The organism is Rhodococcus sp. NCIMB 12038 (genome assembly GCF_002165735.1).
GTDB lineage: Bacteria > Actinomycetota > Actinomycetes > Mycobacteriales > Mycobacteriaceae > Rhodococcus_F.
In genome coordinates, this window is record NZ_NHML01000029.1 from 1 (window position 1) to 106,676 (window position 106,676).

Annotated in this window: 89 protein-coding genes; 51 read left to right on the forward strand and 38 right to left on the reverse strand. The window is 67.7% G+C overall.

The genetic code is table 11. From position 1 onward, the window contains the following. Window positions 1-143: 143 nt before the first annotated feature. The 4 genes from CA951_RS32705 to CA951_RS32720 form a co-directional block, all read right to left on the reverse strand. A complete protein-coding gene (locus CA951_RS32705) occupies window positions 144-1,844 on the reverse strand; it encodes an NAD(P)/FAD-dependent oxidoreductase (RefSeq protein WP_087560829.1) in 1,701 nt (566 codons plus the stop codon). After that, window positions 1,841-2,641, reverse strand: coding sequence for a carbon-nitrogen hydrolase family protein (locus CA951_RS32710; RefSeq protein WP_087560830.1), 801 nt, complete (start codon window positions 2,639-2,641; stop codon window positions 1,841-1,843). The genes CA951_RS32705 and CA951_RS32710 overlap by 4 nt, the downstream gene beginning before the upstream one ends. After that, window positions 2,638-4,095 carry an amino acid permease gene (locus CA951_RS32715; RefSeq protein WP_087560831.1) on the reverse strand — a complete coding sequence of 486 codons (1,458 nt, stop codon included), beginning with the start codon at window positions 4,093-4,095 and terminating at the stop codon, window positions 2,638-2,640. Before CA951_RS32715 ends, CA951_RS32710 begins: the two co-directional genes overlap by 4 nt. 92 nt (window positions 4,096-4,187) lie before the next feature. Further along, on the reverse strand, window positions 4,188-4,808 hold the full coding sequence (locus tag CA951_RS32720; protein WP_087560907.1) for a helix-turn-helix domain-containing protein: 621 nt from the start codon (window positions 4,806-4,808) through the stop codon (window positions 4,188-4,190). A gap of 108 nt (window positions 4,809-4,916) precedes the next feature. On the opposite strand from CA951_RS32720, the gene speB reads away from it, so the two are divergent. From speB to CA951_RS32755, 7 genes are all read left to right on the forward strand, one after another. Then, on the forward strand, window positions 4,917-5,942 hold the full coding sequence (gene speB / locus CA951_RS32725; RefSeq protein WP_087560832.1) for an agmatinase: 1,026 nt from the start codon (window positions 4,917-4,919) through the stop codon (window positions 5,940-5,942). Between the two features lie 230 nt (window positions 5,943-6,172). Beyond that, window positions 6,173-6,571 (forward strand): helix-turn-helix domain-containing protein, encoded by a 399-nt coding sequence (locus CA951_RS32730; RefSeq protein ID WP_087560833.1) that lies wholly within the window; start codon window positions 6,173-6,175, stop codon window positions 6,569-6,571. Window positions 6,572-6,865: 294 nt separating this feature from the next. Further along, on the forward strand, window positions 6,866-7,342 hold the full coding sequence (locus CA951_RS32735; protein WP_087560834.1) for a MaoC family dehydratase: 477 nt from the start codon (window positions 6,866-6,868) through the stop codon (window positions 7,340-7,342). Further along, window positions 7,335-9,026, forward strand: a complete 1,692-nt coding sequence (locus CA951_RS32740) for an alpha/beta hydrolase (RefSeq protein ID WP_087560835.1) — start codon at window positions 7,335-7,337, stop codon at window positions 9,024-9,026. Before CA951_RS32735 ends, CA951_RS32740 begins: the two co-directional genes overlap by 8 nt. 76 nt (window positions 9,027-9,102) lie before the next feature. Further along, on the forward strand, window positions 9,103-9,420 hold the full coding sequence (locus CA951_RS32745; RefSeq protein WP_087560836.1) for a hypothetical protein: 318 nt from the start codon (window positions 9,103-9,105) through the stop codon (window positions 9,418-9,420). A gap of 69 nt (window positions 9,421-9,489) precedes the next feature. Beyond that, complete coding sequence (locus tag CA951_RS32750) at window positions 9,490-10,656, forward strand: alpha/beta fold hydrolase (RefSeq protein ID WP_256974190.1); 1,167 nt, start codon at window positions 9,490-9,492, stop codon at window positions 10,654-10,656. Window positions 10,657-10,755: 99 nt separating this feature from the next. Further along, on the forward strand, window positions 10,756-11,502 hold the full coding sequence (locus tag CA951_RS32755) for a glycoside hydrolase family 25 protein (RefSeq protein ID WP_087560838.1): 747 nt from the start codon (window positions 10,756-10,758) through the stop codon (window positions 11,500-11,502). 15 nt (window positions 11,503-11,517) lie between these two features. On the opposite strand, the gene CA951_RS32760 is transcribed toward CA951_RS32755, so the two are convergent. Together CA951_RS32760 and CA951_RS32765 are read right to left on the reverse strand one after the other, a co-directional pair. Further along, complete coding sequence (locus CA951_RS32760; protein ID WP_087560839.1) at window positions 11,518-12,780, reverse strand: hypothetical protein; 1,263 nt, start codon at window positions 12,778-12,780, stop codon at window positions 11,518-11,520. Window positions 12,781-12,887: 107 nt separating this feature from the next. After that, on the reverse strand, window positions 12,888-13,148 hold the full coding sequence (locus tag CA951_RS32765) for a hypothetical protein (RefSeq protein WP_087560840.1): 261 nt from the start codon (window positions 13,146-13,148) through the stop codon (window positions 12,888-12,890). 119 nt (window positions 13,149-13,267) lie between these two features. Here CA951_RS32765 and CA951_RS32770 point away from each other — a divergent pair, with 119 nt between their 5' ends. The 4 genes from CA951_RS32770 to dhaL all read left to right on the forward strand — a co-directional run bounded on the left by CA951_RS32770 (window position 13,268) and on the right by dhaL (window position 17,522). Further along, window positions 13,268-14,263, forward strand: coding sequence for an alcohol dehydrogenase catalytic domain-containing protein (locus CA951_RS32770; RefSeq protein ID WP_087560841.1), 996 nt, complete (start codon window positions 13,268-13,270; stop codon window positions 14,261-14,263). 12 nt (window positions 14,264-14,275) lie between these two features. Then, window positions 14,276-15,649, forward strand: a complete 1,374-nt coding sequence (locus CA951_RS32775; protein ID WP_087560842.1) for an MFS transporter — start codon at window positions 14,276-14,278, stop codon at window positions 15,647-15,649. A 160-nt stretch (window positions 15,650-15,809) separates the two neighbouring features. Beyond that, the gene (locus CA951_RS44615; protein WP_087560843.1) at window positions 15,810-16,814 is read left to right on the forward strand and encodes a dihydroxyacetone kinase subunit DhaK; all 1,005 of its coding nucleotides are present in this window, start codon (window positions 15,810-15,812) and stop codon (window positions 16,812-16,814) included. 12 nt (window positions 16,815-16,826) lie between these two features. After that, window positions 16,827-17,522 carry a dihydroxyacetone kinase subunit DhaL gene (gene dhaL / locus CA951_RS44620; RefSeq protein WP_256974191.1) on the forward strand — a complete coding sequence of 232 codons (696 nt, stop codon included), beginning with the start codon at window positions 16,827-16,829 and terminating at the stop codon, window positions 17,520-17,522. Window positions 17,523-17,577: 55 nt separating this feature from the next. On the opposite strand, the gene CA951_RS32790 is transcribed toward dhaL, so the two are convergent. Beyond that, window positions 17,578-18,351, reverse strand: coding sequence for a GntR family transcriptional regulator (locus CA951_RS32790; protein WP_179220398.1), 774 nt, complete (start codon window positions 18,349-18,351; stop codon window positions 17,578-17,580). A gap of 208 nt (window positions 18,352-18,559) precedes the next feature. Between CA951_RS32790 and CA951_RS32795 the strand changes: the two genes are divergently transcribed. Genes CA951_RS32795 through CA951_RS32815 form a run of 6 tightly spaced genes read left to right on the forward strand, consistent with a single transcriptional unit; the run spans window position 18,560 to window position 24,086 of the window. Beyond that, a complete protein-coding gene (locus CA951_RS32795) occupies window positions 18,560-19,342 on the forward strand; it encodes a class I fructose-bisphosphate aldolase (protein WP_087560845.1) in 783 nt (260 codons plus the stop codon). Window positions 19,343-19,381: 39 nt separating this feature from the next. After that, window positions 19,382-20,752, forward strand: coding sequence for an L-fuculokinase (locus CA951_RS32800; RefSeq protein WP_087560846.1), 1,371 nt, complete (start codon window positions 19,382-19,384; stop codon window positions 20,750-20,752). A 25-nt stretch (window positions 20,753-20,777) separates the two neighbouring features. After that, window positions 20,778-22,277 (forward strand): pyruvate kinase, encoded by a 1,500-nt coding sequence (gene pyk / locus CA951_RS32805; RefSeq protein ID WP_087560847.1) that lies wholly within the window; start codon window positions 20,778-20,780, stop codon window positions 22,275-22,277. 20 nt (window positions 22,278-22,297) lie between these two features. Continuing rightward, window positions 22,298-22,585 carry a WhiB family transcriptional regulator gene (locus CA951_RS32810; RefSeq protein WP_087560848.1) on the forward strand — a complete coding sequence of 96 codons (288 nt, stop codon included), beginning with the start codon at window positions 22,298-22,300 and terminating at the stop codon, window positions 22,583-22,585. Window positions 22,586-22,605: 20 nt separating this feature from the next. After that, on the forward strand, window positions 22,606-22,740 hold the full coding sequence (locus CA951_RS44625; RefSeq protein ID WP_256974192.1) for a hypothetical protein: 135 nt from the start codon (window positions 22,606-22,608) through the stop codon (window positions 22,738-22,740). After that, window positions 22,737-24,086: an MFS transporter gene (locus CA951_RS32815; RefSeq protein WP_256974193.1), complete on the forward strand. Its 1,350-nt coding sequence runs from the start codon at window positions 22,737-22,739 to the stop codon at window positions 24,084-24,086. Before CA951_RS44625 ends, CA951_RS32815 begins: the two co-directional genes overlap by 4 nt. 296 nt (window positions 24,087-24,382) lie before the next feature. On the opposite strand, the gene CA951_RS32820 is transcribed toward CA951_RS32815, so the two are convergent. Then, window positions 24,383-24,811, reverse strand: a complete 429-nt coding sequence (locus CA951_RS32820) for a nitroreductase/quinone reductase family protein (RefSeq protein ID WP_087560849.1) — start codon at window positions 24,809-24,811, stop codon at window positions 24,383-24,385. A 428-nt stretch (window positions 24,812-25,239) separates the two neighbouring features. Between CA951_RS32820 and helR the strand changes: the two genes are divergently transcribed. Together helR and CA951_RS32830 are read left to right on the forward strand one after the other, a co-directional pair. Then, entirely contained in the window at window positions 25,240-27,393 is a 2,154-nt protein-coding gene (gene helR / locus CA951_RS32825) for an RNA polymerase recycling motor ATPase HelR (protein WP_087560909.1), read from the forward strand. Window positions 27,394-27,487: 94 nt separating this feature from the next. Then, window positions 27,488-28,267: a DUF899 domain-containing protein gene (locus CA951_RS32830; protein WP_087560850.1), complete on the forward strand. Its 780-nt coding sequence runs from the start codon at window positions 27,488-27,490 to the stop codon at window positions 28,265-28,267. Window position 28,268: 1 nt separating this feature from the next. Here the strand turns inward: CA951_RS32830 and CA951_RS32835 are convergent, their stop codons facing one another. Beyond that, window positions 28,269-28,691 carry a hypothetical protein gene (locus CA951_RS32835; protein WP_087560851.1) on the reverse strand — a complete coding sequence of 141 codons (423 nt, stop codon included), beginning with the start codon at window positions 28,689-28,691 and terminating at the stop codon, window positions 28,269-28,271. Between the two features lie 51 nt (window positions 28,692-28,742). After that, complete coding sequence (locus CA951_RS32840; protein ID WP_087560852.1) at window positions 28,743-29,333, reverse strand: DUF2867 domain-containing protein; 591 nt, start codon at window positions 29,331-29,333, stop codon at window positions 28,743-28,745. Here CA951_RS32840 and CA951_RS32845 point away from each other — a divergent pair. From CA951_RS32845 to CA951_RS32855, 3 genes are all read left to right on the forward strand, one after another. Continuing rightward, on the forward strand, window positions 29,311-29,967 hold the full coding sequence (locus tag CA951_RS32845) for a TetR/AcrR family transcriptional regulator (protein WP_087560853.1): 657 nt from the start codon (window positions 29,311-29,313) through the stop codon (window positions 29,965-29,967). The genes CA951_RS32840 and CA951_RS32845 overlap by 23 nt on opposite strands. Before the next feature lie 521 nt (window positions 29,968-30,488). Continuing rightward, a complete protein-coding gene (proS, locus tag CA951_RS32850; protein ID WP_087560854.1) occupies window positions 30,489-31,928 on the forward strand; it encodes a proline--tRNA ligase in 1,440 nt (479 codons plus the stop codon). 115 nt (window positions 31,929-32,043) lie between these two features. After that, the gene (locus CA951_RS32855) at window positions 32,044-32,856 is read left to right on the forward strand and encodes a hypothetical protein (RefSeq protein ID WP_087560855.1); all 813 of its coding nucleotides are present in this window, start codon (window positions 32,044-32,046) and stop codon (window positions 32,854-32,856) included. A gap of 43 nt (window positions 32,857-32,899) precedes the next feature. Here the strand turns inward: CA951_RS32855 and CA951_RS32860 are convergent, their stop codons facing one another. Further along, window positions 32,900-34,072: an MFS transporter gene (locus CA951_RS32860; protein WP_087560910.1), complete on the reverse strand. Its 1,173-nt coding sequence runs from the start codon at window positions 34,070-34,072 to the stop codon at window positions 32,900-32,902. 142 nt (window positions 34,073-34,214) lie between these two features. Here CA951_RS32860 and CA951_RS32865 point away from each other — a divergent pair, with 142 nt between their 5' ends. Further along, complete coding sequence (locus tag CA951_RS32865) at window positions 34,215-35,576, forward strand: amidase (protein WP_087560856.1); 1,362 nt, start codon at window positions 34,215-34,217, stop codon at window positions 35,574-35,576. An 18-nt stretch (window positions 35,577-35,594) separates the two neighbouring features. On the opposite strand, the gene CA951_RS32870 is transcribed toward CA951_RS32865, so the two are convergent. After that, complete coding sequence (locus CA951_RS32870) at window positions 35,595-36,782, reverse strand: CaiB/BaiF CoA-transferase family protein (RefSeq protein WP_087560857.1); 1,188 nt, start codon at window positions 36,780-36,782, stop codon at window positions 35,595-35,597. Window positions 36,783-36,966: 184 nt separating this feature from the next. Between CA951_RS32870 and CA951_RS32875 the strand changes: the two genes are divergently transcribed. Beyond that, a complete protein-coding gene (locus CA951_RS32875; protein WP_087560858.1) occupies window positions 36,967-38,070 on the forward strand; it encodes an XdhC family protein in 1,104 nt (367 codons plus the stop codon). A gap of 48 nt (window positions 38,071-38,118) precedes the next feature. On the opposite strand, the gene CA951_RS32880 is transcribed toward CA951_RS32875, so the two are convergent. The 15 genes from CA951_RS32880 to CA951_RS32950 form a co-directional block, all read right to left on the reverse strand. Beyond that, window positions 38,119-39,144, reverse strand: coding sequence for an NADPH:quinone oxidoreductase family protein (locus CA951_RS32880; RefSeq protein ID WP_087560859.1), 1,026 nt, complete (start codon window positions 39,142-39,144; stop codon window positions 38,119-38,121). Then, a complete protein-coding gene (locus CA951_RS32885) occupies window positions 39,141-40,025 on the reverse strand; it encodes an acyl-CoA thioesterase domain-containing protein (RefSeq protein ID WP_087560860.1) in 885 nt (294 codons plus the stop codon). The genes CA951_RS32880 and CA951_RS32885 overlap by 4 nt, the downstream gene beginning before the upstream one ends. A gap of 11 nt (window positions 40,026-40,036) precedes the next feature. After that, the gene (locus CA951_RS32890) at window positions 40,037-41,590 is read right to left on the reverse strand and encodes a class I adenylate-forming enzyme family protein (protein ID WP_087560861.1); all 1,554 of its coding nucleotides are present in this window, start codon (window positions 41,588-41,590) and stop codon (window positions 40,037-40,039) included. Window positions 41,591-41,634: 44 nt separating this feature from the next. Then, window positions 41,635-42,447, reverse strand: coding sequence for an MBL fold metallo-hydrolase (locus CA951_RS32895; protein WP_087560862.1), 813 nt, complete (start codon window positions 42,445-42,447; stop codon window positions 41,635-41,637). A gap of 62 nt (window positions 42,448-42,509) precedes the next feature. Further along, window positions 42,510-44,081 (reverse strand): class I adenylate-forming enzyme family protein, encoded by a 1,572-nt coding sequence (locus tag CA951_RS32900; protein ID WP_087560863.1) that lies wholly within the window; start codon window positions 44,079-44,081, stop codon window positions 42,510-42,512. 8 nt (window positions 44,082-44,089) lie between these two features. Further along, entirely contained in the window at window positions 44,090-46,240 is a 2,151-nt protein-coding gene (locus CA951_RS32905) for an acetate--CoA ligase family protein (protein WP_087560864.1), read from the reverse strand. After that, window positions 46,237-47,391: an acyl-CoA dehydrogenase family protein gene (locus CA951_RS32910; protein ID WP_179220397.1), complete on the reverse strand. Its 1,155-nt coding sequence runs from the start codon at window positions 47,389-47,391 to the stop codon at window positions 46,237-46,239. The genes CA951_RS32905 and CA951_RS32910 overlap by 4 nt, the downstream gene beginning before the upstream one ends. A gap of 28 nt (window positions 47,392-47,419) precedes the next feature. After that, window positions 47,420-48,235 carry an N-acyl homoserine lactonase family protein gene (locus tag CA951_RS44630; RefSeq protein WP_087560866.1) on the reverse strand — a complete coding sequence of 272 codons (816 nt, stop codon included), beginning with the start codon at window positions 48,233-48,235 and terminating at the stop codon, window positions 47,420-47,422. Further along, a complete protein-coding gene (locus tag CA951_RS32920; protein WP_087560867.1) occupies window positions 48,232-49,116 on the reverse strand; it encodes an NAD(P)-dependent oxidoreductase in 885 nt (294 codons plus the stop codon). Before CA951_RS32920 ends, CA951_RS44630 begins: the two co-directional genes overlap by 4 nt. 42 nt (window positions 49,117-49,158) lie before the next feature. After that, window positions 49,159-50,619 (reverse strand): aldehyde dehydrogenase, encoded by a 1,461-nt coding sequence (locus CA951_RS32925; protein WP_087560868.1) that lies wholly within the window; start codon window positions 50,617-50,619, stop codon window positions 49,159-49,161. After that, the gene (locus CA951_RS32930; protein ID WP_087560869.1) at window positions 50,606-51,421 is read right to left on the reverse strand and encodes an enoyl-CoA hydratase/isomerase family protein; all 816 of its coding nucleotides are present in this window, start codon (window positions 51,419-51,421) and stop codon (window positions 50,606-50,608) included. Before CA951_RS32930 ends, CA951_RS32925 begins: the two co-directional genes overlap by 14 nt. Before the next feature lie 24 nt (window positions 51,422-51,445). Beyond that, window positions 51,446-52,588: a CaiB/BaiF CoA-transferase family protein gene (locus CA951_RS32935; RefSeq protein WP_087560870.1), complete on the reverse strand. Its 1,143-nt coding sequence runs from the start codon at window positions 52,586-52,588 to the stop codon at window positions 51,446-51,448. Beyond that, complete coding sequence (locus tag CA951_RS32940) at window positions 52,588-53,754, reverse strand: acyl-CoA dehydrogenase family protein (RefSeq protein ID WP_087560871.1); 1,167 nt, start codon at window positions 53,752-53,754, stop codon at window positions 52,588-52,590. The genes CA951_RS32935 and CA951_RS32940 overlap by 1 nt, the downstream gene beginning before the upstream one ends. 10 nt (window positions 53,755-53,764) lie before the next feature. Next, window positions 53,765-55,711, reverse strand: coding sequence for an AMP-binding protein (locus CA951_RS32945; protein ID WP_087560872.1), 1,947 nt, complete (start codon window positions 55,709-55,711; stop codon window positions 53,765-53,767). A 32-nt stretch (window positions 55,712-55,743) separates the two neighbouring features. Further along, entirely contained in the window at window positions 55,744-56,244 is a 501-nt protein-coding gene (locus CA951_RS32950) for a MaoC family dehydratase (RefSeq protein ID WP_373414721.1), read from the reverse strand. Window positions 56,245-56,390: 146 nt separating this feature from the next. Between CA951_RS32950 and CA951_RS32955 the strand changes: the two genes are divergently transcribed. The 14 genes from CA951_RS32955 (at window position 56,391) to CA951_RS33020 (ending at window position 75,721) form a co-directional block, all read left to right on the forward strand. After that, window positions 56,391-57,062, forward strand: coding sequence for a TetR/AcrR family transcriptional regulator (locus CA951_RS32955; protein ID WP_087560874.1), 672 nt, complete (start codon window positions 56,391-56,393; stop codon window positions 57,060-57,062). Window positions 57,063-57,372: 310 nt separating this feature from the next. After that, window positions 57,373-58,263: a CoA ester lyase gene (locus tag CA951_RS32960; protein WP_087560911.1), complete on the forward strand. Its 891-nt coding sequence runs from the start codon at window positions 57,373-57,375 to the stop codon at window positions 58,261-58,263. Between the two features lie 68 nt (window positions 58,264-58,331). Next, window positions 58,332-59,675 (forward strand): MFS transporter, encoded by a 1,344-nt coding sequence (locus CA951_RS32965; protein WP_087560875.1) that lies wholly within the window; start codon window positions 58,332-58,334, stop codon window positions 59,673-59,675. Window positions 59,676-59,810: 135 nt separating this feature from the next. Then, window positions 59,811-61,826: a 3-hydroxyacyl-CoA dehydrogenase NAD-binding domain-containing protein gene (locus CA951_RS32970; RefSeq protein WP_087560876.1), complete on the forward strand. Its 2,016-nt coding sequence runs from the start codon at window positions 59,811-59,813 to the stop codon at window positions 61,824-61,826. A gap of 50 nt (window positions 61,827-61,876) precedes the next feature. Continuing rightward, the gene (locus CA951_RS32975) at window positions 61,877-62,506 is read left to right on the forward strand and encodes a TetR/AcrR family transcriptional regulator (RefSeq protein ID WP_256974194.1); all 630 of its coding nucleotides are present in this window, start codon (window positions 61,877-61,879) and stop codon (window positions 62,504-62,506) included. A gap of 98 nt (window positions 62,507-62,604) precedes the next feature. Further along, entirely contained in the window at window positions 62,605-64,308 is a 1,704-nt protein-coding gene (locus tag CA951_RS32980) for a PucR family transcriptional regulator (protein WP_087560877.1), read from the forward strand. Between the two features lie 164 nt (window positions 64,309-64,472). Beyond that, window positions 64,473-65,909, forward strand: coding sequence for a uracil-xanthine permease family protein (locus CA951_RS32985; RefSeq protein ID WP_087560878.1), 1,437 nt, complete (start codon window positions 64,473-64,475; stop codon window positions 65,907-65,909). A gap of 76 nt (window positions 65,910-65,985) precedes the next feature. Then, window positions 65,986-66,897 carry a xanthine dehydrogenase family protein subunit M gene (locus CA951_RS32990; protein WP_087560879.1) on the forward strand — a complete coding sequence of 304 codons (912 nt, stop codon included), beginning with the start codon at window positions 65,986-65,988 and terminating at the stop codon, window positions 66,895-66,897. A gap of 2 nt (window positions 66,898-66,899) precedes the next feature. Then, a complete protein-coding gene (locus tag CA951_RS32995) occupies window positions 66,900-67,544 on the forward strand; it encodes a (2Fe-2S)-binding protein (RefSeq protein ID WP_087560880.1) in 645 nt (214 codons plus the stop codon). Further along, window positions 67,541-70,042, forward strand: coding sequence for an aerobic carbon-monoxide dehydrogenase large subunit (gene cutA / locus CA951_RS33000; RefSeq protein ID WP_087560881.1), 2,502 nt, complete (start codon window positions 67,541-67,543; stop codon window positions 70,040-70,042). Before CA951_RS32995 ends, cutA begins: the two co-directional genes overlap by 4 nt. Then, window positions 70,039-70,695 carry a carbon monoxide dehydrogenase subunit G gene (locus CA951_RS33005; RefSeq protein ID WP_087560882.1) on the forward strand — a complete coding sequence of 219 codons (657 nt, stop codon included), beginning with the start codon at window positions 70,039-70,041 and terminating at the stop codon, window positions 70,693-70,695. The genes cutA and CA951_RS33005 overlap by 4 nt, the downstream gene beginning before the upstream one ends. A gap of 169 nt (window positions 70,696-70,864) precedes the next feature. Further along, window positions 70,865-72,967, forward strand: coding sequence for a hydantoinase/oxoprolinase family protein (locus tag CA951_RS33010; protein ID WP_087560883.1), 2,103 nt, complete (start codon window positions 70,865-70,867; stop codon window positions 72,965-72,967). Then, a complete protein-coding gene (locus tag CA951_RS33015; protein WP_087560884.1) occupies window positions 72,964-74,913 on the forward strand; it encodes a hydantoinase B/oxoprolinase family protein in 1,950 nt (649 codons plus the stop codon). The genes CA951_RS33010 and CA951_RS33015 overlap by 4 nt, the downstream gene beginning before the upstream one ends. Before the next feature lie 4 nt (window positions 74,914-74,917). Next, a complete protein-coding gene (locus tag CA951_RS33020) occupies window positions 74,918-75,721 on the forward strand; it encodes an NmrA family NAD(P)-binding protein (RefSeq protein ID WP_087560885.1) in 804 nt (267 codons plus the stop codon). A 39-nt stretch (window positions 75,722-75,760) separates the two neighbouring features. On the opposite strand, the gene CA951_RS33025 is transcribed toward CA951_RS33020, so the two are convergent. After that, entirely contained in the window at window positions 75,761-77,830 is a 2,070-nt protein-coding gene (locus CA951_RS33025; protein WP_087560886.1) for a PhoX family phosphatase, read from the reverse strand. A gap of 156 nt (window positions 77,831-77,986) precedes the next feature. Between CA951_RS33025 and CA951_RS33030 the strand changes: the two genes are divergently transcribed. Then, on the forward strand, window positions 77,987-79,003 hold the full coding sequence (locus tag CA951_RS33030) for a PHP domain-containing protein (protein ID WP_087560887.1): 1,017 nt from the start codon (window positions 77,987-77,989) through the stop codon (window positions 79,001-79,003). Then, window positions 79,000-79,809, forward strand: coding sequence for an alpha/beta hydrolase (locus tag CA951_RS33035; RefSeq protein ID WP_087560913.1), 810 nt, complete (start codon window positions 79,000-79,002; stop codon window positions 79,807-79,809). The genes CA951_RS33030 and CA951_RS33035 overlap by 4 nt, the downstream gene beginning before the upstream one ends. Window positions 79,810-79,852: 43 nt before the next feature. On the opposite strand, the gene CA951_RS33040 is transcribed toward CA951_RS33035, so the two are convergent. The 3 genes from CA951_RS33040 to CA951_RS33050 are packed head-to-tail and all read right to left on the reverse strand — an operon-like array spanning window position 79,853 to window position 82,694. Then, entirely contained in the window at window positions 79,853-80,464 is a 612-nt protein-coding gene (locus CA951_RS33040) for a lactate utilization protein C (RefSeq protein ID WP_087560888.1), read from the reverse strand. After that, window positions 80,461-81,942 carry a LutB/LldF family L-lactate oxidation iron-sulfur protein gene (locus tag CA951_RS33045; RefSeq protein WP_087560889.1) on the reverse strand — a complete coding sequence of 494 codons (1,482 nt, stop codon included), beginning with the start codon at window positions 81,940-81,942 and terminating at the stop codon, window positions 80,461-80,463. The genes CA951_RS33040 and CA951_RS33045 overlap by 4 nt, the downstream gene beginning before the upstream one ends. After that, window positions 81,939-82,694 (reverse strand): (Fe-S)-binding protein, encoded by a 756-nt coding sequence (locus CA951_RS33050; protein ID WP_087560890.1) that lies wholly within the window; start codon window positions 82,692-82,694, stop codon window positions 81,939-81,941. Before CA951_RS33050 ends, CA951_RS33045 begins: the two co-directional genes overlap by 4 nt. Before the next feature lie 79 nt (window positions 82,695-82,773). On the opposite strand from CA951_RS33050, the gene CA951_RS33055 reads away from it, so the two are divergent. After that, window positions 82,774-83,457, forward strand: coding sequence for a FadR/GntR family transcriptional regulator (locus CA951_RS33055; RefSeq protein ID WP_087560891.1), 684 nt, complete (start codon window positions 82,774-82,776; stop codon window positions 83,455-83,457). 67 nt (window positions 83,458-83,524) lie between these two features. Here the strand turns inward: CA951_RS33055 and CA951_RS33060 are convergent, their stop codons facing one another. Further along, entirely contained in the window at window positions 83,525-84,223 is a 699-nt protein-coding gene (locus tag CA951_RS33060) for a GntR family transcriptional regulator (RefSeq protein ID WP_087560892.1), read from the reverse strand. A 103-nt stretch (window positions 84,224-84,326) separates the two neighbouring features. Between CA951_RS33060 and CA951_RS33065 the strand changes: the two genes are divergently transcribed. From CA951_RS33065 to CA951_RS33090, 6 genes are read left to right on the forward strand one after another with little or no spacing between them, the layout of a single operon-like run. After that, window positions 84,327-85,661 (forward strand): MFS transporter, encoded by a 1,335-nt coding sequence (locus tag CA951_RS33065; protein WP_256974195.1) that lies wholly within the window; start codon window positions 84,327-84,329, stop codon window positions 85,659-85,661. After that, entirely contained in the window at window positions 85,654-86,442 is a 789-nt protein-coding gene (locus CA951_RS33070) for a putative hydro-lyase (RefSeq protein ID WP_087560893.1), read from the forward strand. Before CA951_RS33065 ends, CA951_RS33070 begins: the two co-directional genes overlap by 8 nt. Beyond that, window positions 86,432-87,187, forward strand: coding sequence for a LamB/YcsF family protein (locus CA951_RS33075; protein WP_087560894.1), 756 nt, complete (start codon window positions 86,432-86,434; stop codon window positions 87,185-87,187). Before CA951_RS33070 ends, CA951_RS33075 begins: the two co-directional genes overlap by 11 nt. After that, entirely contained in the window at window positions 87,184-87,825 is a 642-nt protein-coding gene (locus tag CA951_RS33080; protein WP_087560895.1) for an allophanate hydrolase subunit 1, read from the forward strand. Before CA951_RS33075 ends, CA951_RS33080 begins: the two co-directional genes overlap by 4 nt. Next, window positions 87,822-88,685, forward strand: coding sequence for a biotin-dependent carboxyltransferase family protein (locus CA951_RS33085; protein WP_087560896.1), 864 nt, complete (start codon window positions 87,822-87,824; stop codon window positions 88,683-88,685). Before CA951_RS33080 ends, CA951_RS33085 begins: the two co-directional genes overlap by 4 nt. A 43-nt stretch (window positions 88,686-88,728) precedes the next feature. Beyond that, on the forward strand, window positions 88,729-92,121 hold the full coding sequence (locus CA951_RS33090; RefSeq protein WP_087560897.1) for an NAD-glutamate dehydrogenase domain-containing protein: 3,393 nt from the start codon (window positions 88,729-88,731) through the stop codon (window positions 92,119-92,121). A gap of 68 nt (window positions 92,122-92,189) precedes the next feature. Here CA951_RS33090 and CA951_RS33095 read toward each other — a convergent pair whose 3' ends face one another. Continuing rightward, entirely contained in the window at window positions 92,190-92,915 is a 726-nt protein-coding gene (locus tag CA951_RS33095; RefSeq protein ID WP_087560898.1) for an amino acid ABC transporter ATP-binding protein, read from the reverse strand. 4 nt (window positions 92,916-92,919) lie between these two features. Continuing rightward, window positions 92,920-94,731 carry an ABC transporter substrate-binding protein/permease gene (locus CA951_RS33100; protein ID WP_087560899.1) on the reverse strand — a complete coding sequence of 604 codons (1,812 nt, stop codon included), beginning with the start codon at window positions 94,729-94,731 and terminating at the stop codon, window positions 92,920-92,922. Window positions 94,732-94,865: 134 nt separating this feature from the next. Between CA951_RS33100 and CA951_RS33105 the strand changes: the two genes are divergently transcribed. Genes CA951_RS33105 through CA951_RS33115 form a run of 3 tightly spaced genes read left to right on the forward strand, consistent with a single transcriptional unit; the run spans window position 94,866 to window position 98,737 of the window. Continuing rightward, a complete protein-coding gene (locus CA951_RS33105) occupies window positions 94,866-95,501 on the forward strand; it encodes a TetR/AcrR family transcriptional regulator C-terminal domain-containing protein (protein WP_087560900.1) in 636 nt (211 codons plus the stop codon). Between the two features lie 20 nt (window positions 95,502-95,521). Next, window positions 95,522-97,027, forward strand: a complete 1,506-nt coding sequence (locus CA951_RS33110; RefSeq protein ID WP_087560901.1) for a class I adenylate-forming enzyme family protein — start codon at window positions 95,522-95,524, stop codon at window positions 97,025-97,027. 18 nt (window positions 97,028-97,045) lie between these two features. Next, window positions 97,046-98,737, forward strand: coding sequence for an acyl-CoA dehydrogenase family protein (locus CA951_RS33115; RefSeq protein ID WP_087560902.1), 1,692 nt, complete (start codon window positions 97,046-97,048; stop codon window positions 98,735-98,737). A gap of 60 nt (window positions 98,738-98,797) precedes the next feature. Here the strand turns inward: CA951_RS33115 and CA951_RS33120 are convergent, their stop codons facing one another. The 4 genes from CA951_RS33120 to CA951_RS33135 form a co-directional block, all read right to left on the reverse strand. Next, window positions 98,798-100,111: a PucR family transcriptional regulator gene (locus CA951_RS33120; protein ID WP_373414717.1), complete on the reverse strand. Its 1,314-nt coding sequence runs from the start codon at window positions 100,109-100,111 to the stop codon at window positions 98,798-98,800. Continuing rightward, window positions 100,108-101,541, reverse strand: coding sequence for an NAD(P)/FAD-dependent oxidoreductase (locus CA951_RS33125; RefSeq protein WP_087560903.1), 1,434 nt, complete (start codon window positions 101,539-101,541; stop codon window positions 100,108-100,110). The genes CA951_RS33120 and CA951_RS33125 overlap by 4 nt, the downstream gene beginning before the upstream one ends. Beyond that, entirely contained in the window at window positions 101,538-103,346 is a 1,809-nt protein-coding gene (locus CA951_RS33130; protein ID WP_087560904.1) for a DUF3556 domain-containing protein, read from the reverse strand. The genes CA951_RS33125 and CA951_RS33130 overlap by 4 nt, the downstream gene beginning before the upstream one ends. 66 nt (window positions 103,347-103,412) lie before the next feature. Beyond that, window positions 103,413-104,879 (reverse strand): class I adenylate-forming enzyme family protein, encoded by a 1,467-nt coding sequence (locus CA951_RS33135; RefSeq protein ID WP_087560905.1) that lies wholly within the window; start codon window positions 104,877-104,879, stop codon window positions 103,413-103,415. A gap of 254 nt (window positions 104,880-105,133) precedes the next feature. Between CA951_RS33135 and CA951_RS33140 the strand changes: the two genes are divergently transcribed. After that, the gene (locus tag CA951_RS33140) at window positions 105,134-106,348 is read left to right on the forward strand and encodes an acetyl-CoA C-acetyltransferase (RefSeq protein WP_087560906.1); all 1,215 of its coding nucleotides are present in this window, start codon (window positions 105,134-105,136) and stop codon (window positions 106,346-106,348) included. Window positions 106,349-106,676: the final 328 nt, after the last annotated feature.

Genomic DNA, 106,676 nt, shown 5'->3' on the forward strand with positions numbered 1-106,676 from the left:
CGGGCGGGTGTGGGATAGTTGCACCCTAGAGATGCCCTTCGTGTCGATCGAACTGGTTCTGTGAGAAGTCCAATTCTGTCAGCACGCAAGGGCATCTCGCCGTTTCGACTCACCCAACCCCACCCGGCATCGGTGGATCCAGGTTAATAAGTACTCACAGGCGCGAAGCGCATGGGACCGAGTTCGGCGTACCGGTCGCCGGGGCCGGGGTTGTCGGCGGGGGCGGCGCCGCCGAGGTGGTGCATCACTCCCCAGACGGCGTTGAGTGCGGTCTGCACGGCGCCTTCCGCCCAGCCCGCGGTCCACGAGATGTCGTCGCCTGCGAGGAAGATTCCGCGGTGCCGCGGGTCGAGTTCGTCCTGAACGAAATGGCTGAACAGCCGTTCCTGGTACCGGTAGTGGCCGGGCAGGTTCGCCTTGAACGCGCCCATGAAGTCGCGTTCGGTCTCCCAGGACAGCGTGACGGGGGTGGCGATGATGTGGCTGCGGAAGTCCACGCCCGGGTAGATCTCCTCGAGTGACTTGATCATCAGGTTCATCCGCTCCGTCGCGTCGAGCGGCAGCAGTTTGAGCGAATCGTCGGACCACGTGTAGGACAGGCAGATCAGGCCGGGCTTGTCGTCGCCCTGGTCGAGAAGATAGGTGCCGCGGCTCATCCGGTCGGTCAGCGTCATGCTGACGAGGTCGCGGCCGGTGACCGGGTCCTTGTCCTTCCAGAACGGACGGTCCACGAGGGCGAACACCTTCGTCGAACCCATGTAGTGGGTGCGTTCGATGGCGGTCCAGTGGTCGATCGGGAACAGGTCGTCGTCGCAGTGAATGTTGTTGAGCAGCATCCAACTCTGCGCGGTGAAGACGGCGGCCGGGTAGGTGCGGATCTCACCGGACGAGTCGGTGACCGTCACCTGATGGGGTGCGGTGCGCCGGACCGCGGTGACGCGGGGACGGGTGTCGCCGCCGTTCAGCGAGCGCACCGACGTTCCGTCCGGCCAGTGCGCCATCCCGGTCGGGGTATCCGTCCACAGGTGCAGCGGCAGTTGCTGCGACCCGCCGACGATGCCGCGGTGGTGGTCGTCGGCGGCGGTGATCACGACGCGCAGGATCTCGAGGATCGAGTTGGGGAAGTCGGTGTCCCAGCCGCCCGTTCCGAAACCGACCTGCCCGAACATTTCCCGGTGCCGGAACGACGCGAAATGCTTGGACGAGGCGAGGAAGCCGTAGAACGTCTGATCGTCCAGCCGGACCACGAGGTCGTTCCAGATCCGCTTCAGTTCGGCGGTGTCGCGGTCGCGGATCGCCTGCTGCAGCGGGATCAGTTCGGCGTGCTCCTCGAGCGTGCGCTGCCACGCGTCGGAGACCTCTCGGAACACGTGCGGCAGGTCGTCGAGGTGCTGTGCGTAATACGTTTCGCCCTTGAGGTCGATGACCGTGCTGGGGGTGGCGTCGGCGAGCGGGTTGGGGAACGCCTCGGTCCGCAATCCGGTGGCGTCGAGGTAGTGGAAGAGGGTGGTCGACGACGGTGGGAATCGCATCGCACCCATCTCGGCCACCACACCCGGATGTCCCTCGAACGGCTGCGACCGCATCCGGCCACCGATCTGATCCGCCTCGTAGACAATCGGTTTGAGGCCGATTTTCATCAGTTCGTACGCCGTGACCATGCCCGACAGTCCGCCGCCGATCACCGCCACCTCGGTGCCGTGCCGGTCGGCGGGCACCGAACCGAGGCCCGACGGGTGGGTGACGTAATCGTCGTAGGCGAACGGGAAGTCGGGACCGAACATCGTCAGCGGCGGGACGTCGGTGTCCGTGGCGGTGCTGTCCGGGGTGACGGGGATCGTCATGAAGTCTTCTCCTGCACAAAGGGGTAGAGGTCGACGCGTCGGTCGTCGAGATGGGTGTTGTCGCGGCGGGATCGGTGGAGGACGTCGAGTTCGAAGTCGACGATCGCCAGTTCTTCGTGGCGGCCCGCCCGGGCGAGTTCGGTGCCGTCGGGTGCGATCGCGCAACTGGATCCGCAGTAGTCGAGGTCGGTTTCAGTGCCGCACCGGTTGACGTACGTGACGAACACCTGGCTCTCGTAGGCCCGGGTCGGGACGACGCTCTCCGCGATGAATTCGTACGGGCTCATCAGGCCGGTGGGGACGATCAGCCACTGAGTGCCCCGGTCGGCGTGCGCGCGAACGGCTTCCGGGAACTCGACGTCGTAGCAGATCAGGAGTCCGCACCGGATGCCGTCGTGGTCGAACTGGACCACGAGTTCGCCGCCGGCGGCGAAGTGCGCGCGGTCGAGGTCACCGAACAGGTGGGTCTTGCGGTAGTTCGCGAGCGAGTTCCCGGACGGGTCGAGAGCCTGCACGCTGTTGTAGACGACGTCGCCGTCCGCCTCGGGGTAGCCGTATACGACGGTGATGCCGGACGCGCGCGCGATCTCCGCGATCCGGGCCGCGATCGGTCCGTCGGCGGGTTCGGCCCGCTGCGCGATGAGGGGGCCGATGTTGTAGCCGGTGGCCGACATTTCCGGGCAGACCAGGATGGACGCCCCGGCGGCCGCTGCCGTCTGCGCGGCGGAGGCGACGGCGGCGAGGTTCGGCGCGACGTCGGAGGAGAGCTCGGGACCCTGGAACAGTGCCGCCCTCATCGTGCCTCCACCGCTTCCGGACTGTTGCGGAGTTCGGACTTGCGGACGCCGTACGCGAAGTAGATCGCGAGCCCCACCGCCATCCACAGGGCGAACGCCACCCACGTCGAGACGCCGAGGCCGAACAGCAGCAGCGCGCAGAACACCACGCCGAGGACCGGCATCAGCGGGAACAGCGGCGTCCGGAAGCTGCGGTGCAGGTCGGGGTGCCGCCGGCGCAGGATGATCACGGCGATGTTGACGAGCATGAACGCGAACAGCGAGCCGATGCTCGTCGCGTCGGCCAGTTCGCCCAGCGGCACGAACCCTGCGAGCGCGGAGACGACGGCGCCGACGACCACGATGTTGACGACGGGCACCCGGGTGCGCGGGTTGACGCGGGAAAATACGCGCGGAACGAGACCGTCGAGCGACATCGCGTACAGGATCCGGGTCTGCCCGTACATCACGGCGAGGACGACGCTCGCGATGGCGCTCACGGCACCCGCGGACAGGAGCACGGCCGGCCAGGTGCTGGTCGTGGCGGCCTCGAGGATGGTCGCGAGTGCGGCGCCCTCGCCCGCGATGTCCTGCCAGGGCATCGCGCCGACGGCCGCGATCGCGACCAGGCAGTAGAGGGCCGTGACGATCACGAGCGAGAGGATGATGGCGCGGGGAAGGTCGCGTTTCGCGTTCTTCGCCTCGTCGCCGGCGGTCGAGGCGGCGTCGAATCCGATGTAGGCGAAGAACACCTGGGAGGCCGCGGCCGTGAGGCCGGCCGCGCCGAGGGGAATGAACGGCGTGAAGTTCCCGGCGCGGAACGCGGTGAACGCGACCGCGCAGAAGAACACGAGCACGAGGATCTTCAGCGCGACCATGATCGTGTTGACCAGAGCGCTCTCGGACGCTCCGCGGGTCAGCAGCGCCACCGCGACGAGCACGATGACGATGGCGGGCACGTTGACGATGCCGCCCGCTCCCGGTGATTCGCTGATCGCAGCCGGTAGTGCGATGCCGAACATGCCGTGGAGCAGTTCGTTGATGTACTCGCCCCAGCCGACGGCGACGGCCGCGACCGAGACGCCGTACTCGAGCATCAGGCACCAGCCGCAGATCCACGCGAACAGTTCGCCCATGGTCGCGTAGGTGTACGAGTAGGAGCTACCGGAGACGGGGATGCTGCCCGCGAGTTCCGCGTAGGAGAGGGCGGAGAACAGCGCGGTGAACGCCGCGAGCACGAACGCGAGGACCACGGCGGGGCCTGCCTTGGGTGTCGCCTCGCCGAGAATGACGAAGATGCCCGTTCCCAGCGAGGCGCCGATGCTCAGTGCGGTGAGGTGCACGAGGCCCATCGACCGCTTGAGGCCGTGACCGGGTTCCTGGTCGTTGCGCGCGACGATCGCCTCGACCGATTTACGGGCGCGGAGTGCGCCGGCCAGTCCGGGCGGGCGCGGAGAAATCTTGGTGATATCCAACGTTGAGCTCCTGAGCGGTGGAGTGATGCGCACAACAATGAACGGGCGAGCCGTGACTGTCAACACATGTTTCCTAAGCCGCTGATAGTTTCCTATCGGGACGTAGGCCGGACGTCGTCCGGGAGTGCGGGGGCGAGAATCCACAGGACGGTCGCGGTCTCGTCGCCGAGCGCGCGGAAGCTGTGCGGCAATTGCGGGGAGAAGGTGAACGCGTCACCGGTCCCCAGCGACACGTCCTCCGCAGCCCCCGCGCCGTTGAAGGAAATGCCGATCCGGCCGGACACGACAAAGACGAAGGCGACGTCGACGGGTAGTTCGTACGTTTCCGACCCGCTGCCGCCGCCGGGTTCGATCCTGCTCAGCAGCGACTGGATGCGGCGCTCGCCGAACGGGGTCAGCAGGAACTCGGCCATGCGTTCCCCGCCGAAGCTGATCGGCGGGTAATTGTCGGCCCGCACGACCTCACCTGCGGCGGAGCTCTCGAACAGCGACCCGACGGGAATGTTCAGCGCGGCGCAGATCCGCACCAGCGTGGCCACAGACGCGCTCGCGTGGTCCCGCTCGATCTTCGACAGGTAGCCCTTGGTGATGCCGCATCCGGCCGCCAGTTCGTCGAGCGTCAGGCGCTGGGCCATTCGCGCCGCCTTGAGCCGGGGGCCGATCCTGGGCGCGTCGACGCCCGACGGACCTTCGGTTGCGAGCTCGTTCGCCATGCATCGTTCCTTCATCGTGTCTCGTATAGGAAACAGGTGTTGACAAGAATGCGTTCCAAGGAAACGATACGACGAAGCCACGTCTCCGGCACACACCGAAGGATTCCGATGAGTACAGAGAACACGGACCCAACCCGCATCAAGGGCCCCGTCGACGCCACCCGCACCCCGCGCTACGCCGAACCCAGCACGTTCGCCCGCCTCCCGCGGCTCGACGAGGTGTCCCGCGCCGACGTCACGGTGCTGGGAGTCCCGTTCGACTCCGGCGTGAGCTACCGTCCCGGCGCCCGGTTCGGCCCCGGTCACATCCGTGCCGCGTCGAAGCTGCTGCGTCCGTACAACCCGGCACTCGACGTGCACCCCTTCGCGGCGCAGCAGGTCGCCGACTTCGGCGACATCGGCGTCAACCCGTTCGACATCCAGGAAGCCTTGGCCACGGTCGACGGCGCCGTCACCGACCTGCGCAAGGACGGTTCGACCGTGCTGACGCTCGGCGGCGACCACACCATCGCCCTGCCGATCCTGCGGTCCCTCGCCCGCGACCACGGCCCCATCGCGGTCCTGCACTTCGACGCCCACCTCGACACGTGGGACACCTACTTCGGCGCCCCCTTCACGCACGGCACCCCGTTCCGGCGGGCCAGCGAGGAGGGGCTGATCGACCTCGAGCGGTCGCAACACATCGGCATCCGCGGCCCGCTGTACAGCAAGAAGGACCTCGAGGACGACGCCGTTCTCGGTTTCCAGGTCATCCGCTCCGACGACTACGAGGTGGACGGTGTCGCCAGCATCGTCGAACGGATGCGTCGACGGCTCGACGGCGGCCCGGTCTACGTGTCCGTGGACATCGACGTCCTCGATCCCGCGCACGCGCCGGGCACCGGAACCCCCGAGGCCGGCGGCATGACGTCCCGCGAACTGCTGAACACACTGCGCGGACTCGTCGGCCTGAACGTGGTCGGCGCCGACATCGTGGAGGTCGCGCCCGCGTACGACCACGCCGAGATCACCGGCATCGCGGCGGCGCACGTCGCGTACGAGTTGCTGTCGGTGCTGGCGATCAACGCGTCGACGGCCCCGGGACGGGCAGGGCGCGGCGAGGCGCTCCGGCAGGCGGCGTATGTGACCAAGTGACACCCCTCTCGCTTGGTTGAGCAATTCCACCAATGCGTCCTCATCCGAAGCGCCAGCCGGCTCGTGCCCGGCATGGTTGCGGCAGAGGGGACATCAACTTGTCGCCGACTCGTATGAAATCCCTGGTCAACTCGATTCGGAAATTCTGTAGTGGCCGATCGTCGAGCGGAGATCGCAACCACCGACAGCGCAGCCCCTGAAGACGGGGGTCGGCAATTATGATTCGACAAATGGACGAGGACGAACCGCGCCGCTTGACGCTGGGTGAGCTGATACGGCGCCAGCGGGAGCTCGCCGAGCTGCCGATGCGTCAGCTGGCTGCGATGGTGGGAATCTCGAATCCATACCTCTCGCAGATCGAACGGAATCTGCGCGAGCCCAGCGACCGTGTCCTACATGCCATCGCCGACCATCTTCATCTGTCGGCGGACGCGCTCGTCGCCGAGTCCTCGCGGTCGCATGGTGAAGGCCTCTCCGCGGTGACGAAGGCGATCCGCGAAGATCCGGATCTCACCACTTCGCAACGCAATGCCGTCGAGGAAATGTACGAGGCATTCCGGGAAGTCACGATCGCCAGGCGGAAGCGCCCGTCGCGGAGCGACGACCCGAATGGTGACCTCGGCGACTGATCTCGTCCGCTGCGTCACGTCGAAGCGTTGTTGTGATCTAAATCACATATGCCTCCATGGCGTACCTGCGGCCCCATGTACCCGCAGATGGGGCGCGGGGCAGTCCTGTGGAGTCGCAGGACAAGAGGGGTACCTTCCGTGCGAAGGGGCACAACATACTACTCGGTAAGGTGTAAATCAATTCGAGGTGTGCGACTGTTCGATTCGGCCGCCCGCACAGGAGCCCGCGCACCACGGCCAAACGCGGATTCCCTTAGAGAACATGACCTTTCCGGTCGAGGAACAACCCTACTGATGACAGAAACCATTTCGCATACCGTCGGCCTGAAGGATCTTCCCCGACTTGTCGGCACCGCGCTCGGCACGTCCGAGCCCGTACGGATCACCCAGCATCAGATCGATCAGTTCGCCGACGCGACGAACGATCGCCAGTGGATTCACGTCGATCCCGAACGCGCGAAGCAAGGACCGTTCGGGACGACGATCGCCCACGGTTTTCTGACCCTGTCGTTGGCACCGAGCCTGTTCTGGCAACTCTTGGACGTCACCGGCAGCGACCAGGTAATCAACTGCGGCATCGGCCGGGCCCGGTTCACGGCCCCCGTTCCCGTCGAATCCCACGTACGCCTGGCTGCCGAGATCACCGCGGTGGAACCGTGCAAGGGCGGATATCAGCTGACAGCAGCCCTGACGTTCCTTGTGGAGGGGTCCGAACGGCCCGCTTGCATCGCCGACATGATCATTCGCTACCTGGGGGATATCAGTGTTTGAGAATGTACAGAAGAAGTTCGCGTCCAGGGTCGACCCGATCGGCTGGGGTCCCGCTGTTGCTTCCGTCGCCGGCCGCGCAGTCAAGAATCCGCAGGCCCTGGCCACGGCGTCGACGACTTACGCCACCCGCCTTGCACGAATTCCCGGTGCCGCACTGCGCGTGTTCAATGAGGAGGATCCGAATCCGCCTTTGCCGGTAGATCTCCGCGACAAGCGGTTCGCCGATTCGGCGTGGCGCGAGAACCCGGCGTTCTTCGCCCTCCGCCAGAGCTACTTCGCCACACGAGGCCTCGTCGACGACCTGAGCGCGGCGGGCGCCGGAGATGTGCTGCAGGATGCGAAGGCCCGGCAATTCCTCAACCTGTTCATGGACGCCGTGGCGCCCACCAATTTCGCTTTGACCAACCCGGGCGTGATCACCCGTGCCTTCGATACAGGAGGCGCGAGCCTGCTGCGTGGCGCGCGGTTCGCCGCGCACGACATCGTCAAGCGCAAGGGGCAACCGGTGAAAGTGGATCGGGACGCCTTCACTCTGGGTGTGAATCTGGCCGCCACACCGGGCAAGGTCGTCTTCCGCAACGAGTTGATCGAGGTCATCCAGTACGAGCCGCAGACCCCGACCGTCCACGCGATCCCCATCCTGGTCTCGCCGCCGTGGATCAACAAGTACTACATTCTCGATCTCGCACCGAACCGCAGCCTCACCGAGTGGGCGATCAAGCACGGTCGCACGGTATTCGCCATCTCGTATCGCAATCCCGACGAATCCATGATGGACGTCACCATGGACGACTATTTCGTCCAGGGCTTCGGTGCCGCCATGGACGTCGTCGAGGAGGTCACCGGCTCGCCCAAGATCGAGGTGCTCTCGATTTGCCTCGGCGGCGCGATCGCTGCGATGGCTGCGGCGCGCTTTGCGGCCACGCGGGACGAACGGATCAGCGCGCTGACGATGCTCAACACGTTGCTCGACTACAGCGATGTCGGCGAGTTGGGATTGCTGGTCGACCCGGACACCCTCGACCGCGTCGAGATCCGCATGCAGAAGCAGGGGTTCCTGTCCGGGGCCGAGATGGCGGACACCTTCGACATGATCAAGGCCAAGGACCTCATCTTCAACTACTGGGTGTCGCGCTGGATGAAGGGCGAGAAGCCGACCGCCTTCGACATCCTCGCCTGGAACGAGGACAGCACCAGGATGCCCGCGAAGATGCATTCGCAATACCTGCGCTCGCTCTACGGCCGCGACGAACTCGCTCGCGGAGAGTACGTCCTGGCCGGTCGGCAACTCGACCTCGGCGCGATCACCTGCGACACCTACATCGTCGGCGCCGTGAACGACCACATCGTGCCGTGGGCGGCTTCGTACAAGAGCGTGCACCTGCTCGGTGGCGACGTCCGTTTCGTCCTCACCAACGGCGGACACATCGCGGGAGCGGTCAATCCGCCCAATTCCAAGAGCACTTTTCACTCCGTAGGCGCACCCGATTCGCGGGACGGCAGGTCCCTGCCGTCCGACCCCGAGGAGTGGCGCGGGCAGGCGGAGGCTCACTCGGGCTCCTGGTGGGAAGACTGGGCGGTGTGGTCGACCGAGCGCGCCGGCGACCTGATCGCGGCGCCTGCGATCGGCAGCAAGAAACATGCCGTGGTCTGCGACGCTCCTGGGGCCTATGTCCTGCAGTAGCATTGCTGGTTAGCAATGACCATGCTAACTTGCTAGCAGACATACGGGATGTGTATCCACTCGAAGGAGCCAGAACATGACCACAGCCAAGACCGTCACCGACGCCACGACCAATGCCGCAACCGCGGCTACCGCCGGTCTGAGCAAGGCGTTCGACGACACCACCGAGCGGATCCAGTCCCTCAACGAGAAGCTGGTCGAGGCCGCGAAGCAGACCGGCAACCTCTCGATCGACACGTACGAGCAGACTCTGCGCAGTGCGCTGGACTTCCAGGAGAAGGTTGGCGCCGCCAGCAATCTCGAGTGGGTGGGAACCTTGACCAAGGCTCAGACGTCTTTCGTCAACGGGGTCAGCAGCGCGTTGACGTCGGCTGCGCGCGAGGTTCTGAAGTAGATCGGACCGACGAGTGGCCAGCATGGATTCCATGCTGGCCACTTTCGTGCCTCGAGAGGAGTGATGACCGTGACGGCACGCGCGACCGAGCACCATGCAAGTCTCCCATCCACCGTGCTCGGGCTGGGTGCGGCAGCGATCGAGGGATGGTCGGGATACCTCACGGGACTGTGCCGACGACGCGCTGACGTTCTCGACGTGGCAACCGACTTCGCCGAGTTCTGGCGAGTCGTGACATCGCGGGAACGCCCGAGCTGGGCGCATCCGAACACCGTGCGCCGGCAGCGCCCCCTGGCCGATCTTCGCGACTATGCACTTCGAGGAGAGCGCGCCCAGGTTGCAACCCTCGTACTGCCACCACAGTCCGGCCGCGCTTCGTCGATCGTCGACTATGCGGCGGGACGGAGCCTGATGCTCACCCTCCGCGGGTCCGGGCTGACGAACCTGTACTGCCTCGACTGGAAACCCCCCGGTCCCAGCACCGTCGACGCGTCGATCGAGGACTACATCGCCCTCCTGTCCGAGACAGTCGACTCCCTCGGAGGACGGGTCAACCTCGTCGGTTACAGCCAGGGCGGATGGCTGGCCACGATCTACACGGCGCTGTACCCGGACAGTGTTCACACCCTTGTCGTCGCCGGAGCGCCGATCGACTTCCATGCCGGACGGCCCCAGCTCCTCGACTGGATCAGCCCCATGTTCCGGCGAACCGAGATGGCGTCGTTCCGAACGATCATGGCCGCCGTTGCGGCACTGCAGCGCGGAATCAGCCAAGCGGTCGGCGTCCCACTCGGCAAGCCGGCCGGCGAATTCGAACGTGCCATGGGCCTTCTCGCCCACCTCGACGATCCCCGCTTCGTCGAGCGCTATCTCGATCTGAAGCGGTGGTTCGAATGGACGGAGGATATGCCGGCGGCCTTCAGCGACTGGATCATCCAGCAACTGTTCGTGTCGAATCGGCTGATCTCGGGCGGCCTCGAGGTCGGCGGGAGAGCCGTCATGCTCGACGCCATCACCTGTCCGCTCGTCCTGATCGCCGGCACCGCAGACCACATCACGCCGCCCGAGCAAGTCTGGGCGCTCGAGCGGTACGTCTCGACCCCCCAGGCGCAGGTCAGCCGACGCTCGGTGGAGGCCGGGCATCTCGGACTGCTCATCGGTCACGCCGCTCTCGAGGAACATTGGCTTCCCCTCATGCGCTCGGTCGCGGAAAGGTCTGCCCTCGAACCCGAGTGAGAACACCCCCACGGCCACCAAGTGATCATCCCCGACAAGATTCGGCCACGAGGCTCGAGAACCCACAACTCGGACGCCGCAACCACTACCCTCGGGCGCATGGCTATCGGGGTGAAGGTCCGAAGGTTCTCCAAGATCGCACCGCTGCTGCTCGCCGGTGCACTCGCGGCCGCGGTGCCGGGGCATGCCGCAGCCGAACCCGTCCGAGGTCCGGACGTGGCCTCGTGGCAACACCCGGGCGGATCACCGATCGACTGGTTCTCCGTCCGCAACGCAGGCCACGACTTCGCGATGGTCAAGGCCACCGAGAGCCTCAACTACGTCAATCCGTACTTCGTCCAGGACTGCCTCGCCATGCGCGTCGCCGGGGTCGCCCGCGGCGCCTACCACTACGCGGACCCCACCCAGTCGCCCGAAGCGCAGGCCGCCTTCTACTCGACGGTGGTCCTCGGCATCAACGGTCCGGGTGACATGCCGCCGGTCCTCGACCTCGAGCAGTCCGCGGGGCTGCCGCCCGCCGCGCTGATCGACTGGACGCACCGCTACCTCGACACGGTCCAATCGCTCACCGGACGTCAGCCGATCATCTACACCTATCCGACCTTCTGGCGGACGGCGATGGCGAACACCAACGAGTTCGCCGGATACCCCCTCTGGATCGCCGACTACAACGGCCAGAACACGCCCGGCCCCCTCCCCGGCGGCTGGAGCAACTGGACGTTCTGGCAGTACACCAGCACCGGTCGCATCCCCGGCGTCAACGGCGACGTCGACCTCAACGTCTACAGCGGGGCGCAGGGCGACTTCGCGCGGTACTCCAACAGCGCGTCCCCCTTCGGCAGCTGACGCAGGCGGGCGCGATCAGCGGCAGGCCGGATTTCCGGGGAACGGGGTAACGCCCGCGCGGCAGCCGACGTCGGTCACGGCGGTCAGTCGCTCGACCGGTTCGCGGATCTCGAGCGCAGGCAGCAGGCCGTCGTTCAGGAGGGCGTTCTTCGTCGCGGGCGCGGTGGCGTTCTCGTCCAGCGTTCCCCGCGTACGCGCGAAGTTGACGAGTTCGTCGTACACCATCGACAACGCAGCCTCGGTCGTCTGGTCTTCCGGGTTCAGCCCGGCGAAGTCCACACCCGTCTCGTATTCGTGGCGGAGCGCGTGCGGACCCTGGTCGCAGGTGGGCTGATTCAGATCGATCCGGAAGTCCTGCCCGGCGGGGCCCGGCGGCGTGATCGTGCCGGCGTCGGTGCACACGTGGTGCGAGATGCGGTCACCGAGAGCGTGAAGGTAGATGCCGGTCCGGGCATTCCAGGAATTGTCGCCGACCCAGGAGTCGAACTGCGACGACAGGACGTTGTCGGTGATGACCTGCTGCCCGGTCATGTTGGTGAACGGGATGGCGGCCGGAGTCTCGAGGCTGTACATGCCGTTGATCGGGACCGGGTTCGCGTCTCCGTAACACGTTGCGCCCGTGCCGTAGTCGCCGTTGGCGGAGGGGTTCGTGAAACCTCCCGTGCACAGCGGCGCGTTGCTTCCCGGCCCGGCCATGGCCCACGTCCGCAGGTGCGTGAGCATGATCTCGTGCCGCGGATCGTCGACGTTCGGCTGCAGCCCGTTCGGCAGGGGATCCGTCGGCCCGCGCAACGTGGGCAGGAAGTGGAAGAGGAACCCGCCGGTGTCGAAGTGGGTGCGCACCAGGCCGCTGATGTCCTTGGTGGTCAGCGCGTCGGCGCCGGCGGCAGGCCTGCCGAAGATGTCGCGTGGGACGAACGTGCCGAGGTCGGTGGCCTCGTCGTACGCCGCGATCCAGTACGCATCCTGTTCGGAAAAACCGACGGTGCGGGCGATGATGTACGTCGAGTCCGAGTGCACGAGACTCCGTCCGCCGAGCGGGCGGCGCAACGTGACCCCGTAGCTGACGAAGGCCTCGGCGCCGCAGATCGGCGAGTTGGGATCGTCGAGTTGACATTCGGGGGGCAGTGGAGCGCAATTGTGCGGCGGGGCACCGTCCTCGGTGTAGCAAATGTCCTCGGCAAATCCGTACACCGGTGGTGGTGACACGACGAAAGCGGCCGCGGTGAGCGCCATCGCCACGATGGTTCCACCGGCTCTTCGAGCGAATCTTCTCATCGAGGTGCACCTTTCGGTGAGGACGAGTATTCCCACGGTAACACCGGGGAAGGCACGCGCGGACCGGATTCGACGGAGGGTCGAAAGCGTCACCACCCGTGAAGATTTCAGGAATCGATTCGGCCCTCCGCCCACACCAGCCATTTGTCGTTCACGGCACTCGTCCGGTCGATGTCGTGAAAGCGGGCGAGCAACAGGGTCTGACAGAACACGTCGGCGACTTCGCGTCGGAAAGCCTCGTCCAGCTCGTCCGGCGATTGCTCTTTGTCCCGTGCCCGCCCTGCCGTCATCAGAAAGGCCTGGGTCACCTCGCGTGAAGAGTTCCGCTTGCCGTGATCGATACCGTCACTCGTCGGCGCGATCAGCATTTCTGTACGTACAGTACGTATGGGCTAGACGATATGGACTAACTGTTGTAATCTCCGTCACAGCGCTGGTGAAGCCCGACGGTCGGGCGCAGGTCCGGCGCAGGCGAGGAGAAAGCGACATGCGCGCGGTTGTGCTCGACGGACGAGGAAACCACGAACTGGTGGACAACCCGGTGCCCGTTGCCCGGGACGGTGAGGTCGTCATCGAGCCGGCGGCGGTCGGTGTCTGCGGGACGGATCTGCACCTGGTGATCGGCGACTACCCGACCGGACGGTTCCCGGTGGTGCCGGGTCACGAGTTCGCAGGTCGGATCGTCGAGGTCGGCCCGGGAGTGGAGAACTTTTCGGTCGGTCAGCACGTCGCGGTCGATCCGAATGTGGCGTGCGGAAAGTGCGCGGACTGTCTGGCCGGTGTCCCGAACCTCTGCGACTACCTGGTGCCGATCGGTGTCACCTCGGACGGGGCGTGCGCGGAGCTGGTGAGTGTGCCGACCAAGGTGGTCTATGCGCTCCCCGAGGGGATGAGCATGGCCGCCGGTGCGTTGATCGAACCGCTCTCGTGTGTGCTGCACGGTCTCGGGCGGTCCCCGTCGCTGACCGATCGCCGGATCACGGTGTTCGGTGCCGGGTCGATCGGGTTGCTGGCGGTCGTGGTCGCCCGCGCCGCCGGTGCCCGCACGATTCACGTCGTCGAGCCCAGCCCGGCCCGCCGCAAGGCTGCCCTCGATCTCGGCGCCGATGCCGCGTTCGCACCGGACGAGAACCTTCCGGCCCGCAGCGCCGACATCGCGCTCGAAGCCAGCGGGCACCCGGCCGCGGTGTCCGCCGCGATCGACCTGCTCGACAAGCGCGGAACCCTGCTGCAGATGGGTGTGGTCAGCTCGGAGAAGACGATCCCGCTGCGCCCCTACGACCTGTTCGACCGCGAGTTGACCCTGGTGGGGTCGCAGTCTGTCGCGAACTCGTTCGTCGACGCCGTCGCGATGATGCCTTCCATCGCCGAGACTGCAGAAAAGCTTGTCACACACACATTTTCACTCGCCGAATACGGCGATGCCATTGCCGCCGCGCACAGCGACTCGGCCCTCAAAGTCCATATCCTGCCCCACTCCTGATCGGAAATTTCGATGCAACATCAAATCTCCGAAGGCAGATTCGCCTCGTTCATCGAACGGATCGGCCTTCCCCCGACGTTGTTCCTCGGCTTCGTCGGCCTGCTGTTCTTCATGATCGGCGACGGCGTCGAATCCGGCTACATCGCACCGTATCTGGCGGATCACGGTGCCGGCAGCGACTCTCGGGCCGCGATCGTCATCAGCGTCTACGGCCTGATGGTGACCCTCGGATCCTGGCTGTCGGGGGCACTGTCGGAGACGTGGGGACCGCGCCGTGTGATGTGGCTCGGTCTGGCGATCTGGGGCGTCTTCGAGGTTCTGTTCCTCGCCGTCGCCCTGGGCACCGAGAACTACGTGCTGATGCTGATCTGCTACGGCATTCGCGGTCTGGGATACCCCCTGTTCGCATACGGCTTCCTGGTGTGGGTGCTCGCCGCCAGTCCCGCCCGCCGGCTGGGCTCGGCCGTCGGCTGGTTCTACTTCGCCTTCACCGGCGGCCTGCCCACCCTCGGTTCACTGCTCGCCAGTGGCACCGAGCCCATCATCGGCGAGTACACCACCCTGTGGTTGTCGTTCGGTATCGTGATCGCCGGCGGCCTGCTGGCCCTGCTCGGACTGCGCCGCGTCGCCGGCGGTGACCGGCTGGCCCCACACTCGACCACCACCGGTCAGAGCCTCGTCGCGAGCATCGCGATCGCCTTCCAGAACCCGCGGGTCGGGCTCGGGTGCGTTATCCGAATCATCAATACCGCACCACAATTCGGGTTCCTGGTGTTCCTGCCGAAGATCTTCTCCGACGAACTCGGCTTCGGCACCAGTGGCTGGCTGCGCCTGGTGTTCATCGTCGGCGCCTCCAATATCTTCGCCAACCTGATCTTCGGCATCGTCAGCGACAAGATCGGCTGGCACCGGACCCTCCGGATCTTCGGCTGCCTCGGCTGCGCGGTCAGCAGCCTGCTGCTGTACTTCCTGCCGCAGACCTTCGGCGCGTACTGGGTGGCCGCACTGTGCGCCGCACTGTTCGGCATCACCCTCGCCGGATTCACCCCCATCTCGGTGCTGATGTCACTGATGGCCCCCGAGAAGAAGGGCAACGCGATCGCCGTGCTCAACCTCGGTGCCGGTGCCGCCACCTTCGTCGGGCCGCTGATCGTCGCGGTCTTCCTCGACCTGATCGGCGCTGGCGGTGTCACCGTCGTCTTCGCCGCGCTGTACGTGGTCGCCGCCCTGTGCGTGCACTGGCTGACCCTGCCGCCCGAGTCGCAGGAAATCGTCGAGAAGGGCCTGAGTCTGAGCGACCTGGACGTCGAAACGCACCACGTCATCGACCACCACGACAACCACGACAACCACGGCGATGCCGTGGCCCGGGACGGCAGCCGGTAGCCGGTAACCACTCCGGCCACGCTGTCCCCCTGAGACAGCCGGGCCTCCTCCGCAGGGGGCGGCCCGGCATTCCACGACACACCCCGCCCGAGACGGTCACGCGCACAGCGTCGCACTGATCAGGCACCCTAGTTCTCGATCTCGAAGGAGCCCCGCCGCGATGAAACGGCAGATCATCAACGATCCAGGCGCAGCCGTCACAGAGGCGCTCGAAGGAATGCAGTTGTGTTACCCGGACCTGGTGTCCTACGACACGGACCGTCAGCTGATCCTGCGGGCCACTCCGGCCCGCGACAAGGTCGGCCTCGTCTCCGGCGGCGGCTCCGGCCACGAGCCGTTGCACGCCGGGTTCGTCGGCCGCGGCATGCTCGACGTCGCCGTCCCCGGCGCAGTCTTCGCCAGCCCCACTGCCCTGCAGGTCCACGAGGGCACCCTGGCCGCCGACAGCGGTCGAGGAGTTCTGCAGATCGTCAAGAACTACACCGGCGACGTCCTGAACTTCACCATCGCCGGTGAGCTGGCCGGCGATCATGCAGTCGACACCGAGATAGTGGTGGTCGACGACGACCTCGCCACCGACACCGACGACGGGGACGGGGACGGGCCTGGCCGCCGCGGTACCGCGGCGGTGGTCGCGGTCGAGAAGGTCGCCGGCGCCCGCGCCGAACTCGGCGGCTCGCTGACCGAGGTGGCCGATGCCGCTCGCCGCGTCGCCCGCACGTCCCGCACGATGAGTCTCGCCCTGCAGGCGGGCACCCACCCCGGCCAGGACCGTCCGGCATTCGACCTCGGGGCCGACGAAGTCGAACTCGGCGTCGGTATCCACGGTGAACGCGGCATCGATCGCGTGCGTTTCGCCTCCGCGGACGAGCTCGCCGAGTTGCTGGTCGACCCGCTCGTCGACGACCTCGGGCTCGGGCGCGGCTCCGCGGTGCTGGCCATCGTCAACGGGCTCGGTGGCGCCTACCCACTGGAACTGTCGATCGCCGCCCGCAGCGTGCACCAACTGCTGGGCGCACACGGGATCACCGTCGCCCGCACACTCGTCGGCACCTACGTGACCTCGCTCGACATGCACGGCTTCTCGGTCACCCTCACCCCCGCCGACCCCGATCTGCTGAAGCTGTGGGACGCACCGGTGCGTACCCCTGCGCTGAGTTGGTAAGGAGACCACCACATGACCTCGACGACCACGACGGCACTGCCGACGACTTTCGCACCCCGATGGGTGGCCGCGATGCTGACGACGGTGCTGGGCACCTCGCCCGGTGGTGGTGCTGCCACCTCCCTCGGTGAACTCGACCGCCAGGCCGGCGACGGCGATTTCGGCACCAACCTCACTTCCGCGTTCACCCGGGTGCAGGACGAGATCGCCGCGACGTCGCCGCAGACGTTCACCGCCTGGCTTACCGCCGTCTCGCGCGGGTTCCTGGGCACCGGCGGTACCAGTGGGCCGTTGTTCGGCATGTTCTTCCGGGACATCGCCCGATGCGCCGCCGGGGACTCCCCGACCCTGACCGAACTCGCTGACGGACTCGCCGCGGCGGTGGCGACCGTGCAGCGGTACGGGAAGGCGCAGGTCGGGCACAAAACCATGGTCGACGCGCTCGTGCCGGCCGCGCAGAAGCTGAGCGAACAGGCGGCCGCCGGCGTGGACCCGGTCCGCGCCCTGAACGCCTCGGCCGAGGCGGCGCAGGGCGGTGCCCTGACCACCCGAGACATCGTGGCCCGTCGCGGCCGCGCGTCCTACGTCGGAGAGGTCGCCCGCGGCGTGCTCGATCCCGGCGCGGTCGCGGTGGCCCTGATGATCCAGTGCGCGGCCGCCGCGGTGGCAGGGCAAGACGGGCCCGTCGACACCGCCTGGACGCACTGACCGCGCCGTTACCGCCGCCCGGTCTCGACCCCCGGGCGGCGGTGAGGGCGGTTTCTCAGCGGCTGCCGAGATCGACTGTGCGGACGTTGACTTCGAGCGGAATCACATCGCTGCGCACCCAGGTGTCGTACACGTCGTAGCGCTGACCCTCGGCGGTCCACGACGTCGACCGGATGCACAGCATCGGTTCGTTCGGGTCGATCTCCAGGGAGTCGGCGATCTCCACCGTCGGATGTTTCGCCTGGATGAGCCGGTGGGCGCCACCGAGTGCGAAGCCTGCACTCGACAGCAGCGTGCTCAGCGATGCGTGTCCGGTGAGGACGTCGGCGGCTCCGGCCAACACCGGAATCAGAACTGGGGGACTGTAGTTGGTGCTGAACAACGCCGGCTTGCCGTCGAGGGAACGCACCCGGACCAGCTCGAACCCGGTCGACCCTTCCGGCAGTTGGAGGGCTCGGCACACGTCCGCCGGCAGGGCGGTGGCACCGGACCGGAGCACCTCGGTGCTCACCGTCCGGTGCTGGTGCCCGATCGCGTTTTCGAGGAAGCCTTCCTTGCCCTGGATCACCCAGCCGGTTCCGTCGACGGCCTCGCTGGCGAACACTCCACGCTTGGGAATGCGCTGGGCGACACCACGGGATTCGAGATGCTGCAACGCCTGACGCACCGTGGCCCGGGACAGGCCGAACTCGTTGCACAGGTCTTGCTCACTGGGTAACCGGGCGCCGCGGGCGATGGCCCCGGATGAGATCCGCTGCTCCAGCACCTGCGCGAGCTGCTGGTAGTACGGGACCTCCGACTGGCGGTCGATCGCACTCTCGACGCTCACGTGGCTCCCTCCGCCGTCCAAGTTCCCGCGACCGGCCGCCGCGGCGTCATTCCTGTCTGGATCATATGTCCTGTACGGACATCTCCGAGGACGACGTCCGGTCCCCGGTCGAGCACAACCTCTTGCAACTTTGTGACTCAGGCCATACAGTACTAACTGTACGTACAGTCCGTACAGCAACAGAACTCCTAAGGAAAGTGGACCGACGATGAGCATGGAATACCGGATGCGCCGTACGCTCCCGAACGATCGGGCGGCGATCATCATGCCGGTCGATCACGGGCTGATCTTCAATCGCATCAAGGGCCTCGAGACCCCCTCGGCGCCGTTCGCCGATTGGGCCGAGTCCGACGTCACCGGCTTCATGATGACGCCGGGGCAGGTCAAGCAGACCGAGAAGTTCTTCGCCGAGCACCCGCACCTGAGCCGCGTGCTGACCATCGACACCTACTACGACGTCACCAACCTCGACGGCGGCGGGTCCCACGAGCTGATCACCACCGTCGAAGAAGCCGTGCGGATGGGCGTCGACGCGGTGAAGATGCTGTTCCCGTGGAACATGTCCCGTTCCGAGCAGGCTGCGATGTGCGCCCGCGTCGGCAAGGTCGTCACCGCCTGCGACGCGTGGGACATCCCCCTCGTCCTCGAGCCGGTGATCATGGGCGCACCCCGCACCGAAGAGGTTGTCGTCGAAGAGGAGAAGGTCGCCCGCATCGCCTACGACCTCGGCGCACACATCATCAAGATCGCCTTCCCCGGTGAGGAGCGCACCGCGCGCCTGGTCGAGGAACTCGGCGTTCCCCTGGTCATCGCCGGCGGCCCGCTCGCGGGCGAGGTCTCCGAGACCGTCGACGCGATCGGGCAGACCCTGCGCGCCGGTGCCCGCGGCATCATCGTCGGCCGCAACATCTGGCAGCGCGAGCGCAGCGAGGGCGAGAGCGTGCTCAAGGAGATCGCGGCTCTGACCCGGAACGTGAGCTTCTCTGCCTGATCGGGTAATCCGCCCGGCACGACAACGAGGACAGGACACATGACGAGAGACCGCAGCGAGCGCTCACCAGTGGTGTGCGGGGTCGACATCGGCAGCACCAACACCAAGGTCGTAGCGCTCACTCCCCAGGGGGCGGTCGTCGCCAGGCGACGACGCACCACCCCCCGGGGAGCGGTCGACCCGTCCGTCGACGCACAGCACCTGTTGTTCGCGATCGAGGAGATGATCCTCGACATCTGCGCGGACACCTACCGGGTGCACGCGGTCAGCGTGGCCGGCGTCGGTGAGGACGGCGTGCTCGTCGACGACACCCTGGCCCCGATCACCCCGGCCCTGGCCTGGTTCGATCCCCGACGCACCGACGTATTCGCGGACCTGACCAACCGGATCGGACCGCACGAGGGCCTGTGCACCGCCGACGACGCCGCCCGTACCCTCGTCGGCTGGCGGTGGGCCCTCGACCAACCGGGCACCTCCCACGCCCGCTCCTGGATCGCGCTCACCGACTACCCGGCGAGCGTGTGGACCGGCACCCCGTTCTTCAGCGACACCCTCGCCGCCCGCACCGCCGCCTGGGACGGTCACACCCGCGGGTGGGTCGACGGCCGGGTGGCCGCCACGATCGGCACCGCCGCACTGCTGCCACCGATACGCCGGGCCGGCGAGGTCATCGGCGGCTTCGTCGCCGGCCGCCTGACCGCCGCGGGTGTCCTCGATCCCGACGCCGTGGTCGTCGCCGGCGGGCACGATCATCCCATCGGCGGCTGGGCCGTGCATGCGATGCATCCCGGCGCCGTCCTCGACTCGATGGGCACCGCCGAGGTCGTCGTCGCCCAGGCTCCCGCGGCCGACATCCCCCGCAGCGACGACCTGGACGTGGCACCCGGAATCTGCTCTCCCGGAACCACGGTGCTGTCGGTGGAGGAACTCGCCCGCAACGTCGAATGGGCCTACCAGGACCAAGCCGTCGCCGACCGGCTACACGAGCTGATCACCGGCGACACCACACCCGACGCCTATCTGTACGAGAGCGTGTTCATCCCCGGCGGCCGCGGCGGTGAAGCGCCTCGCTACGCCCCCGACGCTCCCACCTCACCGCTCTCGCGCGCCTCCGCGGTCCTGGGAGCACTCGCCCGCCTCGGTGCCCACGCCCAGGACACCGTCGCAGCCTGCCTGCCGGGACAACCACCCCTCTACGCGGCCGGCGGCTGGTCCCGATCCCCCGGATGGGTGCAGGCCAAGAAGATCGTCACCGGCCGCGACCTCACCGTCATCCCCGAACCCCAGGTCACCGCCACCGCAGCAGCACTGCTCGCGGCCGACGCCGTCGGCTGGACTGCCGAGCCCGCGATCGCGTTGGGCATCACCGCGCACCCCCAAACCCTGGCCCCAGCCGGCTCACCGGCCTGACGCCGACCAACTGACGAGGAACCTCATGACCCTCACCGCCGACCGATCCCCCGGTGCCGTCCCCGAGTCGAACCCGATCGATGTCAGTTCCCTGTTCTCTCCTCGCCGCGCGAAGATCGTGTGCACCCTGGGTCCCGCGGTCGGCACCGACGAGAAGGTGCAGGAGTTGGTCGAGTCCGGGATGGACGTCGCCCGCTTGAACTTCTCCCACGGCAACCATGCCGATCACGAGGCCAACTACCGGCGAGTGCGTGCCGCCGCGGACGCCACCGGGAAGCCGGTGGGTATCCTCGCCGATCTGCAAGGTCCGAAGATCCGCCTCGGCCGGTTCGCCGACGGCGCGGTGGTGTGGAAACCGGGTGAGACAGTGCGCATCACCGTCGAGGACTGCCCCGGCGACCACGACCGCGTCTCCACCACTTACGCTCACCTCGCCGACGACGCCCGCCCCGGCGACCGCCTCCTCGTCGATGACGGCAAACTTGCCCTCGCCGTAACCTCGGTGGATGGCCCCGACATCATCTGCACCGTCGCCGAGGGCGGACCGGTGTCGAACAACAAGGGTTTGTCGCTGCCCGGGATGAACGTCTCCGTTCCTGCGCTGTCCGACAAGGACATCGCCGACCTCGAGTTCGCCCTGCGCCTCGGGGTCGACCTGGTCGCGCTGTCCTTCGTGCGGTCCGCGGCGGACCTCGACCTGGTTCATGCCGTGATGGACCGAGTCGGAAGACGCGTTCCGGTTATCGCGAAGATCGAAAAACCCGAAGCTGTCGAGAATCTCGACGACATCGTGACCGCATTCGACGCAATCATGGTCGCCCGCGGCGATCTCGGGGTCGAGCTTCCCCTCGAGCAGGTGCCGCTCGTGCAGAAGCGGGTGGTGCAACTGGCCCGCGAGAACGCCCGCCCGGTGATCGTGGCGACGCAGATGCTCGAATCGATGATCGAGAACTCCCGGCCCACCCGCGCCGAAGCCTCCGACGTCGCCAACGCCGTCCTCGACGGCGCCGACGCGGTCATGCTCTCCGGGGAGACCTCGGTCGGAAAGTACCCGATCGACACGGTCCGCACGATGGGCCGAATCCTCGCCGCCGTCGAACGCGAATCCACCCGTGTCCCCGCCCTCACCCACACCCCGCGCACCAAGGGCGGCGTGATCTCCTTCGCCGCCCGCGACGTCGGCGAACGACTGGGCGCCAAGGCCCTGGTGGCCTTCACCCAATCCGGCGACACCGTCCGCAGACTCGCCCGGCTCCACACTCCGCTACCGCTGCTCGCGTTCACGCCCGTGCCGGAAGTCAGGCGGCAACTCGCCCTGACCTGGGGAACCGAACCGTTCCTCGTCGATCCCGTCACGTCGACCGACGAGATGATCCGCCAAGTCGACACCGCCCTGCTCGCACTGGGCCGTTACAGCGCCGGCGACCTCGTCGTGATCGTCGCCGGCTCACCGCCCCACACCGTCGGATCCACCAACCTGATCCATGTACACCGCATCGGCACCGACGATTTCGCCGCACGCTGACAGCTGAGAAAGAAAGCTCCATGGCTCTGTCGCGACCTGACACCCGGTCGTTCACCCCACTCACCGACTGGTGGGACTGGCAGAAGAATGCCGCATGCCGCGGCATGAGTTCTTCGATCTTCTTCCACCCCGAACGCGAACGGGGCCCCGCCCGGGAAAGACGCATCCGTGTCGCGAAGTTCATCTGCCGGCACTGCCCCGTCATCGACAGTTGCCGCGCCCATGCACTCACAGTTGTCGAGCCCTACGGCATCTGGGGTGGGCTGTCCGAATCCGAGCTGCGCGAAGCGACCGATCAGCACTACTGACTGAGAAACGAGGTAACGCAATGCAACTCGTATTGCACGGTGAACCGCATCATGCGGTCCCCACCGAATCGACATTCACGTCCCGAGTCGACGACATCCTCGCCGGACGCTCCGGCAGCCATGCGGGGGCTTCGGCCACCGAGGACGCGCTGTGAGCGGGGCCGCGACCGGGCGGAGTGCAGTGGCCCGCCTGGTCGACCGCCTCGGCATGCCGCCGTCACTCGCGTTCGGATTCCTCGGACTGCTGTTGTTCATGATCGGCGACGGCGTCGAATCGAATTACCTCTCGCCGTTTCTGATCCACACCGAGGGCTATTCGGAGTCCACCACGGCCTTCACCATCAGCATGTACGGGATCTTCGTCACCGTCGGATCCTGGCTTGCCGGCACCCTCTCCGCGATCATCGGCCCCCGCCGGGTGATGTGGATCGGCGCGGCGACCTGGGTGGCACTCGAAATCGTGTTCCTGGTCCCGGGCATCGCGATGGACAATCACTGGATCTCCATCTCGGCGTACGCGGCGCGTGGTATCGGCTACCCGTTCTTCGCCTACGCATTCCTGGTCTGGATCAACCTGGCCACGCCGGCACGCCAGCGCGGCAGCTCGGTGGGCTGGTTCTGGTTCGCCTTCGGCGCCGGACTGCCGACCTTGGGATCGCTGATCGCCAGTGGCGCAATCCCTCTCATCGGCGAATACCCCACCTTCTGGCTGGGCACCGCTCTGGTCGTGGCCGGCGCCGCGATCGCACTGTTCGGAGTTCGTGACCGAACCTACGCGGGTCCCTCCGGCACCGAGAGCGCCGGCGGGGAAATGCTCAAAGGACTTACCATCCTCTGGCGAGACAAGCGCGTCGCCGCAGGTGCGTTCGTCCGGCTCGTCAACACCGCCCCAAACTTCGCGCTGTTCGTCGTCGCACCCCTGTTCTTCATCGACCAGATCGGGTTCTCGCAGAGCACCTACCTGGCCATCGTCACCGTGGTCTACACGGCAAACATCTTCGCGAACCTGATGTTCGGAATCATCGGAGACCACTTCGGCTGGCGGCGCACCGTCACGTGGTTCGGCTGCGTCATGTGCGCAGTGGGCATCGTCCTACTCTACTACGTGCCACTGTGGGTCGGTCCCAACGTGCTCGTGGTGATCCTCTGCTGGGCGGTGTTCGGGATCGGGCTCGCCGGGTTCGTGCCCCTGACCGCGTTGGTGCCGTCCATGGTCACCCCCGACGACCGCGGCAGCGCACTGGCGGTCTACACACTCGCCGCAGGGTTGTCCGCCTTCGTCGGCCCCGCACTCGCCGGGCTGCTCGGCGGAGCGGCACACATGCCGGTGCTCATCTGGACGTTCGCGGGACTGTACCTCGCCGCAGCCGCGGTCACCTACGTCCTCCGCACACCCAGCGACCCGGGATCGGCACACCATGTTGCCGAAGTCCAGGGTGCTCAGCGCGACGGCCAAGGAAGCGATACTCCCACAAACCGCACGGCCGCCGAGAACCACTGAAACGGCTACCGCACCGGGCAATGGGCGCAGATCCTGATGACCGTGCCGTTCGACGATCGCGACTGCTGGCTGGTTGTCTATCAGGACGGCGAAACCGATGTGATCCCAATGGACAACCACACGGTCCAGTAATTCGGGATCGACATCTTGACTACACCTGATTCGGGCGAAGAAGGGATCTGCTGAGAACATCGCCTCGCAGAACGCGCCGTTGCTCTACCGCCTGCGGAGGTAGTGCAGGCGCGGTGGCGCCAGGGCCACCAGGGACTTCCCGGCAGCTCAGTGCCCGATCGCTCTCACGAGCGGCGCAGTGCCAGCACGGGAATCGTCCGAACGCCCAGTGTTTTCTCAGCGTATCCGGCAAAGCCCGGATACCTACGAGCCTGCTCGGCGAAGATCCGATCCCGCTCGTCACCGGTCACCTCGCCGACGACCACAGGGTACTGCTCGGTACCACGTTCGATGTCTGCCTGACCTGCGGTGACGAGGTTGTAGTACCAGTCGGGATTTGTCGGTGCGCCGGCCTTGGAAGCGAAGACATAGATCGTGTCCCGGTCTTGCTCGTCCGGCAAATACATCATCGGGCTCACCAGCTCGCGCCCGGTCTTACGACCCCGATGATGCACCAGCACCATCGGAGCACCCTCGAACGGGCCGCCCACTCGGCCCTGGTTCGCTCGGAATTCGGCGATGACGTTCGTGTTCCAGTCTTGGGGACTGCTCATCGTAATAACCTCTCCTCGTCCGGTGCAGGGTGCGGTCAGATTCTCTGGTCGCCCGGCGCGGTGTTGGATTCCTGTCTCATTCCGGGCCGAACCTCCAGCGGCTGCACGCTTACCACCGTCAAATGTACTGACAGTCTGACTGATTCGGCTTCCGAACGCGCGCATGCGGGTCGCGAACATCTGGGCGAGCCTTGCCCACGTCGAATCGACGAGGATTTACTGCGTACAGGGGTATGTCGATCCGAATCGGACGAGGAGTGGGAAGAGTGGAAGGAGAACAACTCTCTTCCACTTTCAATGTATAGCGCACCCGGGGGCTTGCGGCAAGGCCCGGGTGGTGTCGCAGAATTACCGGCCTGAGCCGGAACCTGCGGAAATGGGAGTCGTGAGTGCGCGCCGAAAATCTGAATCCACATCACCCAACTCGGATCGGAGCTGTTGACGCGAGACCCCTTACCGTCGGCGCTTTCGACCTTCCGGACCACCTCGCGGCCAAGGCCGATCCGGCGCTGATCGCCGGCGACGAGCGGCACTTCGCGGCGATCGAGGAGAGCCTCGAGCAGTCCATCGCCGACCTGTCCCGCCGCATCGACTCCGAGCGCAAGGCGCCCCGACGTCTCGGTCAGGAGGCGATGGAGCGGGACATGATGGTTCACGACCTGGGCGCCCAACTGCGTGCCCTGCGCCGATTCGGCCTGGACCTGTGCCTCGGGCGCATCGTCGATGCCGACGATGCCGAGCCCGTGTACATCGGACGCCTCGGGCTCATGGACAGCGCGGGCAATCAACTGCTGGTCGACTGGCGCTCCCCCGCGGCCGAGCCGTTCTTCGGCGCCACCCACGCCAACCCGATGGGCCTGGCCAGCCGCCGCAGATACCGCTGGACCCGCGGCCGGGTCAGCGACTACTGGGACGAGGTGTTCACCTCGGACGGGTTCGAAGGGAACGCCGCGCTGGACGACCAGTCCGCGTTCATCGCCAGCCTGGGCAGCAACCGGTCGGCCCGGATGCGTGACGTGCTCGGCACCATCGCGGCCGATCAGGACGCCATCATCCGCGCGGGATCCGGCGGCGCCCTCGTCGTCGACGGCGGCCCGGGTACGGGCAAGACCGTCGTCGCGCTGCACCGCGCCGCGTACCTGCTGTACTCCGATCCCCGGCTCCGCCACGGCGTGCTGTTCGTCGGCCCGCACGAGCCCTACCTGGCGTACGTCGCCGACGTGCTGCCCAGCCTCGGCGAGGAGGGTGTGCAGCTCTGCACGCTGCGGGACCTCGTCACCGAGGGTGCGACCGCCCGGCTGGAGAAGGATCCGGAGGTGGCGCGGCTGAAGTCGTCGGCGGATCTGGTGAGGGCGATCGACGCGGCCGTGAAGTTCTACGAGGAGCCGCCCGCCAAGGGCATGACGGTCGCGACCGACTGGTCCGACATCTGGTTGAGCGCCGAAGACTGGGCCGAGGCGTTCGAAGCGCCGGAGCCCGGTACGCCGCACAACGAAGCGCGCGAACAGATCTGGGAGCTGCTGCTCACGATCCTGGTGGACAAGTACGACGGTGATGCCCCCGCGGACCAGGTTCGGAAGTCGTTGCTGCAGAACGACGAATTGCGCGCGACGCTCGACAACGCGTGGACGATGATCGAGGCCGCGGATCTCGTGGGAGACCTGTGGTCGGTGCCCGCCTACCTGCGCAAGTGCGCGCCCTGGCTCAGCCCCGACGAGGTTCGGGCACTGCAGCGCGCGGACGCCAAGAATTGGACGGTGTCCGACCTGCCGCTCCTCGACGCGGCACGGCAGCGGCTGGGAGACCCGGAGGCGTCGCTTCGGCAGCGTCGGTACAACGCCACCGTCGCCGCCGAACGCGCGCGGATGAGCACCGTCGTCGACGACCTGATCGCGGCCGACGACTCCGAAATGCTCGTCATGTCGATGCTGCGCGGCCAGGACCTGCAGCAGTCCCTGGTCGACGAGACCGCCCTGCCCAGCGCCGACCCCGACCTGCTGGCCGGGCCGTTCGCGCACGTCGTGGTGGACGAGGCTCAGGAACTCACGGACGCGGAGTGGCAGATGCTGCTGCTGCGCTGCCCGTCCCGCAGCTTCACCATCGTCGGCGACCGTGCCCAGGCCCGGCACGGGTTCACGGAGTCGTGGCGCGAACGGCTCGAGCGGATCGGGTTGGACCGGATCGACCTGGCCGCGCTGAGCATCAACTACCGGACGCCGGAAGAGGTCATGACGGAAGCCGAACCGGTGATCCGGGCCGCGCTGCCGGACGCCAACGTGCCGACGTCCATCCGCAGCAGCGGCATCCCCGTCGTCCACGGCCCGGTGTCGGACCTGCGCTCGATCCTGGACACCTGGCTGGCGTCGAACTCCGACGGAATCGCCTGCTTCATAGGCGATCCGACGTTCCGGCCGACGTCCCGCATCCGGTCGCTGACACCGGAACTGTCGAAGGGGCTCGAGTTCGACCTCGTCGTCCTCGTCGACCCGGAATCGTTCGGCGAGGGCATCGAGGGAGCCGTCGACCGCTACGTCGCCATGACCCGGGCAACCCAGCAACTCGTCGTCCTCACCAGCCGCTGACGTCGGAGACCGCACCGATCGGCGGCGGAAACGGGGTAGCCGCCGCCGAGCGCGGGCTGGGACGATGAAGGTGCCCTACGAGAGGAGACGAACGATGACAGCGTCCGATCCACAGGTCACCACCCGCGAGCAATGGCTCGTCGCGCGGCGCGAACTGCTCGCACAGGAGAAGGAACTGACCCGCCACCGCGACCGGGTCAACGCCGCCCGGCGCGCGCTACCGATGGTCGAAATCACCGAGAACTACGAGTTCGACGGTCCCGGGGGCCGGGCCCGGCTCGTCGATCTGTTCGACGGCCGCGGCCAACTCCTGATCTACCACTTCATGTTCGAACCCGACGCCGACGAAGGATGCCCGTCCTGCACGTTCACGTTGGACAACGTCGGCGACCTCCACCACCTCTACGCCCGGGACACCTCGTTCGCGGCCGTGTCGCGCGCACCCCTGCACAAGCTCGAGCAGTACCGGCAGCGCATGGGCTGGACGGTCCCGTGGTACTCCTCGCTCGGCAGCGACTTCAACTACGACTTCCATGTCACTATCGACGCGTCGGTCGCGCCGGTCGAATACAACTACAAAGACGCGGCGGAGCTCGAGCGCATGGACCCGGCGTGGAAGGGCTGGTCCGGCGAGGAGCACGGCGTCAGTGCCTTCCTCCGCCAGGGTGAGCGCGTCTTCCACACCTATTCCGGCTACGCGCGCTCCACCGACATGCTCGTCGGCACCTATCACTGGCTCGACCTCACCGCTCGCGGCCGTCAGGAGGACTGGGAACCGGAACCGCGCCGCGGCGACGACCCGTTCATGAGCTGGCTGCGCCGTCACGACGAATACGAACCGGACACGATCTCAGGAGAGAAGGTCTCCGACTGAACTACATCAGTTCGTACCCCGTCGCCTGCAATTCCAGGTAGTCGCGCACCAGCAGGTGAGAACCGGGCGTGGACACCGCAGTCCACGGAATGTGCTTGGGCAGCTGCAGTGCCAGCGATTCGGGTACCGCCTCGCGGCACCTGATGCCCGCCCGGGCTCGCGGTGTCAACGAATTCCACCACGAGTCGAGCACGCACCGGCATTGGGCGAGGTACTCCGAGAGCGGCCCCTGGAGCATCGCCATCTGCGGAATCGGATCGGGTCCCCCGGTGATACCCGCGACGCACGAGCCCCCGCACACGGCCATCACCTGCCCGATGAACTGCGGCGGCATGATGCCTTCGGGGTCTCGCAGCAGGGCGAGGCGCGCGCCGGCGGAGAGCGCTTCATACGCCGTCACGGGGTCGATTGCCTCGTCACCCATGCCACGAAGGTACCCGGCCGGGGCCGTCTCCTATCGGGAACAGCGATTTGTTCATTTCGCGGCGTAGTCACGCCAGGCGCGTTCCCATTGCCGGGTCAGGGCCGGGTAGACGAGGAGATGCCGGAACGGTGCGATGGCGGCCATGTAGAGCCGCCCGAACCGGCCATTGGGTTTGACGAGGACCGTCATCTGCAGCCCGTAGTCACCGTCCGCTCCCTGCACCCAGCCGAGATGCATCACGGTGTGCACGGTCTTGTTCGCCAGCTCGCGGGCGGCCTCCCGGTCGAGTTCGTAGACCGCTGTGAGCGGCATGCCCGCGTCGTCGGGGCCGCGGGGAGCGGCGCGGAGGTCGTCGGGCAGGCGGTCGCGGAGCGAGACGACCCGCTCGCCGACACCCGCCGACGGATCGTCCCAGCCGAACAGTTCGCCGAGCTTCCACCGGACGGCGAACAGGAACCGCACCACCCGGGGCTGTTTCGCGAGTCCGCCCCGGCCTCGCATCGCGGCGAGCATTGTGGGGAAGTCGTCCGGACCGGCTCCGGGAGTGCGGTACGACCACACATCCTCGACGTCGAAGTCGCTGGTGAATTCGTGGATGCGCCAGGGCTGCTCGGTGTAGGTGGCCTCTGCTATTCGTGGCACTCTCGTCCCCGATCTATACGGCACCGTATATTTCATCTATACGGTACCGTACAAATTGACCGCGATCAATGGAGGTGGACCGATTCCCGCCGTCGCCCGCACCACACGAGACCGCTGGATAGAGGCCGGCCTCGACGCCCTCGCGCGGGGCGGACCGGACGCCGTCCGCATCGAAGCACTCGCCGCCGAACTCGGCGTCACGAAGGGCGGGTTCTACGGCTACTTCGACGGCAGGCCCGCGTTGCTCACGGAGATGCTCGACGAGTGGGAACGCCGCTGCACCAAGGCCGTCATCGCCCAGGCCGACGCCGAAGGCGGCGACGCGGCCGAGCGCATCCGGCGCGTGGGTCAACTCACCTACTCGGAGGACCTGCACCGGATCGACCTCGCGATCCGGGCCTGGGCGCACCACGACCCGTCCGTCGCGGCACGCCTGCAGCGCATCGACAACGAGCGGATGCAGTTCCTGCGCACGATGTTCGGCACCTTCGTCACCGACCCCGACGAGATCGAGGCGCGCAGCACCCTGATGTTCGGGCTCGCCATCGGACGCCACTTCGTCGTCGCCGACCACCCCGGGTACACCAAACGCGAAGCCATCCAACTCGCCGGGGAATTCCTCCTGCGCCCGTGAGGTCGCTCAGTCGATTCGGGTCGCTGAGGAACCGTGACAACGGTGCGGAACGAGAGAAGACTCGAGAACAGACCAGCCTGTCGGTTGATGCGACACCCAGGCCTACGCGTCCGTCGTAACGCTCACGGCGTGAATAGCGAGCCAGGTCCAAGGCCACTCTGTTGGCGTCCAATGGTGCTTCGGCGGCAAACAATTGCGAAGAATTGGCCGGCTCCGGCTCGTCCAGTGCTGCCCGGCCCACCTATCGGGATCGGAGCGGAACATCATGACCAGTACACCTGCAGGAATCAACTGCCACCTGGTCTCTCCAGCGGGGTACCCCTACGAGCACGAGAGCGGCGATCAATCGGTGTCCGGGCCGTGCTATGCGGACTTCCCGGTCGGGACAGTCGTCACGGTGACCGCCACACCGGACGCGGGCAATTATCTCAACGGTCTGGACTGCGGCAGCGGCGGGATGTTGGAGAACCCCTGCAAAATCGGTCGATCAATGGCTTATGTCCCGAGTAGTCTGCGTGGGCATGGCACGGGATGAACGCGGTGTGATCGCCCAGAGTGAGGACTTCGCTGCCTGGTACAACGAGGTGGTGTTCAAGGCCGGGCTCGTCGACCGGGGTCCGGCCAAGGGCACCATGGTGATCCGGCCGTACGGGTACCGGCTGTGGGAGCTGCTGCAGTCCGAACTGGACCGCCGCATCAAAGACACCGGTCACGAGAATGCGTACTTCCCGTTGCTGATTCCGGAGAGCTACCTCGGCCGGGAAGCGGAACACGTCGAAGGGTTTTCCCCGGAACTGGCGGTCGTCACCCACGCCGGCGGGAAGAGGCTCGAAGAACCCTTGGTGGTGCGGCCGACGTCGGAGACGATCATCGGCGAGATGATGGCCAAATGGATCAGCTCGCACCGTGACCTGCCGCTGTTGTTGAACCAGTGGGCGAACGTCGTGCGGTGGGAGCTGCGACCCCGAATGTTTCTCCGCACCACAGAATTTCTGTGGCAGGAGGGTCATACCGCGCACGCAGGCGAAGGGGCGGCCCGCCGCGAGACGATGCTCGCGCTCGACCTGTATCACGAGGTGGCGCGGGAGTGGGCCGCGATGCCGGTCGTGCCGGGGGAGAAGACACCCGGTGAACGGTTCGCCGGCGCGGTGGCGACGTACACGATCGAGGGCATGATGCGGGACGGCCGGGCGCTGCAATCCGGCACCTCGCATTACATGGGCACCAACTTCGCGTCGGCGTTCGACATCCGCTACACCGCCGAGGACGGTCGAGAAGAGCTGTGTCACACGACGTCCTGGGGGATGAGCACCCGGATGATCGGTGGCATCGTCATGACGCACGGCGACGACAAGGGCCTGGTGCTGCCGCCGCGGTTGGCGCCGTACCAGGTGGTGATCGTGCCGATCACCCGTGGCGGCAACGCTGCCGTCGAGAACGCGGCCGAGGACCTGGCTCGCCGCCTGCGATCAGTCGGTGTGCGGACCCATGTCGATGCCCGCCCCCAGCTGACCCCCGGAAACAAATACAACGAGTGGGAGTTGCGCGGCGTCCCGGTCCGGCTCGAACTCGGCCCACGAGATCTGAAGGCGGGCACCGCGATGATGGTGAAGCGTCTCGGCGACGACGGTAAGCAGGCCGTGCCGATCGACTCCCTGCCCGAAACCCTGCCGAGGGTCCTGGGCGACTTCCAGGATTTCCTGCTCGCTCGCGCGACTGCGTTCCGCGACAGCCACACTCGGACCGTCGACGACTGGGAACGGTTCGCCGACGCGGTGTCGACGGGGTGGGCACTCGCACTGCACTGCGGGAGCGCCACCTGCGAGGAGGACATCAAGGCCCGCACCGCAGCCACCCCGCGGTGCGTGCCCCGGGACGGCGAACCGGAGACAGGAGTGTGCGTGCGGTGCGGGGCGTCGTCGGCGTACGGGAAGCGGGTGGTCTTCGGACGCGCCTATTGAGGGGTGCCGATCACCACCCCTCGGGGGACTATTCGCACGGCAGGCATTCGAAGGACGCTGGGAACTCGGAAAACCGACCACCCGAACAAGTCCCTCGACCGAATGGAACCCCCGCATGCCCCACATCCTCGGCACCACCGTCCGCGACACGCACGAACACGATCCGCCGGGGCGCGTCTCACCCGACGTCGCACCCGCAGTCTCACCAGTCGTCTCGCCCGTTGTCGAATCCGCCCCGAAACCGGTCCGTCACCACTGGACCTTCGCGCGGATCGGCCTGTACCTGCTGCTCGCGTCCCTGCCGCTGCTGGCGATCTCCGCGCAGGTGTTCGGCGTCGTGCCGATGAACACCACCGGTGCGCTGGTGATCATTCCGCTTGCAACCTCCCTCGCCGTGTTGTGCGTGTTCGCTCCGCACCCGATCGACCGCATCGTCGGCCACGGCCTCGGCTGGGGAATGTTCGCGTGTCTGGCCTATGACGTCTTCCGCCTCGACACCGTGTATCTGCTCGGACTGTGGGGCGATTTCATCCCGAAGATGGGCACCTGGCTCCACTCGGGAACCGACAGCCGGACCGGTGCGATCGTCGGATACCTGTGGCGCTACTTCGGCGACGGCGGCGGAATCGGCATCGCGTTCTTCCTCATCGCCATCGCGGCCGGCCTCCAGCACCGGTCGACTCGCACCGTTCTCCTCGCGTTCGTCACGTTCGCGGTGTTCCCGGTCTGGGCCGGGCTGATCGGCACGGTCGCGCTGTCGGAGCGCGGTCAGCGCGACATGTTCCCGCTCACGCCGACGACGATCACCCTGTCGCTGATCGGGCACCTGATCTTCGGTCTGGTGCTGGGCCTCGGCTTCCTGCGAGCCCGGGGTCGCCTCGCGCAGCACTGGCCCTGGCCGCCGCTGCTCCCCGTCCGCTCCCGCTGACCCGCACGTGAGTGGCAAAGCGTGCGCGAGCACACTTTGCCACTCACCTGGGGGTGAGGTGCGGATCCTTCGCCTTGCGGCCCACCGCCACGGACACCAGCATCAGCAACGCCGCCCCCGCGAAACAGGCGGCATAGCCGACGTGCGGGGCGAGGAGTGAGATGACGAACGGAACGGCGAAGCCGATGTAGATCAGGCAGTAGAACACCGCCACGGTCTGTGCGAGTTCGTCTTCCGGCGACAGCTTCTCGACGGACGCGAGTCCCGACCCGAGCAGGATGCCGTAGCAGGCTCCGAGCAGGAAGGCCGCGACGACGATCGCGGCGACCGACAGCGCACCGTCGGTGTAGGCGACCACGGTCGCGGCGCCGAAACCCAGCACCCCGAGCAGGATGCCGACGCGGATCCCGGCGTCGTCGTCCTGCTCCGACCACCGTTTGGCCCACGGCTGGATCACCGCCCCGGTGATCAGGGTCAGCGCCGCGACGAGACCGGTGAACGCCACCGACGTGGAGCGCAGCGACTCGGACACGAGCGGCGGAAGCGTCGCGAACGATACGGTCGCCACCCCGAACACCCACGGCGCCCAGGGCGCGATGCCCCACCGGAACCGGGACGTCGCGAGCGCGGACAGGGGCTTGGCGACGAGGTCCGTCGCGCGGGCCCGTGCATCGGGCACCGACCACACCAGCGCCAGAGCCAGGGCCATCAACACGATGTGCACCAGATACGGGAGCAGTTCCGGCGCGGGGAGCCACTGCGCGATCACACCGGCGAACAGGGCGCCGCAGCCGAAGCCCGCCGACAACGACACCGCCGCGCGACGCGCACCGGCCCCGGCCTGCGACGCGGAGCTGAGTTCCTTCATCCAGGCGGTGCCGGCGCCGAACGCCATGCCGGACGCGAGTCCGGCCAGCACGCGTCCCAGATAGAGCAGGTCGGGGACGGCGGCTCCCGCGATCAGGACGAGGGAGGAGACGATGCCGACGGGGATCATCGGGCGGATCACCGCGCGCCGCCCGAACCGGTCGGATACGCGCCCGAAGTACAGCAGCGCAGGGATCAGCCCGACGACATACGACGCGAGCATCGCGGTGAACGAACCGCCCCCGAGACCGAGTTGCTCGCGATAGACCAGCTGCATCGGGGCGAACTGGTTGGCTCCCCAGCTGACCGCGAACAGCGCGAAGGCAAGGCGGACCCAGGGCGAGAGCATCATCCGATCCTCCCAGAACCGGTAGCGCGGCGACGTATCAACTCTTCACAGGTCGGGCGCCGCATTCCTGTGCACACTGGCCGTGTGCGGCGGGTCCGGGGATGTCTAGCGTCGAGCACTGAGCCCGAGCCGAGGAGGACATGTGTGGGGTAACGACGGCAGCTGGGTCGGCTCGGACGCGCACGCGATCGCCCGCGCCGTGACCGGCGGGGAGGTGTCCGCGAGCCAGGTGCTCGCCGACCACCTGGCGCACATCAAGGCCCGGAACCCGGAGCTGAACGCCGTCGTCACCGTCGCCGAGGACCAGGCGATCCGGGCCGCCGACGACCTCGACACCCGGATCGGCCGAGGTGAGGACGTCGGCCCGCTGGCCGGGGTGCCGTTCACGGTGAAGGACCTCATCGCGACCGCGGGGGTCCGGACGACGGCGGGTTCGCGCGCGCTCGAGCACAACGTGCCGCGCGTCGACGCCCCCGCGGTGGCCGCGATGAGGGCGGCCGGCGCGATCCTCGTCGGCAAGACGAACACCCCGGAGTTCGGGGCCAGCGGTCTCACGCACAACGACCTGTTCGGGTACACCGTGAACCCACTCCGGCCCGGCGGGGTTCCCCGCTCGCCCGGCGGGTCGAGCGGCGGCGAGGCGGCGGCGATCGCGTCCGGGATGAGCGTGGTCGGTCTCGGCACCGACTTCGGCGGGTCGGTGCGCTGGCCCGCACACTGCACGGGACTGCGCTCCGTCCGCCCGACCGTCGGCCGGGTCGACCCCGACGGCCAGTATCCCGGCGTCCCGTCGGGCGATCACCTGCTGACCAACCCGGCGACCATGCACGGCACGCTGCAGACGATCGGTCCGATGGCGCGGACGCTGGACGACGCGGCCCTGGTGCTGCGGGTGCTCTCGTCCCGGCAGTACCGGTGGACGGACCCGGGCACGGTGGACCTCTCGCGTCTCGACGTCACATGGGCGCCCGGTGAGGGGACCGTCCCGGTGGACGAGGAGATCGCCGCAACCGTCGCCGGTGTCGCCCGGCAACTCGGTGCCCGCCCCTACCGGGGTGCGGCGCTGGCGGAAGGGAACGACCTGTTCGGGACGCTGCGGTCCGTCGAAACCCACACCGACATCGCAGAACTCGGCACCGCCTTCGGCGCGAACATCGCCGCGATGCTCGCCGCCGGGTGGGGCGTGGACCGGCGCGGGGTCGAACGGCTGTGGGCGCGGCGATCGGAACTCGTGCACCGGTTGCTCGGCGAGATGGGGGACGTCCTCGTCCTCCCGGTCGCCTCGATTCCGGCACCCCCGCTCGGCGAAGAATTGTTCGACGTCGGCGGGCAGTCGCTGACCTGGGCTCAGGCCCTGGCGAGTTGTCGCGCGATCAGTGTGACGGGCCTACCGTCCGTCGTCGTCCCGGTGGGAAACACCCGGTCCGGGTTGCCGATCGGCGTGCAGGTCGTCGCGCGGCCGTGGTGTGAGCACGTCGCGCTGGCCGTGGCCGCCCGGTTGTGAGGCGACCACGGCCGGACGTCAGATCACCCGGTCCCGCCGAAGGTCCTCGATGTCTTCCTCGCTCAACCCGAATTCGCTCAGCACCTCGGCCGTGTCCTGCCCCAGCGCCATCGGCGGCGCGTTCCGGATCGGCAGGGTTTCCTCGTCCACCCAGAACGGGCTCCGGACCAGCGGCACCTCACCGCCGTCCGGGGTGGCCACGGGCTGCACCATCTTCAGGGCCCGCACCTGCGGGTCGGCGAACGCCTGATCGATCGTGTGGACGGGACCGCACGGGATGCCCGCCGCACGAATCAGCGTCACCCATTCGGCGGCCGGACGCGCGGACAGCAGTTCGAGCAGTTCCTTGGTGAGCTGATCCCGGTGTGCGAGTCGTGACTGGCCGGTGCGGTATTCGGGCCGGTCGGCGAGTTCACGATCTCCGAGGACGTCGCACAGCGACTGCCAGTGCCGGTCCGATCCGGTCGCGATGATGATGGGGAAATCGGCGGTGTCGAACGTGCCGTACGGCGTGATCGTCGGGTGCGTGTTCCCGTTCGGCTGCGCGACGCGGCCGGTGCTCAGGTAGTCCTGGGCCTGGAACGACATGATCGACAGCGCCGATTCGAGCAGCGACGTCTGCACGTGATGACCCGCACCGTCCCGCCCCCGCGCCACGAGCGCCGCCGTGATGCCCAGCGCCGCATAGATACCGGACACCGTGTCGATGATCGGGATCCCGACGCGCATCGGCGTGTGATCGCCGGCGCCGGTCACCGACATCAGCCCCGACATGCCCTGCGCCACCTGATCGAGGCCCGGCGAGAACTGTTCGGGACCGGTCGGCCCGAAACCGCTGACACTCATGACGATCACGCCGGGATTGTCCGCGGCGAGCGACTCCTGGTCGAGTCCCATGTCCGCGAGGACACCCGGCCGGAAATTCTCCACGATGACGTCCACGCCGACGGCGATGCGGCGCAGCAGTTTCCGCCCTTGTTCGCTACGCATGTCGAGGGCGACCGAACGCTTGCCGCGGTTGACGGAGGCGAAGTAGAGGCTGTCGCTGCCGTCGAACGGCGGCCACTGCCGGGAACTGTCGCCACCGGAACGGGTCTCGACCTTGATGATGTCGGCGCCGAAGTCCGACAGCAGTGCCGTGCACAGCGGTCCGGCGAGGGCCCGCGTGAGGTCGAGGACCCGGATCCCGCTGAGCAACTGGTTCATGGTGGATCCTCGGTTCTCTGTGAAGGAAGGGGGGACCGTCCGAGAATTGCGGACGCGCCGGCCGATAGCGATGGCGAGAATGCACAAGCGGCCGCTGGGGATTTCGGCGCATTGTGTGCCGCGACGGCGGGTCGTCGCCGGTTAGCGTGAGCTACCCGAAGAAGCACCCGAGGAGGACGAGACGATGCGCGACATCCTGACGGGCCTGGAATCGTGGTTCGACCGCGGCGAGACGTTCGCGCTCGCCACGGTGGTGCGCACGTGGAAGTCGTCCCCGCGGGCGCCGGGCGCGGCGATGGCCGTGTCGGAATCCGGTGAAGTCCTCGGAAGTGTGTCCGGTGGGTGCGTCGAGAGCACGCTGTACGAGACGGCGCGGGACGTGCTGGCCGACGGGCGGAGCCGCACCGAAGTGTTCTGTGTGGCCGACGACGACGCGATCGGTGTCGGACTGACGTGCGGCGGCACCATCGAGGTGTTCGTCCAGCGCATCGGACGGCACGACTTCCCGGGTTTCGCGGACGCGGCGCGGCGCATCCGCGGCGGCGAGTCGATCGCCGTCGTGACGGAGACCGGCGACGGATCGCGAACCCGGCGCTGCGTGATCACCGGGGACGGCCCGGTGGGCGACCTCGACCTGAACGCCGCCGACGTCGACAGCGTCCGCCGGCGGCTCGACGCCGGTGAGTCGCAGGTGTATCAGCTGCGGTCCGAGACGGTGTGCATGGTCGAGATCTTCGCGCCGCCACCGCGGATGTACATCTTCGGGGCCATCGACTTCGCCGCCGCCATGTGCACGCTGGGCGCGTTCGCCGGCTACCACGTCACCGTGATCGACGCCCGCGCCGTGTTCGCGACCCGCGCCCGGTTCCCGGACGCCGACGACGTCGTCGTGATGTGGCCGCACCGGTTCCTCGAGACCGCACCGGTCGACCGCCGGACCGTGCTGGCCGTGCTGACCCACGACGAGAAATTCGACATTCCCCTGCTGGAGCTGGCCCTGCGATCGGACGCGGCGTACATCGGCGCGATGGGCAGCCGGGCCACACACGACCGTCGCGTCGCGCTGCTGCGCGAACAGGGGACGACCGCGGCGGAGCTGGCGCGGCTGCATTCGCCGATCGGCCTCGACCTGGGTGCTCGCACCCCGGAGGAGACGGCGGTGTCGATCCTCGCCGAGATGATGAAGACGACCCGGGGCACCACGGGGCTCGAGCTCCAGCTGCTCACCGGCCCGATTCACCGTGACGCGCCCGCCGGCACCGGCCGACCGCTCGAGTGCACTGCATGACCTTTTACTGCCGCGGACGGACGGCTTGCTCGGCGATCCGGTTCAGCTCTATTTCGCCCCGCTCGTCTCATCCTGCCCGACAAGGATCACGACACTTCGCCGAGACGATCCCTCTGCCAAGGCACGCATCGCGACGTCGATCTCTCCGACACGGAACTCTCGGGGTTCTGGGACTGACAGGGCGCCGGTGTCGACAAGCGCCAGCAGCTCGCCGAGAGCGGCTCGGAGCCTGTCTGGGCTACGAGTCCAATAGTCGGTCGATTGAAGGCCGGCCACCGAGACATTCTTCACGAGGAGATGTCCGGGCTTGATGGGTTCGGGTGCGCCCGCTGCGAACCCCACGATTACGATCCTGCCCTCCCAGGCCGTGGCGCGAACGAGTTGACTCAGCAACCGTCCACCGACCACATCGATGACGACATCGACGCCGCGACCACCGGTCACGCGCTTCACCGCATCGACGACCGTCTCCCCGTCCGCTTCCACCACGTTGTCGACGCACTCGCGTAGTTCCGGACGAGCCTTTTCTGCGTCGCGGGAGACAGCCACGACCGTCGCCCCCATAGCCTTGGCGAGTTGGGCGCAGGCGCGGCCGACGCCACCTCGCGCACCGGTGACCAGCACGGTCTCACCTGCGCGTACACCTGCTCGAAAATGTAAGGCCGCGTATGCGGTGAAGTACGCGATTCCGAACGTCGCGGCCGCGGAGTAGGTCATCGAATCCGGGATCCGTGCGACCTGCGCCCCAGGCACCACTGCGGCGCCGGCAATCGCTCCCTGGGCCATCACGGCGAGAACCCTGTCCCCGGGGGCGACGTGGCTGACCGCGTCGCCCACCTCGATCACCAGTCCTGCCGCCTCCATTCCCGGGACGAAGGGAAGCTCAGGCCGAACCTGGTACTCACCCTTCATCATCAGCAGGTCAGCAACGTGGAGAGCCGCTGCTCGGGGTGCCACCACCACATCGTGGGGTCCCCATGTTGGAGAAGGGACCTCGTCCACTGCGACGATCGGGGTTTCCTGATAGCGGTGGACTCGAAGGGCCGTGACACCTGATCGACTCGACGCGGTCATGCGTACTCCGTCCTTCCGTGACGACCCGAGGACAATTCAATCCGGCTACCCCGCATGAGCTGGGTGATGGTGTCCACCGGACGACCGGATTGCAGGACCGTGGACACTGCGGTGTGTCCGAATACCCCTCGATGGTCGTATATTTCGGCCGTACCTACCGAAATGGCACCCCCTCCGACTCGACCCGTCGCAGACAGGCCCAGGGACTGCCCATCGGGGAATCTGGCCAGGGTGAGCGTGACGTCGGCGTTGATGTGGCGGACGCCGCCGGCACCCCAGTGGGTGACGAGATTGGTCAGGTCCGCGGCGGTGGCGGAAGCTTGGAACGGCGATACGCTCTCGCGCTCCACGACCGGGATGCTCCTGCACCAGAGTTGTTTTCGCTCCGAGTCTTGGTGAGCGGCCGCGTCGGCGCTCCATCCATGCTCCTCGCTGAAGAACAGGCGTCCCTCGTCGGTGGCCGGCCGCAGGCCGGCGGGTGGCATGCTCGGGGACCGATCGGGCGACCAGGGTGGATCGGCGACCACCCGCTGGGTCGTCGGCAGAAACAGCGTGCGAGCGCGCGCCATGACGTGACCGTTCTGAAGGAATTCACTGTCCACGAGCAGCAACCGACCGCCCTCGCGGACGACGGTCGACCTGGTCGACACCGGCGCCATCGTCGCCGCCCTCTGAAGATCAGCAGTAAACCTGACCGGTCGGAGGTCCCGGCGCGCTCGGCCCTCATTCTCCGCCGATCGCGCCAGGGCGCCGGTGACGGCACTGCCCCGCATGTGTTCGCTGCCCCACCCGCTCAGTGCCACCGGCAAGGGCGTCAGCTTCTCGAATTCCGCACCGGGGCAACGACGGAAGTATCCCGACACGCCCACGTTCGTCGTCACGTCATCACATCTCACTCGTGTCCCCCCTCCGATTTGAGCACACGCTTGAGGAGCTTGCCGGAAGCGTTCTTCGGTAGTGCGTCGAGTGCGATATACAAGCGCGGCTTCTTGTAGCCGGCGAGCTTCTCCCGGCACAGGGCATCGAGTTCGTCTGTCGGGATCGGAATCTTGTCCCTGGTCACGACATACGCGGTGACGATCTCGCCCCACTTGGGGTCGGGACGACCGATGACGGCGGCTTCGACGACGTCCGGATGCTTGACGAGTACATCCTCGATCTCGGTGGGAAAGATGTTCACTCCGCCCGAGATGATCATGTCCTTGGCCCGGTCGACCACATAGAGGTAACCCTCTTCGTCGAACCGGCCGAGGTCCCCGCTCGAGATCCAATCCCCGAGGAACTGGTCCTCGGTGGCCCCCGGGTTCTTGTAGTACCGCACTCCCAGCCCCGGTCCCCGCTTGTAGATCTGCCCCACCGTTCCCACGGGGACGTCCTCACCGCTGGGATCGAGGATCCGCAATTCGCATCCGAAATACGGCAGGCCCGCCGAGCGCTCCTTGCGGAGCTGGTCCTCCGGCTTGAGGATGCTGAAGAAGCCCGCCTCCGTCGAGCCGTAGAGCTCGTAGAGTCCCGCAGCGGGGAAGTACTCGAGCAGACGCTCCTTGGTCGCGGTGAGCAGGGGCGATCCGGCCGACATCAGCCGGCGTACCGACCCGATGTCGAACGACGCCCGGTCGGGCACCTCGAGGAGCATCTCGAACATCGTCGGGACCATGGGGATGAACGACACCTGTTCACGTTCGATGGTCTGCAGGAGTTCGCGTGCGTTGAATTCCCGGAGCATGACGATCGTTCCGCCGACCATGAGCTGCTGGAGCCCCCAGGTGAACCCGAGGCCGTGGTAGAAGGGCCCGGCGAGGACGGTGACGTCGTGTGCGCGGTTGCCTACCTCGACGGTGATGTCGTACCACCCCTGCCGGGCGATCCGCTGCGGGATCTCACAGACCTTGGGAGGGCCGCTGGTACCTCCGGTGAATGCCAGGTGATAGACGTCCCATTCATCCATGTCCAGATACTCGACGTCCGTCGACGATCCGGCGAGCACTGTCTCGTAGTCGATATAGCCGGATGACTCGTCCTTCCCCGCGACGAGGAGGACGTGGTCGGCGGGAATGTGCGGCAGAGTCTCGTGGGCGGCGGCGAACGTGCCGGTGAGATATCCGTCCACGATGACCACCTCGGCATCGCTGTGACGGACCGCGTACTCGATCTCCCCCGGCGTGAACCGATAGCTGATCGGTACGACGGCCGCACCCAGCCCGGCAACCGCATAGACGATCTCGACGTACTGCGCACGATTGGTGAGAATCACCGCCACCTTCGTGCCCTTGTGTACGCCCAGTCTCGCCAGCCCGTTGGCCAGTCTCGCCGTACGCTCGCTCACGTCCGACCAGGTGAGGCGGGTTTCGCCTTCGACGATCGCAGTCTTGTGGCGGAGCAGGTGCGACTGGGCGTGCAGGTGCGGAATCTGCCCGATGGTGAGTTGCTCCCCGTAGGTGACCATCGTCGTCCTTTCAATGCTTCCTGAAGATCATGACACCGAGCCCCTCAGAGGGCGGAGAATCGGCGCTGCCCGTCGGTCAGCACCATCCGCCCGAAATTGAGGCCGGGAAAGTGCGCCCCGGCGACCAGATCCCCACTGGCGGCGAGCTCGTCGGCGAGCCGGTTGCGGGTCTGGGAGGCGAGCTCGGGATCCTCGTCGAAGATGGCCCGCCAGTCCGGTTCCTCGAGCTCGACGGTCGAATGCACGACGTCACCCAGGAGATACCCCCGCCGGCTCTCACCCGAGACGACGAACACGGTCGAACCGGGTGTGTGTCCGGGGCTGTGCAGAGCGTCCACGCCCGGGGCCAGGGTGATGTCCTGGTCGAACAGCTCGAGCTGGTCGGCGATGGGCGAGAGCTTGCGCACGGCACCGGGGCTGGCGTCCGGAGCGTCGACGAAGTGTTCCCAGTCGAGGCGATGCGCACGATAGGTGGCACCCGGAAAGACGACCTGCCCCTTCTGGGTCGTCCAACCCACGTGATCGAAGTGCAGGTGGGTGAGCAGGACGTCCGTCACCTCTTCGGGCGCCACCCCGTGGGCGCGCAGGGAGTCGAGGAACTTGCCGCCGGTGTACCGGCCCCCGTGTCCGAGCAACTTGTCATCGATGGTGCCCACTCCGGTGTCGACGACAACGACGCGCTCACCGGTCCGGATGAGGAAGCCGCCGATGTCGAAGTCGAGAACACCCTGCTCGTCGAGGGCTTCTGCCTTACTCGACCAGGGGTCGTCGACGCCCGGCCGGGTGAGGATGTGGTTCGGGTCCTCGCGGCCGATCCCGTCGAGAACGGGCAGGACTTCAATGTCTCCGAAGTGCATTTTCCAATACCTTTCTTGCACAGTAATTCCGGCAGCGTTCAGTGGAACGGGCCGGACCGATGTCAGGAAGCCGAGCCCGCGATGGATGCGTAGGTGTCGCGCAGTTCGCGCTTGAGGATCTTTCCGGCGGGGCTCACAGGCAGTGCGTCGACGAACGCGTAGTGGCGGGGGCACTTGTACTTGGCCAGCCGCGCGGCGACCATGTCCCGGACGGAGGACTCGAGTTCGTCCACCGGGCCGGAGTCCGCGGCGGGGACGATGACCGCGCAGCCCACCTCCAGGTACTTGCTGTCGGGGACACCCACTACGGCGACGGCAGCGACACCCGGATGATGGGCGAGCGCCGCCTCGATCTCCGCGGGATAGATGTTCTCGCCGCCGCTGCGGATCATGTCCTTGCTGCGACCGCTGACCAGCAGGAAGCCGTCCTCACTGATCTGCCCGAGGTCACCGGTCCGACACCAGCCGTCGACGAACGTCGCCTTCGTGGCTTCCGGTCGATTCCAGTACAGCCCGGAAATGGCGGGCGACCTGACCCAGATCTCCCCCACTTCACCGGCTGCGGCGTCGATGTCGTCGGATGCCACCACGCGAATCTCGGTGAGGGGCAGCGGACGGCCGGCGGTGTGGGCGTGGCTCCGGCTGAACTCCTGCACGAGGACTGCGGACTGTCCGCCGCCCTCGGTGAGGCCGAATCCCTTGTTGAGAACCACGTGTGGCAGGTGTTCGCTCAACGCGTCGATCGCCCACGCTTGCAACGGATCACCGCCGGACATGATGAGCTCGAGGGTGTCGAGTTTACGGAGGTCGCCGGCTCCCAGCGCGATCAGGTCGTAGATGAGGAACGGGTAGAGTAGCGCGTGGGTGACCTGCGCGCCCTCGATGGTGCCCGCGATGCGCTCAGCGGACATCCCGCCGCTGGACATGATCACGGCCTTCCCGTAGACCATGAGCGCCGGCAGGGTGAAGCACTCGAAGGCGCCGGCGTGGTAGAGCGGACCGGTCGTCAATGTCACGGTCTCAGAGGTGAAGCCCCACTGCATGGCCTGGATGGTGGCGAACCACATGACATTGTCATGGGTCCACACCGAACCCTTCGGTCGGCCGGTCGTTCCGGAGGTGTACATGATCATGACCGGATCATTTCCGGCCGGTCGCGGAAGATCGTCGACACCGTGATCGGGGCAGGTGAGGTCGGGTTCCATGGCCCATTCGGGTACCGGAGTTTCGTCGTCCTCGAGGCAGAACCAGGTCCGGACCGAGAGATCACCGCGAACCGGCTCCAGCTGGTCACTGCGGCTGGAGTGAAAGAAGACCACCTCGCTCCCCGAGTCCTCGATGAGGAAGGACAGTTCCGCGGGAGCGAGCCGGAAGTTCAGGCGGACCGCGATCGCGCCGATGCGGGCGATCGCGAAGTACAGGGCGACGTAATCGAGGGAGTTCAGCAGGATGATTCCGACCCGGTCGCCCTTGACGACCCCGGCGTCCCTGAGCGCTGTCACGTAGCAATCGCGGCGGGCGCGGAGATCGGCGTAGGTCCACCATGTTGTTCCGTCGATCGACACCGCGGGGGCGCTCCTGTCGCCCCGCGGCAGCGCCCGGAAAGGTGAATCCACGATGTGGTTGATGTCCATGGGAACTCCTACGGTCCTACGTTACCGGCGGTCACAATAACGGCGGGGGTCGACCGAGTGGACTGGGAACGATCAGGTTGCGCGATCCGGACAACAGCGTCGACCGCGAACACACCCTGCCCTTCGGCACACACCATCACCGGGTTCGCTTCGAGTTCGACCACACCGGAGTCGACCAGATCGGCGGCGCGCGACACTGCGACCACGGCGTCACGCAACGCCGTGAGGTCCCCCTTGGGGAGGCCACGGAATCCGGTAAGGGCACGGAACGCGGTCACCTCGTCGATCATCTCCTGGGCCGTGGCCGGATCGACGGGTGCGAGACGGACGCTGCGGTCCTGGTGGAGTTCGGCCAGCACTCCGCCCGCGGCGAGAAGCACGATCGGGCCGACATCCGGGTCGACCCGGAATCCGATGAGGGCCTCGCCGAGTCCTCGGATCATCTGCTGCACGAGAATCTGGTCGGTCGGCACGGTGGGGTCGGTTCGCCGCACCGACGAGACGATGGTGTCGACGGCGGACGTCAACCCGGCGGTGTCCTCGACTCCGAGAACGACACCACCCAGGTCCGATTTGTGAGCCAGTCCGGCCGCATGAATCTTCACCGCGGCGGGTGTGGCCACCGGGATCTCGTCGAAGGGTCCTGCCGTGTCGAGAACCGCGAACGGGGCGTGTGGGATACCCAAGTCGGTGAACACCCCGTACGAGGATTGCTCGTCGAGGACGTTCGTCGTCGTCGGTGCCGGAAGGGGAGAGAGTGCCGCCAGCCGGGGTGCCCTGGAAGCGAATACCGAGACGATCGCGTCGGCACAGGACTCCGGGGACCGGAAGGCGCTGATCCTGCAGTCACGAAGCATGCGTAGCGCATCCGGCGCGGAGGGTACGACGAACGCAACGAGGGCCTTGTCGCCTCCTGCAGCGTCGACGATCGGCTTGACGGCGTGCTCCGGATGGAAGCGGGCAGACGAACCCGGGACCGCCACGACGGCATCGAACTCGGGGGCTGCGAGCAGGATGTCGAGTGCGGACTTCATCACCTCGTACCGAGTTCCCGCCAGGGTGAGGTCGACGAGGGTGCCACCACCTGCATCGATTCCGGCATCGGCGAGCCGGGCTCGGGTCTGTTCGCTCGGCCGGGCCGGTTCGGCGCCGGCCATCGCCAGGCAGTCCACCATCATCGCCCCGCCGCCGCCGGTGGTGGACACGACGGCCACCCGCGGAGCCGAGCGCGCCGCTGCGAGGGTCCGGGCGCGGCGGGCCAGGGGGTGCGCCTCGAGGAGCGCGTCGAAGGTGCGCACGCGGGTGATGCCGAGGTCGCGGAGCGCCGCATCGGCTACCGCATCATCTCCCGCGAGGGCGCCGGTGTGGGAGACAGCCAGTTCGGCGGCCGCATCCGAGCGCCCGAGCTTGTATGCCAGCACCGGCTTCCCGCGGTCGGCGGCCGCCCGCGCGAAGGCTGCGAGATCGCCCGCGTGGCTGAGGTTCTCGAGGAAGAGGATGTAGCTCGTCACCTCGGGGTCGTCGACCGAAGCGAGGCACACTTCGCCCAACGACAGGTCGATTTCGGAGCCGGTGGAGACCATGGAGTGGAAGGCTATCCCCGCGTCCTTGCCGCGTGAGGCCAACGCACCTATGGCACTACCCGACTGGGATGCGACGAAGATCCCCCCACCCATCGGCAACGGCTCGGAAAACGCGGCATTCGCGGTCAGGACGAGTCGCTGGGAAGTGCTGACCACTCCGAGACTGCTGGGGCCCAGGACACGGGTCCGCCCGGCGGCGGCAACCTCCTCGAGCGACGTCATCCGCCGGCGGGCATCCGCCGAACCACCCACGAAACCGTCGGCCATGATCGTCACCACCGGAACGCCGATCCGGGAGCACTCACGCGCGGCCTCGATCGCCGGATCCGCGCCGGTGAGCACGAAGACGTGGTCCGGGACGGCGGGCAGATCGGTCAGGCTGTCATACGCCCTGCGACCCGCGACGGTATCGCGGTTCGGGTTGACGACGTAGACGGTGCCTGGCCAGTCGCTGTCGGCAAGATTGCGGAGAGGGCGCGAGGTGGTCTTGGCCGGATCGTCGGAGGCTCCCACGATCGCGACGGTCTGCGGCTGCATGAGTGCGTGGTAGAGGCGTTCGCCGGCATCGGGACTCATCGCGTGCCCGCCCTCTGGCTGAACCGGCGATCGAAGACGGTCTCCGCGATCCGGTTCTTCAGGATCTCGGTGGAACCACCGGCGATCTTCCAGCCACGGGTACGCCGGAAGCAGTATTCGACCAGTGATTCTTCGCTGAACCCGATACCACCCATCGCCTGAACGGCGAGGTCTGCGGCACCGAATCCGGCTTCGTTGGCCGCGTACTTCGCGACAGCGGTGTCGTAGGCGGTCGGAAGGTCACCGTCGCCGACGGCGGCAGCACGGTGCAGGAGCAGTTGAGCGGACTCCAGGGCGACCGCGCGCTCTGCGAACATCCACTGCAGCCCTTGAAATTCGGCGAGGGGACGGCCGAACTGTTCGCGCTCGGTGACATGCCGCACGGCGGTATCGAAGGCATAGCGTCCGACAGCCAGCGATCGGGAGGCGTTCCCGAGCCGCTCGACGTTGAATCCTGTGATCTGCCGTTTGAAGCCGCCCTCGCCGAGAAGGACCTGAGAGTCCGGAACGAAGCAGTCCTCGAAGTACAGCTGGCACCAATGCTCACCGTTCATGAACATCGACGGTTCCCCGACGGTCAGACCGGGAGTGCCTGCGTCGATGAGCACCGAGCCGATGCCCCCCACCCCCGGGCCGAATCGCACGTACACCAGGTACACCGAGGCATCCGCACTGTGGGTCCCGAACACCTTGGTGCCGTTGATGACGAACCCGTCGTCCTTACGGACTGCGGTTGTCTGCAGGTCCGTCACCGCCGACCCTGCCTCGGGCTCGGTCATGCTCAGTCCGATGACCGACTTCCCGGCCAGCAGATTCGGCAGGTACTTCTCGCGCTGCTCGGGCGCCGCGTACTCGGCGAAGGTCCGGATCGCGCCGAAGTTGCCGGCCTGGATGACGTCCGCCGATCGCGGGCAGTGCGCTGCGACAGCTTGGATGGCGACGACAGCGGCGAGCAGCGAGGCGCCTTGTCCGCCCTTGTCCTCGGGGATGGTCAGTCCGAGCAGCCCTTGCTGCCCCATCTGCGCGGCGACGTCCCAGGGAAATTCGGGAGCGTGCGCCCTGGCGAGGGCACCCGGCGCGAGCGTCTTGGCTGCGAACGCCGAGACGGAGGCGCGGAAGTCCTCGATGTCATCGGGAAGGCGGAAGTCCACGGCGAAATCTCCTGTGTTGTGCGGTGAGTCAGTGCTGTGCGGGTGCGGGGTGGGGCGTGGGCTGTCGGTGCAGCGCGACCATCCCGTCGGGAAGATCGCCGGAGACCGTGCCGAACCGTTCCATGACGGCGGGGTCGTGGCCCGGCACCACATGATCGGGTCCGTCGGCGAGTTGCAGGACGGTGTCGAAGGCGTCGAGCATCGCGGGTACGTCGACGATCGCCGGGAACGGGTTCCGTAGTTCGAGGTTTGCGTAGTAGTGGAGCGCGTCGGAGGCGAGCACGACCCACCCGCGTTCGGTGCGCACCCGAACCACCTGCAGGCCGGGGGTGTGTCCGCCGACCGGGTGCAGTTCGACTCCGTCGGTCACTACGTGGCGACCGTCGATCTGGCGGACTCGGCCGTCGAAGGTTCGGCGCACGATGTCGCATACGTCGTCCACGTCGAAGAAGTGAGATAATTGCCGGTGCCGCATGCTGTTGCCGGTCGCGTACGCGACCTCGGCACCCTGGATCCAGATGTCAGCGCCGGGGAAGTCTCCGAGATTGCCGGCATGGTCGTAGTGCAGGTGCGTGACGACGATGTCGGTGACCTCGTCGGGCGCGATTCCCAACTCGCGCAGAGCGTCCGCCGGGCGACGCTCCAGCACTCGACCGCGACGCTCTCCGGCTTCAGGGCTGAAGCCGGTGTCCACCAGGATGATCCGATCCTCGTTGCGGACGACCCAGATGTCGAAGTCGAGCCGCATCGCGCCCGCGAGGTGCGGGTCGCCGAGGAAGTTGTCCCGGGCGACCCGGTCGACATGCCCGAGCCGGATCGCGACGACGTCGAAGGTCGCGCTCATTTCCGCGTGCCCCCTTCGATGAGCTTGACCATTACGGGGTAGTACTCGTCGCGGTAGCCGGCGTCGCGGGTGGCCTCCAACAGTTTCATGGTCTGATCCGCAGAGGCGGTGGGGACGCCCTCGTCGCGGGCGAGCTGGAGCGCCAGGTTCAGATCCTTGATGGCGTACACGGTCGGGAACGTCTTGACCGGGAAGCTGTCGACGGCGAGGGTACTCAGCGCCGACTTGCGCAGGACGAAGCTGTCCGCAGATCCGAGGGTGAGCGTCTCGAACAGCAACTTCGGGTCCACCCCTGCCGCGGTACCGATGGCACGGGCCTCCGCGAGCGCGTTGACGGTCTGGAAGACCACCATGTTGTTGAGGATCTTGATGACCTGCCCGCTGCCGAGTGCGCCGGCATGGACGATGTCGGATCCCATGCAGGACAACAGCTGTTGCAGGTCGGTGAACCGTTCCGGCGTGGCGCCGACGGTGATCAGCAGGGTGCCGTCCTTGGCGGCCTGCCGCAACCGGGCCACCGGCGCGTCGACCAATTCGACGCCGTCCTTGTCCACGAGCGCCCCGAGCGCACGCGTCCGGGTCACATCGCTCGTGCTCATGTCGACGATGATCTTCGGTGGGTTGGTTGCGGACAGGAGTTCCGCTGCGACGGCTTCCACCTGGACGATGCTGGGGAGCGAGAGGAAGACGATGTCGGCCTGCTCGGCGACGTCGACCACGCTCGCGCCCCGCTTCGCGCCGGCGTCGACCACTCGGTCCAGCGACTCGGTGCTCAGATCGAAGGCGATCATCTCGTGGCCCGATCGGGTCACCAAGTTGATACTCATCGGGCCTCCCATGACGCCGAGTCCGACGAATCCGAGAGTGCGCTTGCTGCTCATGTTGGTTTCCTTCCCTACGATCTTTTCGTCGCGTCTCGCCGCTCAGTCGAGCGCGACGATCACGCTCTTGACCTGCGTGTAGCCGAGCAGTGCCTCGGTGCCCTTTTCCCGGCCGATGCCGCTGGCCTTGTATCCGCCGAACGGGATCTCGACGCCCGCCCCGGCATAGCGGTTGATCTGCACCTGGCCGGCCTGCAGTTCCCGGGCCACTCGATGTGCCCGGCCGATGTCGGAAGTGAAGACACCCGCCGACAGGCCGTACGGTGTGTCGTTCGCCTGCGCGATCGCCTCGCCGAGATCGTCGAATGCGATGACGGACTGCACCGGGCCGAACACTTCCTGCTGGGCGATCGCCATGTCGTTCGTCACGGACGCGACGAGGGTCGGCATCACGAAGAATCCCGTGTCCCGGCCGGTGGGACGGTGGCCGCCGACGATGATCTCCGCACCGTTCGCTCGGGCCTGTTCCACGATCCCGAGGACCCGGTCGCGTTGAGCAGCCGACACGAGCGGTCCGAGATCGGGATCGTCGGCACCGGGGCCGACGGACAGCCCTTGCATCTCGGCGGCGACCCGTTCGACGAATTCGTCGTGGACCCCGCGATGGACGAACAACCGCGTGGTGGCGAAACAAGATTGGCCCGAGTTCCGAATCACGGCAAGGGCTCCGGCCTTCGCAGCACGCCCGAGGTCGGCGTCGGCACAGACGATCGTGGGCGATTTTCCACCGAGCTCAAGATGGGCGCCGACGATTCGCTCCGCAGCCACACCTCCCACGCTCTGCCCCGATGCCACCGATCCGGTGAACGCGATGTGCCGGACCAGTTCGTGCCCGACCAGGGGGCTACCGACAGCAGGTCCGTCGCCGAGGACGATGTTGCACACCCCGGCCGGAAGACCGGCCTCGACCATGAGGATCGCGACGAGACTGGTCGTGAGTGGTGTCAGCTCGGACGGCTTGACGACCACCGTGTTCCCGGCGGCGAGACACGGTGCGACGCCGCGCATCATCTGGCTGAGCGGGGCATTCCAGGGGGTGATATGCGCGACGACGCCGTATGACTCGCGGACGGTGTAGGCGAAGGTGTCTGCCGCCTGCGGGATGGTCTCGCCGCCGAATTTGTCACACGCACCGGCGTAGTACTCGAGATAGCGCGCGGTGACGGCGACGTCGCCGCGTGCCTGGGAGATGGGCTTCCCGGTGTCGGCGGACTCGAGCGAGGCGAGGGATTCCGCGTGAGCGCGGACGGTGTCGGCGAGCCGAGCGAGCACGCGTCCGCGTTCGACCGGTGCGGTCGCGGCCCAGCCTCGCCACGCGTCGTGGGCGTTGCGGACGGCCTCGTCGACCTGCTGCGCCGTGGTCTGCGCGAACCGTGCGATGACCTGTTCGGTGGCCGGGTCGTGTACGTCGTGGATTGTCGCGTCGGTTGCTGCCGCCGTCCACTTCCCGCCGATGACGGCGGTCAGGACGTCGGGCAGAACCGTGGCCTCAGGCGAGCTCATGGGATGCATTCGGGGTGAAGTTCGGGGCGCGGTGCTCGCGATGGGAGGCAACGCCTTCGGCGACGTCGGGGCCGTTGAAGGCGAGGAACTCGAGGCCGAGGGATGCGTCGAAGATCGGCCCGGCCTGGCGGTACCAGCCGTTGATCGCCTGTTTGGTCCATCGGATGGCATCCTGTGCGCCGTCCGCGAGGTCTTTGGCGATGGTCGTGGCGGTGTCGAGCAGCCGCTCCTTGTCGACGGTGAGGGAGACCAGTCCCGCCCGCTCGGCGTCCTGCCCGGAAACCTCGCGGCAGGTCATCAGGAGGTATTTCGATTTCGCGATGCCGCACAGGAGCGGCCAGACGGCGGCGGCATGGTCTCCGGCGGCGACACCGAGTCGGGTGTGGCCGTCGATGATGCGTGCGTCTGTCGCGGCGACCGAGATGTCGGCCATCAGTGCGATGACGAGCCCGGCCCCGACGGCGGGTCCGTGGATGGCCGAGACGATGGGCTTCGAGCAACCGATGATGTTGTAGTACAGGTCTCGGGCCTCCTGCATGACGCGCATGTTGATCCTGTGGTCGGCGATCTGCGCCTCGACCATGTCGAAGCTGCCGCCTGCGGAGAACGCCTTGCCCACACCGTGCACGAGGACCACCCGGACCTGCGGGTCGCGGTCGATGACCTGCCAGATGAGGGCGAGTTCGCGGTGCTGGTCTTCGGTCACGGCGTTGAGGTTGGGCCCGTCGAAGACGAGCTCGAGCACGCCGGGGTGGTTGTTCTCGAACTTCAGGCTGGAGAACTGCTCATAAGTGGACAACATGGGGCGTTCCTTCGTGGCGGTGGGTCAGGAGGGCAGGCCCGCCGGAGCGGACCAGGTTGCGAGGACGTCGTCGACGGTTGCTCCCTCACGGGCAGACAGTCCCGGCCGGCGGGCCGGTGTTCGGTGCAGACGCGGTGAGGGCGCGGGATGGCAGATCCCGTGGACATCGACGTACACCCCGCGTTCGGCGTTGTGTGCGTCGCCGGCCGCCTCGGGGAAGTTCAGCACCGCCGTCACACAGGCATCGGTGCCGTCGAAAATCTCGGTCCACTCGGCCATCGAGCGGGACGCGACCCGTTCCTCGATCAATGCCCGCAGCGTCGGCCAGTTCGCCTCGTCGTCCCGGTCGGGCCACGCCGTGGTGTCCTCTCCGAGCCCGGAGAGGAACGAGAGGTAGAAATCCGCTTCGAGGGCGCCGACCGCGACGTACCGCCCGTCGGCGCAGCGGTAGGTGTCGTAGAACGGTGCCCCGTTGTCGATGTGATTGGTTCCGGGCTCGTCGGAGAACAGGCCTGCCGCACGCAGGCCCTGCATACGTGCGGTGAGCAGTGCCGCTCCGTCCACCATCGAGACGTCGACGACTTGACCCTCGCCCGACCGAGCGGACTCGAACAGGGCGCAGACGATTCCGTAGGCGCCGAGTGCGCCGCCGCCTGCGTAGTCGCCGAGGTAGTTCACCGCCGGACGCGGGCGTTCACCGGGATGCCCGAGGGTGTGCAGGACACCGGACTGGGCGATGTAGTTGATGTCGTGTCCGACAGCCTTCGCCAGGCGGCCCGTCTGGCCGTAGCCGGTGATCCGTGCGAACACAATCGCCGGATTGCGGTCGAGGACGACGTCCGGGCCGAGACCGAGCCGCTCGGCGACGCCGGGACGGTAGCCCTCCATGAAGATGTCCGCCGAGTCGACGAGGCGGAGCACGGATTCGATCCCGGCGGGACTCTTGAGATCGGCTTCGACGGAGGTGGTCCCCCGGTTGACCACGTCCCGGTCCGGGGACAGTCCCTTGGTCTGTCCGATCTCGCGCGCGGAGCGGTGCCGTGGGCGCGCGACGCGGACGACGTCGGCGCCCATGTCGGAGAGCAGCATCGAGATGAACGGGGTGGGCCCGAGTCCCTCCAGAACGACAACTCGTGTTCCGGAGAGGGCACCGCGCCGCGCGGACATCAGTACGACCTCGGCATCTTCAGAACGTTGTGCGAGACGAAGTTGAGCACCATCTCCTGTGAGAACGGCGCGTTCAACTGAAGGCGGCATTCCCGCCACAGCCGCTCGACGTGGTATTCCTTCGAGTACGCGTAGCCGCCCAGGGTCGACATCGCGCGATTGCAGGCTTCGAACCCCGCTTCGGCACCGAGGAATTTCGCTGCGGCGGCTTCCTTGCCGCATCGCTGTTGCGTGTCGAACAGGGTCGCCGCATGCATGGCCATCCGCTCAGCTGCCTCGAGGCGGATCCACGAGTCCGCCAGTGGATGCGCTACCGCCTGGTTCTTGCCGATGGGGCGATCGAACACGACTCGGTCCTTGGCGTACTGAACCGCGATATCCATTGCGGCACGACCGATTCCGATTTGTTCCATGGCGACAACGATTCGCTCGGGGTTGAGTCCGTCGATGAGGTACTGGAATCCCTTGCCGACTTCGCCGACGACCTCGTCGTCCCGGACCGGCAGGTCGTCGATGAACAGCTCGTTCGAGTCCAGCGCCGAACGGCCGCACTTCTCGATCTCCCGGATGGTGACGTGGTCCCGGTTGAGATCGGTGAAGAAGATCGTCATGCCGTCGAGCGGGTTGGCGTCATCGCGCGGTGAGGTGCGGGCGAGCAGCAGGATCTTGTCCGCGTTCTGCGCGTTGCTGATCCAGACCTTCTGACCGTTGACGACCCAGCCCCCGTCGACCTTCTTGGCCATGGTGCGGATGCGGGAGGTGTCGACGCCGGCGGTGGGTTCGGTGACGCCGAAGCACATGAGGATTTCGCCGCTGGCGATCTTCGGTAGCCACTGCTTCTTCATTTCCTCGGAGCCGAAGTTGATGATCGGCGCCGGGGGGAAGATCGAGAAGTGGATCGCCGACGCACCACTGTTCGCGGCACCGGAGGCGGAGATCTCGTAGAGCATCACGGCCGCCTCGGTCATCCCGAGCCCGAGTCCGCCGTATTCCTCGGGGATGATCAGGCCCAGCCAGCCACCGTCGGCGAACGCCTTGACGAACTCGCGAGGGTATTCGGCCTTCTTGTCCTTCTGCCGCCAGTATTCGAGATCGAAGCTGCGGGCCAGATCGCGTGTCGCCTTTCTGACGACGTCGACGGTGGTTTCCTCGGTGACGATGGTCATGGTGTTTCTCCTAATTCTGCAAAGAGGGAATGGCGGCGAGACTGTCCACGGAGTCGAGTGCGGCGAGATCGCCCGTCGGTTCTCCGAGATGCTGTGCGCGGATGACGCGGCGCATGATCTTGCCGTTCTTGGTCTTCGGCAGAGCCGACACAAGGTGGACGTCGGGGGCGAATGACCGCCCGACGTTGTGGACCGCCGTGGCGACGAGGTCGTCCTCGTCGGTCCCGGCGTCCCGCACGACGACAAAGGCAACGACCTTCTGGCCGCGGTGTTCGTCGGGTACCCCGATCACGGCGACCTCGACGATGCGAGGATCCTTGAGCAGGGCGGCCTCGAGCTCCGCGGGCCCGATTCGCCGGCCGGACACCTTCATCGTGTCGTCCGAACGGCCGTGGATCTTCCAGCTCCCGGACGGCGACACGCTTGCCAGGTCACCGTGAACCCAGACGTCGGGCCAGGTGTCCCAATAGGTCTTCAGATAGCGGTCGGTATCCCTCCAGAACGAGTGGGTCATTCCGGGCCAGGTGTTCATCACGGCCAGTTCCCCGATTTCGTCGAAGACCGGCGCACCGGCCGCGTCGAGGACGACGGCGTCCATACCCAGCATGGGGCCGTTGAACGACGCCTCGTCCGCGGCGAGGAACGGGTAGCAGACGATGATTCCGCCGGGGACCTCGGTTCCGCCGCTGTAGTTGATGACGGGGCGGGTGCCCTTGCCGACGTGGTCGAACAACCACCGCCAGGTGGGCTCGTCCCAGGCCTCACCGGTGGAGGCGAAGGAAACGAGGGTCGACAGGTCCTGCCCGATTTCCTCGTTCTGTGTGGCCGCCATGATCGCCCGTGCCGCGGTCGGAGCGATGCCCTGCAGGGTGACACCGTTGCGTTCGACGATTTCCCACAGCCGGTCCCGGCTCGGGTACGTCGGGACGCCTTCGGTCAGAACCAGGGTGGCGCCGTGCTGGAGAACTCCGATGAGGAGTACGCCGTACAGCATCCAGCCGATGTCGGCGATCCAGGCGACGACATCGCCCCGGTGGACGTCGAATCCGTAGGCCGCGTCGACACCGCACTTGGCGGCCAATCCGCCGTGTGAGTGGACGATGCCCTTCGGTGCGCCGGTGGTACCGGAGGTGTAGGCGATGACGACCGGGTCGTTGGGGTCGGTGTCCACGGTCGGGGTCGGCGCGGGGTCGGCCGGGAGTTCGTCCCAGTAGAGGTCGCGGCCGGCAGTCATCGGAGCCCCGTCGCCGAGATTGCGAACGACGATGACCGTGCGGATCGACGTCGTCTCCGCGAGGGCCTCGTCCGCGGTCTCCTTGAGGGGTATCCGCTTGCCGCGGCGGGTCGTCGCGTCCGCCGTCACGAGCACGACCGCCTCGGAGCTGCGGATGCGTGAGGCTACGGCCTCGGCGCCGTAGCCGGAGAACGCCGGGACCACGACCGCGCCGATCATGGCGGCAGCGAGGAAGGCCACCGCGGTCTCGGTGGCCACCGGGGTGAACAGCACGATCCGGTCGCCCTTGCCGACGCCGAGGTCGCGCAGGTTCGCCGCGAACCGGCGCACCTCACGGTCGAGTTCGGCGAAGGTGAGCGCCCGTCGAGTGCCGTTGTCGGCCTCGTAGACGATGGCGTCACGGTCGGCGAGGTCGCCCGCCGCGTGGCGGTGTGAACACAGGTGCGCCAGATTGATCCCGCCTCCGACGAACCACTTCGGAAGCGGTTTGCCGCCGGAGTCGTCGAGCACCGAGGTGAACGGGCGGCCGAACTCGATGTCGAGGTCGTCGATAACCGCCCGCCAGAACCACTCGGGATCGTCGATCGATGCGGTATGTAGTTCCTCCACCGACTCGTATCCCCACCGCTTCATCGCTGCGAGCAGCCGGTTCCGGGAGATGATCTCCTCGGTTGGGATCCAGGCGGGTGAGGAGGAGGTTCCGAAGACGCATTGCCCCTTCATGTGCACGTCCTTCTTGTGTGATCGGATGGGGATCAGGCGGGGCGCTTGAGCATGAGCCCGTTGCGGCGGGCGTTGCACACGATCTCGTCACGTTGGTTGAGTCCGAGGTGACGGAAGAAGACGATTCCGGCGTCGTTGCGGCTCTTGGACTCTCGCTTGCCGATGATCTCGGTGCGGACGTGGATCGTGTCGCCGTGGAACACAGGCTTGGGGAACGTGATCTCCTCGAACCCGAGATTCGCGACCGTCGTGCCGAGGGTGGTCTCGGGCACGGGGACACCACAGACCAGCCCGAGGATGTAGAGGCTGTTGACCAGTCGCTGGCCGAATTCGGTGGTCTTGCTGTACTCCGCATCCAAGTGCAGGGGCGCGAGGTTCAGCGTCAGCGAGCTGAACAGTACGTTGTCGTACTCGGAGACCGTCCGCCTCGTCGGGTGGTCGATCACGAGACCGGATTCGAACTCCTCGAAATACAAACCGGGCATATCGGCGCCCTGCCTTTCACTTTGTTTCGCGTGACGAACGTCTGGCAGTTCCGCCAGGAATAGGAAGTGACCTCACGTCCGCGCAATGAGCGGGATCGGAGTCGAGTGACATGAGGCGTGCGCCCCATCCGAGAGTTAATCTACTGTCGATTAACGTACGAGTCAACAGCGCCTTCTGTGCTAATTTTCAATCGATGACAGACACGAGACGCGGAACCGAGTCGAACTCGCCCGCCGGAACCAAAGCCGCGCGAACCCGGCAGCGCATCATGGATGCGACCGCTCGGGTGGTCGGAGAACGCGGCTACGCCGGCACCCGACTCTTCCACGTCGCATCGGAGGCGGGTCTTCAAACGGCGGCGATCTACTACCATTTCGCCTCCCTGGAAGAGCTCATCGAAGCGGTCATCCGGGAAGGAACTACGCAGGTCAACACCCATGTTCGTCACGCTCTCGCCGAATTGCCGCCGGACACGGACCCGCTGGATAAGATCGCGGTCGCAGTCGAGGCGCATCTGCGCGTGACGCTCGGCATGTCGGACTACACCATCGCTGCGGTCCGTAACTCCCGCCAACTTCCCGACTCCATGCGCGCCGCGATCAGCGTCGACGAGGAGGAATACGGCACCGTCTGGCGTGACCTGATGAACGCCGCACACACGGCCGGCCGGATCAGGCCTGACGCCGACCCCTACCTCACGCGCATGCTGATCATGGGCGCTTTGAACTGGGCCGTGGAATGGTGGCGCGAAGACAGGGTCCCGGTGGAGATCGTCATCGCGACCGCGCAGACCATCGTTCGCCGCGGACTGGAGAACCGCTCCGAGCAGGCGACGTTCCCGCTGTTCATCGAGCCCCGCGCCTAGCGGATCGAGCCCCGCACCTGCGCGAATCGGGGCGCGTCGGGCTTATCCGTCCTGGGTGACGGTGCCCCAGGGCAACGACCGACGGATCGACTCAGGTTCCGGCTATTGTCATCCACATCACGTTAATCTACGATCGATTCACGCACCGGGACGGCGATTGAACCGGCGGTCCGATCCACGTCGGCAGCTGCATATCGCTCCAATTTCCTTGTCGTGAACTCTGATTCCAGTGATCCGTCGATCCCGGTCCGTCGAAGTCGATCGAACTCGAAAGACCATCATCTCGAAGGAGAAGTCTTCCATGACCACAATTCGACCGTATCGGTCCATGCTCTTCGTGCCGGGCCACAAGGGCGCATGGGCCGACAAGGCCGTTGCGTCGGGCACCGACGCGATCATTCTCGACCTGGAGGACTCCGTCCCCGCCTCCGACAAGCTGACCGCACGCGACGTCGTCGCCGGGACCATCGGCCGTCTCCACGACCAGGGACTCCGCGCGGATGTGTGGGTTCGGCCCAACAGCCGCGATACGGGACTGATGGGCGGCGATCTCGACGCCGTCGTCGTACCCGGCGTCGCGGGGCTGCTGCTTCCGAAGACCTTCAACGCCGAGGACATCGTCCGGATCGACGCTGTCGTATCCCATCTCGAAGAAACCCGTGGCCTTCCCGCTGGAAAGATCGGTTTCCTTCTGAGCCTCGAAACCGCCTCGTCGATGGCGAACTGCGAGGCGATGGCCGCGGCCACTCCGCGGGTTGCTGCACTCCTCGGCGCCACCGGACCCAACGCCGATGTCGGACGTGAACTTGGATTCGAATTTACCCCGGGGGGCCTCGAAACCCTGTATCTGCGCAGCCGCATCGTGCTCGCGTCCCGGGCGAACGGGCTCCACCACCCGATCGGCGGCGTGTGGCAGGACATCGCAGATCTGGACGGATTCCGCACCTTCTGTGAGGACAACCGCCGCCTCGGGTACCGGGGCATGACCCTCATCCACCCGTCCCACGTCGAGATCGCCAACGAGGTCTTCACCCCCTCCCCCGAAAAGGTCGACTTCTACCGACGCATGGTCCAGGCCTTCCACGACGCCGAAGCCCAGGGACACGGTGCAGTCGACTTCGAGGGCCAGCACATCGACCTCGCTCACGCCAAAACCGCGGAGGGCGTCATCGCCCTCGCCGACGCCCTCGCCCTCGTCTGAACCATCCCGACTGAATCCGCTCTCCCCCAACAAAGTTCTCCCCTCCCCGGCCCTCCGGAAGGATTGCCATGCCCTCCGCCCATGTGTCCTCGCCACCGAGACAAGTCACCGAATCCGCGGCGCGCCGCCGCGCCATCTACGCCGGCGCCACTGGCAACTTCATCGAGTGGTACGACTTCGGCCTCTACGGCTTCTTCGCTGTCACCATCTCGGCGCTGTTCTTCCCGTCGTCCGACCCGAGCGCCGCGCTCCTGTCCACCTTCGCGGTGTTCGCGCTGGGATTCTTCGTCCGCCCCTTCGGGGCCTTCGTGTTCGGGTGGATCGGTGACCGCATCGGTCGTCGGGCCGCCCTCCTGACCGCCGTGATCCTCATGAGCCTGTCGACCGTCCTGCTCGGCGTGCTGCCGACGCACGCGGGCCTCGGCGTGTGGGCCACCGTCCTGCTCGTCGTCCTGCGGGTGTTCCAGGGGTTGTCGGCCGGTGGCGAGTATGCCGGCGCGACGATCTACGTGGTCGAGCATGCACCCCGGGGATGGCGCGGGCGATACGGTTCGCTCTCTCCCGCCGCGGTCGGCATCGGAACCGCAACCGCCGCTGTCGTCTCCCTCATCGTGACCTCGTCGGTGTCCGGGGCCGACCTCACCTCGTGGGGCTGGCGGATCCCGTTCCTGCTCGCCGGACCGATGGGCATCATCGCCATCTTCCTGCGGATGCGCATCGAGGAGACACCAGAATTCAAGGCGGTGCGCGAATCCGGCCAGGTCGAGTCGGCGCCGCTCGCCGAGGGCATCCGTGTAGCGAAGAAGTCGATGGCCACCGTCTTCGGATGGAACATGCTCAACGGTGTCGCCTTCTACATGCTCACCGGCTTCACGGTGGCCTACATGATGAAGGTGGCCGCGCTCAGCTACACCGCGTCGCTCAGCGCCCTGGCCATCGCACTGCTTTTCTACACCGCCGTGTCCCCCGTCTACGGGCTGTGCGTGGACAAGATCGGCCGCCGCCAGGTCGCCGTGTTCGCGGCACTGGGTATGGCAATGTTCGCGCCGCTGGCGTTCTACCTGCTCCACAAACAGACGTTCGCCGCATCGTTAGTCGCCTTGATGGGGATCGGGTTCTTCGCCGCCGGTGTGACCTCCATCGTGGCCGTCTCCATGGTCGACCTCTTCCCCGCCCGCATCCGATTCTCCGCCGGCGCAGTGCCCTATCAGATCTCCATCGCCGTCTTCGGTGGCACCGCGCCCTATGTGGCCACCTGGCTGGGGGGCACCGATATCGAGCTGGCGCCCGGGTACTACCTGTCCCTCATCTCCGCCATCGCGGCAATCGTCGCGTGGTTCGGGTTCAAGGGCGTCAACGAGAATTCCAACGCCGAGTTCGTCGCCCCAGCGGCCGAACGCATCGAGAAATAGTCTCGACATCCCGCGTGCCGACCAGCACTGGCTCACCGCCTCTGCTGGTCGGCACGATATCGGAGACTCCCGTCCTCGCCCTCGGCGACGTCAATTCCGAACGATCACGATGTGCGACGAAGAAAGGCCCTCATCATGTCCACGGTCACCACCAGCCTTCGCGGAACGATCGCGGTACTTCTCCTGAACAACCCCCCGGTGAACATGGGCAATGCGACTCTGCGGGCCGACCTCGCCCGGTCCCTGCGGAACCTCGCGACGGATCGGCAGGTGGAGGGTGTGGTGATCGCCTCGGCGCTGACGCACTTCTACGCCGGCTCGGACCTTTCCGAGTTCGCCGGTGACGTTCGGGAACCGCAACTGCCCTCGGTCATCGCGGCCGTCGAACAGCTGGACGTGCCCGTGGTCGCCGCCCTCACCGGGCTCGCCCTGGGCGGCGGACTCGAATTCGCTCTCGGCTGCGACCGGCGGATCGGAGATCCCACGGTCCAGGTCGGATTCCCCGAGGTGACTCTCGGGATGGTGCCGGGTGCCGGCGGAACGGTCCGTACGCCCCGCCTCACCGGTGTCCCCATCGCCATCGATCTGGTGGCGTCGGCGCGGCGAATCGATGCCGACGAGGCACTCCGCGTCGGCATTCTCGACGACATCGTTCCGGCCGACGAACTCGTCGATCGCGCGGTCGAGCTCGCGAGGTCGGTCAGCGGCAAGTCCCGACTGATCGACCGGCAGGTGCCACCCGCTACCGCCGAAGACATCGAAGCGGTGGTCGCGCGGGTGAGCCGGCGGGCTCGCCCCAACGTCCTCGAGGCGATCGACCTGGTTCGTCGCGCGGGTGACGGCGAGGTCGATGAGGTCCTCGATGCGGAACGGAAGGTGTTCAACCGGCTCAGGCTGTCCGACGAGGCGAGCAACCTGCGCTACCTGTTCTTCGCACGCCGGGCGGCAGCGAAAGCGCTTCGCTCACCTGCAAACCCACTGCCGGTCCGCACGGTGGGCATCGCCGGCGCGGGAACCATGGGCGCATCCCTGGCCCGAGCCTTCATTGATCACGGGTTCGCGGTCGTCGTCTACGACCGGGACCCTGCCGCGGTGGAACGGCTCGACTCACAGGTCAGCGGGATCCGTACCGCCGCCGACATCACCGGTCTGTCCGACTCCGATCTCGTCATCGACGCCGTGTTCGAGGACATGGGAGTCAAGACCGATCTGCTCGAAAACCTGGAGCCCATACTTCGGGACGACGCGATCATCGCGAGCAACACCTCCTATCTCGATCTCTGTGAGATGTCGCGTGCGCTCGAGTATCGCAATCGATTCGCCGGGCTGCATTTCTTCAATCCGCCACATCGCAATCCCCTCGTCGAGGTGATCCGCACTCCGGCAACCGACGACGCAACCGCCGCCACCCTGTCCCGGATCGCCGCCACCCTGGGCAAGGTCGCAATTCCCGCCGGACTCGGTGACGGGTTCGTCGCCAATCGTGTCTACGCCGACTACCGCACGCAGGTCGAGTTCCTGGTCGAAGAAGGCACCTCACCGTCGGACGTCGACCGTGCGATGCGCGGACTCGGCATGCCGATCGGCCCCTTCGCTGTCGCCGACATGTCCGGACTGGACATCGCCTGGGCGCGCCGAAAACGGCTCGCAGCCACGCGTGATCCACGGCAACGTTATGTCGCGATCGCCGACCGGCTGTGCGAAACCGGCCGACTCGGGCAGAAGACCGGAGCCGGGTGGTTCACCTATCCCGACGGTTCGCGACGCGGAGAACCCGATCCCGATGTCGACAGAATCATCGCGGACGAACGTGCGATAAAGGGAGTCGAGCCCCGCCACATCGACGATTCGGAGATCCGAGACAGGGTGCTCGCCTCGATGCTGTGCGGCGCCGCGGTCCTCGTGGACTGCGCAACCGCCGAGCGCGCATCCGACATCGATGTGGCCATGACCGAAGGGTTCGCATTCCCGAAGGCGCTCGGTGGTCCGGTCCGAGCGATGTCCGCCCGGACCGACAGCGAGATCGTCGAGGCCCTTGCCGCTGTTCACGCGTCGTGCCCGGTCACTTTCTCGGTGGCCGAACCCGCGTCGCGCGGTCACCTCCCGGAAGCCGTTACACGCTGCCTGAACGAGGTTCGCGAGCGGCGATGACCCGTACCCGCGATGACGGCGTGATGCCTCGGGTCCTCTACCGTGAACCGGTGACGAAGGACACCTCCGGCAAGGGACGGCGTGGCGACGCCCCCGCGCGCAGCGGCAAGCACACCCGTCAGCTGATACTCGATGCCGCCGCAGAGGTCATGTTCCGGGATGGATACGCGGGAACCAAGCTTGCAGACATCGCCGAGATCGCGGGAATCAGAGCACCCGCGATCTACCGCTATTTCCCCTCACGAGACGACCTCGTCGACGAGGTGATGACCGTCGGTCACCGACGATTCATCGAACACGTGACGTCTATCATCGACGCCCTCCCGGCCACCGCGACGCCACTCGATCGGATACTCGCGGCCGTCGCGGGACATCTGGAAGTAGCCTTGACGATCTCGCACTACGCGGCGGCCTCGACCCGCAACATGAGTCAGATGCCCGAGGATATCCGGGAACGGCAACAAGAGTTGCGCCGAGATTACGGCACGATCTGGCGACGACACCTCGCCGAGGCAGCCGAAGCCGGACAACTTCAACCCGACTTGAATCTCTATGCGGCGCAAGGCCTGATCATCGGAGCGTTGAGCTGGGCCAACGAGTGGTGGGATCCAGAACGACAGACCCTCCAGTCCGTGATCCGAAACGCGCAGGACCTCGTCCGTAACGGTATCGGTCGCTGATTGGCAACCATCGTTTGACGGCTGTTCGGGTCGCGACTTAAGGTCACACTTTCGCGCCATCCGGGGCGAGCATCGGATCAGGTGAGCAGGGTGTTGCAGTGACGGCGAGGGATGTCGGCGGTTCCGCTCCCCGGTTCCGCGCAGCCGCCGACACCGGCAACGGGACTGGTCCGGGCGTTGCGCCGCAATCATTCGCCGACGTGCTGGCGTCCGATCTCCTCGTCTCCCCGACACTCGTGGCCGGCGCGACCGGCACCTCCCATGAGGTGTCGAACGTTGCCGTGATGGCGGTGCCGGACATCGGACCGTGGCTCCGGGCGGGGCAGTTGCTGATCACCACGTCCGCGGTGCTGGGCCGGCTGGTCGAGCCGATCGACGCGTTCCTCGCCCGGCTCGACAGGCGGGGTGTCGCCGGGCTCGCCGTGCGCCTCGACGATGCCACCGCGGCGCTGCCGGCCGAGATGACCGATGCCGCCGACGAACTCGGGTTTCCCGTTGCCGTCGTCGCGGAACCGTATTCGCAGGAACATCCGCTGTCCGGTGCTCTCGCCGAGTCGTCGGCCCGGCAGGTCGACGCCGTGTTCGAGGCGGACCGGCTGCGAAGGGTGCTCGTCGACGTCGTGATGGCCGGCGGCGGGTTCGCCGAACTCGCCGTCGCCGTTGCCCGTGAACTGGGTGGGGCCGTACTGGTCACGACACCCGACGGACGTCAGTTGTGCCGGGCCGGCGACGAGTCCGAACTGGCGCTGCTGGCGTCGAGTGCGGCGCTCGACGCCACCGGGCGGGTCCGCACCGATTCCACGGAGGGCGGGCTCGGCCTGCACCGGCTGGGCGACGAGTCCATCGCGGTGTCGGCGATTTCGGCCAACGGCATCGACCACGGGCGGCTGGTGCACTTTTGCACCGGACGTGCGCTGCGCAGCGAAGACCTGTACCTCGTCGAGCAGGCGGCGGCGGTGTGCGCCCTCGTGGTGGCCCGCGAACTGGTCGTCTCCTCGGTGGAGGAGAAGCATCGCGCCAACTTCGTGCGCGACCTGCTGCTCGGCCGCGGCGGCGAACACGAGCACGTGGTCGCGCACGCCAAGACGTTCGGCTGGGACCTGGACCGTCCCGTGGTGGTCGTGGTGATCGAACCGGATCCGGTCGGCGAGGACGAACCGTCGATGCCCACCCGGATGCCGCTCGTCGAACGACAGGCGCGGGCGTTCACCAGCGCCGTCGCGGGCCGCGACCAGGGCGCCGCCGTCACCGCGCTGGCGACGGAGACGGTGATCCTCATGGGTGTCGGCACCGACACGATGAACCTCGTCCACGAACTCGTCACCACCGTGCGCGGCGCCGGCGGCGGTGGTCGCCGAGCGTTCGGCGTGGGGGTTTCCCGGCCGACGGACTCGGTGGACGGCATCCCCGCCCTCTACGGCCAGGCACGGACCGCGCTGAAGGTGGGACGGCAGATCGCCGGCGCCTGGGCGGTGACACATTTCGACGACCTCGGCGTCTACCGGCTGCTGAGCCTCGTCGAGGACGACCGCGAACTCGAATCGTTCGCGAGCGAGACGCTGCGCGAACTGACGGCCGACACACCCGAGGCGCAGGACATGCGGCGCACCCTCGAGGTGTTGCTCGCCACCAACATCAACATCGCCGAAACCGCACGTCAACTTCACTTTCACTACAACACCCTGCGGTACCGGGTGGTGAAGTTGGAGAAGATGCTCGGGTCGTTCACCGATCACCCCGAATTGCGCCTCGACCTGTCGCTCGCCCTCAAGATCATGGCGATGCGCGGCATCAATTCCTAAAGTTGCCAATTTCGCCGGGCACGTGCTGGCAGATTCTTCTCACGCCGGGTGGCTGACGCTGTAATAACGTTGCCCTCCTATCGAGGTGTAATTGTGACGTGCGGCACATCGCAAGAAACCGGCCGCCGGCACCCCTGCACCGCCACTGTCTGAAAGGTCCCCCTATGCCTATCTGGACACTGCACGGAGATGGCAAGACCATCGCACCCGGGGAGGTCGTCACCCCCAGCGAACGGCTCAGCTGGGGCCGCACGATCGGGCTCGGCGGGCAGCACGTGGTCTCGATGTTCGGGGCCACGTTCGTCTTCCCGATCATCATGGGCCTCAATCCTCAACTGGCCGTGATGATGTCGGGTTTCTGCACGCTCTTCTTCCTGCTCGTCGTCAAGGGCCGGATTCCCAGCTACCTGGGGACGTCGGCCGCATTCGTCGGCGGCATCGCCGCCATCCGCGCCCAGGGCGGTACGTCGGCGCAGGTGACGGGCGCGATCCTGGTGTCCGGCCTCGTGCTCGCCGGGATCGGTGTGCTGATCCACTTCCTCGGCGGCGGGGTGGTGTTCAAGATCCTGCCGCCCGTGGTCACCGGCGCCGTCGTCATGCTGATCGGGTTCAACCTGGCCCCGGTGGTGGCCGGAACGTACTGGCCGCAGGACCAGTGGGTCGCGCTGACGGTGATGGTCGTGCTGGTGGTGGCGAGCGTCGCGCTGCGCGGATTTCTCGGGCGGGTCGCGATCTTCCTGACACTGCTGTTCGGCTACGTGCTGTCGTGGGTTCTCGACCTGACGACCGGCATGATCACGTCGTACGACCCGGTCGCCGGCGCGGTGACCGAACACTTCCGCGTCAACTGGGACGGCGTCTCCTCGGCGTCGTGGATCGGGCTTCCGCCGTTCTCCGACGAGGCGAACGGCATCGTCGGCATCCACGCGCCGTCGTTCAGTCTCACGTTCATCGTCCTCGTGCTGCCCGGTGTCATCGCCCTGATCGCCGAGAACGCCGGACACGTCAAGGCCGTCGCGGAGATCACCAAGACCGACCTCGACCCGATGATGGGACGCGCCCTCATCGGCGACGGCCTGGCCACCACCATCGCGACCAGCGTCGGCGGATCCCCCACGACGACGTACGCGGAGAACATCGGCGTCATGGCCGCGACCAAGGTGTACTCGACCGCCGCGTACGCCGCGGCCGGGGTGATCGCGATGCTGCTGGGCTTCTCCCCCAAGTTCGGTGCCGTCATCTCCGCGACCCCCGGCGGGGTGCTCGGCGGAATCACGGTGGTGCTCTACGGGATCATCGGCCTGCTCGGCGCGAAGATCTGGAAGGAGAACGGCGTCGACTTCGGCAACCCGCTCAACCTCATGCCCATCGCGGCCGGCCTGATCATTGCGATCGGTGACGTGGAGCTGACGTTCAGCGACAGCTTCTCCCTGAGCGGCATCGCGCTCGGCACGATCGTGGTGATCGGGATGTACCACCTGTGCCGCGTCATCGCCCCGAAGGACGCCGACAACGCCGACGACGCCGGCACCGGCCGTCACCACCCGAAGCCGACCACCGACGATGGAACGGTCCCGGACCGGGTCGGTCAGCTCACGTGATCTGCCAGCGTCAGCACGTGAGTTTTGTCACTAGTTCACGAAACGTCGAGCGTACGATACGGGCAGGATCTGAGGAATGAAACCGTCGCCACTGACTTATCACCGACCTCGGTCGATCGACGAGGCCTGTCAGATCCTCGCGGACGTGGCTCACGAGGGGAAGGTGCTCGCGGGCGGGCAGTCGCTGATCCCGTTGCTCTCGATGCGGTTGGCCGCGCCGGCGCACCTCGTCGACATCGGATCGATCCCCCGGCTGGACGCGGTGTCGTCCTCGCGTGACCTCGGTGTCACGTTCGACGCCCTGACCACGCACTCGGTGCTCGAAGCCGACCGCGGCGCCGCGCAGGTGCAGCCGCTGATCGGCCGCGGGCTGCGCCTGGTCGCGCACCCGACCATCCGCAACCGCGGCACGACGGTCGGGTCCATCGTGCACGCCGACCCGTCCGCGGAGATGCCGGCGGTGCTCGCGCTGCTCGGTGGCTCGATCACCGTGCGGTCGGTGCGCGGGGTCCGGGAGATCCGGTCGACCGACCTGTTCGCCGGGCCGCTCGAAAGCACCCTCGAGGCGGACGAGATCGCGACCAGTGTCACGGTCCCGGCCGCCGAGCCCGGCGTCGGGACGGCGATCGACGAGATCGCCCGCAGGCACGGCGACTACGCACTCGTCGGGGTCGCCGCCCAGGTGCGAGTCGAGGACGGTGCGGTGGCCGAGGCCCGGATGACGTACGTGTCGGCCGGTGAACTCGGTGAGGTCGTCGACTACACGGACATCCTGCAGGGTGCGTCCGCGACGGACGACCGGGACCCGTTGTGGCGGAATCTGTCCGAGTTCGCTCGGGAACGGATCGACACCGAACCCGACATCCACGCCACGGCGCGGTACCGGTCGCAACTGGTCGCGGCCCTGACCGCCCGGGTGGGGTTCGCGGCCGCGCAGGACGCAGTGCTCGACGGTGCCGCCGTGCACGTGTCGGCGGGAGGAAGGTGACCATGACAAAGGCAACCCGCAGCATCGACGAGCAACTCGCCGAGCTGCAGGAAGACACCGGCGAACAGCACGTCGCGGTGACGTTCACGCTCAACGCGGTGACGCAGACGGTGGTGCTGCCGTCGCGCACGCTGGCGTCCGACGCGATCCGCCACCATCTGCGGCAGACGGGAACGCACGTGGGCTGCGAGCACGGGGTGTGCGGCGCGTGCACCGTGCTGCTCGACGGCAAACCGGTGCGGTCGTGCCTGGTGCTCGCGGCGAGCCTGGAGGGCCGGGAGATCACCACGGTCGAGGGTCTCGTCGAACCCGACGGCACGCTGCATCCGGTGCAGCAGGCGTTCATCGACTGTCACGGCCTGCAGTGCGGTTTCTGCACTCCCGGGTTCGTCACGACCATCGCGGCGTTCCTCGAGGAGAACGATTCGCCGACCCGCGAGGAGGCCACGGACGCGATCGCGGGCAACCTGTGCCGGTGCACCGGCTACCAGAACATTCGCGCGGCCGTGCTGCGCGCCGCGGAGATCAAGCGCGAGCGTTCGGGCGAATTCCCGCTCGGCAAGGACGACGAGTCGGCACGCGCGTCACTCGATCCGAAGGTCCGCGGCACCACCAACCCCGTCGGGGGAAGGGCAGGGCGAGCATGAGCGTCACGAAACCCCGCACCGCGCCGGCGGGCACGAAGGACACCGGCCGGGACACCGCCGAATCCGAGAAGCTGTTCGGCAAACCGATTCCCCGCACCGAGGACGCCCGGTTGCTGTCCGGCAACGGCCGCTACCTCGACGACCTGGGCCACAACGCGCTCATCGCCGCGTTCGTCCGATCACCGCACGCGCACGCCCGGATCACCGGGATCGACGTCGACGCCGCCCTGGATCTGCCCGGCGTGCACGCGATCTACACGTACGACGACCTCGTCGACGACTCCCCGGAGATGGCCGAGAACCTGCCCCTCCTCATCCCGCACCCGGCGATCACCGCCCCGCGCAACGGGTATCCGCTCGCCAAGGACGAGGTCAACCACGTCGGCGAGGCGATCGCGATGGTCGTCGCCGACAACCGGTACGTCGCCGAGGACGCGTGCGCGAAGATCGACGTCACGTACGAGATGCTCCAACCGGTCGTCGGGATCGACGTGGCCCGGCAGGCGGCCGCCGCCGTGCACGCGGACGTCCCCGACAATGTCGCGGCGCACCTGCAGCACGGATTCGGCGACGTGGACGCGGAACTGGCGAAGGCGCCGCACCGGCTCACCCTGAACCTCGAGATCGAGCGGTCGGCGTCGATGCCGATGGAGGGCAAGGGCGTCTACGCCCGCTGGGACACCGACGAGCAGGCGCTCACGTTCTGGACGTCGACGCAGACGTCGACGTCGGCGCGCGCGGCGATTGCGGCACGACTGAACATGGCGCACAACAAGGTCCATTGCATCGCCCCGGACGTCGGCGGCGGATTCGGGGTGAAGATCGTCCATCCGTGGCCGGAGGAGGTCATGGTCACCTGGGCCGCGCGGCGGCTCGGGACGGCCGGCATCTCGAGCGAGGTCAAATGGGTCGAGGACCGGCGCGAGCACTTCGTGTCGAGTGCGCACGAACGCGGCCAGATCCAGGAGGTGACGGTCGGATTCGACGACGACGGCACCCTCCTCGCATTCGATTTCACGTTCTGGCACGACAACGGCGCCTACCTGCCGTACGGCATCATCGTCATGTTGAACACGTCGACGCAGGTCCTTGGGCCGTACAAGCCGAAATCGTTCCGGGTGGACGCGTATTCGCTGTACACGAACACCGTCATCGTGACGCCCTACCGCGGCGCCGGCCGCCCGCAGGCCGTGTTCGCGATGGGACGGGCGATGGACGCGATCGCGAAATATCTCGGCAAGGACGTCATCGAGGTCCGCGAGCACAACTTCATCCGGCCCGAGGAGATGCCGTACGACTTCCACCTCACGTTCCAGGACGGCCGCCCGCTGATCTACGACACCGGCAACTACCAGGCCGGGATCGACAAACTCAAGAAGCTCATCGACTGGGACGGGTTCGCCGAGTACAAGAAGCAGGCGAAGGCCGAGGGCCGGGCCGTGGGCATCGGGATCGGCGCCTACGTGGAGGGAACCGGGCCGGGCCCGTACGAGGGCGCCCACGTCCTCGTCGAAACGTCCGGGAAGGTGAAGGCCGCAACGGGTCTGACCACTCAGGGGCAGGGCCACCAGACGGCGTTCGCGCAGATCGTCGCGGACGACCTCGGTGTTCCGGTCACCGATGTCGAGATCGTCACCGGCGACACCCGCCGATTCGGCTATGCCGTCGGCACGTTCGCGTCCCGCGGCGCCGTGATGTCCGGTTCCGCGTTCCACGTGGCCGCGCAGATGGTCGCGGAGAAGGCCCGCAAGATCGCCGGGGATGCACTGAACCTCGACCCCGCCGAACTGGAACTTCGCGGTGGGCACGTGTGCAAGATCGGCACGCTGCCGGGCGCCGAGGGCACGTCCATCTCGCTGGGTGTGGTCGCCGTGCTGTCGAATCCGCTGCGCTACGCGTTCGACGACGCGTCGCGGCAGGCCACCGGATTCGCGAAGGCCGACACGGACATGACGATTCCGCCGGTCCGGGAGGGCGAACAGCCCGGACTCGAGGCCACCGGTTACTACTCGCCCCCGACGTCGACGTTCGCGTCGGGCGTGCACGCGGCGATCGTCGAAACCGATCCGGTGACGGCGGAAATCCACGTCCGGCGGTACGCCGTCGTCCACGACTGCGGCAACGTCATCAACCCACGGATCGTCGAGGGCCAGGTCATGGGCGCGGTCGCGCAGGGGGTCGGCGGCGCCTTGTACGAGAAGATCGTCTACGACGAGCACGGCCAGATGCTGAACGCGTCGTACATGGACTTCCTGATGCCGTTCGTCACCGAGATGCCCGATTCGCTCGAGATGGACCACACCGTCACCCCGTCCGGTCTCAATCCCCTCGGCATGAAGGGCGCGGGCGAGGCGGGCGTGATTCCGACGTCCGCCGTCATCGCCGCCGCGATCGAGGACGCGGAAGGCATCCCGATCACATCCATGCCGATATCCCCTTCGGAGTTGTTCGAGCTTCGCCTCGCGCACGCGTCGTCACAGAGCAAGGAGAACGAATGAGAATCGCAGGCACCGCCCTACTGACCGCACCGCCGGAGGCCGTGTACGACAACCTGCAGGACGGAAAGGTCCTCGCGGCCACCATTCCCGGGGTGCAGTCGCTCGAGCAGGTCAGCGACAACCATTACAAGCTGTCGATCACCGCGGGTGTCGCGTCCATCAAGGGCACCTATGACGGCGAAGTGATTCTGTCTCAGCAGAATCGGCCCCAGTCGTTCGTGATGACGGCGTCCGGTGCCGGTGCACCCGGCACCGTCAAGGCCGACGTGACGGTGCGGCTCGAGGAACGCGACGGCGGCACCCTGCTCAGCTACGACGCGGACGCCGTGGTCGGCGGCATGGTCGGCGGCGTCGGGCAGCGGATGATCACCGGGGTCGCGAAGAAGATGGCCGGGGTGTTCTTCAAAGGCATCGACGGCGTCATCGCCAACGGCATCCCGCCGGCCGAGGTCGCCGCGGCGGCGGGTGAGGCCCCGGCGGTCGGCGGCGTCGCGCACGCTGCCCCGGTCCCCGCGGCGGCCGCGGCGCGGCTGCGGGCACCCGAGGCGACGTCCACGGCAACCGTTCTGGCGTCGGCGGCGCTGGGCGCCGGCATCGCCCTCGCCGGTGTTCTCGTCGGCGGCATCCTCGTGCGGGGCACCTGCTCGAAGTAACCCGCGCACACCTTCAACACGGCACCCCGAACCGTCCGGTTCGGGGTGCCGTCGTCTGTCCGGGGTGGGCAGCGCCGAACGAGGACCGCCGAGTTCGGCGATATGTGACAAAGAAACCGGGCGGCGGAAACGGTGCAATTGCCTTACAGAGACGAGCCCAGGAGGAATCGTGGAATCCAGGAAGATTCGGGTCGGTATCGACACCGGCGGAACATTCACCGACGTCGTGGCTGTGGACGAGGAGTCCGGAGCCGTCGTCACCACCAAGACCCCCTCGACGCCTGCCGACCCGGCGCAGGGATTCCTCACCGGAATCGAGAAGGTGCTCGCCAAGCTCGGCGAGACCGGCGACGCGATCGGCGCCGTCAGCCACGGCACCACCGTCGCCACGAACAAACTCCTCGAAGGCAAGGTCGAGAACCTCGGGTTCATCACCACCGAGGGGTACGAGCACGTCCTCGAGATCGCCCGGCAGTCCGTCCCCGACGGCTACGGTAACTCCTACTTCTGGGTCAAGCCCGACCGCATCGTCCCCGCCGACCGCGTCCGCACCATCGGCGGCCGGCTCGCGTTCGACGGCAGCGAGATCCGTCCCCTCGTCGAGGACGACGTCCGCCAGGCCGCCCGCTTCTTCGCCGACCGCGGCATCCGCACCATCGGCGTGTGCCTCATGCACTCCTACGCCAACCCGAGCCACGAGCGCCGCGTCCGGGACATTCTCCTCGAGGAATACCCCGAGGCGACGGTGAGCATCTCCAGCCAGGTGCTGCGCGAGTACCGCGAATACGAGCGGTCCATCACCACGCTCGTCGACGCGGCCGTGAAACCGAACATCCGCAACTACGTGAACAACATCGCGAACCGGCTGCGCGAATTCTCCTCCGACGAGGGCGAGGCCCGCGACATCCCGTTCTACGTGATGAAGTCGAACGGCGGCGTGCTCTCCGCGAAGGAGGTCGTGCACCAGCCCATCACCACGGTGCTGTCCGGCCCGGCGGCCGGCGCGCTCGGTGCCGCGCTCATCGCGAGTGTCGCCGGCGTCGAGCAGGTCCTCACGTGTGACGGCGGCGGAACGTCGACCGACGTCACCGTCGTGGTCCGCGGCGAGCCCGCGCTCACCACCGAGGGCCGGGTGGGCGCGTACCCGTCGAAGATCCCGATGATCGACGTCGTCACCGTCGGCGCAGGCGGCGGCTCCATCGCCTGGCAGACCCCCGAGGGCACGCTGCGCGTCGGACCGCAGTCGGCGGGCGCCGACCCCGGCCCGCTCTGCTACGGCAAGGGCGGCAGCGAGCCGACCATCACCGACGCCCACGTGCTGCTCGGCCGCATCCCACCCCACCTGCTCGGCGGCGAGATCCCCCTCGACACCGAACTGGCCCGCAAGGGCGTCGAGCAGCTCGCGCACCAGCTGAAACTCGACTTCGAGGCCTGCGCCACCGGCATCCTCGAAGTGTCGGCGTGGAACCAGGCCAACGCGCTGCGGCAGATCACGGTCAAGCGCGGCCTCGACGTCCGCGACTTCACCCTGGTCGCGTTCGGCGGCTCCGGGTCGCTGCTCGCCTGCCGGCTCGTCGACATCCTCGGACTCAAGGACGTCCTCGTCCCGCTGAACCCGGGCAACGTGTCCGCGTTCGGACTGCTCACCGTCGACGTCCGCAACGACTACGTGCGGACCCACGTCTGCCGGCACGACCGGCTGGAGATCGCCGAACTGCAGTCGGGGCTGGACGCGCTGGCCGCCGAGGCGGAAATCGCCCTCGCCGACGAGGGCTTCGGGGAGTCGGAGCGCAAGTACGCGCGGTCGGCCGACCTCCGCTACCTCGGCCAGGCGTTCGAGGTGCGCGTGCCCGTCGGCGACGGTCCCGTCACCCCGGAGTTGATGGACGAGGCTGCGGAACGGTTCCACCAGGCGCACAAGGAGCTGTACGGGTACGACTTCCGCGGCGACCCGCATCAGCACGTGGAGTGGGTGAACCTGCGGGTCAGCGGTATCGGCCCGATCAAGCGCCCGACGCTGAACGAGATCGCGGTGGGCACGGGAGCGGAGTCCGCCGTGACCGGCACCCGCCCGGCGTACTTCGACGAATGGGTCACCACCCAGGTCTACGACCGGGCCCAGCTCGGCGCCGGCGACGTGCTCGAGGGCCCCGCGGTGATCGAGGAATTCAGCTCCACCATCCCCGTGCACCCCGGTTTCCGGGCGCGGATCGACACCTTCGGAAACATCCGCATCACCAAGATCGCCGACTCGAACGGAGCGAACCGATGACCGTCACCACCGAACCCGTTGCAGTGCAGGCGGTCAAGCCCTACCGGCTGACACCGGTCGACGGAACGACACCCGACCCGGTGCTCGTGGAGATCGTCGCCGGCTATCTCGCCAGCGTCGAGATGGAGGTCGAGACGTCGATCTCGCGGACCTCCCGCTCCCCGATGATCCGCGACGCGCACGACTTCCGCGCCGGCATCCACGACCGCAACCTCCGGAAGCTCACGGGCCGTTCGTATTCGGCGCTGGTGCACCCGGTGGCGCGGGACTTCCCGCTCGACACCATGAAGCCCGGCGACGTCTACTTCCACAACGACGTCTACCTGTCCGAAGGCGGCATCGGCCACCTCCCCGACCTCTGCGTCACCGTCCCGGTGTTCGCGACCCGGCCGGGCGACACGGAACCGTCCGTCGTCGCGTTCGTGCAGGCGTTCGGCCACCACGACGACATCGGCGGCTGCTGCCCGGGATCGATGCCGTCCGGCGCGACCACGGTGTACGAGGAGGGCCTGATGGTCCCGCCGATCAAGCTGTGGGATCAGGGCGTGCCCAACGAGGCGGCGCTGCGCATCATGACCCGCAACTCGCGGATGCCCGACGCGCTGGCCGCCGACCTCGACGCCGAATGCTCGGCCTGCCTGATGGGCGCCCGGCGTCTCACCGAACTGTTCGAGCGGTACGGCTGCGACACCGTCGAGGCGTGCTTCGACGCGATGATGGACGCGACCACCGAGACGTACCGGCGGGAGATCCTCAGCAAGATCCCGAAGGGCGAGTACACGTGGGAGGACTACGCCGAACACGACGGCGTCGACGAGCCCATGCTGCACCGGCAGCGGATCACGCTCACCAAGACCGGCCCGGAGGACGAGGGCGGCGAACGCCTCATCCTCGACTTCAACGGCACCGGCCCGCAGGCGAAGGGCCCGATCAACCACTGCGGTGACTACGCCGACGGCAACTTCCTCATCAAGTGGCTCGCGCCGATTCTGCGCAACCTCGCCGACAGCCCCGAGCGGATGGCGGAACTCGACGTCAACGAGGGCGTCGTGCCGTTGATCGAGATGAAGTTCCCGGAGAAGGGCACCCTGATCACGCCGATCTTCCCGGCGCCCACCAACGCCCGCACGTTCGTGATCCTGCGGCTGCTCGGTGTGCTCGCCGGTGTCGTCGCGAAGGCCGTCGACGGCAACATGCCCGCCGATCAGGAGACCATCCGCTACACCGGGGTGTACGGCGAGGACTTCGACGGGCACTCGTACCTGATGCGGGAGGTGCTCGGCGGCGGTTCGGGCGGCCGGCACTACGCGGACGGTGAGGACACCATCCACGTCGTTCCCGACTCACGGAACTTGCCGACCGAGTTCACCGAGAGCCGGTTCCCGTTCATCGTCGAGAAGCTGGGCCTGGCGAAGGACTCCGGCGGCGCCGGACGCTACCGCGGCGGCCTGGGCTACGAGAAGCACATCCGGATGCTCAAGGACGCAAACTTCATGTCCATCGCCGACCGCTCGATCCTCTCCTGCTGGGGAGTGAAGGGCGGCAAGGCCGGGCGGCCCTTCTCCGTGGTCCTCGACCCGGGCGGCCCGAACGAGCGCGAGTTCGACGCGCTGACCGACGCCGAACCGATCAAGGCCGGCGAGGTGGTGCGCATCCGCACCACCGGTGGCGGCGGCTGGGGCGATCCCCTCGACCGTCCGATCGAGGAAGTCGTCCGGGACGTGCTGTGGGGCAAGGTGTCCGCGGACGGCGCCCGCGCCGACTACGGTGTGGTGCTGACGTCGTCGAACGGGGAGCCGGTCGTGGACGCCGACGCCACCGAGGCGCTGCGTGAGCAGATGCGCGACAGCCGCGGCCTGGACGAGCCGTTCTTCGACCGCGGTCCCGGTTACGAACGCCTCTCCGGCGGTGCGAAGTTCGCCGAGTTCGACTTCATCGACCGGTGACCCGATGACCGAGTCACTCTCCCGCGGCGCCGGCATCGCCGTCGTCGGCGCCGCGGGGAAGACCGGAGCCGCCGTCGTGACGGCGCTCGACGGACTCGCCGACGTACGCCGGGTGGTGCACACCGCCCGGCGTCCCGGCGATCACGCCGTCGATCTCGAGACCGGGGCGGGTCTGGCCGAGGCGCTGTCGGGGTGCCGGGGCGTGTACTTCATCGCCCCGAATGTGCATCCGGACGAGCCGGCGTTGCTCCGTAACGCGATGGGTGACGCCGCAGACGCGGGTATCGAGCACTTCGTGTACCACTCGGTCGCGTGGCCGTACACCCCGGCGATGCCGCACCACGTCGACAAGGCGCGGTGCGAGGACGAACTCCGGACGTTCGGCGGCCTCCGGTGGACCGTTCTGCAGCCGTGCGCCTACGCGGAGAACTTCGCCGCGGTCCTCGACGGCGCGGCCACCGCGGTCGACGTGCCGTACAGTCCCGACGCCCGGTTCTCGTTCGTACGCCTCACCGACGTCGCGGAGGTGGCCGCCCGCGTCCTCGTCGAAGGCGCGGACGTCCACCACGGCGCCACCTACGAACTCGGCGGCCCGCAGGCCCTCAGCGTGCGGGACCTGTGCGACCGGGCGAGCGGTCCGGTGTCGGTGAAGCAGGTGTCCGTCGACGAGTGGATGTCGCGGCACGGGCAGTCGCTGTCCGAGGACGGTCGCGGCCGGTTGTCGGCGATGTTCGAGTTCTACGACCGGCACGGGTTCACCGCGGGCCACGCGGTGTTCGAGTCGCTGCTCGGCCGCCCACCCAGGTGAGCGGCAAAGCGTGCACGGGCACACTTTGCCGCTCACCTGTCAGACGCCGATCCGGCCGCCCGACTTCCACACCGCCACGACGGCGGGACGCGGCTGGGTGTCGCCGCCGTCGGGCCAGTGCGACGCCGGGTTGTCGGCGCTCGCGTCGTCCAGTTCGCCCGGGTGCTGCACGCACACCGTGACCCGCTCCTCGCTGACGATCGGACCGCACGTCTCGGCGCCCTTGGGCACGGAGAGGAACTGCTTGGTCTCCCCGCGGTTCGCGCCGTCGAGGACGACGCTGAACAGGCCGTCGTTCGACTTCAGCGCGTTGCCGTCGGTGGAGATCCACAGGTTGCCGTGCGGGTCGAACGCCAGGTTGTCGGGGCAGGAGATCGGGCTGACGCTCTCCTTGTCGAACCCGCCGAAGTAGGTGTCGGCCGCCGTCGGGTCGCCGCACACGAGCAGCAGATTCCACGTGAACGCGGTGCCGGCGTGGTCGTCGGTGAGTTCGAGGACCTGGCCGTTCTTGTTGTTGTTCCGCGGGTTGGCCTCGTCGGCCGCCGCCGCGCCGTCGACGCCGCGCTTGGTGTTGTTGGTCAGCGCCACGTACACCTTGCCGGTGGTCGGGCTGGGCTCGAAGTCCTCGGGGCGGTCCATCTTGGTGGCACCGACCTTGTCGCCGGCCTGCCGGGTGAACACCGCCACCTCCTCGGCGCTCATGCCGTCGACGAGCGACTCGCCGCGGCCGTCCTCACCGGTGCGCAGCAGCGGGATCCACTCACCGGTGCCGTCGAACGTGCCGCTCGCCGGCAGCGCCCCGGACCCGTCGATCTGGTCGGCGGAGTTGCCGGCGAACTTCGCGACGTACAGCGTGCCCGCGTCGAGCAGCGTCATGTTGTTGCGGACGGCGGCCTGGCTGTTGCCGTCCATCATCTTCCGGCTGGAGACGAACTTGTACATGTAGTCGAAGCGTTCGTCGTCGCCGCTGTACGCCACGACGGTGCCGTCGTCGGTGACGTGGATGGTGGCGGCCTCGTGCTTGAACCGGCCCAGCGCGGTGTGCTTGACGGGTGCGGACGTCGCGTCCCACGGGTTGACCTCGACGACCCAGCCGAAGCGGTTGACCTCGTTCGGCTCCTGGGCGAGGTCGAAACGCTTGTCGAAACGCTCCCACTTACGTTCGGACGCAGCGCCTTCCACGCCGTACCGCTTCAGCCGCGCGGCGACGGCGGGGTCGGTGACCAGTTCGGCGTTCGCGAAGTACTGGTTGAAGTTCTCCTCGCCCGACAACACCGTGCCCCACGGGGTGACGCCACCGGAACAGTTGTTGAGCGTGCCGAGCACCTTCGTGCCCGTCGGGTCCGCGGACGTCTTCAGGAAGTCGCTGCCCGCGGCGGGACCGGTGACGACGAATTCCGTCGTCGCCGTGATGCGCCGGTTGTACGGTCCGAAGTCGGGAGTGAGCGCACCCGAGCCGGATTCACCCTTCACCTGCACCACAGACAGTCCGTGGGCGGCGAGCGCCGTCTGGAACTGCTCCGGTGACGGGTTCTCGGCGTCGTAACCCTTGAACATGAACGGCTCGGTGGTGTACTCGTGGTTGACCACCAGCAGGAAGGTGTTCGGCTGCCCCTCGACCGGCAGCAGTCCGGCGAAGTCGTTGTTGAACCCGAACTGCTGCGCCTGCGCCTGGGCGGTCTGATTGTCGAAGTCGAATGCGGGAGCCCCGGGCAGCACCGGATCGCCCCAGCGGATCACGACGGCCTGCTCGTACCCCTCGGGGACGACGACGGCGTCCTCGGTGTTGGGGGCGACGGCGCCGAAGTTCGTTCCCGCCGGGGTGACACCGTCCGAACCGGCCGTGCCGGGGGCGCTTCCGCTGCCGGAGTCGTCGGAGCAGGCCACCAGCGCGCTGCCTGCGCCGACGGCGAGGACGGCCATCCCCGTCCCGCGCAGCATTCCGCGCCTTGACAGGGCGGTGCGGGCGATGTCGCGAAAATACTCGCCGTGCGAGGTGTTGGGCACGTCGTGGGAGCACGCGTTTCCGCATTTGTACTGGCAGGTGACGGAAGCGCGCGAGGACGCGCCGTCATGGTTGACGAACAGTGCGAGGGGTTTCAAACTCACCGTGGCTCCCGATTCGAATGCGGACAACTCCGGCACCGTAGAAGTTGCAAGCGAGGGAAAGGGAACGTATGTGTGAACGCGCGGACAACGAGGCGACCCTAAGTCTGGAGTGATTTACGTCTAGCCAGCAGCCCGGACGGCGTGCACGATGGATAGATGGACGCCGTCGATGCGCTGCGGGAAATTGCGTTCTGGCTCGAGCGTTCGCGCGACGAGGGACCCAGGATCGGTGCCTTCCGACGGGCGGCCGATGTGCTCGAGTTCTCGACCGTCGAGGAGCGGGAAGCCCTGGCGGCGAACGGCTGGGTATATCTGCCCGACATCGGTCCCGAGGCGGCCGCGATCATCCGTGAGTGCGCCGATGCGGTGCCGCTGTACCTGACGTATCTGCGTGGTTCCGCGGAGCCGATCGGGCTGGGCGGAAAGGAACTGCTCGAGGCTCTCCGCGGCGACCTGCACACCCATTCGGATTGGTCGGACGGCCGGTGCCAGCTCCGGGAAATGATGCGGCGCGCAGCCGCGCTGGGGCACGACTACTGCGCGATCACCGACCACTCGCCGCGGCTGACGGTCGCGAACGGGCTGTCGTCGGAGCAACTGCTCGTCCAATTGAATCTGGTCGCCGAACTGAACGTCGAGCTGGCGCCGTTCCGGGTGCTCACCGGCATCGAGGTCGACATCCTCGACGACGGCTCCCTCGACCAGGACGACGACCTGCTCGCCGAACTGGACATCGTGGTCGCGAGCGTGCACTCGCACCTGGACACCGACCGGGCGACGACGACCAAGCGGATGCTGCAGGCGGTCAAGTCCCCGCACGTCGACGTGCTCGGGCACTGCACCGGCCGGCTCGTCGAGGGGGTCCGGGGACCGCGGCCCGAATCGAAGTTCGACGCGGAACGGGTGTTCGACGCGTGCCGGGAGTACGGCACCGCGGTGGAGATCAACTCCCGCCCCGAGCGTCGCGACCCGCCGGGACGGCTGATCGACCTCGCACTGAACAGCGGCTGCAAGTTCTCCATCGACACCGACGCGCACACCACCGGGCACCTCGCCTGGCAGGGCTACGCGTGCGAGCGCGCCGCCGAACGCGGAGTCGAGCCGTCGGATGTGATCAACACCCTGCCCGTGGCCGAGTTGCTGGAGTGGACCGGCGCGCCGATTCGGCAATGATCCGGGTCGTGCTGATCGCGGCCGAGGTGGCCGCCCTGCTGATCGGCGCCGCGTGGGTGCTGCAGCGAAAACTGATCTACTACCCCGACACCACCCCGGTGCCACCCGCAGGCCGGCTGATCGCCGGGGGGGAGGACGTCAGGCTGACCACGTCGGACGGCCTCGAACTCGGTGCCTGGTACGTCCCGCCCGCGGTCGGCGAGCCGCGCATGACCGTCCTCGTGGCCGCCGGGAACGCCGGCAACCGGGCCGACCGGGCGCTACTCGCCTCGGACCTCGCCGCCGCGGGTTTTGCCACGCTGCTCTTCGACTACCGCGGGTACGGCGGCAACCCCGGTCACCCCAGCGAGGAGGGGCTGGCACTCGACGTCCGGGCCGCTCGCCGGCACCTCGTCGACGAGCGTCGGGTGCCGCCGGAGCGGCTGCTCTACTTCGGGGAAAGCCTCGGCACCGGCGTCGTCACCGAACTCGCCACCGAGCATCCGCCCGCGGGCCTGCTGCTCCGATCCCCCTTCGTCGACCTCGCCGACGTCGGCCGGGCGCACTACCCGTTCCTGCCGGTCGGACTGCTGCTGCGCGACCGTTTTCCCGTCGCCGAGTTCGTCGCCCGCATCGACGTGCCCGTCACCGTGGTCTACGGGACGGCGGACACCATCGTCCCGCCGGACCAGAGCGCCCGCGTCGCCGAAGCGGCCGGCGACGTCCACACCGTCGTGCTCGCCGGCGCGGGGCACAACGATGACGTCATGTTCGGCGGCCCGGAGATCGTCCGCGTCGCCGTCGAACTGGCGCTCCGCGCCCCGTGAGCCTTTTTGGTTGTTCCAGCTACCAGAAAGGCTCACGGGTGCGTCAGCGCACGATCACCACGTCCAGCGTCCGGGGACCGTGCACGCCTTCGACGCGGTTGAGTTCGATGTCACTGGTGGCGCTGGGACCGCTGATGAACGTCAGCGGTGCGGTCGCGTCGAGGGTCTGGAAGGCCTGCGGCACGGTGTCGACGATCTGGTCGGTGCGCACGATGCAGATGTGGTGATCCGGGACCAGGGTCAGCGCCCGGCGTCCCTGACCTGCGCCGCCGTCGAGCACGATGGTCCCGGTGGCGGCGATCCCGAGGGTGCAGCCGGTGACGACCACGTCGACGGCGTCGAGTTCGAGCGTCGACAGTTCGGCGGGTGCGCCGTCGACGACGACGTCACCGCGCGGCCGCCACGACTGCGGCAGGTCCGGTGGGACGACGGCCCGCTTCCCTTCCGCGATGAGTCCGGTGACGATCTCGGCGACGGTGCTCGTGTCGGCGCGGTGGACCTGTGCGCGGTAGTCGTCGACGGTGTGGGCGAACAACTCGACGTCGCCGGGGCCGGACGCGGGCTCGCGGTAGTAGTCGCGGGGAACGGGTTCGGGGGCCGGCGCGTCGGCGAGCGCCGACCGGATCCGGGACAGTATCTCTGCGCGTGCGGTCATCGTGTCGTGTCCTCGTGTGTGCGGGCCCACCATTGTCGGAACGTTTCCTTCGGTGGGGCGGGCAGGTCGCGGCTCGCGGTCCATTTCGACGCCGGGTACGGCAGCGACGTGATGCGTCCCGACCGGCCGCCCAGCACCCGGCCGACCTTGGCCGCCGACTCGGCGGCGGCGAACCGTTTCTCCGACCCCATCACGAAGCCGGCGGCCTTCATCGCGAGGTCCTGGCCGCCGGGCAGTCCGTGCCGTTCGGAGTCGACCTGTTCCGCGCGCAGGTGCACGAGAATGCTGGGGATGTCGATGCGGACCGGGCAGGCGTCGAAGCAGGCGCCGCACAGGGTGGAGGCGTAGGGCAGTGACGCGTTCGGGTCGTCGTGACCGGTGGTCCCGGTGAGTTGCGGGCTGAGGATCGCGCCGATCGGCCCGGGGTAGACCGACCCGTACGCGTGCCCGCCCGCCCGCTCGTACACGGGGCACACGTTCAGGCAGGCGCTGCAGCGGATGCAGTGCAGCGCGGACCGCCCGGTCTCGTCCGCGAGGACGTTGGTGCGACCGTTGTCGAGGAGGACGACGTGGAAGTTCTGCGGGCCGTCGCCGGGATGCACCCCGGTCCACATGGAGGTGTACGGGTTCATCCGCTCGGCGGTGGACGACCGCGGCAGCAGTTGCATGAACACCTCGAGGTCGGTGAACGTGGGGACCAGTTTCTCGATGCCCATGAGGGTGATGAGCGTGTCGGGGAGGGTCAGGCACATGCGTCCGTTGCCCTCCGACTCCACCACCGCGAGGGTCCCGGTCTCCGCGACCCCGAAGTTCGCGCCGCTGATCGCGACCTTGGCGGACAGGAACTTTCGCCGCAGGTGTGCCCGCGCGGCCATCGCCAGCGCCCGGGGGTCGTCGGTGATGTCCTTGTCGACGCCCGGCATCGCGTTCAGGAAGATCTCGCGGATTTCGGCGCGGTTGCGGTGGATGGCGGGAACGAGGATGTGGCTCGGTTTGTCCTCGCCGAGTTGGACGATGAGTTCGGCGAGGTCGGTTTCGATCGCCGCGATCCCGTTCTCCTCGAGATGCTCGTTGAGGCCGGTCTCCTGCGTGGCCATCGATTTGACCTTCACCACCTCGTCGGAGCCGGTGGCCCGGACGAGGCCGGTGATGATCCGGTTCGCCTCCTCCGCGTCGCGCGCCCAGTGGACGGTGCCGCCGCGGGCGGTGACGTTCTCCTCGAACTGCACGAGCAGTTCGGGGAGCCGGGCCATCACGTCCGCCTTCAGGGCGCTGCCGGCCCGGCGCAGTTCCTCCCAGTCGTCGACCTCGGCGACCGCGGCGATCCGTTTGTTGCGGATGGTGGTGGTCGCGGCGCCGAGATTGGCACGCAATTGCGTGTCGGTGAGCGCCTTCCGGGCGGCGTCGGGGAAAGATTCTGTGCCCCGGATGTTTCCGGTGCCGGCGTGGAAGGTGGGTGAGCCGAGGAACGTGGTCATGCGTTGCTCCCGATCTTCTCGGTGCTCGCCAGGATCTCGGCGAGGTGGACGGTGCGGACCCCGCTGCGCAGCCGGGACAACCCGCCGCCGATGTGCATCAGGCAGGACGAGTCGCCCGCGCTGCACACCTCGGCGCCGGTGGACAGGACGTTGCCCATCTTGTCGGCGAGCATCGCGGTCGACGTCTCGGAGTTCTTCAGCGCGAACGTTCCGCCGAAACCGCAACAGGATTCGGCCGCGGGCAGCTCGATCAGGGTCATTCCCCGCACCGCGCGCAGCAGTTGCAGCGGTTTGTCGGCGACGCGCAGCATCCGCAGCGAGTGGCACGTCGGGTGGTACGTCACCCGGTGCGGATAGTAGGCGCCGACGTCGGTGACACCGAGGACGTCGACGAGCAGTTCCGACAGCTCGTACGTCCGGGACGCGACGTCCTCGGCGCGGGTCGCGAGCGATTCGTCCCCGTACCGGCGGGCGACCATCGCGTGCTGGTGCCGGACGGATCCGACGCACGAACCGGATGGGGCCACCGCGACGTCCCACGACGGTCCGCTCTCGAACGCCTCCACGTGGTGACGGACGAGCGGCAGCGCCTCGGCCTGGTAGCCGGTGTTGACGTGCATCTGCCCGCAGCACGTCTGCTTCGGCGGGAACACGACCTCGTGTCCGAGCCGCTCGAGGAGGCGGACCGTGGCGGTGGCGGATTCGGGGAACAGGGCATCCGCCAGGCAGGTGGCGAACAGGGCGATTCTCATCGGGTACTCCAACCGGGCTGGGCTGTGGTCTGACCACAGTAGCGCACTGTGGTCAGACCACACCAGGTAAACTTCGGTCGTGCGCACACACGAGGTCGTCCTGCACCGCATCGAGCAGGATCTGGCGGCCGGCAAACTCACCGTCGGGGGTCGTCTGCCGGCCGAGCGCGCACTCGCCGAGGAACTGGGCGTCGGACGCTCGTCCGTCCGCGAGGCCATGCGCGTGCTCGAGGCGATGGGCATCGTCCGCACCGCCGTCGGCTCCGGACCGGACGCGGGCGCGATCGTCGCCGCCGACCCGGCCGCGTCCATCGGCGCGGCCCTGCGACTGCACATGGCGACGCGCACCCTGCCGATCCGCGACGTCGTCCAGACGCGCACGCTGCTCGAGTCGTGGGCGGTGCAGGAGGCCGCCGGGCAGTCCGGTGACCTCGACTTCTCGGCCATCGACGCGCTGCTCGACGCGATGGACGACGAGGACCTGTCCCCGGAGGCGTTCCACCGCCTCGACGCCGACCTGCACGTCGCGATGGCCGGACTCGCAGGCAACGTCCTCGTCGAGGCGATGATGGTCTCGCTCCGCGACTCCATCCACGGCTACGTCATCCAGGCGGTTCCACTGCTCGACGACTGGCCCGCGGTCGCGACCCACCTCCGCTGCGAGCACCGCGGCATCGTCGCAGCCCTCCGCGGCGGACGCGGCGCCGAGGCCGCCGGCCTGGTGCGCGAGCACATCGAGGGGTTCTACGGGCTGATCCGCTAGGCGCTTCGCGCCCGTGCGCCTTTCTGGTTGCGCCAACTACCAAAAAGGCGCACGAGCACGGAGTGCCTCAGTACGCCTCGAGGATCTGCGCCTCGGCGTCTTCGAGGTAGGTCTTGAGCAGCTGACCTGCGGCTTCGGTGTTGCCCGCGACGAGGGCGTCGTAGATCTCGTGGTTGCGGGTGAGGTACGGCCCGTGGAAGCGGTGGGCGTCGTCCATGACGTGGAAGACGAGCCGCGCCTCGTTCCAGACGCTGCGCATGAGTTCGTCGATGCGGTTGCTGTTGTTGAGGCTCGCGAGGGCGCTGTGGAAGTAGATGTCGGCGGTGCCGACGCCGGTCCAGTCCTCGACGGCGAACCGCTCGTCGGCCAGGTTCAGGGCCTCGGCGACGCCGGACAGGTCGCCGGTCTCGGGGTCGAATCCGTTGACGCCGGCGCATTCGACGACGCGCCGGCAGATGTAGAGCTCGGTGATGTCCTCGGCGGTGGGTACGCGGACGAAGACGCCGCGGTTGAGTTCGTGCGCGACGAGTCGGTCTTCGATGAGGATCTGGAAGGCCTCGCGGACGGTGTTGCGGGAGACGTCGAGGGCGGCGCAGATGTCGGGTTCGGACAGTCGCGCCCCTGGTTGGAACGTTCCGTCGATGATGGCGTCCCGCAGAATGCCCGCGACCCGGGTGGTCCTGCTGGTGCGTTCGAGCAGGCCGCGGTGAGCGGCCAGGCGGGAATGCGCATCGCCGCGAAGGGCATTCGAGCTGGTCAAGTCCACTCCTCAGGATTCGATCTCGACCGCAATCATAGTTGTCAGCTCGGTTCCGCAATTTCTTCCAGGATAACAATCCCCCCGAGGTATTGCAGGATCGTTGAACGATTTGTACCGTGATGGGAGTTACATCGGATTCTTCGAGCAGTTACATCCCTTCTTCAGGCGAGGTGCCATGACCACAGATACACAGACCGAGGTCGCGCAGGCGCGCCCCTTCGACTGGTTCCGCACCCTCGGGCCGAAGGGAAAAAGAGCGTTCGTCGGCGCGTTCGGCGGATACGGGCTCGACTCCTACGACTTCCAGGTCCTGCCGCTCGGCCTCGCGGCCATCGCCGCCTACTTCGGCCTCACCACCGGTCAGGCAGGCCTGCTGACCACGGTCACGCTGGTGGTGTCCGCGCTCGGCGGCGCCCTCGCCGGCATCCTCGTCGACAAGATCGGCCGGGTCCGCACCCTGCAGGTCACCGTCGCGACGTACACGATCTTCACGGTGCTGTGCGGCTTCGCGCAGAACTTCGAGACGCTGCTGATCTTCCGCGCCTTCCAGGGCCTCGGCTTCGGCGGTGAGTGGGCGGCAGGCGCGATCCTCGTCGCCGAATACGCCCGCGCCGAGTACCGCGGCCGAGCCGTCGCCTTCGTGCAGAGCGCGTGGGCCGTCGGCTGGGCGCTGGCCGTGATCGTCTACACCGTCGTCTTCCAGCTGTTCAATCCCGACGTCGCGTGGCGCGTGCTGTTCTTCACCGGTGTGCTGCCCGCCTTCCTCATAATCTGGGTTCGCCGGAATCTGAAGGACCCCGAGGTCGTCACGGAGCGCCGCGAGTCCGCGGGCAAGCAGACGGGCTCGTTCGCCGCCATCTTCCGCGGCGGACTGCTCCGCACCACGGTGTTCGCGTCGCTGCTCGCCACCGGTGTGCAGGGCGGCTACTACACGCTGGCGTCCTGGCTGCCGACGTTCCTCAAGACCTCCCGCGGACTCGACGTCGTCGGCACCGGCGGCTACCTGGCGATCCTCATCTCCGGCGCGTTCCTCGGCTACGTCAGCGGCGGCATCCTCACCGACAAGCTGGGCCGCAAGCGGACCATGCAGTTGTTCGCGTTCCTGTCGGCGATCTTCATGGTCGGCTACACCCAGGTGCCCGAGGGCGCGAATACGCTGATCCTGATCCTGGGCTTCCCGCTCGGCTTCTGCACGTCGGCGATCTTCAGCGGATTCGGATCATTCCTGTCCGAGCTGTACCCGACGCAGTCCCGCGGCACCGGCCAGGGCTTCACGTACAACTTCGGCCGCGCGGTCGGCGCCGTGTTCCCCGCCGTCGTCGGTTTCCTGGCCGCCACCCAGCTGGGTATCGGCGGCGCGATGATCTTCGGCGCGCTCGGCTACGCCATCGCCGTGTTCGCCCTGTTCTTCCTCCCCGAGACCCGCGGGAGCGAACTTGCCTGACTCGCCGACCGACCTCCGCTCCGCGTTCCGCTCGGGACGCGTCACTCCGACCGCCGGTCTGGCGCCCGGATTCGCGCAGACGAATCTCATCGCCGTCCCGCAGGACTGGGCGTACGACGTGCTGCTGTTCACCCAGCGCAACCCGAAGCCGTGCCCCGTCCTCGACGTCGGCGACCCCGGCTCCCGGACGACGATGCTCGCCCCCGGCGCCGACATCACCACGGACCTGCCTCTGTACCGGGTGTGGAAGGACGGCGAACTCGCGGACGAGACCACGGACGTGTCCTCGCTGTGGCGCGACGACCTCGTCGCGTTCCACATCGGGTGCAGCTTCACGTTCGAGCACCCGGTGGCCGCGGCCGGGGTGCCGCTCCGGCACGTCGAGCAGGGCAGCAACGTCCCGATGTACGTCACCGACCGCGAGTGCAGGCCCGCCGGGCGGGTCAGCGGACCGATGGTCGTGTCGATGCGACCCGTCCCCGAACACCAGGTGGCGCTCGCGGCGGCGATCTCGGCGCGGATGCCCGCCGTCCACGGCGGGCCCGTGCACGTCGGTGATCCCGCGGAACTCGGAATCGCCGATCTCGCGGCCCCGGACTTCGGCGATCCGGTGAACTTCGAGCCCGGCGACGTCCCGATGTTCTGGGCCTGTGGGGTCACCCCGCAGGCGGCGGTGATGGCGTCCCGGTTGCCGTTCGCGATCACCCACGCACCCGGGTACATGCTGATCACCGACACCCCGGACAGCGAGTACGTCCTGGAGGTCCCCGATGCGCGTTGACCTGAACTGCGACCTCGGCGAGGGCTTCGGGCAGTGGACGCTGGCCGACGACGAGGCCCTCCTCGACGTCGTCACCAGCGCGAACATCGCGTGCGGGTTTCACGCGGGCGATCCGATGATCATCCGCAAGGCCTGCGAGAGCGCGGCCGGGCGAGGCGTCGCGATCGGGGCGCATGTGGGGTTCCGGGATCTGGCCGGATTCGGCCGGCGGGAACTGGCGGTGTCGCCCGCGGATCTGCGCGACGAGACGCTGTACCAGATCGGTGCGCTCGCCGGGTTCGCCCGCGCCGCCGGATCCTCGGTGACGTACGTCAAACCGCATGGTGCGCTCTACAATTCCGCGGCACTCGACTTCGAGCGGGCCGATGCGATCGCGTCGGCCATCGACGAGTTCGCCGAGCCGCTCACGCTGATGGGACCACCCGGATCGCAGTTGCAGCGGGCCGCGGAGGCGCACGGCATCGAGTTCGTCGCCGAAGGGTTCGCCGACCGCCGCTACACCGCCGCGGGCACGCTGACCCCGCGCTCGGTGCCCGGCGCCGTCATCGACGATCCCGACGTCGCCGCCGCCCAGGCCGTGCGGATGGTGTCGACCGGAACGGTGGAGTCGATCGACGGGGGCGACGTCGCGGTGGCGGTGCGCAGCATCTGCGTGCACGGCGACACGCCCGGATCCGTGCACACCGCGCGCCGGGTCCGTCACGCCCTGGAGAGCGCCGACGTCACGCTCGGATCCTTCACATGACCACCCCCACCCGGATCCTCCCGGCCGGCGATCGGGCCCTGCTCGTCGAACTCGACTCGGAACCCCTGGTCGTGTCGCTGACCGAACGCCTGCGCCGGACACCGGTTCCCGGCATGGAGGACGTGCTGCCCGCGGCGCGCACGGTGCTCGTCACCGCCACACCGCGGACCGACCTCGACGAGGTGCGCCGCGCCCTGCGGACGTTGACCGTCGACCTCGAGGCGCACGACCACACCGGCGTCCCCGAATCGGAACCGGTCACCATCCCGGTCCGCTACGACGGCGCCGATCTCGCCGACGTCGCCGACCTTCTGCGGATGAGCCGCGAGGACGTGATCGCCGCCCACACCGCGGCCACCTGGCGCTGTGTATTCATCGGATTCGCACCGGGTTTCGCCTACCTGAGTTGCGGCGACGACCGGCTCACCGTGCCCCGGCGCGCGCAGTCCCGCACCGTGGTGCCCGCCGGGTCCGTGGCCCTCGCCGGCGGCTACGGCGCGGTGTATCCGCGGTCCTCACCCGGCGGATGGCAGATCATCGGAACCACGGACTCCCCGATGTGGAACCTCGACGCGCAACCCCCGGCGCTGCTGCAGCCGGGACGTCGCGTCCGATTCGTCGACGAGGAAACGCTGTGAGTGAACTCGAAGTACTTGAAGCGGGTCCGCTCAGCCTGATCCAGGACCTCGGCCGCCCCGGCTACCTGAGTTCGGGTGTCGGCATGTCCGGCGCCGCCGACCGCGGGTCCGCGAGGCTCGCGAATCGGCTGGTCGGCAACGACGAGAACGGCGCGTGCATCGAGGTGCTGATGGGCGGTCTCGCCCTGCGGGCACGGGCTGTGACGACCGTCGCCGTCACCGGTGCCCCCACCACGGCGCTGCTCGACGGTATCCCGATGGGTCACGCGAGCGTCATCGTGATGGAGCCGGGGCAGACGCTGCGGTTGCAGTACGCGCAGGTCGGGCTGCGCAGCTACGTGGGGGTTCGCGGTGGCCTCGCGGTGCCGGACGTGCTCGGCTCCCGCAGCACCGACACCCTCTCCGGGATCGGACCGGAAGCGTTGAAGCCCAACGACATTCTGCCCGTCGGCACGTGGACGAGGAACTTCCCCAACGTCGACGTCGCACCCCTCGCCTCGATGGACCCGGGACCGCTGTCGGTGCGCGTCATCGGCGGCCCCCGCGACGACTGGTTCACCAACCCGGACGCGCTGACCACCGGTGCGTGGGCGGTCTCCCCGGACACCGACCGCATCGGCGCCCGCCTGAACCGGCACGCCGGCGCACCCGCCCTGCAGCGGACGTCCGAGGCCGAACTCCCCACCGAGGGCGTCGCACTCGGGTCCATCCAGGTTCCGCCGAGCGGGCAGCCCGTCGTGTTCCTCGCGGACCATCCCATCTCCGGCGGTTACCCCGTCATCGGCGTCGTCGTCGACGAGGACATCGACCGGATCGCCCAGGCCCGCCCAGGCCAACTGATTCGCTTCACCACTGCGTGATCGGCTTCGCGCCGATCCCACTACAGGAGATCACCCCATCGCCATGAACAGCATCGGCACGGAACTCGACACACCCTGGTCCCACGAGTCGTGGCGCACCACGCTGCTCGCGGAACCGCACCGGCAGGGCACCGCGGTCGCACGCCACTACGCGTCCGCGCTGCCGATCAGCTACGCCACCGAAACCGATCCGGCACAGGCGATCCGCGACGTCGCCGAGGTGGAACGACTCGACGTCGACAGCGTGGCGCTGACGTTCACCACCACCGAGGCGTCCGCGCCGTACGAGAACCTCAAGATCTACGCCGTCGGGAAACCCGCACCGCTCAACGAGGTTCTGCCGATCCTGTCCAGCCTGGGCGTCAACGCCCTCGACGAGCGTCCGGCCGCGCTGACCCGGCCGGACGGCAGTCGCGCCTGGATCTACAACCTGACCGTCGACCTGCCTGCTGTCACGGACGGCCACGGGGCGACCCGGGACAATCGGATCGCGGACGCGTTCCGCGCGGCGTGGACGGGTGAGACCGAGGTCGACGGGTTCAACGCGCTCGTCCTGCACGCCGGGCTCGGCTGGCGTCAGGTGACGGTTCTTCGGGCGTACGCCGCGTACCTGCGCCAGGCCGGGCTCCCGTACAGCCGCAGCAACGTCGAACGAGTCCTGCTGGGCAACACCGGCATCACCCAACTCCTCGTCGAGTTCCACGCGCTCCGGCTCGACCCGGCCCTCGACCGGGACGCCACCGCGGAGGACGCGCTCGACGACCGCATCTCGGCCGCGATCGACGCCGTCGCCGGAATCGACGCCGACCGGATCCTGCGGGCCCTGCTGTCGCTGATCCGCGCCACCACCCGCACGACCTACTACGCCGGCGACCCCCGGCCCGGGCGTGCCCTCGCGTTCAAGTTCGACTCCGCGTCGATCGACGAATTGCCGCTGCCCCGGCCGAAATACGAGGCCTACGTGTACTCGCCGCAGATGGAGGGTGTGCACCTGCGGTTCGACGACGTCGCCCGCGGCGGCCTCCGTTGGTCCGATCGGCGCGACGACTTCCGCACCGAGATCCTCGGACTCGTGAAGGCGCAGGCGGTCAAGAACGCCGTCATCGTCCCCGCAGGGGCGAAGGGCGGCTTCGTCGTCAAGAACCCGCCCGCGCCGACCGGCGACGCCGCCGCCGACCGGGAGGCGATGCTGGCGGCCGGAATCTCCTGCTACCGCGAATTCATCTCGAGCCTCCTCGACATGACGGACAACCTCGACATCGCGACCCGGCACGTCATCGCGCCGGACGGCATCGTCCGCCGCGACGGCGACGACACCTACCTCGTCGTCGCCGCGGACAAGGGCACCGCGGCGTTCTCGGACGTCGCCAACGCCGTCGCACTCGCGCGCGGGTACTGGCTCGGCGACGGATTCGCGTCCGGCGGGTCCGTCGGCTACGACCACAAGGCGATGGGCATCACCGCCCGCGGCGCGTGGGAGAGCGTCGTGCAGCACTTCCGTGAGATGGGTGTCGACACCCGCACCGACGACTTCACCGTCGTCGGCATCGGCGACATGAGCGGCGACGTGTTCGGCAACGGGATGCTGCTCAGCCCGCACATCCGCCTCGTCGCGGCGTTCGACCACCGGCACGTCTTCATCGACCCTGACCCCGACCCGGAGACGTCCTGGGACGAGCGGGCGCGGCTCTTCGGCCTCGGCAGGTCCAGCTGGAAGGACTACGACCGGGCGGTCCTCAGCGAGGGCGCGATGATCGTCGACCGTGCGGCGAAGTCGGTTCGGCTCACACAGCAGGCGCGGCGCGCGCTGGGGATCGAAACGGATCGGGCGCTCACCACCGTCGAACTCGTCCGCGCCGTCCTCGGTGCGCCCGCGGACCTGCTGTGGAACGGCGGCGTCGGCACGTATGTGAAGGCCACGTCGGAGAGTCACGCGGACGTCGGCGACAAGTCGAACGACGCCGTCCGGCTCGACGCGTCCGCGCTGCGGGTCCGGGTGGTCGGCGAGGGTGGCAACCTCGGCCTCACCCAGCTCGGCCGGATCGAGTACGCGCGCAACGGCGGTCGCGTCAACACCGACGCACTCGACAACTCCGCCGGTGTCGACTGCTCCGACCACGAGGTCAACATCAAGATCGCCCTCGCAGGTGCCACCGCCGACAACACGCTCACCGCGCAGGACCGCCGAGAACTGCTGTCCGACATGACCGAAGACGTCAGCCGGCTCGTCCTCGCCGACAACCGCAGCCAGAACGAGATGATGAGCCTCAACCGGGCGCAGGCGGCGACGCTCGTCAGCTTCCACTCCCGCATGGTCGACGACCTGGAACGGCGCGGCCACGTGGACCGCGCCATCGACGTGCTCCCCACGTCCGCGCAGTTCGGCGCCCTCGAACGCGAGCAGAAGGGCCTGACCAGCCCGGAACTGGCGCAGCTCACCGCGCAGGTCAAGCGGTTCATCAAGAGCGAGGTGTCGGGCACGACGCTCCCCGACAACAAGGTCTACGCTGGGCGGCTCCACGACTACTTCCCGCCGCGGCTCGGCCGCGAGTACGCGCACACGGTCGCCGTGCACCCGCTGCGCCGGGAAATCGTCACCACGTCGGTCGTCAACGACATGGTCGACCGTGCGGGGATGACGTTCGCCTTCCGGCTGCGGGAGGAGACCGGCGCCGACTCGGCGGAGGCGGTGAACGCCTTCACCGCCGTCACCGAGATCTTCGACCTCGGAGCGACTTTCGCGCGGATCCGGGCGGCGGCCGACACGACCCCGGCGTCCGGGACGAACGCGCTGACCGTGCAGACCCAGCGGCTCATCGACCGGGCGTCGCGGTGGCTGACCACGCACCGGCCGCAACCGCTGCCGCTCGAGGCCACCATCGCCCGCTACCGGCCGGTGGTCCGCGAACTCGGACCCCGCGTGCGGGAATGGTTGCAGGGCGACGAGATCACCGCCGTCGAGGGCCGAACCGATGCCCTGACGTCGCGGGGTGCGGACGCCGGGATCGCCGCCGACGTCGCGGACCTCCTGCACACGTACTGCCTCCTCGACATCGTGGACATCGCGGAGATCTCCCAGCACCGCGCGGAGGACGTCGCCGAACTGTACTTCGCGCTGTCGGCGCACCTGCACATCAACACCGCGCTGACCGCCGTCACCGCCCTGCCACGGCTGGATCGGTGGCACGCCCTCGCCCGCCTCGCCCTGCGCGACGACCTCTACAGTTCGCTGCGCGCCATCACCCTCGACGCGCTGTCCGTCAGCGAACCCGGCGACCACGCGGCCGACAAGGTCGACCAGTGGGAGCAGCACAACGCCGCCCGGCTCGCCCGCGCGCGGGCACTGCTCACCGAGATCGAGTCGGAGGTCGCCACCGCACCGACCCTGGCGCTGATCTCCGTCGCGGCCAGGCGGATCCGGGCGATGACGCGGTAGGCGCTTCGCGCCCGTGCGCCTTTCTGGTTGTTCCAGCTACCAAAAAGGCGCACGAGCCGCGGAGCGGCCTACAGCACCTGCGACAGGAACTGCTGCAGCCGTTCGGTTTCGGGCTTGTCGAACAACTGGTCCGGTGTGCCGGTCTCGACGACGGCGCCGTGGTCCATGAACAGCACGGTGTCGGACACTTCGCGGGCGAAGCCCATCTCGTGGGTGACGACGACCATCGTCATGCCGCCCTTTGCGAGGTCGGCCATCAGGGCGAGGACGCCCTTCACCAGTTCGGGGTCGAGCGCCGACGTGGCCTCGTCGAAGAACATCACTTCGGGTTTCATCGCGAGAGCGCGGGCGATCGCGACGCGCTGCTGCTGCCCGCCGGACAGGTTGCCGGGCCGTGAGTCGGCCTTGTTGGCGAGGCCGACGAGTTCGAGTTGCTCGAGCGCCAGCGACCGCGCCTCGTCCTTCGACATGCCCTTGAGCTTGCGGGGGCCGAGGGCGATGTTGTCGACGACGGTCTTGTGCGGGAACAGGTTGAAGTGCTGGAACACCATGCCGATGCGCTGCCGCAGCTTGTCGGGGTTGTCCTGCAGCACGGACTTGCCGTCGAGGAGGACGTCGCCCTGGTCGGGTTCGTGCAGCCGATTGAGGACCCGCAGCAGAGTGGACTTGCCGGAGCCGGACGGCCCGATGACGGTGACGGTGTCGCCGGCGTCGACGTGGAGGTCGACGCCGCGCAGCACCTGGTTGGTGCCGAATGCGAGGTGCAGGTTGGTTCCAGTGAGAGAGACGGCCATCGCCCTATCCCCTTTCCACGACGATGGACTGTTCCACCGGGTCGAGCGTGCCGGACGTGTCGGCGCGGCCGGTGCGCAGACGGTTGTCGATGTAGTTGACGAGGTGCGTCAGCGGGATGGTGAGCGCCAGGTAGAACAGGCCGGCGGCGACAAGTGGTGACAGGTTGCCGGTCTGCGCGTTGAGGTCGCGGCCGACGGCGAACAGTTCCCGCTGGCTGACGAGGAGGCCGAGGAAGTAGATCAGCGACGAGTCCTTGATCAGCGAGATGAACTGGTTCATCAGCGCGGGCAGCACCCGCCGCACACCCTGCGGGACCACGACGAGCGTCATCGACTTCCGGTAGCTGAAGCCGAGCGCCCGGGACGCCTCGAGCTGCCCGGGTTCGACGCTCTGGATGCCGGACCGGAAGATCTCACCGATGTACGCGGACGCCAGCAGCGACAGCGCGGCGGCGCCGAGCCAGTACGGGTTGTTGCCGGTGAGTCCCTTGACGACGGGTCCGGCGCCGAGTCCGACGATGAGGATGATGACGACGGCGGGTAGGCCGCGGAAAACGTCCGTGTAGACGCGGGCGGGCCAGCGCAGCCAGCGGGTGCGGGAGATGCCGGCCATCGCGAGCAGCATGCCGAGGACGGTGCCGACGATGCCGGACGCCAACGCCAGGATCAGCGTGTTCGGCAGACCGGTCTTCAGCAGGTCGGGGAAGGCCCGTGTGTAGAGGTCCCAGTCGAAGAACGTGTCCTTCAGTTGCTGGAGTGTCGACTTGGGTTCGGCGACCGGGGTTTCGGTCGTGTTGTTCGCGTTCTGGGCGGCGATCGCGGCGAAGTGCGGGAGGTCGGGCGCCGGCGCCGCCTTGCTGCCCGGCTTCCAGCCCTCGGGCAGTTCGCGGGGCACCCAGTCGGAGTACAGCTGGGCCCAGGTGCCGTCCGCGATGACAGCATCGAGCCCGGAGTTGAGTGCGTCGACGAGCGGCTGGTTCTCCTTGTTGACGGCCCAGCCCACATAGTTGTTGACGCTGAAGGTGTTCTCGACGATCGACGTGGGATCGCCCGGCGCGATGGCGCCCTCGGCCTGCTGCGACGGCGCCACCCAGGCGTCGATCTGCCCGGTCTTGAGGTTGGCGTACGCGGTGGCGTAGTCGGGGAACTTCACCGGGTTCAGCTTCAGCGTGTTGACGACGTAGTCGTCCTGGACGGTGCCCTGGACGACGCCGATGCGGGTCGACGCGTTCAGGTCGTCGAAGCTCTGGATCGGTCCGCCGTTGGGAACGACGAGCGAGAAGTAGCCGAAGTCGTAGCCGTTGGTGAAGCCGACGGTGTTGCGGCGTTCGTCCGTCGTGGTGATGGACGAGGACCCGACGTCGAAGCGGCGCCCGGCGACCTGGGCGAGAAGCCCGGCGAACTCGGTGCCGACGAAGTCGACACGCAGGCCCAGCTTGTCGGCGACGGCCCGCAGCAGTTCGTTGTCGTAGCCGGTGAACTGGTTGTCCGAGTTCACACAGATGCTCGGCGGTGCGTCGGACAGGGTGCCGACGGTGAGCACCCCGGGGGTGATGAGGTTCAGTTTCGACGTGTCGATCTGGTCGAGCGGGGTGGTCGACGGCGTCGTGTAGCGGTCTTCGGCCGCGGCACCCGAGGCGGCGAGGTTGGTCGGGGCGGCGGTGGCCGCGCCGACTCCCGGCGGGGAACACAGATCCTGCGGCGCCGACCCCGAGTTGTCGCCGCCGCTCGAACACGACGACAGGGTCAACGCCAGCAGGGCGGTGAGCAGTAACGCCACCGCCACACGGATCTTCGCTCCGACGGAAGAAAACATGGTGAGCAGCGTAACCCTGGCAGGCGGGATATCCGGGCTCGGAGGACGCCTCGGGCGACGCCCGTCACTCTCCTTGTTTGTCATACAAACAAGAAGAAGTTATTGTTTGTCGTACAAACAACTTGGAGGCAGCCATGGTGTCGCAGACGGGCCGAGCAGCGCGCGGAACCCGGGAGTCCGGTCGTCAGACCCGCGACGCCCTGTTCACCGCCGCCACCGAACTCTTCCTCGAGCACGGCGACGGCGTCGCGATCACCCAGATCTGTGCCGCCGCCGGGGCCCACCCCAACCAGGTGACGTATTACTACGGGTCCAAGGAGCGGCTCTTCGTCGAAGTGGCCTGCGCTGCCGTGCTGCGCGCAGGCAAGCGGGCCGAGGACGACGCCGCCACCGCGGAGACCGTCGGCGACTACACGGAGAAACTCGTCGGCTCCCTGCTCGGGGCGGGCGCACCCAGCGTCGAATTGTTCGTGGAAGCGATGCTCATGACGGGCCGCCGCGGCGAACTCCGCGACCTCATCACCGACACCCTCCGCACCCTGCACTCCTCGGGCGAGGACGCACTCATCCGCACCCTGATGCGCACAGGGTGGCAGCTGCGCGCCGGCATCGACGTCGAGGCGAAGGCGTTCTGGTCGGCGATCTTCGGACTGGTGATCCAGAAGACCGCCACCGGCGAGAGCTTCGGCTACTCGCTCGAGGAGGCCGTCGCCGTCATCTTCGCGAACCTGCAGATCCCCGAGACCGTCCTCAACACCTCCATCGACTGAACCCCTCTTCAAGGAGCGCGATGAACATCGTTCGCGTATTCGACAGCAACGTCCGCAAGACGCCCGACAAGGCATTTCTCCACTTCCAGGGCCGGAACCATACGTATGGTTCCGTGCAGGACGGCAGCCGCCACGCCGCGGCACTCCTGCAGAAACTGGGGGTCGGGCGCGGTGACCGCGTTGCCCTCATGTGTTTCAACACCCCCGGCTTCGTCTACGCCATGCTCGGCGCCTGGCGCATCGGCGCGGTCGTGGTGCCGGTCAACCACAAGATGCAGGCGCCCGAGGTCGACTACATCCTGCGGCACGCGCACGTGAAGGTGTGCGTCTTCGACGGCGAACTCGCGCCCGTGATCGAGCGGTTGCAGACGCCGGTGGTACTGCTGTCCACCGACACCGCAGTCGACGGTCGCCCCTTCTTCGACGACGCGATCGCGGACCTCGACCCGATCGACGGCATCGACGTCGACGAGAACGACCCCGCCGAGATCCTCTACACGTCCGGCACCACCGGCGCGCCCAAGGGCTGCGTGCACAGCCACCGCAACGTCGTGCGCGTCGCGACCACGGCGGCGCTCGGCCTGTCCATCACCCGCGACGAGCGGCTGCTGATGGCCGTCCCGATCTGGCACGCGTCCCCGCTGAACAACTGGCTGATGGCCACGCTGTACGTGGGCGGCACCGTGGTGCTCCTGCGCGAGTATCACCCCGTCCGTTTCCTGGAAGCGGTTCAGCAGCAACGCATCACATTGTGCTTCGGGCCGCCGGTCATCTACACGACGGCACTGAACGCGGTCCCCGACTTCGCCGCCTACGACCTGTCGAGTGTCCGGGCCTGGCTGTACGGCGGCGGGCCGATCGGCGCGGACGTGGCCCGCAGGCTCGTCGAGTCGTACCGGACCACCAACTTCTACCAGGTGTACGGGATGACGGAGACGGGTCCCGTCGGGGCCGTGCTGTATCCGGAGGAGCAGCTGACCAAGGCCGGGTCCATCGGCCGGGTCGCGCTCGCCGGCGTCGACATACGCCTGGCCGGACCCGGCGGCGCCGACGTGCCCGCCGGCGGGATCGGCGAGATCTGGGTGCGCACCGACACCGTGATGCAGGGCTACCTCGACGACCCCGACGCCACCGCGGCCGTCTTCGCCGACGACGGCTGGTACCGCACCGGCGATCTCGCCCGCACGGACGACGACGGCTACCTCTTCATCGTCGACCGCGCGAAGGACATGATCATCACCGGCGGTGAGAACGTTTATTCCAAGGAAGTGGAGGACGCCATCTCCGGCCACCCCGACGTCGTCGACGTCGCAGTCGTGGGACGCCCGCACCCCGAGTGGGGCGAGACCGTCGTCGCGCACGTCGTGTGGCGGGAACCGGACGTCGTGGGAGCCGACGACCTCCGCGACTACCTGTCGGACAAGCTGGCGCGCTACAAGATTCCCCGCGACTACGTGTTCGCCACAGTGCTGCCCCGCACCCCCACCGGCAAAATCCAGAAGCACCTGATCCGCACCGCGAGCTGACTCACGAAAGACACCGCCATGACTACTTTTTCCGAAACGAACGTCACCCATCCCGCACCCCACCGGACGCACACCGTGCTCAACCAGTCGGTGCCCCGCACCGACGTCAACGAGTTCACACTCGACACGGTGCTGTCCGAAGGTGTCCGCCGCCACGACGCCGACTGGGCCACTGCGGAACTCACAGACATCGGCGCGCTCGTCGGCAGCGCCACATTCCAGCACGACGCCGAACTCGCCAACACGATCATTCCCGAACTGAAGACGTTCGACCGCTGGGGCAACCGGATCGACGAGGTCGAATACCACCCGTCCTACCACCGGATCATCTCCGCGGCCGTCGCACACGGCGCGCACACGTCGGCGTGGGCCGATCCGAAACCCGGCGCAAATGTCGCTCGTGCAGCCGCATTCATGCTGTTCGCGCAGATCGAGCCGGGCCACTCCTGTCCGATCTCGATGACCAACGCCGTCATCCCGTCCCTCGAACTGCAACCCGACGTCGCCGCGATCTGGAAGCCGCGCGCCCTGTCCCGCAGCTACACCCCGGAACTCGACGCACCGGGCAAGGCGTCCGCGATCTTCGGCATGTCGATGACGGAGAAACAGGGCGGCTCCGACGTCCGCGCCAACACCACCGTCGCGAAGCCCGCGGGCCGCGGCGGTCCCGGCGCCGACTACCTGCTCACCGGCCACAAGTGGTTCTGCTCCGCACCGATGTCCGACGCGTTCCTCGTGCTCGCGCAGGCGGAAGGTGTAGGCGGCGAAGGTCTCTCGTGCTTCCTGCTGCCGCGGATCCTCCCGGACGGCACCCGCAACGTCTTCCGCATCCAGCGGCTGAAGAACAAACTCGGCAACAAGTCCAACGCGTCGTCCGAGATCGAACTCGATGGCACCGTCGGCGTCATGGTCGGCGAACCCGGTCGCGGGGTCCGCACCATCATCGAGATGGTTGCGCGCACCCGCCTCGACTGCGTGCTCGGCAGCGCGGCGGGGATGCGGCAGTCCGTCGCCGAGGCCGTATGGCACGCCCGGCACCGTGCCGCGTTCGGTGCCGTCCTGGCCGATCAGCCCGCCATGACGTCGGTGCTCGCCGACCTCGCGCTCGAGTCCGAGGCGGCCACCGTCACCGCCCTGCGACTCGCCCGCGCCCACGACGAGGACGCGAGCGAGCAGGAACGCAGCTTCCGCCGGCTCGCGACCGCCGTCGCGAAGTACTGGATCTGCAAGCGCGGCCCGCACCACGCCTACGAGGCACTGGAATGCCTGGGCGGCAACGGCTACACCGAGGACTTCCCGCTCGCCCGCCGCTACCGCGAACAGCCCGTCATGGCCGTCTGGGAGGGATCGGGGAACGTCATCGCCCTCGACGTCCTGCGCGCGATGACCCGCGAACCCGACAGCGTCGCCGCGTTCGACACCGAGGTGAACCTGGCTCGCGGCGCCAACACCGTGCTGGACGCGCACCTCGACCGGGTCCGTACGCAACTCGGCGAACTCGCCGGACTCGACCCCGCCGACGCCCAACGCCGCGCCCGCGCCGTCGTCGAATCGATGGCCCTCGCGCTGCAGGCGTCGCTGCTCACCCGGTTCTCGCCCGCCGCCGTCGCGGACTGTTTCGTCGACGCCCGCCTCGGCCCCGACCGCAGCCACGAATATGGCACTCTCTCCCCGGCGGCCGACCTGCGGGCGATCCTGAAACGCGCGTAGCGCCCGTGCGCCTTTTTGGTAGCTGGAACAACCAGAAAGGCGCACAGGCGGCGGAGCCGCCTACCGCAGGACCGTCGGGCCCAGGAACTCGCACACCTGCAGGGCGAGTGCGAGATCCAGCTTGCTGTGTGTGCCGGTGGCCGGGTCGCCGAGTGCCTTGGTGATGCGGTATTTGACGGTGTTGCGGTGCAGGTTCATCTGCTGCGCGGTGTGGAGGTGGCTTTCGCCGGTCGCGAAGTAGGTGCTCAGCGTGGCCCGCAGGGTCGCGGCCTGGTCGGTGTTCTCCGCGAGCGGGCCGAGGACCTCCCACACCCACGCGCGGGTGGAGTCCAGGTTCTCGGCGAGGAGGGACACGACGGCGACGCCGCGGTCGCCGAAACCGACGATCGGCCGGACCTGGGTGTGGGGCACGGTGGCGACGGAGTAGGCGGCCCGCGCCTGTTCGTGCGACCGCCGGAATCCGGCGACCCCGGGCGCGGGCAGGCCGATCGCGGTCCGGATGCCGGGCTTCGACGGCAGGGCGGCGGCGAGTTCGGTGGTGTCGAGGACCGGCTTGCGGCGACCGAAAGGGAGCCAAGCCCAGAGAGTTCGACGGTCGATGGCGGTGACTATGGGAGCCGAGTCGGTGGCGAGGTGGCGGGCGAGGTCGCGCACGTAGTGGTCGAGCGCGTTGAGGCTCGCCTCGGTGTCGGCGCCGGTGGACCACAGGATCATCGCGACATGTGTCTGGTCGAGTCGGTACTGCGTCTCGGTCTCGAACGCGGACCCGTCGGAGCCGGTTCCTGTGAGGAGGGTGTGGATGGTCGACGAGTGCACGTTGCCGCGGGCCCCCAGCCACCGCCGCCGTTCCTGCTCGTAGGCGTCGAACACGTACAGCGTGATCCAGTCGATGTAGCTGTACACGACCTCCGAAATATGTTTGAGCACAGCAAGAGTCAGCGGACCGGGCAGTTCGAGGGCGCTGACCTCGTCGTAGCAGATCTTCATCAGATCGTCCTGGCCCATGTGATACGCGCGCACCAGCGAGTTCGACGACACGTCGCGTTGCGCCAGCCGCAGCGCGTACTCCACGGCGGCGGTGGTGGGCTGGAGATGGTCGACGGGAATGTCGTTGGCCAGAACGTGGACGATTGTCGAGACGTTGCCGTGCACACTGGCCTCGAGTAGTTCGACGAGTTGCGGGTCCTCGTCGAGTTGGTCGATCTCGTGCGCGAGCAGCGCGCTCATCGCGTGGGTGATCTCCGCCTGCCGCGCATCGAGTTTCCGTGCGATGCCGGCAACGATGTCGAGGACCTCGGTCTCCGCCATCGCCGGCACCCGCGCCATCCGGCGACGGGCACCGGCGCGGCGGTCACCGGGGGCGGGACTGCTCACAGCACGTCCCCTCCGGCGCGGCGCAGATAACGTAGCGCGGACTGGGCGGCGTTGTACCCGCACATGCCGTGCGCGCCGGCGCCGGGCGGTGCGGACGCCGAGCACAGGTAGGTGCCCGGAATCCCGGTGCTGTACGGGTCGAGGGCGATCCGGGGCCGCAGCACTACCTGGGTTTCGGTGTTGGCGCCGCCGATGATGTCGCCGCCGACATAGTTCGCGTTGGACGCGGCCAGTTGCACGGGACCACTGCTGACGGTGGCGACGACGCGGTCCCGGAACCCGGGGGCGAACCGTTCGATCTGCGCGACCACCGCCTCGGTCGCGTCCCCGGAGTACCCGTGCGGGACATGGGCGTACGCGTACAGCGGGTGCAGGTTCCCGTTCGACCGTCCGGGGTCGGCGACATACTGCTGTCCGACGAGGACGAACGGCCGCTGCGGCATCCGGCCCGTCGCGACGGCGCGTTCGGCGTCGGCGATCTCCGCGAAAGTGCCACCCAGGTGCACGGTTCCGGCACGACCGCAGGCGGGGTCGGTCCACGGCACCCCGCCGTCGACGGCGAAGTCGACCTTGAACGCGGCGGGTCCGTGCCGGTACCGGCGGTAGGCCTTGGCGACCCGCGGCGGCAACCGGTCGCCGAGGATGTCGGCGGCGGCGGACGGCGCGAGGTCGAGGAGGACGACGTCCGCCTGCGGAATGTCCCGCACACTGCGGACCCGGGTGCCGGTGGTGATCTTGCCGCCCCAGTCGGTGAACATCGCGGCGAGCGCGGCGGTGATCGACTGCGACCCGCCCTCGGCGACCGGCCAGCCGTAGCGGTGCCCGGCGGCGACGATCATCAACCCGACCGCGGACGTCGCGGGCCGGTCGAGGCGGTAGTACGCGTGCGCGGCGACGCCGCCGAACAGTGCGCGGGCCTTCTCCGTGCGCCACCAGCGGGCCGTGACGGTGGCCGGGAGCAGGGCGCGCGGGCCGAAACTCGCGAGTTTGATCGGGTGCCGGGGGACGTTCGCGATCGGGCGCATGAGGTCGGCGGCGAGGTCGTCGAAGCCGTCGGCGAGTCCGCCGAACATCCGCTGCCAACGGGTTCCGTCGTCGCCCAGGCCGGCGGCGGTGTCGTCGACGGAGCGGTGCAGCAGCCCGGCGTCACCGGTGTCGAGGGGGTGTGCGCAGTCGATCTCCGGCCACTTCCACGTCAGCCCAAACCGTTCGAGGTCGAGGGTCCGCAGGTACGGCGACCCGGCGCCCATCGGGTGGAAGGCGGAGCACTCGTCGTGCAGCAGTCCGGGGACGGTGAGTTCGCCGGATCGGGTGCCGCCGCCGATGGTGTCGGCGGCCTCGAGGACCTGGACGTCGACGCCGTGCCGGGCGAGGTGGACCGCGGCGGCGAGCCCGTTGGGCCCGCTACCGACCACGACCGCGGTCGTCACGGCCGCACCGCCACGTTCGACTTCGGCAACTCGCTCTCCTTTTCGACGTCTCCCTCCAGTCTCCACTGCACGTCGAACGGAATGGGCCCGTTCGGCAGCCACGGCTGCTCGTTGATCGCGTCCGACACCCTGTAGGTGCCCCGTTCGATGACCCCGAGGGCGGCGTCGATCACCTTGTACTCCTGGATGCCCTTGTGGATGGGCTGCGATTCGATCCAGGCGATCACGAATTCGCCCGGCGCGAAGTTGCAGCGGCGCTGCAGTGCGGCGATCAGGAACTCGTTGTGCAGGTGACCGTCACCGAAGTTGAACGCCACCAGCGAGTTGCAGCTGAACTCGGCCTCCCGCAGCGAGTAGGTGTCGATGTCGTCGCCGAGGTGCCGGCTCATCAGCGACAGCAGGGCGCGGCCCTGGCTGTGCATCGACCGCCAGCCGAGCAGTTGATGCATCACCACGTCCGCGACCTCCGGCGGGTAGGTGGCGAGCAACTGGGTGCGGGTGTTCTGGCTGGGCCGCTTCACGAATTGGTCGAGCTTCTCCTCGGCGCCCGGCGCGAACGCCCAGGTGGCCGACGCCCAGTTGCCGGCGTATTGGCGCATCGACGGCAGGAACGAGACGAGGTCGGGGCGCAGGTTGCCGAGGATCGGGAAGAACACCAGGGCGGCGACGATCACCGCGGTCAGCCACACCGAGGACATGTCGGCGACACCGTACCCGTCCCAGGCGGGGAATCCGACGAACAGGAAGATCGACGCGTAGGCGAACAGCAGATTCCATTCGAGCGGCACCGCGAGCGGGAACGTCGACAGGATGAACAGGTGGAACGCCACCATCAACGCGACCGCGAGCAGCGTCAGCGTGCGATTGGTGGAGAACAGCAGCACCAGCGGCGTCACCACCTCCACGACCGTGCCGAGCACGTGGGCGACACCACCGGCGACGATCGACGGTCGCAGGTCCTCGGGGAAATTGCGGTAGTGGGCGCGCTTGATCTTCTTGAACGGCATCCACGGGGTGTTGGACAGCATCGGCGGGACCACCATCGAGAAGTGGTGTCCGAGCTTGGAGATCCCGGCGCCGACCCACACCGACACGATGAGCAGCTTGAGCGCGATGATCATGTCGACGAACGGCAGGACTCCGAAGAAGACGACCGCCGGAAAATACTGCTCGCCGCGGGCGGCGATGAAGATGACCTTGTCTCGCAGCCCGATCACGATCAGCAGTGCGATCAGCGGCAACAGGAGCGTGGGGTCGACCAGGCCGTGGTTGCCGGGCAGCACCGCGTCGATGGATGGTGTGTGCACGCCGGCGAACCCGAGCGTGAGCACGATGTTGATCAGAATTGCGGCGTAGATCAGGACGTCGAACACGGTGCGGGTGTCGCCGGAGGTGAGCGGTACCTTCCCCGGCCACGGTGGGAGCCGGATGGTGCCGGGCCGGAGCCAGAACAGGGCGCCACCCATCATCGGCTTGAAGTGGCCGGCGAGCGGACCCCAGGAACCGCCCAGGCCGATGGTTTCGATCAGCAGGGTCCACAGGATCAGTTTCTGGTACACGATCGGTGCGTTCCACCACGCGCCGACGTCGAGCACGTTGTACCCGGAGGTGAACGTCGCGATCGACAGTCCGGCGCCCAGGTAGAGGACGAGCAGTTTCAGGATGTAGATGGTGTGCACCATCTTCGGGGTACCGAAGCCGTAGTCGACCCAATGCGTCGACATGGCGCGGATCCGGTCGAAGAAGGGTCGGTCGAGGAAGGTGGCGGGGTCGACTTCGGGGAAGTTCCCGGTCTTGAATCCCATGGGGAGGCTCCTTGTGGGTAGGGGTCATCGCCTCGGGTGACGCCCGAGGTCTGGAGTGGTGCCGGATCAGTTGACGGTGGCGGTCCGGTGTCTGCTGCGCAGTCCGGGCTTGTCGATCTTGCCGACGGGGTTGCGGGGCAGCGCGTCGACGACGTGAATGGCTACGGGCAGTTTGACTTTCGTGAGCCGGTCGCGCAGGTGCTCGTCGAGCTGATCATCGGTGACCGGGCTGTCGGGGTAGGCGACGACGTAGGCAACCGGGACCTCGCCGTACACCTCGTGGGGGGCGCCGATCACGGCCGCCTCGAGGACGTCGTCGTGGGTGGCGAGGGCGTTCTCGATCTCCTTGGGGTAGATGTTCTCGCCGCCGCGGATGATCATGTCCTTGATGCGGTCGACGAGGGTGAGGTACCCGTCCTCGTCGAGGCGGCCGACGTCGCCGGTGTGCAGCCACCCGTCGACGACGGTGCGTTCGGTTTCTTCGGGCCGTCCGAGGTAGCCGCGCATCACGTTCGCGCCCCGGATCATTACCTCCCCGACGGTCCCCACCGGTGCCGGTGCGCCGGACTCGTCGACGATAGCGATGGTCTGACCCGGCAGTGCGGGGCCGACCGTGCCCAGCTTGCGGACACCGCCCGGCGGGTTGCACGCCGACGCGCACGTCCCCTCGGTCAGCCCGTAGCCCTCGACGATGGCGAGACCGAAACGCTGCTCGGCGCGGTCGAGGAGTTCCTTCGAGATCGGGGCGGCCCCGCACACTGCGAACCGCAGCGACGAGAGGTCGGTGGCGGCGTCCTGGGAGACCAGCAGGGCGTAGATGGTCGGGACCGCGGAGAAGTACGTCGGGCGCAGGCGGGCGACGTCGTCGAAGAACCGGGCCGGAGAGAATCGTCCGGTGACGCTCAGCTGACCGCCGGCCAGCATCGGGGTCAGGAAGCTGACGCAGATCGCGTTGACGTGGAACAGCGGCAGGATCAGCAGGCAGTGGTCGTCGGCGGTGAGCGAGAAGTGCTGCACCATCGACGAACTCATGAACTGCAGGTTCTCGTGGGTGAGCATCACACCCTTGGGGCGCCCGGTCGAACCGGACGTGTAGATCAGGAGGGCGACGTCGTCTGCGCCGGCGGTCGGGCCCGGCGCCCAGTCGGGTTCGGGGGTGGTCGCCATGTCGTCGACGGCGATTGTCGGCCGTCCGCCGGTGGGTGCGTCCGGTCCCTCGTTGACGACGAGAACTGCCGCGGCGTCCGCGATCTGATACTCGGCTTCCGTCGCGGTGAAGGTGGGATTGACCGGGGTCGCGGCCGCCCCGATCCGCCAGGCAGCCATGAGGGCGACGAGCAGTTCGGCGCGGTTGGGCAGCATGATCGCGATGACGTCACCGCGACCGACGCCGTGCCCGGACAACTGCGCGGCGAACGCGTCGACCCGCTGCGCGAACTGCCGGTAGGTCAGGTCGAGGCGGTCGTCGCGCAGGCACGGCGCATCTGCGCGCTGCGCGGCGAGGTCCCAAGCGAAATAGCCGATGTGCGACACGATTTCGATCCCCTTAAGTGGTGGTGTGATCCACGACACTATCGGCGGGTGTGAGGATGAGAAACGGTCTCGGGGGCTCGAGTTCGCGCGCCGCGTTGTCGGTTGAGCACAACCGCGGGCATCCGGGGGTTGACACCGTGCCGCAGCCGTGGTCAATATATGCAAACGCTTAGAAAATAAGCATATGCTTAGAACTGAGGGGCTGCAGGTCCGCACCGACTGCCGTCCACCACGTCAATCGGTAGGAGTTACCCATGCCCGAGGCCGTCATCGTTTCCATTGCCCGTTCCCCGATCGGTCGCGCCATGAAGGGGTCGCTGGTCGGCATGCGCCCCGACGACCTCGCCGCGCAGATGGTGCAGGCGGCCCTCGACAAGGTGCCCGCACTCGACCCGACCGACGTCAACGACCTCATCCTGGGCTGCGGCCTGCCCGGCGGTGAGCAGGGCTTCAACATGGGCCGCAACGTCGCCGTCCAGCTCGGCTACGACTTCATCCCCGGCACCACCATCACCCGCTACTGTTCCTCGTCCCTGCAGACCACCCGGATGGCGCTGCACGCCATCAAGGCCGGCGAGGGGGATGTGTTCATTTCCGCCGGCGTCGAAACGGTGTCCCGGTTCGTGAAGGGAAACTCCGATTCGCTGCCCGACACCCAGAACCCGCTGTACGCGGACGCGCAGACCCGCACCGAGAAGCTCGCCCAGGGCGGCCAGCGGTGGGTTGATCCCCGGCAGGAGGGTCTGGTCCCCGACACCTACATCGCGATGGGCCAGACCGCCGAGAACGTCGCCCAGGTCACCGGCATCACCCGCGAGGAGCAGGACCGTTGGGCGGTGCGCTCCCAGAACCGCGCCGAGGAAGCGATCGAGAACGGCTTCTTTGCACGGGAGATCACCCCGGTCACCCTGCCCGACGGCACCGTCGTCTCCGCCGACGACGGCCCCCGCGCCGGCACCACCTACGAGGCCGTCTCCCAGCTGAAGCCGGTGTTCCGCCCGGACGGCACCGTGACCGCCGGCAACGCGTGCCCGCTCAACGACGGCGCCGCCGCCCTGGTGATCATGTCCGACACCAAGGCCAAGGAACTCGGCCTGACCCCGCTCGCGCGGATCGTGTCGACCGGGGTGTCCGGTCTGTCGCCGGAGATCATGGGCCTCGGCCCGATCGAGGCGTCCCGGCGTGCCCTCGCGATCGCCGGGTTGGGTATCTCCGACATCGACCTGGTCGAGATCAACGAGGCGTTCGCGGTGCAGGTGATCGGGTCGGCGCGGGAGCTGAACATCGATGAGGACAAGCTGAACGTCTCCGGCGGCGCGATCGCCCTCGGTCACCCGTTCGGCATGACCGGCGCCCGCATCACCGCCACCCTGCTGAACAACCTGACCACCCACGACAAGCAGTTCGGCCTCGAAACCATGTGCGTCGGAGGCGGTCAGGGCATGGCCATGGTCCTCGAGCGCCTGTAGGCGGCTCCGCCGCCCGTGCGCCTTTCTGGTTGGGCGGGTTCAACCGGTCGTTGCAACATCCCTGATGATGGAGGGTGTTGCAGATGGTGATGATCGGTCGTCCGCCGGCGTCGGAGCAGTCGCGGTTGATNTTCTGGCAGTGTCGTACGCAGGGTGCCACGGTCGTGGAAGCGGCGTGCGCCGCGGAGGTGACCGCGTCCACCGCGCGCCGGTGGATCATCGACTCCGGTGGGGTTCGTCCCCGCCGGAGTCCACCCCGATCCGCCCGGTTCCTGTCCCTCGAGGATCGCGAACAGATCGACGTGATGGTCCGCGACCGGTGCAGCAT

Excerpts from the sequence above, each read along its gene's own strand:
- CA951_RS32705 (WP_087560829.1), bottom strand. The coding sequence starts at position 1,844 with ATGACGATCCCCGTCACCCCGGACAGCACCGCCACGGACACCGACGTC.
- CA951_RS33030 (WP_087560887.1), top strand. The coding sequence starts at position 77,987 with ATGGACGCCGTCGATGCGCTGCGGGAAATTGCGTTCTGGCTCGAGCGT.
- CA951_RS32765 (WP_087560840.1), bottom strand. The coding sequence starts at position 13,148 with ATGCTGATCGCGCCGACGAGTGACGGTATCGATCACGGCAAGCGGAAC.
- proS (WP_087560854.1), top strand. The coding sequence starts at position 30,489 with ATGGCACGGGATGAACGCGGTGTGATCGCCCAGAGTGAGGACTTCGCT.
- CA951_RS32735 (WP_087560834.1), top strand. The coding sequence starts at position 6,866 with ATGACAGAAACCATTTCGCATACCGTCGGCCTGAAGGATCTTCCCCGA.
- CA951_RS32820 (WP_087560849.1), bottom strand. The coding sequence starts at position 24,811 with ATGAGCAGTCCCCAAGACTGGAACACGAACGTCATCGCCGAATTCCGA.
- CA951_RS32985 (WP_087560878.1), top strand. The coding sequence starts at position 64,473 with ATGCCTATCTGGACACTGCACGGAGATGGCAAGACCATCGCACCCGGG.
- CA951_RS32835 (WP_087560851.1), bottom strand. The coding sequence starts at position 28,691 with ATGGGTGACGAGGCAATCGACCCCGTGACGGCGTATGAAGCGCTCTCC.
- CA951_RS32710 (WP_087560830.1), bottom strand. The coding sequence starts at position 2,641 with ATGAGGGCGGCACTGTTCCAGGGTCCCGAGCTCTCCTCCGACGTCGCG.
- CA951_RS32720 (WP_087560907.1), bottom strand. The coding sequence starts at position 4,808 with ATGGCGAACGAGCTCGCAACCGAAGGTCCGTCGGGCGTCGACGCGCCC.
- CA951_RS32940 (WP_087560871.1), bottom strand. The coding sequence starts at position 53,754 with ATGACCATCGTCACCGAGGAAACCACCGTCGACGTCGTCAGAAAGGCG.
- dhaL (WP_256974191.1), top strand. The coding sequence starts at position 16,827 with ATGACCTCGACGACCACGACGGCACTGCCGACGACTTTCGCACCCCGA.
- CA951_RS33095 (WP_087560898.1), bottom strand. The coding sequence starts at position 92,915 with ATGGCCGTCTCTCTCACTGGAACCAACCTGCACCTCGCATTCGGCACC.
- CA951_RS32745 (WP_087560836.1), top strand. The coding sequence starts at position 9,103 with ATGACCACAGCCAAGACCGTCACCGACGCCACGACCAATGCCGCAACC.
- CA951_RS32905 (WP_087560864.1), bottom strand. The coding sequence starts at position 46,240 with ATGAGTCCCGATGCCGGCGAACGCCTCTACCACGCACTCATGCAGCCG.
- CA951_RS33040 (WP_087560888.1), bottom strand. The coding sequence starts at position 80,464 with ATGACCGCACGCGCAGAGATACTGTCCCGGATCCGGTCGGCGCTCGCC.
- CA951_RS44625 (WP_256974192.1), top strand. The coding sequence starts at position 22,606 with ATGCAACTCGTATTGCACGGTGAACCGCATCATGCGGTCCCCACCGAA.
- CA951_RS32925 (WP_087560868.1), bottom strand. The coding sequence starts at position 50,619 with ATGAGCTCGCCTGAGGCCACGGTTCTGCCCGACGTCCTGACCGCCGTC.
- CA951_RS32795 (WP_087560845.1), top strand. The coding sequence starts at position 18,560 with ATGAGCATGGAATACCGGATGCGCCGTACGCTCCCGAACGATCGGGCG.
- CA951_RS33110 (WP_087560901.1), top strand. The coding sequence starts at position 95,522 with ATGAACATCGTTCGCGTATTCGACAGCAACGTCCGCAAGACGCCCGAC.
- CA951_RS32935 (WP_087560870.1), bottom strand. The coding sequence starts at position 52,588 with ATGTCCGCGCGGCGCGGTGCCCTCTCCGGAACACGAGTTGTCGTTCTG.
- CA951_RS32970 (WP_087560876.1), top strand. The coding sequence starts at position 59,811 with ATGTCCACGGTCACCACCAGCCTTCGCGGAACGATCGCGGTACTTCTC.
- CA951_RS33140 (WP_087560906.1), top strand. The coding sequence starts at position 105,134 with ATGCCCGAGGCCGTCATCGTTTCCATTGCCCGTTCCCCGATCGGTCGC.
- CA951_RS32775 (WP_087560842.1), top strand. The coding sequence starts at position 14,276 with ATGCAACATCAAATCTCCGAAGGCAGATTCGCCTCGTTCATCGAACGG.
- CA951_RS33105 (WP_087560900.1), top strand. The coding sequence starts at position 94,866 with ATGGTGTCGCAGACGGGCCGAGCAGCGCGCGGAACCCGGGAGTCCGGT.
- CA951_RS32945 (WP_087560872.1), bottom strand. The coding sequence starts at position 55,711 with ATGAAGGGGCAATGCGTCTTCGGAACCTCCTCCTCACCCGCCTGGATC.
- speB (WP_087560832.1), top strand. The coding sequence starts at position 4,917 with ATGAGTACAGAGAACACGGACCCAACCCGCATCAAGGGCCCCGTCGAC.
- CA951_RS33100 (WP_087560899.1), bottom strand. The coding sequence starts at position 94,731 with ATGTTTTCTTCCGTCGGAGCGAAGATCCGTGTGGCGGTGGCGTTACTG.
- CA951_RS44615 (WP_087560843.1), top strand. The coding sequence starts at position 15,810 with ATGAAACGGCAGATCATCAACGATCCAGGCGCAGCCGTCACAGAGGCG.
- CA951_RS33130 (WP_087560904.1), bottom strand. The coding sequence starts at position 103,346 with ATGGGATTCAAGACCGGGAACTTCCCCGAAGTCGACCCCGCCACCTTC.
- CA951_RS32930 (WP_087560869.1), bottom strand. The coding sequence starts at position 51,421 with ATGTTGTCCACTTATGAGCAGTTCTCCAGCCTGAAGTTCGAGAACAAC.
- CA951_RS33020 (WP_087560885.1), top strand. The coding sequence starts at position 74,918 with ATGACCGAGTCACTCTCCCGCGGCGCCGGCATCGCCGTCGTCGGCGCC.
- CA951_RS33080 (WP_087560895.1), top strand. The coding sequence starts at position 87,184 with ATGACCACCCCCACCCGGATCCTCCCGGCCGGCGATCGGGCCCTGCTC.
- CA951_RS33075 (WP_087560894.1), top strand. The coding sequence starts at position 86,432 with ATGCGCGTTGACCTGAACTGCGACCTCGGCGAGGGCTTCGGGCAGTGG.
- CA951_RS32855 (WP_087560855.1), top strand. The coding sequence starts at position 32,044 with ATGCCCCACATCCTCGGCACCACCGTCCGCGACACGCACGAACACGAT.
- CA951_RS32920 (WP_087560867.1), bottom strand. The coding sequence starts at position 49,116 with ATGAGCAGCAAGCGCACTCTCGGATTCGTCGGACTCGGCGTCATGGGA.
- CA951_RS32830 (WP_087560850.1), top strand. The coding sequence starts at position 27,488 with ATGACAGCGTCCGATCCACAGGTCACCACCCGCGAGCAATGGCTCGTC.
- CA951_RS32755 (WP_087560838.1), top strand. The coding sequence starts at position 10,756 with ATGGCTATCGGGGTGAAGGTCCGAAGGTTCTCCAAGATCGCACCGCTG.
- CA951_RS32860 (WP_087560910.1), bottom strand. The coding sequence starts at position 34,072 with ATGCTCTCGCCCTGGGTCCGCCTTGCCTTCGCGCTGTTCGCGGTCAGC.
- CA951_RS32870 (WP_087560857.1), bottom strand. The coding sequence starts at position 36,782 with ATGAACCAGTTGCTCAGCGGGATCCGGGTCCTCGACCTCACGCGGGCC.
- CA951_RS32800 (WP_087560846.1), top strand. The coding sequence starts at position 19,382 with ATGACGAGAGACCGCAGCGAGCGCTCACCAGTGGTGTGCGGGGTCGAC.
- CA951_RS32875 (WP_087560858.1), top strand. The coding sequence starts at position 36,967 with ATGCGCGACATCCTGACGGGCCTGGAATCGTGGTTCGACCGCGGCGAG.
- CA951_RS33045 (WP_087560889.1), bottom strand. The coding sequence starts at position 81,942 with ATGACCACGTTCCTCGGCTCACCCACCTTCCACGCCGGCACCGGAAAC.
- CA951_RS32900 (WP_087560863.1), bottom strand. The coding sequence starts at position 44,081 with ATGGACATCAACCACATCGTGGATTCACCTTTCCGGGCGCTGCCGCGG.
- CA951_RS32880 (WP_087560859.1), bottom strand. The coding sequence starts at position 39,144 with ATGACCGCGTCGAGTCGATCAGGTGTCACGGCCCTTCGAGTCCACCGC.
- CA951_RS32770 (WP_087560841.1), top strand. The coding sequence starts at position 13,268 with ATGCGCGCGGTTGTGCTCGACGGACGAGGAAACCACGAACTGGTGGAC.
- CA951_RS33090 (WP_087560897.1), top strand. The coding sequence starts at position 88,729 with ATGAACAGCATCGGCACGGAACTCGACACACCCTGGTCCCACGAGTCG.
- CA951_RS32895 (WP_087560862.1), bottom strand. The coding sequence starts at position 42,447 with ATGCACTTCGGAGACATTGAAGTCCTGCCCGTTCTCGACGGGATCGGC.
- pyk (WP_087560847.1), top strand. The coding sequence starts at position 20,778 with ATGACCCTCACCGCCGACCGATCCCCCGGTGCCGTCCCCGAGTCGAAC.
- CA951_RS33050 (WP_087560890.1), bottom strand. The coding sequence starts at position 82,694 with ATGAGAATCGCCCTGTTCGCCACCTGCCTGGCGGATGCCCTGTTCCCC.
- CA951_RS32810 (WP_087560848.1), top strand. The coding sequence starts at position 22,298 with ATGGCTCTGTCGCGACCTGACACCCGGTCGTTCACCCCACTCACCGAC.
- CA951_RS32760 (WP_087560839.1), bottom strand. The coding sequence starts at position 12,780 with ATGAGAAGATTCGCTCGAAGAGCCGGTGGAACCATCGTGGCGATGGCG.
- CA951_RS32955 (WP_087560874.1), top strand. The coding sequence starts at position 56,391 with ATGACAGACACGAGACGCGGAACCGAGTCGAACTCGCCCGCCGGAACC.
- CA951_RS32890 (WP_087560861.1), bottom strand. The coding sequence starts at position 41,590 with ATGGTCACCTACGGGGAGCAACTCACCATCGGGCAGATTCCGCACCTG.
- CA951_RS33005 (WP_087560882.1), top strand. The coding sequence starts at position 70,039 with ATGAGAATCGCAGGCACCGCCCTACTGACCGCACCGCCGGAGGCCGTG.
- cutA (WP_087560881.1), top strand. The coding sequence starts at position 67,541 with ATGAGCGTCACGAAACCCCGCACCGCGCCGGCGGGCACGAAGGACACC.
- CA951_RS44630 (WP_087560866.1), bottom strand. The coding sequence starts at position 48,235 with ATGAGCGCGACCTTCGACGTCGTCGCGATCCGGCTCGGGCATGTCGAC.
- CA951_RS33115 (WP_087560902.1), top strand. The coding sequence starts at position 97,046 with ATGACTACTTTTTCCGAAACGAACGTCACCCATCCCGCACCCCACCGG.
- CA951_RS32965 (WP_087560875.1), top strand. The coding sequence starts at position 58,332 with ATGCCCTCCGCCCATGTGTCCTCGCCACCGAGACAAGTCACCGAATCC.
- CA951_RS33035 (WP_087560913.1), top strand. The coding sequence starts at position 79,000 with ATGATCCGGGTCGTGCTGATCGCGGCCGAGGTGGCCGCCCTGCTGATC.
- CA951_RS33015 (WP_087560884.1), top strand. The coding sequence starts at position 72,964 with ATGACCGTCACCACCGAACCCGTTGCAGTGCAGGCGGTCAAGCCCTAC.
- CA951_RS32990 (WP_087560879.1), top strand. The coding sequence starts at position 65,986 with ATGAAACCGTCGCCACTGACTTATCACCGACCTCGGTCGATCGACGAG.
- CA951_RS32995 (WP_087560880.1), top strand. The coding sequence starts at position 66,900 with ATGACAAAGGCAACCCGCAGCATCGACGAGCAACTCGCCGAGCTGCAG.
- CA951_RS32730 (WP_087560833.1), top strand. The coding sequence starts at position 6,173 with ATGGACGAGGACGAACCGCGCCGCTTGACGCTGGGTGAGCTGATACGG.